We start from the raw sequence: 115,343 nt of genomic DNA on the forward strand, positions 1-115,343 counted from the left end.
CCACCTCACCCGTGGGAGCGGGCCAGCCCGCGAAGAGGCCAGTACAGGCAACCCATCACGCTGCCTTGCCGAACACCTTGTCCAGATGGGCCTCATAAGCTGCCAGCGCCGCCGGCACATCCGGGCGCTTCATCACATCCGTTGCCAGGAAAGTCGGCAGGCCGGTCATGCCAAGGAACTGGTTGGCCTTGTGGAACGGGAAGTACACCGCATTCACGCCTTTGCCTTCGAAGAAATCGCTCGGGTCATCGAAGGCCTGCTGCGGCGCGTTCCAGGTCAGCGACAGCATGTATTGCTTGCCGTGCACCAGGCCACCGCTGCCGTACTTCTGCGTGTGATCCGAGCGGGTGCGGCCATCGTTGGCGTAGAGGCTGCCATGGCCTGCGGTGAACACTTCATCGATGTACTTCTTCACCGTCCACGGCGCGCCCATCCACCAGCCCGGCATCTGGTAGATGATCACATCGGCCCAGAGAAACTTCTCGACCTCGGCCTGCACGTCGTAGCCACCGTCGATGAACGTCTGCTGTACATCGAAACCGGCGCGGTCCAGGTGGGCGATGGCCGCTTCGTGCAAGGTCGTGTTGAGGCGGCCATCAGAGTGAGCGAACTGTTTACCACCATTGAGCAGAAGAATCTTTTTCATGCTGGCCTCCCCGGCCGAGTCAAAATTTGATGTCGGCAGGTTAGAGGTTCGCAGGGGCGGGATACAGAAGTCACCGGGCAAAATACAATTGACCAGAAGTCACGAATCAACATCACATTATTGCCGTAGAATCGATTCACCACCCCTTACCGAGTAGCGCCCCATGACTGAGCAGATCGCCTTCATCCTCAAAGCCAAGACCCGCCCGGAAATGGCCGATGCGTTCGAAAACCTGTTCCGCCCTTATGTCGAGCCGAGCCGCCAGGAGCCAGGTTGCATCGAGTACCATATGCTGCGCGACCAGCAAGACCCGAGCCTGTTCGTGTTTTTCGAAGTGTGGGCCGACCAGGCCGCGCTGGATGTGCATTCGGCCCTGCCGCACATGGCCGCCTTCTTCGAAAAACGCATGGACTACCTTGAGCGCGATTTCGATATCCAGCGGGTCAACATGCTCAGCGCGTCCAGCGCTAACCGTTGATCAGCAAGTGGCCGCCCAGTGCGGCCAGGCCGATGAAGAAACAACGCTTGAACAGCAACGCGCTGATGCGCTGACGCAACCACTGCCCGGCCAGCATGCCGAGCAAGGCTGGCGCCAGCATCAGCAGTGAAGCACCCAAGGCCTGGCCACCGAGGGCATCCTGCCCGGCCAGGCCAACAGCCAGTGCCAGGGTCGAAACCGTGAACGACAGGCCCAGCGCCTGGATCATCTGCTCGCGGCTCAGGCCCAGGCTCTGCACGTAGGGCACCGCAGGTATCACGAATACGCCGGTTGCCGCCGTGATTACCCCCGTCACCAGCCCGCACGCCGGCCCCAGCCAACGCTCGTGCGCCGCTGCCAAGCGCAAGCCCGGCCCAACCAGCCCGTACACCGCGTACGCCAGCAAGGCCGCACCCAACGCATGCGCGGCCCATGGCCCGCTGTCGATGCCCAGCCAGGCACTGCCCAGCAAGGTACCAATGAAGATCAGCGCCAGCATCGGGCCCAGCCGCACCAGCAACGCTCGCAGGTGCCCGCCGCTGGCCAACTGCCAAAGGTTGGTAAGGGTCGACGGCACGATCAGCAGTGCTGCAGCCTGCGCCGGAGGCATAGCCAGGCCCAGCAGGCCCATCGCGATGGTGGGCAGCCCCAGGCCGATCACGCCTTTCACTGCGCCGGCCAGCAGGAACGTCAGCACCACCAGCAGCAACAGAGCAGGGCCCATGTTGTGGTAGAAAGCGAGGAAGGTATTCATGGGCCGATAATGGCCCGTGGCGGGCAGGCTGAAAATCTGCCATACCCTTATCCAGACTCTTGCTGAGGCAGAGGCACATGCATTTCGACCTGATCGACCTCAAGCTGTTCCAGCACACCCTGGAGTGCGGCAACATCACCGCCGGTGCCAGCCGCAGCCATCTGTCGCTGCCGGCAGCCAGTGCGCGCATCCGGGCCATGGAAGCGTCGCTGGGCATCCCTTTACTGCAGCGTAACCGCCGCGGTGTTCAGCCGACCCCGGCCGGCCAGGCGCTGTTGCTGCATGCCCGCCTGATTGCCCAGCAGGTCGAACGCCTGCAGTTCGACCTGGGCCAGTACGCGCAGGGGCAGCACGGCCAAGTGCGCCTGCTGTGCAACACCGCAGCACTTACGGAGTACCTGCCCGAACTTGTGGCCGGTTATTTGGCTGAAAACCCCGGCGTCAGCGTGGACATACAGGAACTGCCGAGCCTGCGCATCGTGCAGGCGATTACGCAAGGCATGGCAGACCTTGGCATTGTTTCAACAGCCGCGCCTTTCGGGCACCTGCAAACCCGGCCGTTTCGTGACGACCCACTGGTGCTGGTAACGCCGCCTGGCCATCCGCTGGCCAGCGAGGCTGCCCCCAGCTTCATCGACAGCCTGGCGCATGGTCATGTCGGGCTTGGAGCAGGCAGTGCATTGGCGTTGTACCTGGAGGAACAGGCATTGCGGGAAGGCCGGCGCATGCAGGTGAGAGTGCGGGCCGAAGGGTTTGATGGCGTGATCCGCATGGTTGCAGGCGGGGCTGGGGTCGGGGTGGTGCCACTGGCGGCGGTGAAGCGTTGGCAAGGGCTGTTGCCGCTGCACTGGATAGCCCTGGCGGAACCCTGGGCCAACCGCCGGTTGCTGGTGTGCGCGCGGGACTTTGCGGCGTTGCCAGGGTATGCGTCGGGGTTGGTTGACCGGCTGGTGGGAGCAACTGTCTTGCTCAATTACTAAAAGCTGGCGCGGTCCCTGTAGGAGCGGGCGCGCCCGCGAACACCGGCGCAGCCGGTGCCATGCACTGCGTTGGATTCTTCGCGGGTTTACCCGCGAAGAAGGCTCACACACAATGGCGTCATGGCGCCCCCAAAAAAAGGATTTTCCAGTGGCCTCGATCTACCAGCTGAAACCACGCTTCCAGGCCTTGTTGCGCCCGGCCGTGCAACGCCTTTACGACCGGGGCGTCACCGCCAACCAGGTCACTGTCACCGCTGCCGTGGTATCGCTCCTGGTGGGCCTGCTGCTGGCCGCCCTGCCGCACATCACCTGGCTGTTCATCCTGGTACCGATCTGGATGCTGCTGCGCATGGCGCTGAATGCGGTCGACGGCATGCTGGCCCGGGAGTTCGGCCAGCAATCCACCCTCGGTGCTTACCTCAACGAACTGTGTGACGTGATTGCCGATGCAGCGCTGTACCTGCCCTTCGCCCTGTTGGCCGGGGTGTCGCCTGCGCTGGTGGTGCTGGTGGTGCTGTGCGCCACCTTCAGCGAGTACGCCGGTGTCATGGGCCCGCTGGCAGGCGCCTCGCGGCGCTACGACGGGCCTATGGGCAAGAGCGACAGGGCCTTCGCCTTCGGCGTGCTGGGCACCGGCGTCGCCTTTGGCCTGCTCGATGGCGCTTGGATCAACGGCCTGTTGCTGGTCATCCTCGCGCTCTCGCTCTATACCCTCTACAACCGGGTTCGCCAGGGCCTGGCCGAAACCCGCTGAGCCTATCGTCACCGCAAAAGGACGTTGACCATGCGCCAAGCGCAAGCGCTGCACTTCCCCACCCATGACGGTGTCGAGCTGCATTACCGTCATTGGCCTGCCACCCGCAACGAACACCAGCCACGCCGCGCCGTGGTGATGTTCCACCGGGGCCATGAGCACGGCGGGCGCATGGCCCACCTGGCCGATGAGCTGGACATGCCGGGCTACGACTTCTTCGCCTGGGATGCCCGCGGCCACGGCCGCTCGCCAGGCGCGCGTGGCGACAGCCCGGGGTTCGCCACCAGTGTGCGCGACGTGCAAACCTTCATCGAACACATCCAGGCCCACCACGGCATCGCCGAACAGGACCTGGTGGTACTGGCACAAAGCGTCGGCGCCGTGCTGATCGCCACCTGGGCCCACGACTACGCGCCCAAGGTGCGCTGCCTGGTGTTGGCCTCGCCAGCGTTCAAGGTCAAGCTGTACGTGCCGTTTGCCCGCCCAGGCCTGAAGCTGCTGAAGGCCTTGCGCGGCAATTTCTTCGTGAATAGCTACGTCAAGCCGCGCCTGCTCACCCACGACCCTGAGCGGGTGATGTCGTACGTGGCCGACCCGCTGATCAGCCGGCCCATTTCGGTAACCATGCTGCTGGGCCTGTACGAGGCCGCCGACCGCGTGGTGGCGGACGCCCAGGCCATCCAGGTGCCGACCCAGCTGCTGGTGTCCGGGGCTGATTTCGTGGTCGAGCGCCAACCGCAAGAACGGTTTTTCGACCGGCTCGGCAGCACACGAAAGGAGATGCACATACTGCCCGGGTTCTTCCACGACACCTTGGGGGAACGTGATCGGGCCCATGCCCTGAGGCGCATCGAACGGTTTGTCGACCATTGCTTTGCCAGCCCCGCCGCGTTGCCCTCACTGCTGGATGCCGACAAGACCGGGGCCAGTTGCGCCGAGGCAGAAAGCCTGGCTGCGCCGCTGCCGCGCAACTCGCCCCGCGACCTTTACTGGCGCGCCACCCGCGCTGGCTTGAGCCTGGGCAAGGGGCTGTCTGTGGGGGTGAAGCTCGGGTTTGACACCGGCTTCGATTCTGGCAGCACCCTCGACTACGTGTACCGCAACCAGCCGACCGGCAAGGGCAAACTGGGGCGCCTGATCGACCAGAACTACCTCGACGCCATCGGCTGGCGTGGCATACGCCAACGCAAGCTGCACGTCGAGCAATTGCTGCGCCTGGCCATCGCCCACCTGCGTGAACAGCAACGGCCCGTGCACATTGTCGATATCGCGGCCGGCCATGGCCGCTATATCCTCGAAGCCCTTCAAGGCCTTGAGCAGTTGCCAGATTCGATCCTGCTGCGCGACTACAGCGAACTGAACGTTCAGCAAGGCAGCGCGCTGATCCGCGAGAAGGGCCTGGCCGACATCGCCCGCTTCTTACAGGGCGATGCTTTCGATCGCCAGAGCCTGGCCACACTTGAACAACCCCCAACGTTGGGCGTGGTTTCAGGGCTGTACGAGCTCTTCCCCAGTAACCAACTGGTGGGCAATTCCCTGGCCGGGCTGGCCGACGCCATAGAGGATGGCGGCTACCTGGTCTACACCGGCCAGCCATGGCACCCGCAACTGGAGATGATTGCCCGCGCCCTCACCAGCCACCGCGGTGGCGAGGCTTGGGTAATGCGCCGGCGCAGCCAGGCCGAGATGGACCAGCTGGTTGAGGCCGCGGGCTTCCGCAAGCTGGCCCAGCGCATCGATGAATGGGGCATTTTCAGCGTCAGCCTGGCACAGCGGGTGCGCTGAGTGAGCCCGCCACGCGAGCACGGGCTGATTCGCCGGGGTGTGTTCTGGCTTATGCTGCTGGGGCCGTTGTTCTTCCTCAGCTATGGGCTGGCGAACAATTACACGGCTGGGCGCAGTGATGTCGGCAGCCTGGTGTTCGGCTGGGAGCACGGCATGCCGCTGTGGCCCTGGACGATCATCCCGTACTGGTCGATCGACCTGCTGTACGGGTTGTCCTTCCTGCTGCCGCGCACACGCCAGGAAATGGACCGCCACGCGCTGGCGTTACTCAGCGCACAGGTGATCAGCGTCTGCTGTTTTCTGCTGTGGCCGCTGCGGTTCACCTTCGAGCGGCCGGGCCTGGACGGGCTGTTCGGCTGGCTATTCGATGTGTTGATGGGCTTCGACAAGCCATTCAACCAGGCGCCTTCGCTGCACATCGCTTTGCTGGTGATCATCTGGGCGATGTTTGCCCGGCATGTGCAACGCCAGCCCTGGCGTTGGCTGATGCATGGCTGGATGGCGCTGATCGGGGTGTCGGTGCTGACCACCTGGCAGCACCATTTCATCGATCTGCCCACGGGGGCGCTGGCGGGGTTTGCCTGCCTGTGGCTGTGGCCGCAGCAAGGGCGCCTGCCCTTTCAGGCGGCCCGTCTTGCTCAGGATGCCAAGCGCTGGAAGGTTGCCGCTTGTTATGCCTTGGGCGCCCTGCTGTGTGTACTCCCTGCCGCTGCGATGGGCGGGGCTTGGCTGTGGTTGAGTTGGCCGGCGGTGTCGTTGGGGCTGGTGGCGCTGAACTACGCCGTGTTCGGGGCGGGTGGTTTTCAGAAGGGTGATGACGGGCGCTTGTCGCCTGCAAGCCGGTGGCTGCTGGCACCCTATCTGGCGGGCGCATGGCTCAATTCGCGGCTGTGGACCCGGCGCCATCCACAGGCCGACGAGGTGTGCGATGGTGTGTACCTGGGGAGAATCTCAGGGCGCGACACGCAGTTCGCTGCAATTGTTGATCTGTGCGCAGAACTGCCGTGTAACGCAAACCATTGTAGGAGCGGCCTTGTGTCGCGAGAGGGGCGCGAAGCGGCCCAGGGTTTCCAGCTTCGCAGCAGAAACTGTCGGGGCTGCTCCGCAGCCCTTTCGCGACGCAAGGCCGCTCCTACGACGATCGCGTCAGCCCTTGACTATCAGTGTTTCGCTACCCTGGATCTGATAGCGCCAGACGTTGCCCTGCTACAGCAGGCCGCCAACGCCATCGAACACCTGCACGCCCAGGGCCCGGTGCTAGTTTGCTGCGCTTTAGGCTACTCACGCAGCGCCAGTGCCGTGGCGGCCTGGCTGGTGGTGACCGGCCGGTGCGTTGACGCCCAGCAGGCAGAATCCCTTATCCGCAAAGCCCGCCCCGGCATCGTATTGCACAGTGCCCACCGCCATGCGCTCCAGCAACTGGGAGCACAGCCATGAACCTGCGCGTGGCCGCCATCCTGCTGGGCCGAGGCAAACAGCTGGAGCGCCTGTCCGACGGCCTCACCTTGCTGGCCCTGGCGTATGGCCTTTCACCGCTGCTCAATGCCCCGCTGCATCCGCTGGCGAGCCTGCTGTGCAGCGTGCTGCTGGTGCTCGGCGTACTCCACAAATACTGGGCCATCCGCGTGGCTATCGATGCCGAACTGTTTGCCCACCTGGCCAATAGCGCAGACCTGCCGGCTGACACCCAGGCCCTGGACCGCGCCCTGTTCGAACTGAAACTCAAACCACAGGCCACCGACGGCCGCGCCTGGCCTGCCCGCAGCCGGGCCGCACTGGGCCTGTTGCGCCGTCAGGCCGTATGCCTGGGCCTGCAGCTGTCGCTAGCCTTGGCTACCCTGCTGACACTGCCTTTGAAGGGATGACCACCTGCCTATGCTCGCCAACCTGACTGCTTACGTCATCACCTCGGCCGCCCGCCTGATTACCGGGGCCCGCGCCCTCTGGCTGGGGTGCTCGGCGCTGCCGGTGCAGCGCCTGTATTTCGCCAACCACAGCAGCCACGGCGACTTCGTGCTGCTGTGGGCCTCGCTGCCGCAAGTGCTGCGCCAACGCACGCGCCCGGTGGCCGGCGCAGACTACTGGGCCAGGCCGGGCATCCGCGACTTTCTTATCCGCAATGTCTTCAACGGGGTATTGATCGAGCGCCAGCGCAGCGAAGGGCAAGGCAACCCTTTGCAGCCGGTGCTGGACGCGGTGGCCCAGGGCGACTCGCTGATCTTCTTCCCGGAGGGCACGCGCAACCTTGGCGACGAACCGCTACTGCCCTTCAGAAGCGGGTTGTATCACCTGGCAGCCGCCCACCCGCAGGTCGAACTGGTACCGGTCTGGATCGCCAACCTCAACCGGGTGATGCCCAAAGGGCGCGCCTTGCCATTGCCGTTGCTGTGCACCCTGAGCTTTGGCGAACCGCTGCACCTGCACGCCGATGAAAGCAAGCAGGCGTTTCTCGAGCGGGCCAGCCAGGCCCTGCTGAACCTGGCCCCCAAGGATGCCTGACATGGACAACAACACCCTTTCCCTGTTTGCCGGCATCGGCGCCCTGCTGCTGCTGGCAAGCGTGGTCGGCCGCCTGCTCAAATGGCGCGCCGGCCCGGCGCCGCACGCCGTGATCGACAACCTCAACGCCCGCATCAATGCCTGGTGGGTAATGGTGGTGGTGATCGGCATTGCCTTTGTGTTCGGCAAGTATGGTGTGATCGTGCTGTTCTACGGTGTGTCGTTCTATGCCCTGCGCGAATTCATGACCCTCACCCCTACCCGGCGCAGCGACTACCCGGCACTGGTGGCAGCCTTCTACGTGGCACTCCCGGTGCAGTACGTGCTGATCGCCATGGACTGGTATGGCCTGTTCAGCATCTTCATCCCGGTGTACCTGTTCCTGCTGCTGCCGATCCTCGCCAGCCTGGGCGGTGATACCACACGGTTCCTCGAGCGTGCGTCAAAAGTGCAATGGGGCTTGATGATCGCCGTGTACTGCGTGTCGTCGGTGCCGGCCCTGATGACCCTGGACATCCCCGGCTACGAGTGCCGCAACCTGCTGCTGATCGCCTGGCTGATTCTGGTGGTGCAACTCAGCGACGTGCTGCAGTACGTGTGCGGCAAGCTGTTCGGCAAACACAAGGTGGCGCCCAACCTGTCCCCCTCCAAGACCGTCGAAGGCCTGGCCGGCGGCGTAGCGCTGGCCACCCTGATCGGCGCCCTGCTGTGCTGGATCACGCCCTTCAGCTTCTGGCAGGCCGCGCTGATGGCCTTGGCCGTGAACGCCATGGGCTTCTTCGGCGGGCTGGTGATGTCGGCTATCAAGCGTGACCGTGGGGTGAAAGACTGGGGGCACATGATCGAAGGCCACGGCGGCATGCTCGACCGCATGGATTCGGTGTGCTTTGCGGCGCCAGTGTTCTTCCACTTTGTGCGGTATTGGTGGGCATAGCGCGACCAGACAGCTGGACGTCGAGCCCAGGCAACTGCGGCTCGGCCGATGGCCCTATGGTGACCCGTCATTCAGCCAGTCACCAGGAGTTGTGCCATGTCCGATTTCATCACCGTCCTGCGCGAAACCTGCCCCACGCCGGTCGTGGACGCCACCAAGTGGAAGCGCATCGGCGGCGATCCGCACACCGTCAACCTCAATGCCTACCTGTCGGCCGACGGCAGCAAGATCATGGGCACCTGGATCTGCACCCCGGGCAAGTTCGAGGTCAATTACGACAAGTGGGAGTTCTGCCACTTCCTCGATGGCTACTGCATCATCACCCCGGAAGGCGAAGAGCCGAAGCACCTGAAGGCGGGTGATGTGTTCGTCATTGAACCGGGTATGAAAGGCACCTGGGAAGTGGTCGAGACCGTGCGCAAGTATTTCGTTTTCGCCTGATCAGACACTCTACAACTAACGCTGTGGGGGCGGGCGCGCCCGCGAAACAGGCAGCGTGGTGGATGGCACCGGCTTTGCCGGTGTTCGCGGGCATGCCCGCTCCCACAGGGTTATATGGCCACCTGGCCCGCGATGAAGCCCACCTCTTGCGTCAATCTTTCTTGCGATACCCCTCGACGATAGCCGAGAAGTCCTTGCCACCCTCGCCACGCAAGCTCATGGCCTGATACAACTGCTGGGCCACAGCCCCCAGGATCACCGGCTGGTGTGCCTGGCGCGCCGCTTCGGTCGCCAGCCCCAGGTCCTTGAGCATCAGTTCGGCGCCAAAGCCACCGGTATAGCCACGCGATGCTGGCGCGGTTTCGATAATGCCCGGCCATGGGTTGTAGGTATCCGAGCTCCAGCAACGCCCAGTCGAACTGTTGATGATGCCGGCCAGCACCTGGGTATCGATGCCCAGCGCATTACCCAGCGCCATGGCCTCGGACACGCCGATCATCGAGATACCCAACAGCAGGTTGTTGCAGATCTTGGCGATTTGCCCGGTGCCCACCTCGCCGCAGTGGACGATATTGCGGCCCATCTGCTCCAGCACCGGCTTGAGGCTGGCGAACAACTCGGCGCTGGCACCGACCATGAACGTCAGCGTGCCGGCTGCCGCACCGCCGGTGCCACCGGACACCGGCGCATCGCCCATGTCCACGCCCTTGGCCGCTGCAGCCTTGGACACATCACGCGCGGTCTGCGGATCGATGGTGCTGCAGTCCACGGTAGGTGTACCGGCACGAATACCGGCCAGCACGCCATCTTCGTTCAGGTATACGCTGCGCACATGGGCAGCGGCAGGCAGCATGGTGATCACCAGCTCGCTGTTGGCCGCCGCGTCCTTGGGAGACGGGCTGATCTGCCCACCCAGTTCGGCCAGCTCGGCGAGTACAGCCTTGTTCAAGTCGAACAGGTTCAACTGGTGCCCGGCCTTGATCAGGTTGCGGGCCATGGGCGCGCCCATGTTGCCCAGGCCAATGAATGCAATACGCATGACGTCTCCTTAGCGCAGGCTGATGGTGGTGTTCACGCCGTCGTTGACGCTGTCGTCGTCGAACCAGCGGGCAGTGACGGTCTTGGTCTGCGTGTAGAACTGCACCACTTGCTTGCCGTATGGCCCAAGGTCGCCGAGTTTGGACCCACGCGAGCCGGTGAAACTGAAGAACGGGACCGGCACCGGGATCGGGATGTTGATGCCCACCTGGCCCACGTCGATCTCGCTCTGGAACTTGCGCGCTGCCGCGCCGCTTTGGGTGAACAGGCCAGTGCCGTTGCCGAACGGGTTGGCGTTGACCAGGGCGATGGCTTCGTCGAGGGTATCGACCTCCAGGGTCACCAGCACCGGGCCGAAGATTTCCTGGGTGTAGACCTGCATGTCAGTCTTCACACCCGAGAACAGGGTTGGGCCAACGAAGTTGCCGTGCTCGTAACCCGGCACCGTGACGTCGCGGCCATCGAGTTCCAGCTTGGCGCCTTCCTTGATGCCGCTTTCGATCAGGCCCAGCACACGCTCCTTGGCGCGTTTGGAAACCACCGGGCCGACATCGGTGCCTGGCTCACACCCGGCATTGACCTTGAGCTTGCTGGCTGCTTCCTTGATGTCCGGCAGCCACTCACGGGCCTTGCCCACCAGCACCGCCACCGAGGTGGCCATGCAGCGCTGGCCCGCCGCGCCGAAGGCGGCACCTACCAGGGCATTGATGGTTTGCGTACGGTTGGCATCGGGCAGCACCACGGCGTGGTTCTTGGCGCCCATCATCGACTGCACGCGCTTGCCGTGCTGGCTGCCCAGGTTGTACACGTGGGTACCGACTTCGGTAGAGCCGACGAAGGATATCGCCTTGATGTCCTGATGAGTGCAAATGGCATCCACCACCTGTTTGCCACCGTGCACCACATTCAGCACCCCGGCCGGTACGCCGGCTTCCAGCGCCAGCTCGACCAGCAGCATGGTCGACAGCGGATCCTGCTCGGACGGTTTGAGCACAAAGGTGTTGCCGCAGACGATGGCCATGGGGAACATCCACAGCGGAATCATCGCCGGGAAATTGAACGGCGTGATGCCAGCGCATACACCGATAGGCTGGCGCAGGGTGTAGGTATCGACACCGCCGGCGACGTTTTCGGCGAATTCACCCATCTGCAAGGTGCCGATGGAAGCGGCGTGTTCCACCACTTCCAGGCCGCGGAAAATATCACCCTCGGCGTCAGCCAGGGTTTTGCCCTGCTCGGCGCTGAGCACCTGGGCAATGCGCTTGGTGTGTTCGCGAATAAGCGCCTGCAGCTTGAGCATGATGCGCATGCGCGCGCCAATCGGGGTGTCTCGCCAGGTCTTGAAGGCACGGTGGGCAGCGGCTACCGCTGCATCGACTTCATCTACCGTGGCGAACGGTACCCGCGCCAGCACCTCTTGGGTGGCCGGGTTGACGATGTCGCGCCATTCGGTGGTCTTGGACTCGACCCACTGGCCGTCGATCAGCAGCTTCACCTGGTCGACCTTGGTCGGGTTCGGGGATTGCGGTGCGTTCATCTGCGTTCTCCTTGGAATTATTGTAGGGACGAGATCGCCAGCGCCAAGCAAACGCGAGGTGGCGTCCTGAGGCTTGTTTCGAGTATAGATGTGCAAACATCCAACAAGAACGCACAAAAAAACCGGATCATCATGCAAAAAGATCTCACATCCCTGAGCGCGCTCAACTGGGACGATTTGAAGTTTTTCCTTGAAGTGGCCCGTACCCGCAAGGCCAGCAGTGCCGCCAAACGGCTGAGCGTGGACTACACCACGGTGTCGCGGCGCATCAGCTCGCTGGAGGGGGCGCTGGGCACGTTGCTGTTCGAAAAGTCGCGCACCAACGGCTTTGTTCTCACCGCCGAGGGCCAGCGTTTGCTGGGCTATGCCGAGTCGATCGAAAGCACGCTGCACATGGCCTGCGAGCAGGTATCCGGGTCGAGCGTGGCGTTGTCGGGGCATGTGCGCATGGGGTGCACAGAAGGCTTCGGCAGTTTCTTCATTACCCCGCAGTTGAGCCACTTCGTCGATGCCTACCCGGCCATTTCGGTGGATATCCTGCCGCTGCCGCACTTCATCAGCCTGTCCAAGCGCGAGGCGGATATCGTCATCGCCCTGGAGCGGCCCGAGCATGGGCCTTATGTGTGCTGCAAGCTGTGCGACTACAGTTTGCGGCTGTATGCGACGCAGGGCTACCTGGACCGCCATGCGCCGATTCGCCAGGTGGCTGACCTGGCCAGGCACCCGTTCATCAGTTACGTGGACGACCTGGCGTTCAGCTCGGAGTTGCTGTACCTGGCCAACTTGATTCCCGGCGCCAGCGCGCATTTGCGCAGTACCAGTGTGATTGCCCAGTACACGGCGGCGCTGCAGGGGCGCGGGCTGGCGATCCTGCCGTGTTTCCTGGCTGCACAGGATCCACGGCTGGTCACGGTGTTGCCAGAGGACATCGAGGTGACGCGGCAATTCTGGATGTATTGCCGGGAGGATTTGCGCAAGTTGAAGCGGATTACACTGTTGTGGGATTACATCCGTGGGGTGACCGAGGCGAATGCACCGTTGTTGATGGGGCAGACCCGGGAAATCCGCTTTGCCCAGCAGTGACGGGGCTCAGTAAGACGCCACCACGATGGACACGCGCCGGTTCTCTGTACGCCCGGCGCTGGTGCGGTTGTCTGCCACCGGCTGGCTGCTGCCCAGGCCCTGGCTCTGGACGTTCTGCGGCTGCATGCCGACCCCGACCAAGGCTTTGGCCACGCTCTGCGCGCGGCGCTCGGACAACTGCTGGTTATAGGCCGCCTTGCCCGACGAGTCGGTATGCCCGTCTACCCGCACACGCTGGATACCCACGCCCAGCAGTGCCTTGCCGATCCGCTCGACAATCGCCTGGCTCTGGCTGTTGAGGCTGTCCAGGTCACTGCCGAACAACACTTTGCCAGACAAGTCATACGCCCAGCCTTCATCGGTGGGGGTAAAGCCTTCGCGCTTGAGCACGGCAATCTGTTCCGGGGTCAGCCCCTTGGGCGGCGCGCTTTGGCAGCCGGTCAGCGCCAGCACAGCGAGCAACACGGCCCACAGTGGAAAACGTAAAGCCTGTATCACGGGTTCAGCTCCTGTTGTCGATAGGGTTGGCGGACCGTTCCGTCTGCGCCACTTGCCAATGGCCACGCCGTTTGCGCTTGGCCTGATACATCGCCGTATCGGCGGCATCCAGAAGACTGGCCGGGTCGGCGCCGTCTTCCGGGTAATAGGCGATACCGACGCTCACCGACGTAGCGACACTGCGGCCGCTGTCCAGCTGCACCGGCAGCTTCATGCTGGCGACGATTTTTTCGGCAATGTGCTCGGCATCCCGGCGCGTTTGCAAGGGCGTCAGCAGCACGGCGAATTCATCGCCGCCCAAACGTGCAACCAGATCATGCTCACGCAGCTGGGCACGCAGGCGCTCGGCCACGCTGATCAGTACCTCGTCCCCCACCGCATGGCCCAGCGTGTCGTTGATCTGCTTGAAATGGTCACTGTCGAGGAACAGCAGCGCCATGTGATCCTGCTGGCTGGCTGCGTTGCGCACGCTGCGGCTCAGGCGCCCTTCGAAGAAGGCGCGGTTGGGCAGGCCGGTCAGGCTGTCGTGGCTGGCCTGGTGGGCCAAGGTCTGGTTTTCGCTCTGCAGGTGGCTTTGCCACACTTCCAGTTCGTCCAGCAGGGCGTTGAAGTCATTCCCCAGCTCGTTGAGCTCGGCAATCGCCGTTTCCGGCACACGCCGGTCGAAGCTGCGCTCGCGGCGGGCGGCGTGGGCGACGCTGGCCAAGCCGCGCAGCGGCCGGGTGATATCGCCGAGCAGGCGCCGCGACAGGTACTGGGCAGCCAAGGCGCTCAAGACCGTGCAACACAGAATACCGGCAAGCCCCCCCAGCATGAACAGCAACAGGCTACGCCCCTGGCCAACCAGTTCGATGCGGCCGATCTGTTGCTGCTGGTGCATGATCGGCAGCTTGACCGTTTCGTCCAGCAACGCGCTGGCGACCTGCGCTTCCAGCAGGGCAAGCATGCCCGAATCGGCACGCTGCCAGCGCGCCAGTTGCTCGCCTTCACCATTGAAGACCCTGGCCTCGGCCACTTCCTCGGCGCTGGCGATCAGCCCCAGCGCTTCACTGGCGGCGGCACTGTCATCGAACACCACCGCCGCCTCCACGGTGTAGCTGATCGACCGGGCAATCAGTTGCAGGTTGTGATTGGCGTAGGCGCTCAAGGCCAGCACGCCCAACAGGGTCAAGGAAATACCGGCCAGGCCCACGGCCAGCAAGGCGACATTCAAGTGTGCACGGCCCAGCACCGAGCGCAGGGTTGGGCGCAGGCTGCGCTTGCGGGTCGGCTTCATGGTTGCACCGCCCGGCGCCGCGACAGTTGCAGCACGCTGGGGTGAATGCGCACCCCGGAGCGCGCCACCGAGTCAAGGTTGACCTCGAAGGCCACCTGCTGGTCGCTGACCCGCAGGCAGAACAGGCTGCCGAGGGTGCATGGGTCATTCGATTCGCTGATGCTCAGGACCGGGTAGCCGCTGACCCGCTCGAACAGCTTGTCACGCTGGCGCTGGTCGAGCTTGCCGATGTAGATCGCATCACACGCCTGAGCGACCTGACTGTCATCTGCCAGCAAGCGCTTCACTTGCAGCGGGCGGCCAGACGCCTGCACCTGGCCCTTGATCAGGTCATCAGCGTATTCGGTGGGGCCGACCAGGCACAGGCGCAATGGAGACGGCTCCACCGGCCAGCGCGCGTAGCTGAAAATGCCCAGCACGACCTGGGTGACGGCCTTGGCCCGTTGCTGCGCCTGGGCGTTGGTGGTTGCAGTGTCCGCCCGGGCAGGATCCGTAGCGATAAACAGGACGGCCAGCAATAGCGAAACCGCACAGCTTGTCACACGTCTTGCGGCCACATGCATGTGGGGAATCTCTCAAAGTCCTTTCCGGTCTCGGCGCAACGATAGCACATGGCCGCATCACTGTAGAAAGGCAGGCACCGCGGTGGTTGGCACGGGCTGCGCCCGTGTTCGCGGGCATGCCCGCTCCCACAGGGGATCTCCACCTGATTTGGGCCGGGGTCAGACTTGCTCCAGCATCAACCCGGAAATGCGCCTTACCTTGCGCGACACCGCTTCTTCGAAAATGCCCTGGCGCGGCTCGACCAGGCTGAAACAGTGCTTGGCGCGGGTGATCCCGGTGTAGACCAGCTCCTTGGTCAGCACCGGGTTCAGTGCGTCGGGCAGTACCAGTGCGGTGTGGCCGAACTCCGAACCCTGGGACTTGTGCACCGTCATGGCAAATACCGTCTCCACTTCATTCAGGCGGCTGGGCAGGACAAAACGCACGCCGCCGCTGCCGTCATTACGCGGGAAGGCCACCCGCAGCAGCGGCTCGCCGCGCTCGTCCGGCAAACGCAGGGCAATGCCGATGTCGCCGTTCATCAGGCCCAAGCCGTAGTCGTTGCGGGTGACCAGCACCGGGCGCCCTTCGTACCAAGGCTGCTGGCTATCGATCAGGCCGGCGCCGTGCAGCACCCGCGCCACCCGCTCGTTAAGCCCTTCGACGCCCCAGGCACCGCGGCGTACCGCACACAGCAACTGGAAGTCCTCGAAACTGTGCAACACCTTGCCCGCCCACTGCTCCCAGGCGGGGTCGTCGAACGGGGTATCCAGCAACGGCCGATAGCGGCCAAGGGTACGCAAATAACTGCGGTACCCTTGTGGCCCTTCGCTGCCCTGGTTCAAGCCGTCGAGCAGCAGGCGGTCGAAGGCGCGGTCCTGCTCGTGCCTGAGCACCAGGCTGTGCACATCAGCCGGTGGCATGGCCAGCAGGTTGCGCGCCGCGTGGGCGTCCTGCCGGTTGACCAGCCGCGCCAGCTGGCCAATCCCGCTGCCTTCGCCAAAGCGCCGCGAAAAGCGCAGCATCACCACTTGCTGGGCCAGCGGGTTGCGCTGTTCATCGCCAACCTTGAGGCCACTGCCAGCCAGCGATTCGCCACTGACCTGTTCGAGCCAGCTGGCGGTGGCCGGCGCGTAGTAGCCTTCTTCGGCGTCCCGGCACAAGTCACCCAGCACGGCACCGGCCTCGACCGAGGCCAGCTGGTCCTTGTCACCCAGCAATACCAGGCGTGCCCGCGCTGGCAAGGCGTCGAGCAGGTTGGCCATCATCTCCAGATCGATCATCGAGGCTTCGTCGACCACCAGCACATCCAACGGCAACGGGTTGCCCGCATGGTGGCGGAAGTGCCGCGAACCCGGGCGGCTACCGAGCAGGCGGTGCACGGTGCTGACGTCGGTCGGCACCTGCTCGCGTACCTGGGCACTGACCTGCAGGCGCTCGACCTGCTGGCCAATGGACTCGGTCAGGCGCGCAGCGGCCTTGCCAGTGGGTGCCGCCAGGCGGATACGCAATGGCCTGCCCTGCTCCACCGCCGGCGCTTGCAACAACGCCAGCAGGCGCACCACCGTGGTGGTCTTGCCCGTACCGGGGCCGCCGGTGATGATGCTGAAGCCGGCGCGGGTGGCCAGGGCGCAGGCGAGCTTCTGCCAGTCCACCTGGCCTGCCGGGGCGCCGCCCTCGAACAACTGCGCCAGGCGTTGCGGCAAGTCCGCCGGCGCTGCTTCAGCCTGGCTCAGGCGCAGGCGCAAGGTGTGGTCGATACGCCGCTCGTAGCTCCAGTAACGGCGCAGGTACAAGCGCTGGCCGCTGAGTACCAGTGGGCGCGCCTGCTGGCCCGGTGCGTCGCCAGCGGCCACCAGCGGGCTGGCAACGATGCGTTGGCGCCATGCTTGCAAGTCGAGGTTGGCCAGCAATTGCGAAGGCAACAGCAACGGGCCGGTCAGTGCGTCGCCCTCTGGCGGCAACGACAGGGCAAAGTCGGGCTCGGCCAGGGTTTGCTGCAGGTCGAGGCAGACGTGGCCGTGGCCCAGTTGATGGCTGGCCAACGCTGCGGCAAGCAGCAGCAAGGGGTCACTGCCTGGGGCCCGCTCTTCCAGAAATGACACGAACGCACGGTCAAGCGGCCGTAGCCAGCCGCGTTCGACCCAGCGGTCGAGCAGTTGCAGCAGGTCACCGCTGTCAGTTTGCGGCGCCAGCGCCAGCAGGTACTCGGCGTGCAATGGGGTGGGCAAAAGGTCGACAAGGCTGCGACTCATGGCATGACTCCGGCAAACAGGTCCTGCTGGGTGGGCGGGTGCTCGCCACGGAACAGCGCATCCAGGCTTTCGATCAATTCACGCGGTGGCTTGGTGAAGTAAACGCCGTGCCCGCTGCTGCTGGCGCCCCGCAGGAAGATGAACAAGGCACCGCCCACGTGGCGGTCATAATCGTAATCCGGCAGCCGCGCGCGCAGTTGCCGGTGCAGGGCCAGCAGGTACAACACGTACTGCAGGTCGTAGCGGTGTTCGAGGATGGCTTTTTCCATGGCCAGGGCATCGTAAGCCTGGGTATCCGGGCCAAGCCAGTTGGATTTGTAGTCGGTCACGTAATAGCGGCCGTCCAGCTCGAAGGCCAGGTCGATGAACCCTTTGAACATGCCATTGAGCAGCGTCGGCTGCGCCGCCGGGCGCGCCAGGCCGGGGTGGGTGTGGCGTGCTACCAGACGATCCAGCTGCTCGGCGTCGACGCGCTGGCTGGCGAACCAGAACTCCATTTCGATCTGGTAAGTGCACAGCTCCCCGAGCGTCACGCTCTGCCCACTGCCGGGCAACGGCAAGGCCTCGCTCAGCAAGCGCTGCATCCACTGGCTGAGGGTGGGGATCCAACCCGTCCAGTCTCGGCGGTTGCAGCGCTGGCCAACGGTTCGCTCGATCAACTGCGGGTTACGGCTTACCAGGCTAAAGCCTTCGCGGCCTGCCCACTCCAGCAGACCGTGCAGGAAGGTGCCGGGGTTCGGCCCCCGCGGGAAGCGGTGGATATCACCGCTGTCGGCCGGGACTTCACGCAGCACCTGCACATCGACGACTTCGTCATCCTGCAGTTGCTGGGCCTGCGAGCTGTCGGCACCGAGGGTTTGGTCACCAACGCGCAGGGCGCTGTAGGAGGCGATCCACCAGTGCTCAGCGGCGGCGCGGCGTGGCTTGCGTGCCGGCAGTAATTCACGTTCGGCGTGGGGCATGCGATACACCTGCTGCTGCGCCGGCGGCAGGCCTGGGCAGGCGATGTGCGGGCAACCCGCGGCCAGGGCCTGCAACCAGTCGGCCAACTGCGCCGAACTGGCCAGGGCAAGGCCGCCACCCAGCAGATACCCCAACGCCGAGCGGTGCAACTGCGACGTTTTCTGGTTGCCGCGCTTGAGGTCGGCGACACCCAGCCAGCAGGCATGCTGGGCACGGGTAAGGGCCACATACAGCAGGCGCAGGTCTTCGGCCAGGCGCTCATCGTCGGCGCGTTCGATCTGCTCCTGGCCTGGGGTCAGGGTAAGGTGGGCGTGGCCTTCAGGGTCGTGCCAGGCCAGCGGCAGCCGGCTACCGTCCACAGGTTTGCTGGTGCAGATGAACGGCAGGTAGACCAGCGGATACTCCAGGCCCTTGGACTTGTGGATGGTCACCACCTTGACCAGCTGTTCGTCGCTTTCCAGGCGCAGGATCTGGTCCTCGCCAGCCTGGCCAGAACTGGCCAGGTGCTCGGCCAGGTGGCGAATCAGCGCCTGTTCGCCATCCAGTTCGCCAGCTGACTGCTGCAGCAACTCGGCCAGGTGCAGCAGGTTGGTCAGCACCCGTTCGCCATCGCTGCGGCGGATCAGCGTGCGCGGCAGCTGGAAGTCATGCAGCAGGTGGCGCAGCATAGGCAGTACGCCCTGGCGCTGCCAGGTTTCGCGGTAGTAGCGGAACCGCATGACCCAGCCTTCCCAGACCCGCTCGTCCTGGTTCAAGCGGTCCAGTGCGGGCAACGACAGGCCTAAGGTAAGGCTGGCCAGGGCCGCCTTGAGCAGGCGCTCCGAATCGGGCTCGGCGCAGGCCTTGAGCCAGGCCAGCAGGTCGTGGGCTTCCTGGGCAGCGAACACCGAGTCCTTGTCGGACAGGTACACACTGCGTACATCGCGTGCGGCCAGCTCGGCGCGCACCAGCTGCGCTTCGTGGCCATCCCGCACCAGAATGGCGATGTCTGACGGCAGGCAGGGGCGCAGTTCGCCTTCGGCACTGCGGAAACCGGCCGTGCCTTGCTGGCCGCCATTGAGCAAATCGACAATGTGGCTGGCGCAACTGGCGGCCAGTTGCTGGCGGTAGACACTGCCGGATACCGGCTCGTCGCTCTGCAACTGCCAGCATTGCAGGGCAGCGCTGGCTTCGCCGTTGATCACCAGCTGTTCGCTACGGCCTTTGGCGTGCACCTCGATGAACGGCAACGGGTTGTCATCCGCACCGCGGAACAGGAACGCCCCGCGCCCTCCCTGACGCGCCTCGGCCTGCAGGAACACCTGATTGACTGCCGCCACCATGGCCTTGCTGGAGCGGTAGTTGGTGTCCAGGCTGTGCAGCCGACCGCTGGTGGCCCGCCGTGCGGCGAGGTAGGTGTAAATGTCTGCACCGCGGAAGGCGTAGATTGCTTGCTTCGGGTCGCCAATCATGAACAGGCCGGTGTCCGGGCGGTTTTCGCTGATCTGGTAGATACGCTCGAAAATGCCGTACTGCACCGGGTCGGTGTCCTGGAATTCGTCGATCAGGGCCACCGGGAACTGCTCACGAATCAGCCCGGCCAGGCGCTCGCCGGCTTCACTGGCCAGTGCGTGCTGCAAGCGCACCAGCATATCGTCAAAGCCCATTTCTGCCCGCCGGCGCTTCTCCACTTCAAACCGTGCCGAAACCCAATTGGCAGCATGCTCGAGCAGGGGGGCATCCGGGCTGTCCAGGGCTTGCAGGTGTTGCGCCAGGGTCTGCATGGCATCGAGGCCTGGGTGCGCGGGTGGCTCGCCCTTCCAGGCCTCGGCCATGCCGGCCGGGGTCAGGCGGGTGAAGCCGGTACCGAGGTCGAGCTCCACCTGTTGTTCGTCCGTAGCCCACGCGTGAAGCTTGTCGAACCAGGGTTCGAAATAGCGCGCCTGCATCTTGCGGCCGTCGACCTGCTTGGCAGCCAGGGCATCGCGGCAGATCTGCCGCAACTCTTCGGCCCACTGTAGCCAAGGTGCCTTGAGCCGGGCCAACTGTTCGCTGCGCTGCTGCAGCGATGCCTCGATCAGTGCCGCCGGTTCCGCGCCGTGCTGCTCGGCCCGCACCCGACCGAACAAGGGGCGGATGCGCGGGAGCAAGGCGTCGGGGCTGACCCAATGGCTGCGCACCCACGCCAGCGCTTGGCCTTGCATGCTGTAGCAGAAGCGCCGCCAGTAATCGCGCATGACTTGGCCCAGCAGCTCGCTGTGGTCGGTTTCCAGGGTCTGGGTGAACAGGCTGCCGCTGTCAAAAGCGTGCTCGCGCAGCATGCGCTGGCACCAGCCGTGAATGGTCGATACCGCTGCTTCGTCCATCCACTGCACCGCAATTTCCAGGCGCCCGGCACAGCGCGGCCAGGCCTCTTGCGGGTAGTCGTCACGCAGTTGGTGCAGCAAAGGGTCGGCGCCCTCCAGCTCGCCACGGAAGAAGCGTGCAGCTTCTGCCAGGCGGGCACGGATACGCTCGCGCAACTCCTTGGTGGCGGCGTCGGTGAAGGTCACCACCAGAATCTGCGGTGGCAGCAGTTCGCGTGCAAAACCCTGCTCGCCGCCATGCCCGAGGATCAGGCGCAGGTACAGGGCGGAAATGGTGAAGGTCTTGCCGGTGCCGGCACTGGCCTCGATCAGCTGGCTGCCATGCAAGGGGAAACTCAACGCCAAGGGGCGGGCCTGGGTCATGCGCCTTTCTCCGGGTTGCCCAGGGTCTGCCAGGGTGCGGTGAACAATGGGCGGTACAAGGTTTCGCACCAGCCTTCAAAGGTTTCGTCGGCGGTGAGTGCGGCGAAATCACGGAACTGCCGAGCCAGGGCGATGCTTTCACTGCGCTCGCCGAAACTGTTGCGTTCATCGCCCTCGTAGGCGCGGGCCGCAGCGGCCAGGGCTTTGTCGGCATCGTCGTGGGCCAGCCAGGCAAAAGCGGTTTTGGCGGCGACCGACAGGGGCGCGTTCATCGCGGCCTGGCGCGCCACCAGCAGGTCGCCCAACAGTTGCCCGGCGGCGCCTTGCGGCAGCGGTGCCAGCAACAAGGTCAGGTCGCTGGCGACCAGGGCGCTATGGTAGGCGTAGCCTGCGGCACAGGCCGCCAAGTGGGTGACCCAGGGCGCGATCAGGCGGTGCCACTTCAAGTTGTTGCGCCCCGCACTGATGGTGTTGGGCACGGTGGTAATACTCAGAAGGCTTTGGTCGTCGGCCTGGAATACCCGCCCCAGCCAGCCTTCGAGACGGTGCCGGCCGTGCTCGAAATGAACGGGCAAAGCGCCCTCGACCAAGCGCGGCCACCGTTGCAGCAACTGCTGGTGGCGTTGCAGCAGGTCGGGTAGCGGCTCGATCAACTCGCTTTGCAGCAGCTCGCCGAACCCCGCCAGTGGCAGCACGCCGCAAGCCTGCAAACGCCGGGCCTGAGCCTGCAGGGCCTGCTCGGCGTTGCCCGGTGCGGCCAAGGCGACACCGAGCAGGCTTTCACTGGCGCCGTAGCGCTGCAGGGTGTCGAGGGTGAAGGGTTCTTCGTCCGGGGTCGGCGCCTCCAGCGCTTCGAAGTACACCTTGAGGCGCTGACTGAAGAAATGCCGAACCGGGTGGCGCAGGAAGTCACTCAGCTGGGTCAGGGTAAGCGCTTCATCATCCTGATAGGGCGCCAGGGCTGGTTCGCCCTGCGGGTCGCACTCGCTCTGCTGGTGCAACACTTGCCATTCGTGGGCATAGCTGAACAGCGGGCTACCCTTCTGGAAGTAGCGCGGGCTGAACGGTTGCAGCGGGTGCTCTTGGGTCAGGGCGTGCAGCAGCTGCTCGCCAGCCTGTGTCGCCTGGCCCTGCTGTGCGCCGTTCAGTTGCCAACCCGCCGCAAGGTGGTCGCGCAGCTGCCCGATCAACACCGAGGCCGGGCGTTCGCTGTTGTCACGGATACTGCGCCCGACCCAGCTGACGTACAGCTGGTCACGTGCCGACAGCAGCGCTTCGAGCAACAGATAACGGTCGTCCTCACGGCGTGAGCGGTCACCGGGGCGGTAGTCGCTGGCCATCAGGTCGAAGTCCAGCGGCTGCTGGGCGCGGGGGTAGTCACCATCGTTCATGCCCAGCAGGCACACCACCCGAAATGGGATCGCACGCATGGGCATGAGGGTGCAGAAATTCACCGAGCCCGCCAGGAAACGTTGCGACAGCTTGCCTTGGTCCAGCCCCGACAGCCAGGCCTCGCGTACCACGGTCAATGGCAGAGGGTCCTGCAGGCCGACCGTTTCGCATACTTCAAGCCAGCTATCGCGCAGATCCTGCAACTGGATCAGCAGGAATTCGTCGTGCTCGTCCTCGGCCAGGAAGAACACATGCAACAGGGCATGCAGGCGCTCGCCCCACTGGCTGACGGTGGCCGGTTCGGCCAGGGCCTGGCAGGCGACATCCAGTGCGTCGAGCAGGGCCACCAGCGGGCCGATCAGGGCTGCGTCCAGACCACCGATTTCATCGTACGGCTCAATACCGTCACACGCTTCGCCCACGCCTACGGCATACCCCAACAGCATGCGTCGCAAACCAAAGCGCCAGGTGTTCTGTTCAAGCCCGGCGGGCAGGCCAAGGCTGGCTCGCTGCTCGGCATCGAGGCCCCAGCGAATGCCTGCGCCTTCGATCCAGCGATGCAGGGTAGGCAGGTCGTTTTCGCGGATACCGAACCGGGCTCTTACCGCCGGGACATCCAGCAGGTCGAGCACTTCGCTGACTGCGAAACGGCTGTCCGGCAGCTTGAGCAGGTGTTCCAGCGCAATCAGCAGAGGTTCCCGACCACGCTGCCCTTGGTCGGTCAGGGTGAACGGTATGTAACGCGGGTCATTGCGCTGCAGTTGGCCGAAAACGGCGCGGATGTGCGGCGCGTATGTGTCGATGGCCGGCAGCATGACGATGACATCACGCGGGCGTAATGTGGGGTCGGCACTGAAGCGGGCCAACAGCTGGTCGTGGAGAATCTCCACTTCGCGCTGTGGGCTGTGGGCAATGTGAAAACGGAACGAGCGGTCGTTGGCGGGATCGACTGGCGGCCACAGCGCGCGCGTTTCTGCCAGCGGGCGGAGTTCGAGAATGTCGTCCTGCAATTGATTGAGCAGCGTGGCGGGTGAACCGTCGCTGAACAGATCGATGCGACCATCGCTGAACACACCTTGGTAGCTACCCGGGTCGTCGTAGCTGTCGAGCAAGTTGATGTAGTCTCGGCCTTGCTTGCCCCACGCAGCCAGTAATGGGTGTGCGTGTTGGTGCAGGGCCTGGTCGTCGAGCTGCAAGGGCATGCCTTGTTTGCGCTGCTGACGCTTGTATTGGTGGCGCAGCAGGTCTTTGTCGGCAACGATGTCCGCCCAGTGGTGGCGACAAGGGTTGTGCACGCACAACAACACCTGGCTGAAGCGTGCGAGGCCGGCCAATGCCTCCAAGGCCTGGGCCGGCAACGACGAGATACCGAACACGATCACCCGCGAGGGTAACCCGGGGGGAGCCTGTTCCAGGCTATTGATACGTTCGATGAAGCGCTGGTGCACGCCGGCCCGGCTTTGCGCCATGCCTTTTTCGCCGACGTCTTCCAGCAAGGCCTTCCACAGCTCGGCCTGCCAGCGGTTAGCCGGGGGCAGGGCCTTGCGTTCGCCACGGGCGGTGTTCAGCACGTGCTCACCCGCTGCCCAGTCCCTGAGCCAGTCGGCCCGGTAGACCTGATACTGGTCGAACAGATCGGCCAGGCGCTCGGACAGCTGGTAGCGCTTGCGCAGGTCACCGTCGTCCGTCAGGAAGCGGCGCAACGGCTCGAAGTGCGGGCGCTCGATCAGCGCTGGTAGCAGACGCATCAGGCGCCAGGTCAGCGGCGCTTTGTCGAGCAGGGATACCTCGGGAATTTCATCGCGCCCCAGCACGCTGCGGTACAACTGCCACATGAAGCTGCCGGGCAGTTGAACCTCGATTGCAGCGGCGATGCCGCAGCCACCTTGGTCGTCTTCCAGCGGGTCTTCCGCCAGCGCCAGCTTGAGCCATTGAGCGATACCGTTACTCTGCACCAGGGCGATTTCGTTTTCCAACGGTGCCAGCGGGTAGCGACGCATCCAGCTCACCACAAGGCTGCGCAAATCGTCGAGGCGGTTGCCGTGTACGATCATGAAGCCGGGGTGAAGATGGGTGGTGTGGGGCATCGGAAACTCTCTGGCAGGTGCTGAGCTGAGGTTGGTGGGGGAAACGATATCACGCGTGATGCGTTCGCTGGGGGGCATGGCACGGGCTTCGCCCGTGTTCGCGGGCACGCCCGCTCCCACAGGGATTGTTGTGAGGCCAGGGGACTTTTTTGGAGCACAAAGACAAAACCCCTACCTGCATGCGCAGATAGGGGTTTTGCGAAATGAATCTTGACGATGACCTACTCTCACATGGGGAAACCCCACACTACCATCGGCGATGCATCGTTTCACTGCTGAGTTCGGGATGGGATCAGGTGGTTCCAATGCTCTATGGTCGTCAAGAAATTCTGTAGCCAGAATGTCCAGATGGACAGCCCAGCGAATTCGGATATGTGATGTTTGTGATGCCTTGCGAACTTTCGGTTCATGTCATCTTCACCACCGCAATCTGCGCTAGCAAATTGCTTGGGTGTTATATGGTCAAGCCTCACGGGCAATTAGTATTGGTTAGCTCAACGCCTCACAGCGCTTACACACCCAACCTATCAACGTCGTAGTCTTCGACGGCCCTTTAGGGGATTCAAGATCCCAGTGAGATCTCATCTTGAGGCAAGTTTCCCGCTTAGATGCTTTCAGCGGTTATCTCTTCCGAACATAGCTACCCGGCAATGCCACTGGCGTGACAACCGGAACACCAGAGGTTCGTCCACTCCGGTCCTCTCGTACTAGGAGCAGCCCCTCTCAAATCTCAAACGTCCACGGCAGATAGGGACCGAACTGTCTCACGACGTTCTAAACCCAGCTCGCGTACCACTTTAAATGGCGAACAGCCATACCCTTGGGACCGGCTTCAGCCCCAGGATGTGATGAGCCGACATCGAGGTGCCAAACACCGCCGTCGATATGAACTCTTGGGCGGTATCAGCCTGTTATCCCCGGAGTACCTTTTATCCGTTGAGCGATGGCCCTTCCATACAGAACCACCGGATCACTAAGACCTACTTTCGTACCTGCTCGACGTGTTTGTCTCGCAGTCAAGCGCGCTTTTGCCTTTATACTCTACGACCGATTTCCGACCGGTCTGAGCGCACCTTCGTACTCCTCCGTTACTCTTTGGGAGGAGACCGCCCCAGTCAAACTACCCACCATACACTGTCCTCGATCCGGATAACGGACCTGAGTTAGAACCTCAAAGTTGCCAGGGTGGTATTTCAAGGATGGCTCCATGAGAACTGGCGTCCCCACTTCAAAGCCTCCCACCTATCCTACACAAGCAAATTCAAAGTCCAGTGCAAAGCTATAGTAAAGGTTCACGGGGTCTTTCCGTCTAGCCGCGGATACACTGCATCTTCACAGCGATTTCAATTTCACTGAGTCTCGGGTGGAGACAGCGCCGCCATCGTTACGCCATTCGTGCAGGTCGGAACTTACCCGACAAGGAATTTCGCTACCTTAGGACCGTTATAGTTACGGCCGCCGTTTACCGGGGCTTCGATCAAGAGCTTCGCTTGCGCTAACCCCATCAATTAACCTTCCGGCACCGGGCAGGCGTCACACCCTATACGTCCACTTTCGTGTTTGCAGAGTGCTGTGTTTTTAATAAACAGTCGCAGCGGCCTGGTATCTTCGACCGGCATGAGCTTACGGAGCAAGTCCTTCACCCTCGCCGGCGCACCTTCTCCCGAAGTTACGGTGCCATTTTGCCTAGTTCCTTCACCCGAGTTCTCTCAAGCGCCTTGGTATTCTCTACCTAACCACCTGTGTCGGTTTGGGGTACGGTTCCCAGTTATCTGAAGCTTAGGAGCTTTTCTTGGAAGCATGGTATCAACCACTTCGTCGCCTAAAGGCAACTCGTCATCAGCTCTCGGCCTTGAAATCCCGGATTTGCCTAAGATTCCAGCCTACCACCTTAAACCTGGACAACCAACGCCAGGCTGGCCTAACCTTCTCCGTCCCTCCATCGCAATAACTGGAAGTACAGGAATATTAACCTGTTTTCCATCGACTACGCTTTTCAGCCTCGCCTTAGGGACCGACTAACCCTGCGTCGATTAACGTTGCGCAGGAAACCTTGGTCTTTCGGCGTGCGAGTTTTTCACTCGCATTGTCGTTACTCATGTCAGCATTCGCACTTCTGATACCTCCAGCAAGCTTCTCAACTCACCTTCACAGGCTTACAGAACGCTCCTCTACCGCATCATCATAAGATGATACCCGTAGCTTCGGTGCATGGTTTGAGCCCCGTTACATCTTCCGCGCAGGCCGACTCGACTAGTGAGCTATTACGCTTTCTTTAAAGGGTGGCTGCTTCTAAGCCAACCTCCTAGCTGTCTAAGCCTTCCCACATCGTTTCCCACTTAACCATGACTTTGGGACCTTAGCTGACGGTCTGGGTTGTTTCCCTTTTCACGACGGACGTTAGCACCCGCCGTGTGTCTCCCATGCTCGGCACTTGTAGGTATTCGGAGTTTGCATCGGTTTGGTAAGTCGGGATGACCCCCTAGCCGAAACAGTGCTCTACCCCCTACAGTGATACATGAGGCGCTACCTAAATAGCTTTCGAGGAGAACCAGCTATCTCCGAGCTTGATTAGCCTTTCACTCCGATCCACAGGTCATCCGCTAACTTTTCAACGGTAGTCGGTTCGGTCCTCCAGTCAGTGTTACCTAACCTTCAACCTGCCCATGGATAGATCGCCCGGTTTCGGGTCTATACCCAGCGACTAAACGCCCTATTAAGACTCGCTTTCGCTACGCCTCCCCTATTCGGTTAAGCTCGCCACTGAATATAAGTCGCTGACCCATTATACAAAAGGTACGCAGTCACCTAACAAAGTAGGCTCCCACTGCTTGTACGCATACGGTTTCAGGTTCTATTTCACTCCCCTCTCCGGGGTTCTTTTCGCCTTTCCCTCACGGTACTGGTTCACTATCGGTCAGTCAGTAGTATTTAGCCTTGGAGGATGGTCCCCCCATATTCAGACAAAGTTTCTCGTGCTCCGTCCTACTCGATTTCATTGATAAGAGATTTTCGTGTACGGGGCTATCACCCACTATGGCCGCACTTTCCAGAGCGTTCCACTAATCTCAAATCAACTTAAGGGCTGGTCCCCGTTCGCTCGCCACTACTAAGGGAATCTCGGTTGATTTCTTTTCCTCAGGGTACTTAGATGTTTCAGTTCCCCTGGTTCGCCTCTTGCACCTATGTATTCAGTACAAGATACTCAGCTTGTGCTGAGTGGGTTCCCCCATTCAGAGATCTCTGGATCACAGTCTGTTTGCCGACTCCCCAAAGCTTATCGCAGGCTACCACGTCTTTCATCGCCTCTGACTGCCAAGGCATCCACCGTATGCGCTTCTTCACTTGACCATATAACCCCAAGCAATCTGGTTATACTGTGAAGACGACATTCGCCGAAAATTCGCATTTCGCTCAATTAAGAGCAGAACTCACAAATTTTACCTTAGCCTGATCACACACCAGTGAAAGTGCGTGTCAGTCTATATCTATCACATATCCGAATTTTTAAAGAACGGTCTGACAAAAGTCAGAAATCAACATTCATCAACGAATGTTCATTTCTGAATTCTCATCAGCAAATGAATCAAGCAATTCGTGTGGGAGCTCATCAGCAGGCTGATGTCGTCGATTAAGGAGGTGATCCAGCCGCAGGTTCCCCTACGGCTACCTTGTTACGACTTCACCCCAGTCATGAATCACACCGTGGTAACCGTCCTCCCGAAGGTTAGACTAGCTACTTCTGGTGCAACCCACTCCCATGGTGTGACGGGCGGTGTGTACAAGGCCCGGGAACGTATTCACCGCGACATTCTGATTCGCGATTACTAGCGATTCCGACTTCACGCAGTCGAGTTGCAGACTGCGATCCGGACTACGATCGGTTTTGTGAGATTAGCTCCACCTCGCGGCTTGGCAACCCTCTGTACCGACCATTGTAGCACGTGTGTAGCCCAGGCCGTAAGGGCCATGATGACTTGACGTCATCCCCACCTTCCTCCGGTTTGTCACCGGCAGTCTCCTTAGAGTGCCCACCATAACGTGCTGGTAACTAAGGACAAGGGTTGCGCTCGTTACGGGACTTAACCCAACATCTCACGACACGAGCTGACGACAGCCATGCAGCACCTGTGTCAGAGTTCCCGAAGGCACCAATCCATCTCTGGAAAGTTCTCTGCATGTCAAGGCCTGGTAAGGTTCTTCGCGTTGCTTCGAATTAAACCACATGCTCCACCGCTTGTGCGGGCCCCCGTCAATTCATTTGAGTTTTAACCTTGCGGCCGTACTCCCCAGGCGGTCAACTTAATGCGTTAGCTGCGCCACTAAAATCTCAAGGATTCCAACGGCTAGTTGACATCGTTTACGGCGTGGACTACCAGGGTATCTAATCCTGTTTGCTCCCCACGCTTTCGCACCTCAGTGTCAGTATCAGTCCAGGTGGTCGCCTTCGCCACTGGTGTTCCTTCCTATATCTACGCATTTCACCGCTACACAGGAAATTCCACCACCCTCTACCGTACTCTAGCTTGCCAGTTTTGGATGCAGTTCCCAGGTTGAGCCCGGGGCTTTCACATCCAACTTAACAAACCACCTACGCGCGCTTTACGCCCAGTAATTCCGATTAACGCTTGCACCCTCTGTATTACCGCGGCTGCTGGCACAGAGTTAGCCGGTGCTTATTCTGTCGGTAACGTCAAAACAGCAAGGTATTAACTTACTGCCCTTCCTCCCAACTTAAAGTGCTTTACAATCCGAAGACCTTCTTCACACACGCGGCATGGCTGGATCAGGCTTTCGCCCATTGTCCAATATTCCCCACTGCTGCCTCCCGTAGGAGTCTGGACCGTGTCTCAGTTCCAGTGTGACTGATCATCCTCTCAGACCAGTTACGGATCGTCGCCTTGGTGAGCCATTACCTCACCAACAAGCTAATCCGACCTAGGCTCATCTGATAGCGCAAGGCCCGAAGGTCCCCTGCTTTCTCCCGTAGGACGTATGCGGTATTAGCGTTCCTTTCGAAACGTTGTCCCCCACTACCAGGCAGATTCCTAGGCATTACTCACCCGTCCGCCGCTGAATCAAGGAGCAAGCTCCCGTCATCCGCTCGACTTGCATGTGTTAGGCCTGCCGCCAGCGTTCAATCTGAGCCATGATCAAACTCTTCAGTTCAATACTGCTTGGGTTTTTAAGAAACCCTAAACTTGGCTCAGCAATCTCAAATGACTATGTGATTTCTCGCATGGCCACTTGTGATGCTGATAATCTTTTTGACTATCAGTCCGTACTCACAAGCACCCACACGAATTGCTTGATTCGATTTGTTAAAGAGCGGTGGTTAAGAGCGTTTCGTCTCAACCGAGGCGCGCATTCTACGCTTTCCTCATTTGCTGTCAAGCGTTTATTTTGAAGTTTTTTGCGAGAAACTCGTTTAGCTTCAAACACTTGACTCGCTGCGATCTCTCGTAGCGGGAGGCGAATCATACAGCGTTTAGAAGCGCTGTCAACCATCATCTCAACCGCATTCGATCATTCGATCGTAGCCCTTACAGCGCCTTCCGAATCGTTCAACTCATTGAATTTCAAGGAGTTTGTCGTTCCGTTGTCGCTGGAAGTGGGGCGCATTATAAGGGGATTCGAGAGGGCGTCAACCTTTAATTTCATTTATTTGAAATAGTCCAGGCGAAGGCTGTTTTGAGGCCGCGAAGTGTTCGCCATAACATTTTCAGCGCCTGTGAGATCGAGCGCCGCGCGGGCGGCGCTCGATCTCACAGGCGCTGGATGTGTTGCGACGTACGCCTCCCAACCCCACCACTATCTATAGACAGGCCCATTGCCCAACCTGAACCCAACTCACCCCCCCCCTACCGCCTGACCAACCCAGCCAACCTCCGCGAAACCGCCGGAACCCTCAGCCCCATCAACACAACCCCAACAAACGCATAAACCGCCCACTCCCGCAGATCCGAACGCACGATCCACAAGAAATGCAGCAACCCCAACCCCAACACCGCATACACCAACCTGTGCAGCTTCTTCCACCGCGCCCCAAGCCGCCGCTGGCTATACCGGTTCGAGGTAACCGCCAACGCCAACAACCCAAGAAACCCCAGCGCCCCGACAATAATGTAAGGCCGCTTGCGCAGCTCCACCGCCAACTGCCCCCAATCCAGCCCGAGAATAAAGAACAGGTAACAGAGAATGTGCAGCACGATATACGCAAACACCCATAACCCCAGCTGCCGCCGCACCACGATCCAACCCGACCACCCCGTCAGCTTCTGCAGCGGCGTCATGCTCAAGGTCACCAGCAGGAAGATCAGCGCGCCAAGCCCCAACCGGTCCATCATGATCTTGCCCGGGTCAGGCCCCAGCAACCCCGTAGCCGCTTCGTACAACCACCAGGCAGGAAACAGGCAGCCCACAATAAAGATCGCCAGACGAAACCAGGGATAGCGCATCAGTAGTTCTTCCGCAGGTCGAGCCCGGCATAGAGCGAGGCCACTTCGTCGGCATAGCCATTGAACATTTGCGTCTCCCGCACATTGGGACTGAAAAGCCCGCTAGGCAGCCGCCGCTCCCGCGCCTGGCTCCAGCGCGGGTGATCGACAGTGGGGTTCACATTGGCGTAGAACCCATATTCATCGGGTGCCAGGCCCTGCCAGGTAGTTCCGGGCTGCTCGGCCACCAGGCTGATGCGCACGATCGACTTGATGCTCTTGAAACCATACTTCCACGGCACCACCAGCCGCAGCGGTGCACCATTCTGGTTGGGCAACTCGCGGCCATACATGCCTACCGCAAGAACCGCCAAGGGGTGCATCGCTTCGTCCAGCCGCAGCCCTTCTCTATAAGGCCAGTCAATCAGCGCAAAGCCCGAGCGTTGGCCAGGCATATGCTCCGGGTCTTTCAGCGTTTCGAAACGCACGTACCGGGCCTTCGACGTCGGCTCGACCTGCTTCAGTACCTGAGCCAATGGGAACCCCAGCCACGGAATGACCATCGACCAGGCCTCTACACAACGCAGCCGGTAGATGCGCTCTTCAAGTTGGTAGGGTTTGACGAAGTCTTCCAGGGCATAGCGCCCAGGCTTGCCGACTTCACCATCCACCACAACCGACCAAGGTTCGGTTTTCAGGCTGTCGCCATTGGCCGCCGGGTCGCCCTTGTCGGGGCCGAACTCATAGAAGTTGTTGTAGTGGGTAGCGTCTTTGAACGGCGTGATCGCCTCCCCTTTGGCCGTGACTGCCTGCCACTGCGTGGCACCGAGCTTTTCCGTGAACCAGCCAGGCGCCTTGCCCGGCTCGACATCGGCATAACGGCTGGCCTCGGCCGAACGACCAACACCGGGCAATGCGCCCAGGGCCAGGCCGGCCAACGAGCCACCCAACAAGGTACGACGGGACAGGTAAATGCCTTCGGGGGTGATCTCCGATGCCTTGCACTCGGACGACCTGGGAAGCTTGATGAGCATGAGCGGCTCCATAGCACTGGGTAACGGACGTACCAGTAAGACTATGGAGCCGGCGGGTTATTCCAGCGTTAAGCGTTTTTTACGCTTTACGGCGGCGCGACTTGAGCAGGAACTGGATAGGCCCCGAAGCCGCGTAGGCGAGGAAGATCAGCAGCAGGATACGCGGCGGGTCGCTGAACACCACGGCAAACACCAGCACCACGGCAAGGATGGCCACAAATGGCACACGGCCCTTGAGGTCCAGCTCCTTGAAGCTGTTGTACTTGATGTTACTGACCATCAGCATGCCTGCAGCCGCCACCAACAGCGCCACCAGGAACGACAGCTTGGAGCCCTGAATACCGTAGTCGCTGAACGCCCACACGGTGCCGGCCACAACACCCGCGGCAGCCGGGCTGGCCAGGCCGATGAAGTAGCGCTTGTCGGCGGTGCCGACCTGGGTGTTGAAGCGTGCCAGGCGCAGCGCGGCGCCGGCAACATAGATGAAGGCGACCATCCAGCCAACCTTGCCCATGTCACCCAACGCCCAGCCGAAGGCCAGCAAGGCCGGGGCCACACCGAAGGCGACCATGTCCGACAGCGAGTCATACTCGGCGCCGAACGCGCTTTGGGTATTGGTCATGCGCGCGACACGGCCGTCGAGGCCATCGAGCACCATGGCCACGAAGATGGCAATGGCGGCAAACGCGAAATACTTGCTCGCTTCACGCGGGTCGCCAGCGCTCAGGGCGCTCTGTGCGCTCATCGAGCTGATGATGGAATAAAAGCCGGCAAACAGGTTGGCGGTGGTGAACAGGTTGGGCAGCAGGTAGATGCCGCGGTGGCGCACCTTGCGACCTTCGGCGTCATGGCCTTCTTCAACGTGCTCATCGACCGGTAGCAGGCTTTCGGCGTCGGAGGGCTTGTTCGGCTCTTCGGGACGTTCGCTCATGGAGGGTACCTTGCAACAGGATGGAAAATGTTCGACACGGGCCCGCGAAACAGGTTCTGACGGCAGGCCACTGGTCTGCTTTATACCAGATGCTGACTGCCAGAACGAAAAAACGCGGCCGAAGCCGCGTTTTTCATGTTGCGATGCTACTTAGTTCTTGGCTTTGTCGACGATCTTGTTCGCCGAAATCCAAGGCATCATCGAGCGCAGTTGCTCACCGATGATCTCGATGCCGTGCGAAGCGTTGTTACGACGCTTGGCGGTCATCGATGGGTAGTTGGTGGCGCCTTCGGAGATGAACATCTTCGCGTACTCGCCGTCCTGGATGCGCTTCAGTGCGTTGCGCATGGCCTTGCGGGATTCTTCGTTGATGACTTCTGGGCCGGTGACGTACTCACCGTACTCTGCGTTGTTGGAGATCGAGTAGTTCATGTTGGCGATACCGCCTTCGTACATGAGGTCAACGATCAACTTCAGCTCGTGCAGGCATTCGAAGTAGGCCATTTCCGGCGCGTAGCCAGCTTCAACCAGGGTTTCGAAACCGGCTTTGACCAGCTCTACGGTACCACCGCACAGGACGGCCTGCTCACCGAACAGGTCGGTTTCGGTCTCGTCCTTGAAGGTGGTTTCGATGATGCCGGTACGGCCACCACCCACGCCAGCGGCGTAGGACAGGGCGACGTTCTTGGCGTTGCCCGAAGCGTCCTGGTAGATCGCGATCAGGTCAGGGATACCACCGCCCTTGACGAACTCGGAGCGCACGGTGTGGCCCGGCGCTTTCGGCGCGATCATGATCACGTCCAGGTCTGCGCGCGGCACAACCTGGTTGTAGTGGATCGAGAAGCCGTGGGAGAAGGCCAGGGTAGCGCCCTTCTTGATGTTCGGCTCGATTTCGTTCTTGTACAGCGTGCCCTGGAACTCGTCCGGGGTCAGGATCATCACCAGGTCAGCCGCAGCGACAGCGGTAGCAACATCGGCAACTTTCAGGCCGTGGGCTTCAGCCTTGGCAACGGTAGCCGAACCTTTACGCAGACCGACGGTAACGTCTACACCGGAGTCCTTCAGGTTGCACGCCTGAGCGTGGCCCTGGGAGCCGTAACCGATGATGGCGACTTTCTTGCCCTGGATGATGGAAAGGTCGCAGTCTTTATCGTAGAAAACTTTCATGAAAATACCCCTGGTTATATCTCGGCCCCCTGCGGAGCCATCGCTAATTTTTAAATTCAGATGCTGAGCACTTTGTCGCCACGGGCAATGCCGGTAACGCCGCTGCGCACGGTTTCGAGAATCGATGCGGTGCCGATGGCCTGGATGAAGCTGTCCAGTTTGTCGCTGGTACCGCTCAGTTGTACGGTGTACACGCTGGCAGTCACATCGACGATCTGGCCACGGAAGATATCCGTGGTGCGCTTGATCTCGGCGCGCTGGGCACCGGTGGCCTTGACCTTGACCAGCATCAGCTCGCGCTCGATGTGGGCGCTTTCCGACAGGTCGACGAGCTTGACCACTTCGACCAGCTTGTTCAGGTTCTTGGTGATCTGTTCGATCACTTCGTCATGGCCAACGGTGGTCAGCGTCAGACGCGACAGGGTCGGGTCTTCGGTCGGCGCCACGGTCAGGCTTTCAATGTTGTAGTTGCGCTGGGAGAACAGGCCGACCACACGGGACAAAGCACCGGGTTCGTTTTCCAGCAGCAGGGAAATGATATGCCGCATATCAGGTACGCTCCGTCTTGCTCAGCCACATGTCACGCATCGAGCCATCCTTGATCTGCATCGGATAGACGTGCTCACTGCGGTCAACCGCGATGTCGATGAATACCAGGCGGTCCTTCATCGCAAACGCTTCTTCCAGCATCGGCTTGAGGTCCTTCAGGCTGGTGATGCGGATACCCACATGGCCATAGGCCTCGGCCAGCTTGATGAAGTCAGGCAGCGACTCGACATACGAGTGCGAGTGACGACCGTTGTAGGCCATGTCCTGCCATTGGCGGACCATGCCCAACACCCCGTTGTTCAGGTTGACGATCTTCACCGGCAGGCCGTACTGCATGCAGGTGGACAGCTCCTGGATGTTCATCTGGATGCTGCCTTCGCCGGTCACGCAGGCCACGTCCTGGTCCGGGAAGTTGAGCTTGATGCCCATCGCCGCCGGGAAGCCGAAGCCCATGGTGCCCAGGCCACCGGAGTTGATCCAGCGGTTCGGCTTGTTGAAACGGTAGTACTGCGCCGCGAACATCTGGTGCTGACCTACGTCGGAGGTGACGAAGGCATCGCCTTTGGTCACTTCGCACAGGGTCTCGATGACTTTCTGCGGCTTGATGACATTGCCGTCGCCCTTGTCGTAAGGGAACAGCTCACCATTGCCACGCCACTCGTCGATCTGCTTCCACCAGGCATCCAGCGCGGCCTTGTCGGGCTGCTCGCCGATTTCCTTGAGGATGCCGAGCATTTCGCTGAGCACGCTGTCGACCGGGCCAACGATAGGTACATCGGCTTTGATCATCTTCGAGATCGACGCCGGGTCGATATCGACATGGATGATCTTGGCATTCGGGCAGAACTTGGCCGGGCCGTTGACCACGCGGTCGTCGAAACGCGCACCGACGGCGAAGATCACGTCGGCATTGTGCATGGCCATGTTGGCGGTGTAGCTGCCGTGCATGCCGAGCATGCCGAGGAACTGGCGATCAGTACCCGGGAAGCCGCCCAACCCCATGAGGGTGTTGGTGACAGGCAGGTTCAGCGACTTGGCGATTTCGGTCAGCGCTTCGGAGCCACCGCCCAGGATCACACCGCCACCGGCGTAGACGATTGGGCGCTTGGCAGCCAGCAGCATCTCGGCCGCCTTGCGGATCTGGCCGGAGTGGCCACGGACCGCTGGGCTGTACGAGCGCAGCTTGACCTTTTTCGGGTAGACGTATTCGAACTTTTCAGCCGGGTTGGTCATGTCTTTTGGAATGTCGACCACGACTGGACCTGGGCGACCGGATTGCGCCAGGTAGAACGCCTTTTTCAGAATTTCAGGGATCTCGGTCGGGTGCTTGATCATGAAGCTGTGCTTCACGATCGGCCGCGAGATACCGATCATGTCGGTTTCCTGGAAGGCATCGGTACCTACCATGGTGCTAGGCACCTGGCCGGACAGGATGACCATCGGAATCGAGTCCATGTAGGCGGTGGCAATACCGGTGATGGCATTGGTCGCGCCCGGGCCGGAGGTTACCAGCACCACACCGGCCTTGCCGGTGGCGCGGGCGTAGCCGTCCGCCATATGGGTTGCCGCCTGTTCGTGACGAACCAGGATGTGTTCCACTTCCGGTTCTTTGAACAGCGCGTCGTAAACATGCAGGAGAGCACCACCAGGGTACCCGTAGATGTGCTTAACGCCTTCGTCACGCAAGAAGCGGACGACCATCTCAGCGCCAGATAAAAGCTCCACGTTGTTCACCTCTAAAACGCCAGAATACCGCCCCTTCAGGACGGGTCTTAATAGGTTTACTGCCAAGCAGAGCATGAGCGAACGTCAGCACTGACTGAGCAAGTATTGGGAGCGCCCCAGAGTGTTGCGGGGTTTTCCCACCCAGCGCGAGGTAACGCGTTGCGGGGTGTAACAGGTCGGCGCGGGTGTGCGCCTCATGATCTGCTTAGCGGGTCTGCTTCTGGCAGTCCCTCTAAAGCGGAAGTTGGATTCTTGTGATTCGGCGCGCACAAGTCAAGAAAAATTATTGCCAATTTTTCCCCGAGATGAATTCTTGCAACCACTAAAAATCGCTTCAGCAGCAGAATTAATAAGATTTCCATAAAAAAGGGCCACAATCTGCGGCCCTTGACGAAAAAACTGAAGAAATCAGGCAGAAGGAGCGATCAATTGGTCAAAAGCTGCCAACAGCCGGCGCAGCTCACGACTTTGCTCCGGCCGGTCGGCAAACACCGTTTCGGCCATGACCAGGATGCTGGAGGCATTTGGCAGCGGCTGGCCGAGCTCGATGATGATCTTCATGCGTTGCAGGAAGATCCATTGCAGCCATTGCTCGAAACGCAAGGTATCGACGGCGAAGGGCACCGTACTGGCCAGCGCCTCGTCGCTCGGTGGCTCGTCCTCCCACCAGCCTTGCACCTGCAGCTCACGCTCGATCAGCAGCAGGTGGTCGGCGATGTCCAGAATACGTTGCTCGATCATCAGGAACTGACCCGCGCTTTTTGCCGGGCCAAGGCGGCGCCAGCGCTATCGCCCTGTTTTTCACGGGCCTGTGCGATGGTGTTCCACAGTTCGGCCTGCAGGCTGGGGCGGCCGTTGGCGTAGGTCAGGGCGCGACGCGCCAGCTGCTCGGCCTGCGGGGCATCGCCTTGCGACAAACGCACCTGGGCCAGGCGGTAGAGCACCTGCGGTTCGCGCGGGGCAATGCGCTGGGCACGCTCCAGGCTGGAAGCAGCGCCGTTGAAATCGCCACTGCCCTGCTGGGTGGTGGCGGTGGTCAGCAGTGCCAGTACTGGGCCGTCCAGTTGCTCGTCAGCCGCCAGGCCACCTGCAGCCGTGTTGCTGCGCGGAATACCGGTGGGGGCACTGGTGCTTTGTGGGGCGCTGTTCATCGCCGCGATATCGAACGGTTCGTCGGCGATCGGGTTGGGGTTGGTGGTCATGGGCGCCGACGTGGCCGGCCCGGTAGTGATCGGCCCCGGCGTGATCGGCGCGGTGCTGATCGGCGCCGCGCCATTGGCCGCTGGGAAGGTCTGGATGCCCGAAGCGCCTGCGCCCTGCGGGATCATCACGGTGACGCCGGAATCCTCAGGCATTGTTTGCGCTTGCGCGGTGCCAGCATTGTAACCACCCGCCGGGCGGTTGGCAGACACGCGCTCGCTGTTCGACACGCGGGTGCTCGAATCGACCACCGGAATATTGCCGCGTGGGACGCTGGAGCACCCCTGGAGCACAGCCAGCGCCGTCACGGCAGGAAACAGCCACTTGTTCACGTCACACCTCATCAATGCAGCCTGCGCTTAATTCATCCAGCCCTTGACCCAGTCCATGACCGATTCAGCTGGATTCTGCTCGCCGCCACAGGTTGCGCCAGCGGGCGGTTCACTGCCGCGAATATACGGCATCTGTACCGCTCCCGGACAGCTGCCGTCAGACCCTTGGCCGCTGTAGGGGTCGATCCAGGCCTGTACCACGTTGTCCGGTTGCGGCATGTCCAGCGGCAGCGGGTCGGCCTTCTTCATGAAGCTGGTCCATACCTGCAGGGCACCGGTGGCGCCGGTGAACGGTGTTTTCCCGTTATCGTCGCGGCCCATCCACACTACCGCCAGCAAATCCTGGCTGAAACCAGAGAACCAGCTGTCGCGCGAGTCGTTGCTGGTACCGGTCTTGCCCGCCAGGGTCAACGAGCGCGGCAAGGTGTTGTACACCGAGCGCCCGGTACCTTCACGCATCACTCGCTGCATGGCGTTCTGCACCAGGTAGATGGCACCCGGGTCGAAGGTTTGCTGGATCTGGAACGGGTAGCGCTTGAGCGGTTCACCCTCGGCGGTAAGCACGCTGCGAATACCGCGCATCGGCGTGTTGAAGCCACCATTGGCAATGGTCTGGTACATGGTCGCGACCTGCATCGGCGACATGCCGCCAGCCCCCAGCAGCATGGCCGGGAAGGCTGGCCAGTCGACATTCACCCCCAGCCGGCCGATGGTCTTGATCACGTTTGGCACCCCCACTTCCAGGCCGATCTTGGCAGTGGACAGGTTGTAGGAATTGGCCAGCCCCTGGTACAGGTAGATCGTGCCGTGCGGGCGGCGGTCATAGTTTTGTGGGCGCCAGACCTGGCCGTCGCCCCCTTTGACCGAAAACGGCTCATCCTGCACCCAGCTGGTCAGGGTGTACTTGCTCGGCTGCTCCAGCGCGGTCAGGTAGACAGCCGGCTTGACCAGCGAGCCGATCGGCCGCGAGGCATCGATGGCGCGGTTGAAGCCGGCGAAACCTGCCTGGCGGCTGCCGATCAGGGCCTGTACCTCACCGGTTTCCGGGTTGGTCACGACCATCGCCGATTCGACCTCGTCCGCCCCTTTGCGCCCGGCCAGGCGCTTGAACGTCTCGCTCATCGAGGCTTCGGCCTTCATCTGCAGGATCGGGTCGAAGCTGGTAAAGATACGCAAGCCTTCCTCGGTCAAGTCTTCATCGCGGTAGTCCTGGCGCAACTGCCGCTTGACCAGGTCGAGGAAGGCCGGGAACGAGCTGTCGGCCAGGCTGCCACGTTTGGTCACGCCCAGCGGCATCTTCTTCGCTGCATCGACCTCCTCCTGGCTGGCCACGCCTTGTTCGGCCACCAGGTCGAGCACCAGGTTGCGGCGGGCCAAGGCACGTTCAGGGTAACGCCGCGGGTTGTAGTAGGACGGGCCCTTGACCATGCCCACCAACAAGGCGATCTGGTGCAGCTTCAACTCCGACAGCGGCTGGCTGAAGAAGAACTGGCTGGCCAGGCCGAAGCCGTGCACGGCACGCTGGCCGTCCTGCCCGACAAAGACCTCGTTGAGGTAGGCCTCGAGAATTTCGCGCTTGTCGTAATGCAGTTCAAGCAGCACCGCCATCATCGCCTCGGTCACTTTGCGGCTGAGGCTGCGCTCGCTGCTGAGGTAGAAGTTCTTCACCAGCTGCTGGGTCAAGGTACTGCCACCCTGGCGCATCGAGCCGGATGAAGTATTCACCCACATGGCCCGGGCGATGGACTTGGGCGACACGCCATGGTGGCTGTAGAAGTCGCGATCTTCCGTGGCAACCAGGGTCTCGAGCAGGTACTTGGGCACCTGGTCGATCTTGATCAGAATGCGGTCTTCAAGGTTTTTCGGGTAGATACCGCCGATCATCAGCGGCTCCAGGCGCACCACGTCAAGCGCCTTGCCATTGGCCCCGGAAAGGCCGGCCACGTAATCGCCGGAGAAGCGTACGCGCACGAACTGCGCGGGCTCCATGCCCTCGTAGAACTGGAAGCCACGGGTGTTGAGGTCGACGGTGTTGCCGTTGACGGCCGCCGCCCCCGGGCCGTTGGCCGCGCTTTCACGCCGGTAGCCAAGCGCGTCGAGCTCGGTGAGGAAGTCGTTCTTGCTCAGTTTCTGGCCGGTGAACAGCTCCAACGGCCGTGCATACACCTTGGCCGGGATGGTCCAGCGCTTGCCAGAGAACTTCTCCTGGACAACGGCATCGAGGTAAACCGCGAAGCCGGCGACGATCACCAGGCCTACCAGGCTGAGCTTCAAAGCCCAGCCCAGCCAGGCGCGGGAGCGGCCGGTCGGGCGTTTTTGAGGGGTACGGGGAGTTCGGGTTCGAGTCATGACGGCGGATTATACGCACTTTGGAAAGACTGGGCAGGCGGCCCGGCGGTAGGCAGGGACGGCACCATTGACCATAATGATGCATTCGAATTCCCTGCCCCCGGAAGGATTTGCCGTGAGCCAAGCTCTTATCACTGCGTTGCAGAACCCCGCCCTGTACCCCCACCCCGTGGACGGGTTTCAGCTCATCGAGACGCATATCTCCTGGGTGCTGCTGACGGGCGAGTACGCCTACAAGATCAAGAAGCCGATGAACTTCGGCTTTCTCGACTTCACTGGCCTGGACCAGCGCCAGCATTTCTGTAACGAAGAATTGCGCCTGAACCAGCGCCTGACCGACGGCCTGTACCTGGACGTTTTGCCGATCACCGGTAGCGCCGATGCGCCGCAGCTCGCCGGCGAAGGCCAGGCCATCGAATATGCACTGAAGATGCGCCAGTTCCCCCAAGGCCAGATGCTCAGCACCTTGCAGGCCAATGGCGAACTGAACGCCACGCACATCGACCAGATGGCCCGGCAGATTGCCGAATTCCACCTGCAGGCCCCGCGGGTACCGGTCGAGCATCCACTGGGCACGCCGGAGGCCGTCATGGCGCCGGTGGAGCAGAACTTCGAGCAGATTCGCCCGTTCCTCAGCGACAAGGCCGACCTGCAACAGCTAGACGCCCTCCAAGCCTGGGCACGCAGCAGCTTCGAGCGCCTGCATGGCCTGCTGGAAAAGCGCAAGGCCAATGGCTTCATTCGCGAATGCCACGGTGACATTCACTTGGGCAACGCCACGCTGATCGATGGCCAGGTGGTGATCTTCGACTGCATCGAATTCAACGAACCGTTCCGCCTGACCGACGTCTACGCCGACACCGGCTTCCTGGCGATGGACTTGGAAGACCGCGGCCTCAAGTGCCTGGCCCGGCGCTTCATCAGCCAGTACCTGGAACTGACCGGCGACTACGAAGGCCTGGAGCTGCTCAACTTCTACAAGGCCTACCGCGCACTGGTACGGGCCAAGGTCGCACTATTCAGCATGCCGGCCAATGCCGATGGCGTGCAGCGTGCCACCACCCTGCGCACCTACCGCAACTACGCCAACCTGGCAGAAAGCTACAGCGCCATCCCTTCGCGCCTGCTAGCCATCACCCACGGCGTATCGGCAGTGGGCAAAAGCCATGTGGCCATGCGCATGGTCGAGGCCCTGGGCGCGGTGCGCGTGCGTTCCGACGTAGAGCGCAAGCGCTTGTACGGCGAACAGCAGCAGGTTGAGGCCGCCCAGCTCAGCACCGGCATTTATGCCGAGGAGGCCAGCACTGCCACTTACCGGCGCCTGCACGAAGTCGCCGCGACCGTACTGCGGGCAGGGTTCCCGGTGGTGCTGGATGCCACCTACCTCAAACGCGAACAGCGCCAGGCTGCGGCCGAGGTCGCCAGCCAGACTGGCGTGCCGTTCCTGATTCTGGACTGCCACGCGCCGGACCCGGTAATCGCCAGCTGGCTGGAGCAGCGCCAGGCCGAGAACAGCGACCCGTCGGATGCCACCCTGGAGGTGGTCAAGGCGCAGCAGGCCAGCCGAGAGGCGCTGGATACGCAGGAGCTGGTGCAGAGCACCCACGTTGACACCCAGACTGCTGGCAGCATGGACCAGGTGATCGAGCAGATTCGCCAGCGTCTGCCTGGCTTGTAAGCTAGCCGGTTTCCTGGGCCGGCCCTTCGCGGGCTTGCCCCTCCTACAGGTAAACCACAGCCCCTGAAGGCTGCGCCGAACCTGTGGGAGCGGGCCAGCCCGCGAAGAGGCCGGCACAGGGCATCTCATCGCCCCGATGGCAAAAAGCCGCGTATTCCCCAACCCCCGCTACACTCCTCTCTGACCTGCTCGCGATTTATCTCCCCATGACACGTTCAGCCATCGCAAGGAGGCTCGATGAACGATGAATTGCAGCATCTGAAAAACCTTGGCAAGACCTCTGCGCAGTGGCTGCATGCGGCCGGCATTCACAGTGCATCGGATCTGCGCCGCCTGGGTGCGGTGGGTGCATACCAGGCCGTGAAGACGCGAGGGTTTCGCGCATCGAAGGTGCTGTTGTATGCCATAGAAGGCGCCCTGCTGGATATGCACTGGAACGATTTGCTACTCGAACGCAAGGAAGCCCTCAACCAACAACTGGATGCGAAAAACCCCGCGCAAAAAAATCCAAAATAAGCGCGAAAAGGGGATTGACGGCTAAATGAGAATTGTTATGATTATCACAACTGGTCGCGAGACTGGTTGGATAAGCTAAGAGCCCCTGGTTCGGACTCTCAGATTATCTCCTCATCAGGCTAATCACGGTTATTGACCCGGCAATTTGCCGGGTCTTTTTTTTGCCCAAGGTTTCCATGTCTTATCGTTTCAGCTGCGCGCAATAATCCTGCTCTGGCGTCGCCGCCGTGTACCACACGTAATCGGCCTCACCGGCATCAACCTTCTCGCCCACCTCGGCCAGCATCAGCACCTTGCTCGCACCCTGCGCACCCAAGTCACTCAGGTGCAACGGCACGCCCAGGTCCTTACGCACGTGATAGGCCCCGGCAAACAGCAGTGCCGGTTGCGGCGCCGCCAGCAAGCGCTCGGCCATGCGCCGGTCACGCTGCTGCTGCACGGCCAGCATCGCCGGTAGCTGGCTTTCCGGCAGCATCCCGCAATGCCCGGTGCGTACCTGCTGCAGCAAGCTCGCCCTGACCGTCGCGGCATTGGATTTCTCGCCCGCCAATGGCGCCGGCTGCCGGTAGGCGTGGCGCATTTCACTTGGGGAAAGGTTGGCGGCCAGCAGGGGGACCTGCTGTTGCAGGGCTGCACGCACGATCGGCCCGTACAACTGCCAGTCCCAGCCCTCCTGCCACGCCAGTGCGATGGGCAAGTCTGCCGGCAAGGGTTGCCTTTTGAGCCTGTCCACCCGCGGCTGCTGTTCAGGTTGCAGCATCTCCAGCAATAGGCTGCCCTGGGCACGCTGGCTCTGCAGGGCGTGCAGCAACCACACTTGCAGTGCGTGGTGGTCGGGGTTGTCATGTTTTTCGCCGACCAGTACTCGCGGTGCGGTAGCCAAACGCTGTACCAGTTGGTCCGGGCTGATTACCTGCCCGCTGCCGAGATCGACCACCTGCCCAAGCTGGGCATGCGTGCGCCCTTCGGTGCTCTGCCAGGCAGGCAACGGTGGCAGGCTGGCCTGGCAGCCGCCCAATACCAGTAACATGCACAGCGAAAAACCGGACAACAGCGGGTGTCGCATTGGCAGAAGCTCCATGGGTAGCGGCCGCTCACGACCACGATCGGGCCGGCTTTAACGGGTAATGATCAGCGGGTGGCCACGCTCAGGATGTGCCTGCACCAGCACGTCGATCCCGTACACGGCCTTCAACGCTGCCGGCGTCAGCACCTGTTCAGGCGAGGCAAAGGCATGGCAACGCCCCTGCTCCAGCAACAGGATCCGGTCACAGTAGCGCGCCGCCAGGTTCAGGTCATGCAAGATCACCAGCACCGCGGCGCCGCGGTCGGCAAAGCGGCGCACAGCCTCCAGGGTAGTGTGCTGGTGCAGCGGGTCGAGCATCGAGGTGGGCTCATCGAGCAACAAGGTAGTGCCCTGCTCCCCCGGCCACAACTGTGCCAGCACACGGGCAAGGTGCACGCGTTGCCGCTCGCCGCCGGACAACGCCAGGTAACTGCGCCCTACCAGGTGCCAGGCATCTGCTGCCTGCAACGCCGCTTCGACAATTTCGGCGTCGCGCCGCTGCCCGGTGCCGTGCGGCATGCGGCCCATGGCCACCACTTCCTCGACGCTGAACGAAAACCCCAGGCTCGACACCTGAGGCAATACGGCCAGGCGCCGGGCCCGCTCTTGTCCAGGCCAATCACCGAGGCCGCGCCCCTGCAACGTCACCCGCCCACGGTCTGGCACCAGCTCGCCACACATCACGCCCAACAGGCTGCTCTTACCCGCGCCGTTGGGGCCGAGCACGCCCACCACCTGGCCGGGGGGCAATTGCAGATCAATGTCATGCAGCACCTCGTTGCTGCCCCGCCGCAAGTGCAGGCCCTCGGCATGCAACATCAGCTGCGCCCTCGCACCAGCAGGAACAGAAAGAACGGCGCCCCGACAAAGGCCGTGACAATGCCGATCGGCAACTCGGCAGGTGCCAGCAGCAGCCGTGCCGCCAGGTCGGCAAACAGCATGAGCACACCGCCAGCCAGCAGCGAGGCTGGCAACAACACCCGGTGATCCGGCCCGGCCAGCAAACGCACCAGGTGCGGCACCACCAGCCCGATGAAGCCGATCAGGCCGGCAGCCGCAACAGCCGCACCCACCCCAAGCGCCGTGCAGAACACCAGTTCGCGCTTGAGCCGCTCCACATCAACGCCCAGGTGGCGGGCCTCGGATTCCCCCAAAAGCAAGGCATTCAGCGCTTTGGCCCGCCGTGGCAGCCACAGTGCCACACCCGCCGCCACCAGCAATAACGGCCATAGCCGGTCGTAGCTGGCACCGTTGAGGCTGCCCAGGTTCCAGAAGGTCAACGTACGCAACGTGGCGTCATCGGCCAGGTACGAGAACAGCCCCACCACCGCGCCGCCCAGTGCCGTCATCGCGACCCCGGCCAGCAGCATGGTGGCCACGTTGGTCTGCCCATCGCGGCGGCCCAGGCGGTAGACCAGCGCCGTCACGCCAAGGCCCCCGACAAAGGCACAGAACGACAGCAAATAGGGTGCAATGGCCTCTGGCAGGCCGCCGAACCAGGCCCCGCCGACAATAGCGAGCGCCGCGCCCACGGCCGCCCCGGCGGCCACCCCGACCAAACCCGGATCGGCCAGCGGATTACGGAACAACCCCTGCATGGCGACCCCGGACAACGCCAGCACCGCGCCCACTGCCAGCCCAAGCAAGGTGCGCGGCAGGCGGATCTGGCCAAGGATCATTTCGGCCTGCTGCAAGCCGTCGGCGGTAACGGGCAGGCCCATCAACCGCAGGCCCGCGCGCAGGGTATCGAACAGCGGCAGGCTGACCGGCCCAAGCGCCAGCGACAGCCACACCGCCAGCAGGCACAGCAGGCTCAGGCAAATGAACAACGTACGTGGCTGGACCCGCTGTTTCATTGTGCGAAGCTGGCCTTGGCTGCCGGGTAGAAGGTCGCTGCCAGTGATTGCAAGGTCGCCGGCAGGCGCGGCCCAAGCCCACCGACCAGCAGCGTGGGGTCAAGCGACACCAGGCGTTGCCCACGCACGGCACGCGAAGCCGCCAGCGCCGGGTTTTCTTTCAACAAAGCCTGCAGCGCCTGCTCATCGGCCAGCGCCCGGTCGGAGAACACGATCACATCCGGGTCCAGGGCAGCCAATGCTTCGTTCGAGAACTGCTTGTAGCCCTGATGCTCTGCCAGGTTGCGCCCACCGGCCTGGCCCAGCAGCCAGTCACCGGCGGTGCCCTGCCCGGCGATCAGCGGCTTGGCCCCAGCGTGCCCGACCAGCAGCAACACCCCGGGTGCCTTGTGCTGCGCCTGGGCCTGCTGGACCTTGGCCTGCAAGGTATGCAGTTGCTGATGGTAACCCGCGGCCAGCGCAGTGGCCTGGGGTTCTGCACCCAGCAGTTGCCCCAACTGCTTGAGGTTGCTGTCTACCGCCGCCAGCTCGGCCTTGCTGGAAAACAGCTCGACACGCACACCGGCCTTGCGGATTTGCGCCAGTACCGGCGGCGGGCCCATTTCTTCGGTACCCACCAGCACATCCGGGCGCAGGCTGAGCACGCCCTCGGCCGACAGCTGGCGCTGGTACCCCACGCTGGGCAGCGACTTCAACGAAGCTGGGTGCTGACTGGTCGTGTCCACCCCCACCAGCCGCGCTTCACCACCCAACGCGCATATCCACTCGCTCAGCGCGCCGCCGGCGCTGACCCAGCGTTGCGGCAGGTCTGCCGCCAGGGCCTGGCTAGAGAGCACAAGGCTTGCACACAAGGCGAGCAAAGCGACGGGACGACGCATCATCGGGTTCCTTCTGAAGGCGAGCTGCACGCCTTGTGGCGAGCGGCGGAACTGCGCACCATGGACGGCCGAACGCAGCGAATGCGGGCAATTTGATAATTATTCGCATTGACGCGTCAAGCCATCATCTGTTTCACGAGTCGTACTGCCATGCATTTTCTCTGTACATCACCCAGCCTGGCCGAGGGCCAGGCACGCGCCTTCAGCGTAGACGGCCTGCAACTGTTCGGCGTGCGCCGCCAGGGCCAGGTCTACCTGTACCGCAACCGCTGCCCGCACAAGGGCATCCCGTTGAACTGGGCACAGGAGCGGTTTCTCGATGACAGCGCGAGCCTGATCCAGTGCGGCCATCACGGCGCGCTGTTCCTGATCGAGAGCGGCGAATGCGTGGCCGGCCCCTGTGACGGTGAGCAGTTGCAGGCCCTGGGCTGCCATGAAGACACCCAGGGCGTCTGGCTCAAGGGTTGAGCAGCACCGGCAAGCGGCGGTCGATGACGATACCCTGCGGGTCCAGGCGCGTGCCGTATGCCAGCACTTCCACCCCGCCCGCCACCGCAGCACGCAACGCCTGGGCGTAAGCGGCATCGATCTCCTCGGCAGGGCGCACCGCGTCGATGCCGGTCAGGTTGACGCAATACAGTTGCACCGCCCGTATGCCTTGGCTGGCCAGCTTCGCCAGCTCGCGCAGGTGCTTGGCCCCGCGCTGGGTCACCGCATCGGGAAACGCCGCAACCGGGCTATCGGGGTAGCCCAGGGTCACGCTCTTGACCTCGACGTAGGCCGGGGCACCGTCGAACTCCAGGCGGAAGTCGATGCGGCTGCCCTCCTCGCCATACGCCACCTCACGCCTGAGTGCCGTGAACCCGGCCAGCTCGGCGATCGTACCGGCGTGCAGCGCCTCTTCGACCAGGGCATTGGCCCGCCCGGTATTCACGCACGCCAACCGGCCCTGTGGGGTTTCGCTGATTTCCCAGGTGCCCGGCAGTTTGCGCTTGGGGTCGTTGGAGCGGCTGAACCACACCCGCCCGCCTTCACGCATGCAATTGAGCATGGAGCCAGTATTCGGGCAGTGGATGGTCAACTGCTCGCCGCTGGCCAGTTCGATATCGGCCAGGAACCGTTTGTAGCGACGCAGCAGGCGGCCGTGTTCGAGTGCAGGTGAAAAAAGCATCAGCCTTGCCAGCTCCGCAAGCCACGGGCAATGCGATGCACCGCCTCCTCCAGGCGCGGCAGGCTTTGCGTGTAGGCAAAGCGCACATGGTGCCCGGCCAGGTGGCGACCGAAGTCCAGGCCCGGGGTGAAGGCCACGTGTTCGGTCTCCAGGAAATGCCGGCAGAAGGCAAACGCATCACCGCCATAAGCGCTGATATCGGCATATAGATAGAACGCCCCCTGCGGCTCAACGGCAATGCGCAAACCCAGCTCGCGCAGCGCCGGCAGCAGGTAGTCGCGGCGGCGGGCAAATTCGGCGCGACGCTGTTCGAAGATGGCCAGGGTTTCGGGCTGGAAGCACGCCAGCGCAGCATGCTGTGCCATGCTCGGCGCACTGATGTACAGGTTCTGTGCCAGTTTCTCCAGGTCGGCCACGGCCTGCGGTGGCGCCACCAGCCAGCCAAGGCGCCAGCCGGTCATACCGAAATACTTGGAAAAACTATTCAGGACGAACGCCGAGTCATCCACTTCCAGCACGCTGGGCGCATCCATGCCGTACGTCAGCCCATGGTAAATCTCGTCGACTACCAAGTGGCCGTGCCGTTCACGGGTGGCCTTGGCCAGGCTGGCCAGTTCGGTACGGCCCAGCACCGTGCCGGTCGGGTTGGCCGGCGAGGCGACCAAGGCGCCAACGGTATCCTGGTCCCAGTAGCGCTGCACCAGGTCGGCGGTCAACTGGTAGTTCACCTCCGGGCCGACCGGTACCAGTTGCGCCCCGCCTTCTACCAGGCGCAGGAAGTGGCGGTTACACGGGTAGCCCGGGTCAGCCAGCAGCCAGTGCTTGCCGGGGTCGACCAGCAGGCTGCTGGCCAGTAACAGGGCGCCTGAGCCGCCTGGAGTAATGAGAATGCGCTGCGGGTCGATGCTCAGGCCATAGCGCTGTGCATAGAACCCGGCTATCGCTTCGCGCAGCGCCGGCAGGCCGCGTGCGGCGGTATAGCGGGTGTGGCCGGCGGCCAGCGCGGCCTGGCCCGCAGCCACAATCGGTGCTGCGGTGGTGAAGTCCGGCTCGCCGATTTCCAGGTGGATCACGTCGTGGCCGGCCGCCTGCAGCTCGTTGGCCCGCGCCAGCAGTGCCATGACATGGAAAGGTTCGATGGCGCGGCTGCGCGCGCTGTAGGGGTGGGCCATGACCTTCTCTCAATAGCGGCTAAACTGATGATTCTACCTGCGTAAGCAATCGAACGTACCGCTCAGGCCGGTGTCTGTTAGCAGGATCGGGCGGGCTAGCGCACCCCCGATCTATCTGGTAAGTTCGGCGGCTCGCAGTCGCAGGGCCGGCGGTCGCCGGAGATGGAGCATCCTGCGCATTGGATCAGATGAGTGAGAGGCGGTCTATTCATGTCCACCGTAGAAAAGCAAAAAACCGGTCAGACCATGTACGGTGTCGAGCCTTACGTAGAGTCCAAGGGTGAAGAATACATGGGTGAGCCCATGAAAAAGCACTTCACCAAGCTTCTCGGCGCCTGGAAGCAAGAGCTGATGACCAGTGTGGACCGCACTGTGGATCACATGAAGGACGAGGCAGCCAACTTCCCCGACCCGGCCGATCGTGCCAGCCAGGAAGAAGAATTCGCCCTTGAGCTGCGCAACCGCGACCGCGAGCGCAAGCTGATCAAGAAAATCGACAAGACCCTCGACAAGATCAAGGCCGACGAATACGGCTGGTGCGAGTCGTGCGGCATCGAGATCGGCCTGCGCCGTCTGGAAGCCCGCCCTACCGCCGACCTGTGCTTCGACTGCAAGGAAATCGCCGAGAAAAAGGAAAAAACGGTCGGCAAAGGCTGATCTTTCTTCCCACCGAACGGGGCGCATCATGCGCCCCGTTGCATTTATATACCCAGCCAGACCATGACCAACTCCAGCTACATTGGGCGCTTTGCCCCCACCCCCAGCGGTTTCCTGCACTTTGGCTCACTGGTGGCTGCACTCGCCTCCTGGCTGGATGCCCGCGCGGTCGACGGCCGCTGGCTACTGCGCGTGGAAGACACCGACCCGCCCCGGGAAATGCCCGGCGCCCGTGACGCCATCTTGCAAACCCTCGAACGCTACGGCCTGCACTGGGACGGCGAAGTGGTGTTTCAAAGCCAGCGCCACGACGCCTATGCCGCGGTGGTCGACCGCCTGTTCAACATGGGCCTGGCCTATGCCTGCACCTGCTCGCGCAAGCAACTGGAGGCCTATGGCGGCATCTACCCAGGCCTGTGCCGTAACGCCGGGCATGCGCGCGAGGGTGCGGCGATCCGCTTGCGGGTGCCAGAGCTGATCTACCGTTTCAGCGACCGCGTACAAGGCGTTTACCAGCAGCACCTGGGCCGCGACGTGGGCGATTTCGTGATACAGCGCCGCGATGGCCTGTATGCCTACCAGCTGGCCGTGGTACTGGACGACGCCTGGCAAGGTGTCACCGACATCGTGCGCGGTGCCGACCTGCTCGACAACACCCCGCGCCAGTTGTACCTGCAAGAGCTGCTAGGCTTTTCGCAGCCGCGCTATCTGCACATACCGCTGATCGTGCAGCCGGACGGCCACAAGCTTGGCAAGTCATACCGTTCGCCGCCGTTGCAGGCCGAGCAGGCGACGCCGCTGTTGTTGCGGGCGTTGCGGGCGCTGGGGCAGGCGACTGACCCGCAGTTGCTGCTGGCAACGCCGGCTGAAGTATTGGCCGTGGCCCGCCAGCAGTGGCGGCCCGAAGCGATTGCGCAGCGCACGACGGTGCCAGAGGCTGAACTGCGCTGAGGCCTTGCCGGCCCTATCGCAGGCAAGCCAGCTTCCACAGGGATCGCCTTAGGGCTGACAGGTGTTTGTCAGAAGATATGCAGCGCCTGTGGTGATCCTGTGGGAGATTGTATGGTTCCTGGCAAGGGTAGCCGCTGCATCTTCAGTGCCTGTGAGATCGAGCGCCGCCCGCGCGGCGCATCGCGAGCTGCGCTCGCTCCTACGTTTGTTTCGGGCTAGTAACCCCTGTGCCAGATGCGCGCGGCCGCCTTGTTCGTACGACGCGATTTTGAGGCATGCGCCAAGGCGTTCGCGCGCAAATCCGACAGGAATAACTGGCCCGAAACAAACGTAGGAGCGAGCGCAGCTCGCGATGCGCCGCACGGGCGGCGCTCGCTCTAACAGGCGCTGCATACCTTGTGGCAAACACCTGTCAGCCCTGATGCGATCCCTGTGGGAGCTGGCTTGCCAGCGATAGGGCCCGAACAGGCCATCTTCCCCTCAAATCAAAAGCCCAACAAATTCAAACCCTTGGCTAACCTCAGCGATTCCCGCTAGCATCCGCCCAATCATTTGCGCCAATAATAAGTTCAAACCCGCAGCGCCCAACCATCGAGGCCAGCATGTACATCTATCGTTTGGTCCTGCTTCTGGTCGTGGGGATCTACCTGTTCTCCCCGGCCATCATGGACTGGTGGATCGAACCGACCGGAGCGTGGTACCGCCCGTACCTGCTCTGGCTGATCCTGATCGTCGTCACCTTCATCCTGCAGAGCCAACGAGATGCCGATGAGCTTTAGCCTGACCCAGATGATCCTGATCAGCGCCGGGTACCTCATGGTGCTGTTCGGCGTAGCCTGGGTCAGCGAGCGCGGGCTGATCCCGCGCGCCATCATTCGCCACCCGCTCACCTACACCCTGTCCCTGGGCGTATACGCCAGCGCCTGGGCGTTCTACGGGTCGGTGGGCCTGGCCTATCAGTACGGCTACGGCTTCCTTGCCTGTTACCTGGGGGTCTCCGGTGCATTCCTGCTGGCGCCAGTGCTGCTGTACCCGATCCTGAAGATCACCCGCACTTACCAGCTGTCGTCGCTGGCCGACCTGCTGGCGTTCCGCTTCCGCAGCACCTGGGCCGGCGCGTTGACCACCCTTATCATGCTGATTGGCGTACTGCCGTTGCTGGCGTTGCAGATCCAGGCGGTGGCCGATTCGATCAGCATCCTTACCGGTGAGCCGGTCAAGGCCCGGGTGGCCTTCGCGTTCTGTGCGCTGATCATCCTGTTCACCATCTTCTTCGGCTCACGGCATATCGCCACGCGCGAAAAGCATGAAGGGCTGGTGTTCGCCATTGCCTTCGAGTCGGTGATCAAGCTGCTGGCACTGGGCGGCATCGGCCTGTACGCCCTGTATGGCGTGTTTGGCGGCCCGCACGAGCTGGAAGTGTGGCTGCTGCAGAACCAGACCGCCCTGGCTGCCCTGCACACCCCGTTGCAGGAAGGCCCGTGGCGCACCCTGCTGCTGGTGTTCTTCGCCTCGGCCATCGTCATGCCGCACATGTACCACATGGCCTTCACCGAAAACCTCAACCCACGCTCGCTGGTCAGCGCCAGTTGGGGCCTGCCGCTGTTCCTGCTGCTGATGAGCCTGGCCGTGCCGCTGGTACTCTGGGCCGGGCTGCGCCTGGGCGCCAGTACCAACCCCGAATACTTCACCCTGGGCCTGGGCATTGCCGCCAACAACCAGGCACTGGCCCTGCTGGCCTATATAGGCGGCCTGTCGGCGGCCAGTGGCCTGATCATCGTCACCACCCTGGCGCTGTCGGGCATGGCCCTCAACCACCTGGTGCTGCCGCTATACCAGCCCCCGGCCGAGGGCAACATCTACCGCTGGCTGAAATGGACCCGCCGCGCACTGATCGTCGCCATCATCACTGCTGGTTTCATGTTCTACCTGACCCAGAACAACCACCAGAGCCTGGCCAACCTGGGCATCGTGGCGTTCGTGGCCACGCTGCAGTTCCTGCCCGGCGTGCTGTCCGTGTTGTACTGGCCGACCGCCAACCGCCGCGGCTTCATCGCCGGGCTGCTGGCCGGCACGCTGGTGTGGATTGTGACCATGCTTCTGCCGCTGCTGGGCAATCTGCAAGGCTTCTATATCCCGCTGCTGGACATGATCTACGTGCTGGACGATACCAGCTGGCACATGGCGGCCATCGCCTCGCTGGCGGCCAACGTGCTGCTGTTCACCCTGATTTCGCTGTTCACCAACGCCAGCACCGAAGAGGTCAGCGCCGCAGAGGCCTGCGCGGTGGACAACGTGCGCCGCCCACAGCGCCGCGAACTGCACGCAGCCTCGCCCCAGGAATTCGCGACCCAACTGGCCAAGCCGCTGGGCGCCAAAGCCGCGCAAAAGGAAGTGGAGCAGGCCCTGCGCGACCTTTACCTGCCGTTCGACGAACGCCGGCCATACGCCTTGCGCCGCCTGCGTGACCGCATCGAGGCCAACCTGTCGGGCCTGATGGGCCCGAGCGTGGCCCAGGACATGGTCGAGACCTTCCTGCCGTACAAGTCCGGTAACGAGAACTACGTCACCGAGGACATCCACTTCATTGAAAGCCGCCTGGAAGACTACCACTCGCGCCTGACCGGCCTGGCCGCCGAGCTCGATGCCCTGCGCCGCTACCACCGCCAGACCTTGCAGGAGCTGCCCATGGGCGTCTGCTCGCTGGCCAAGGACCAGGAAATCCTCATGTGGAACAAGGCCATGGAAGAGCTCACCGGGATTGCCGCCAAGCACGTGGTCGGCTCACGCCTGGTGACCATCGCCGAGCCCTGGCGCGGGCTGCTGCAGGGCTTCATCAACGTGCCCGACGAGCACCTGCACAAACAACGCCTGGCTCTGGATGGCCAGCCACGTTGGCTGAACCTGCACAAGGCGGCCATCGATGAACCACTGGCCCCCGGTAACAGCGGCCTGGTACTGCTGGTCGAGGACCTGACCGAAACCCAGGCCCTGGAAGACAAGCTGGTGCATTCCGAGCGCCTGGCCAGCATCGGCCGGCTGGCCGCCGGCGTGGCCCACGAAATCGGCAACCCGATCACCGGCATCGCCTGCCTGGCGCAGAACCTGCGCGAGGAGCGTGAAGGCGACGGCGAAATCACCGAGCTGTCCAGCCAGATCCTCGACCAGACCAAACGCGTGTCACGCATCGTCCAGTCGTTGATGAGTTTTGCCCATGCCGGTGGCAGCCACCAGAACAGCGAGGAACCGGTGTGCCTGGCCGAAGTGGCGCAGGACGCCATTGGTCTGCTGGCGTTGAACCGGCGTAATTTCGAAGTACAGTTCTTCAACCTCTGCGACCCCGACCATTGGGTAGAAGGCGACCCGCAGCGCCTGGCCCAGGTGCTGATCAACCTGCTTTCCAACGCCCGCGACGCCTCGCCGCCCGGCAGCGCAGTGCGCGTGCGCAGCGAGGTGAGCGAGCACACCGTCGACCTGATCGTCGAGGACGAGGGCAGCGGCATCCCGAAGAACATCCAGGACCGTCTGTTCGAGCCGTTCTTCACCACCAAGGACCCCGGCGAGGGAACCGGACTGGGCCTCGCTCTGGTCTATTCCATCGTGGAAGAGCATTATGGGCAAATCACCATCGACAGCCCGGCCGACATCGAACGGCAACGTGGCACCCGGATCCGCGTGACCCTGCCCCGGCATGTCGTAGCGACGTCCCCTGAAATTCGAGACCGTCGAGAGAATTGAATCAATGCCGCACATTCTGATCGTCGAAGACGAAACCATCATCCGCTCGGCCTTGCGTCGTCTGCTCGAGCGGAACCAGTACCAGGTCAGCGAAGCCGGCTCGGTGCAGGAAGCCCAGGAACGCTTCAGCATTGCCACTTTCGACCTGATCGTCAGTGACCTGCGCCTGCCAGGTGCACCCGGCACCGAGCTGATCAAGCTCGGCCAAGGCACCCCGGTGCTGATCATGACCAGCTACGCCAGCCTGCGCTCAGCCGTGGACTCGATGAAGATGGGCGCGGTGGACTACATCGCCAAGCCCTTCGATCACGACGAAATGCTGCAAGCGGTGGCCCGCATCCTGCGCGACCGGCAGAACGCCCCGGCTGCAGCACCGGCTGCCGAGCCCCGCGCCACCACCGGCAAGGCAGCCCCTGCCGACAAAGCGGCCCCGGCAGCGGCCAATGGCGACATCGGTATCATCGGCTCGTGCCCGCCCATGCAGGACATGTACAGCAAGATCCGCAAGGTGGCCCCTACCGATTCCAATGTGCTGATCCAGGGCGAATCGGGTACCGGTAAAGAGCTGGTGGCGCGCGCCCTGCACAACCTGTCGCGGCGCGCCAAGGCGCCGATGATTTCGGTGAACTGCGCGGCCATCCCCGAAACCCTGATCGAGTCCGAGCTGTTCGGCCACGAGAAAGGCGCGTTCACCGGCGCCAGTGCCGGCCGTGCGGGCCTGGTGGAGGCCGCCGACGGTGGTACGTTGTTCCTCGATGAAATCGGCGAATTGCCCCTGGAAGCCCAAGCCCGCCTGCTGCGCGTGCTGCAGGAAGGGGAAATTCGCCGGGTCGGTTCGGTGCAGTCGCAAAAGGTCGATGTGCGCCTGATCGCCGCGACCCACCGCGACCTGAAGAACCTGGCCAAGGCCGGCCAGTTCCGCGAAGACTTGTACTACCGCCTGCACGTGATCGCCCTGAAGCTGCCCGCGCTGCGCGAGCGCGGCAGCGACGTCAATGAAATCGCCAGTGCCTTCCTGGCTCGCCAGAGTGCGCGCATCGGCCGGGATGACCTGCACTTCTCTGCCGAAGCCGAACAGGCCATTCGTCACTACAGCTGGCCGGGCAACGTACGTGAGCTGGAAAACGCCGTGGAGCGCGCGGTCATTCTCAGCGAAAGCGCAGAAATTTCTGCCGACCTGCTGGGTATCGACATCGAGCTGAGCGACCTGGAAGAAGACGATATTCTCGACAACGCCCTGGCGGTGGCCAGCGCGGCCAGTGCCAGCCACGAGCCGACCGAGGACTTGTCGCTGGAAGACTACTTCCAGCACTTCGTGCTCGAGCACCAGGACCACATGACCGAGACCGAACTGGCCCGCAAGCTCGGCGTCAGCCGCAAGTGCCTGTGGGAACGCCGCCAACGCCTGGGCATTCCGCGGCGCAAGAGCAACGCCACCAGCGATAACTGACCTGCCTGGGTGGGAGGTTCCTCCTGCCCCTTCTCTACCAGCCTCACCGGCCTGTTCGCGGGCTTGCCCGCTCCCACAAGCACAGCGCAACCTGGCAGCCACGGTGATCCTGTGGGAGCGGGCAAGCCTGCGAAACGGCCAGCCACAACACCCCAGGTAACACATCTGCTGCCGCAAAAATCTGTTACCCACCCTCTGCGCCGTAACAGTCACCGAGGCGTACGGTAACGAAATTTCCACATTTCGGGCCTGCCACAAACCTGCAGAATCCACCAACCCCTTGATTTTACTGACTTTTCAAAAGTTGGCACGGCACCTGCTTTATCTCTGGTACAAGAACAATAACAAGCACTGCAACTCATAATAAGAACAAGACGAAACGGCTCACGCACAATAAAAACAAGACGGCGGAGGCGCAGCTAACTGATTCTTTTGGAGAGGATGCGTGTTTGGGGCTTGCCCCACGACCAGGCAGAGAACAACAAAAACTGCACTAAAAAGCAGCGCCTGAACTGGTTGGATCAACAGATCAACGTGACATCAGCGGCCAAAGCAATCCGTTTGCTCTTTACCCCCGGTTTGGGGGTCGTCCACAAGCTTCAGGCTTTGTGGGCAGGGCACTCAACAAAAACAAAAAGCCCGGCAAAAAAATAATAAGAGCACGCAACGACACTTCTTGGGGAGCTTAGGCTCCCCTTGTCGTTTCTGCGATTCCCGCAGGCTTCCTGCTACCCGCCTACACCATTCCCTGAGTAAATGCTAGAATCCCCGCCCATCATGCGGCCATTCTCCTATTCTTGGCCGAACATTCCTTCAAACAGTGCATCCCATGCTGAAGAAGCTGTTCCAGTCGTTCCGCCCGCCCGTACCGGGCCAGCACCACAGGCGCACCACGCCTGAGGTGATCAACAAGAGCCAGCACTCGTTGCAGCGCCACCAGTTCAGCCGCCACGCGGTGAACATTGTCGAGCGCTTGCAGGCTGCCGGTTACCAGGCCTACCTGGTCGGTGGCTGCGTCCGCGACCTGATGCTGGGCATTACGCCGAAAGACTTCGACGTAGCCACCAGCGCTACCCCTGAACAGGTCCGTGCCGAGTTCCGTAATGCGCGCATCATTGGCCGCCGCTTCAAGCTGGTCCATGTGCATTTCGGCCGTGAAATCATCGAAGTCGCTACCTTCCGTGCCCCGCATACGGAAGATGACCAGAATGACAGCCACCGTTCGTCGCATAACGCCAGTGGTCGCATCCTGCGTGACAACGTATACGGCACCCTGGAAGAAGACGCGCAGCGCCGCGACTTCACCATCAACGCCCTGTACTACGACCCGGTCAGCGAGCGCATTCTCGATTACGCCAACGGCGTGCACGATGTTCGCAACCGCCTGCTGCGGCTGATCGGCGACCCGACGCACCGCTACCAGGAAGACCCCGTGCGCATGCTGCGCGCAGTGCGCTTCGCGGCCAAGCTGGACTTCGGTATCGAGAAGCACACCTTCAAGCCGATCCGCGAACTGGCCCCACTGCTGCGCGAAATCCCGCCAGCGCGCCTGTTCGAAGAGAGCCTGAAGCTGTTCCTCTCGGGCCAAGGTGCCATCGCCTTTGAAATGCTGGTCGACCTGGAGCTGTTCGAGCCGCTGTTCCCGGCCAGTGCGCACGCGCTGGAAGAGCGCCCGACCTATACCCACACGCTCATCAGCCAGGCACTGAACAACACCGACCTGCGGGTGAAGCAGGGCAAACCGGTAACGCCGGCGTTCCTGTTCGCCGCGCTGCTGTGGCCTGCCCTGCCAGCCCGCGTGCTGCATTTGCAGAGCCAGGGCGTACCCCCGATTCCGGCCATGAATGGCGCAGCCCACGACCTGATCGCCGAGCAATGCGCCCGCATCGCCATCCCCAAGCGCTTCACCCTGCCAATCCGGGAAATCTGGGACATGCAGGAGCGTCTGCCACGCCGCAGCGGCAAGCGCGCCGACATGCTGCTGGACAACCCGCGCTTCCGTGCCGGTTACGATTTCCTGCTGCTGCGTGAAAGCGCGGGCGAAGAAACCGACGACCTGGGGCAATGGTGGACCGATTACCAGGACGCCAACGACAGCGAGCGCCGCGAGATGATCCGCGACCTGGGCAACCGTGACGAAGGCAGCACTGCCGGCCCGCGTAAACGCAAGCGCAGCGGCAGCAAACGCAAGCGCGCTGGCGACGAGGCATTCGAGTGACGACGCGCGCCTACGTCGGCCTGGGCAGCAACCTGGCTGCACCGGCCGAGCAGTTGCGCAGCGCGTTGCAGGCGCTGGACCAGGTCGCGGCCACGCGCCTGGTAGCAGCCTCTGCCTTTTACACCAGCGATTCGCTGTTGCCCGGGCAGCCACGCTATACCAACGCCGTCGCGGCGCTGGATACCCAGCTCGCACCGCTGGCCTTGCTCGATGCCCTGCAAGCCATCGAGAACGACCAGGGCCGGGTGCGCGCGGAGCGCTGGGGCCCACGCACGCTGGACCTGGACATCCTGCTGTTCGGCGACCAGGTGCTCGACGAGCCCCGCTTGAAGGTGCCGCATTACCATATGCATGCCCGCCCCTTCGTACTGTACCCGCTGGCCGAGCTGGTACCGGGCGATTTCCGCCTGGCCGATGGCCGCGCCCTTGCGCAGCTGCTTGAGGCTTGCCCATTCATCGGCCTGGAGCGCTTGTAAACCGGGTGCTCCAGCCCGTTGCACCGACCGGGTAACGCCAGTAACACCCTGATCGTAACAATGCGGTAACAGGGTGATTGACTTCCCCCACCTCGCTCACGACTATAGGCGTCCCGTGTGGCAACTGACTGCCGCATACCCGTATTTAGGCCCGGACGGACCTGTGCCCGAACATCACGCGCGATGATGTGCCGCTCCGGAAGATGACTACACGCGTTGAATGCAGTCGTTTTTTACAGCGCCTGAACGAGGAATTTCCTACATGCCTGAAGTAACCCTGACCACCCTGCATGGCCTCAAGGCCAAGGGTGAAAAAATCACCATGCTGACCTGCTACGACGCGACCTTCGCCAAAGTCGCCAGCCAGGCCGGTGTTGAAGTGTTGCTGGTGGGCGACTCGCTGGGGATGGTCCTGCAGGGCCACGACAGTACCTTGCCGGTCACCACGGCCGACATGGCCTACCATACCGCCAGCGTCAAACGTGGCAATGACGGCGCGCTGATCCTGGTAGACCTGCCATTCATGGCCCATGCCACCCCGGAACAGGCGTTTGCCAACAGCGCCACGCTGATGCAGGCAGGCGCCCACATGATCAAGATCGAAGGTGCCGCCTGGCTGGCAGAAACCATTCGCCTGCTGGCTGAGCGTGGCGTACCGGTGTGTGCGCACCTGGGCCTGACCCCGCAGACCGTCAACGTACTGGGCGGCTATAAAGTGCAAGGCCGCCAGGAAGCCCAGGCCCGGCAGATGCGCGCTGATGCCATTGCCCTGGAACAGGCCGGTGCAGCCATGCTGCTGCTGGAGTGCGTACCCAGCGAACTGGCCGCGGAAATCACCAACGCGGTCGGTATTCCGGTGATCGGCATCGGCGCCGGCAGTGCCACCGATGGCCAGGTGCTGGTGCTGCACGACATGCTTGGCCTGTCGCTGAGCGGCCGGGTGCCCAAGTTCGTGAAGAACTTCATGCAGGGCCAACCGGATATCCACAGCGCCCTCGTCGCTTACGTCGAGGCCGTCAAGCAAGTCAGTTTCCCAGGCAGCGAACACGGGTTCAGTGCATGAATACAGTCAAGACCGTCCGCGAACTGCGCGCAGCAGTAGCCCGTGCCCGCGGTGAGGGCAAGCGCATCGGTTTCGTGCCGACCATGGGCAACCTGCACAGCGGCCACGCGGCCCTGGTCACCAAGGCCGCGCAGCGTGCCGATTTCGTGGTCGCCAGCATCTTCGTCAACCCGCTGCAGTTCGGTGCCAACGAAGACCTGGACAGCTACCCGCGTACCTTGGCCGCCGACCAGGAGCGCCTGCTGCAAGCCGGCTGCAACCTTTTGTTCGCACCCAGCGTGGCAGAGATGTACCCCGACGGCATGAGCGTGCAAACCCGGGTCAGTGTTCCCCAGCTTTCCGAAGGCTTGTGCGGCGCCAGCCGGCCAGGGCATTTCGAAGGTGTGGCCACCGTGGTCACCAAGCTGTTCAACATGGTCCAGCCAGACCTTGCGGTGTTCGGTGAAAAGGACTTCCAGCAACTGGCAGTGATCCGCGCCATGGTCCGCGACCTGAACATGCCGATCCAGATCATTGGCGAGCCTACCGTGCGGGCCGACGATGGCCTGGCGCTGTCTTCGCGTAATGGTTACCTCACGCCCGAGCAGCGGGCCACCGCGCCCGCGCTGTACCGTACGCTGCAGCATATCGCTTCGGCCATTGGCCGCGGGCAGCGGGACTTTGCCGCGCTGGTTACCGAAGGGCAGGCGCAGCTGGCTGCCGCGGGTTTGCGTCCAGATTACCTGGAAGTGCGCCATGCCGTGAGCCTGCGCCCGGCAGTGATCGATGATCGCGACCTTGTGGTGATTGCGGCGGCTTACCTGGGTAACACCCGGTTGATCGACAATCTGTACCTGCACGTGGAAGAGAAAACCGCATAAAGGCCTTGGGGGCTGTTTGCAGCCCCCTCAAAATCCCCGTCCCACAGCCATTCCCAGCGCGTGACCTTTGCCTATAATGATGCAGCCTGAACCCGGCAATGACTGCCGTGTCAAAGGCCTCACCACGCATTAAGGGAACCCCGCGCAATGGCGTATTACCGTACACCCCACGATGTGACGGCGCTGCCCGCCTGGCAGGCGCTTCAGCAACACCGCGACGCCATGCAGAGCTTCAGCATGCGCGACGCCTTCGCCGCCGATGCCCAACGCTTCGACCAGTTTTCCCTTAGCGCTTGCGGCCTGTTCCTCGACTACTCGAAAAACCTGATCACCGAGCAAACCCGCGATCTGTTGGTCAACCTGGCCAACGAAGTGGGCCTGCAGGACGCTATCAAGTCGATGTTCAGTGGCGAAATCATCAACACCTCCGAAGGCCGCCCGGTGCTGCACACCGCATTGCGCCGGCCGGTTGGCGACAAACTCAGCGTCAACGGTGTGAACGTCATGCCGGAAGTACACAAGGTACTCAACCAGATCACCGAACTGGTTGGCCGCATCCATGATGGCCTGTGGCGTGGCTACAGCGAAAAGCCGATCACCGACGTGGTCAACATCGGCATCGGCGGCTCGTTCCTCGGCCCGGAGCTGGTTTCCGAAGCCCTGCTGCCCTACGCGCAGCGCGGTGTACGCTGCCACTACCTGGCCAACATCGACGGCAGCGAGTTCCACGAACTGTCGGCCAAGCTGCGCGCCGAAACGACCCTGTTCATTGTTTCGTCGAAGTCGTTCAACACCCTCGAAACCCTGAAAAACGCCATGGCCGCGCGTACCTGGTACCTGGCCCAGGGCGGTTCGGAGGCCGAGCTGTACCGCCACTTCATTGCGGTTTCCAGCAACAAGGCTGCCGCGGTGGCCTTCGGTATCCGCGAAGAGAACATCTTCCCGATGTGGGACTGGGTCGGGGGGCGCTACTCGCTGTGGTCGGCCATCGGCCTGCCGATCGCCCTGGCCATCGGCATGGCCAACTTCAAGGAGCTGTTGTCCGGCGCCTACACCATGGACCAGCATTTCCAGACCGCGCCGTTCGACAAGAACATGCCGGTACTGCTGGCCCTGCTGGGCGTGTGGTACGGCAACTTCTGGGGCGCCAGCAGCCATGCGATCCTGCCGTACGACCACTACCTGCGCAACATCACCAAGCACCTGCAGCAGCTGGACATGGAGTCCAACGGCAAGAGCGTGCTGCAGGACGGCACCCCGGTCAAAACCGAAACCGGCCCGGTAATCTGGGGTGGCGTCGGCTGTAATGGCCAGCACGCCTACCATCAGTTGCTGCACCAAGGCACCCAGCTGATTCCGGCCGACTTCATCGTGCCGGTCGTGAGCTTCAACCCGGTCGCCGACCATCACCAGTGGCTGTACGCGAACTGCCTGTCGCAAAGCCAGGCCCTGATGCTGGGTAAAACCCGCGAAGAAGCCGAAGCCGAACTGCGTGGCAAAGGGCTGAACGAAGCAGACATCGAAAAGCTGGCCCCGCACAAGGTGATCCCGGGCAACCGCCCGAGCAACACCCTGGTGGTAGAACGCATCAGCCCACGCCGTTTGGGGGCGCTGGTGGCCATGTATGAACACAAGGTGTTCGTGCAAAGCGTGGTCTGGGGCATCAACGCCTTCGACCAGTGGGGCGTCGAGTTGGGCAAGGAGCTGGGCAAGGGCGTGTACCAGCGCCTGGTCGGCAGCCTGGACGACAGCGCCGAAGATGGGTCGACCCAAGGCCTGATCAACTACTTCCGCGGCCGTCATCGCGGGTGATCTCAGGCCTGTGCCGGCCTCTTCGCGGGCATGCCCGCGAAGCGGCCGGCACAATTTGAACACCTCTCCCAGCTACACTGTCCTATCGAATAGCCGTTGCAGTCCCTCGCCCATTACAAGAGCAGGACCACCGCCATGTTCGATATCCGCAACTATCCCCAGGCCCTGGCCGTCAGCCAGTCCGCCGCCCTCACACCCGACGACTACCAGCGCCTTTACCGCCAGTCGGTAGAAGACCCCGACGCCTTCTGGGCCGAGCAAGCCAAGCGCCTGGACTGGATCAAGCCGTGGTCAAGCGTGCAGCAGTGCGACCTGCGCTCCGGCGAGGCCCGCTGGTTCGACGGCGCACAGCTCAACGTCAGTTACAACTGCATCGACCGCCACCTGGCCCAGCGCGCTGAGCAGACGGCCTTGCTGTGGGAAGGCGACGACCCTAAAGATGCCAAAGCCATCAGCTACCGCGAACTGCACCGCGAAGTCTGCCGCCTGGCCAACGCCCTGAAGGCGCGCGGGGTGAAGAAAGGCGACCGCGTGTGCATCTACATGCCGATGATCCCCGAAGCAGCGTTCGCCATGCTGGCCTGCACCCGCATCGGCGCTATCCATTCGGTGGTGTTCGGTGGTTTCTCGCCGGACGCCCTGCGTGATCGTCTTCTCGATGCCGACTGCCGTACGGTGATTACCGCCGATGAAGGCGTGCGCGGCGGCAAGCGTATCCCGTTGAAGCAGAACGTCGACAAAGCCCTGGCCAGTTGCCCGGCCGTCAGCAGCGTCTTCGTGGTACGCCGTAGCGCAGGCGCGGTGGACTGGGCCGAGGGCCGCGACCTCTGGTATCACGAGGCAACCGAACACGCCGGCGACGACTGCGCCCCCGAGCCCATGGCAGCCGAAGACCCGCTGTTCATCCTCTACACCTCTGGCAGCACCGGCAAACCCAAGGGCGTGCTGCACACCACCGCCGGCTACCTGTTGCAGGCAACCCTGACCTTCAAGGTGGTGTTCGATTACCGCGACGGCGAAGTGTTCTGGTGCACCGCGGATGTGGGCTGGGTGACCGGGCACAGCTATATCGTCTACGGCCCATTGGCCAACGGCGCCATCTCGCTGATGTTCGAAGGGGTACCGAACTACCCAGACACCTCGCGCTTCTGGCAGGTGGTGGACAAGCACCAGGTCAATATTTTCTACACCGCGCCGACCGCGCTGCGGGCACTGATGCGCGAGGGCTCTGGGCCACTGCAGGGCACCTCGCGCAAAAGCCTGCGCCTGCTGGGCAGTGTCGGCGAGCCGATCAACCCGGAAGCCTGGGAGTGGTACTTCGAAGCGGTCGGGCAAAAGCGCTGCCCCATCGTCGACACCTGGTGGCAGACCGAAACCGGCGGCATCATGTTGACCCCCCTGCCCGGCTCGACCACGTTCAAGCCGGGCTGTGCCACCCAGCCCATGTTCGGCGTACAGCCCGCCCTGCTGGATGAAAAGGGCGAGGTGATAGACGGGCCGGGGGCCGGCCTGCTGGTGATCAAGGCCAGCTGGCCCGGGCAGATCCGCAGTGTCTATGGCGACCACCAGCGCATGGTCGACACGTATTTCAAACCCATGCCCGGTTACTACTTCACCGGCGATGGCGCCCGCCGCGACGCCGACGGCGACTACTGGATCACCGGGCGTATTGACGATGTGATCAATGTGTCAGGGCACCGTATCGGCACGGCCGAAGTGGAAAGCGCACTGGTGTTGCATGATCGCGTCGCCGAAGCCGCCGTGGTCGGCTACCCGCATGACCTCAAGGGCCAGGGCGTGTACGCCTTCGTCACGGCCATGAATGGCGTTACACCGGACGAAGCGCTCAAGGCCGAGCTACTCGCCATGGTCAGCAAGGAAATCGGCAGTTTCGCCAAGCCCGAGCTGATCCAGTGGGCCCCGGCACTGCCCAAGACCCGCTCCGGCAAGATCATGCGGCGTATACTGCGCAAGATCGCCTGCAACGAACTGGACAACCTGGGCGATACTTCGACGCTGGCCGACCCCGCCGTGGTGCAGGACCTGATCGATAAACGCCTCAACCAGTAACCGGCGGCCGCTGCTGATGGCCGCCCTGTATCGCAGGTCGCCATGGAAGCCCTACGCCGCCGTATCGAAATCCAGGTCATGAGCCTTACCGGGCTGGCCCTCGGCCAGCTCGACCTGGAGTCCCCCAAGGGTGACCCAGGGCTGTTCGGCCCGCACAGTGTCAGTTGGCAGGTGCATGGCGATTTTCCGAGCATGCTGGTCGGCGGCATCAGCGCACTGATGCTGCAGCTGTTGCATCCGCTGGCCCTTGCCGGCGTCTGGGACCACTCCAACTTCCGCGAGGACTTGCTCGGCCGCCTGCGGCGCACCAGCCAGTTCATCTCCGGTACAACCTTCGGCGCGACGGGTGATGCCGAGTGGCTGATCGAGAAAGTGCGCACCATCCACCTGCAAGTGACCGGCACTGCACCGGATGGCCGGCCCTACGCGGCCAGCGACCCAGCCTTGCTGACCTGGGTGCATGTGGCAGAGGTCAGCAGCTTTCTGGCCGCCCACTTGCGCTACCGTAACCCGCACATGCCGCGCAGCGAGCAAGATGCCTACTACAACGAAATCGCCTTGATCGCCGAGCGCCTTGGCGCCCGTGACGTACCACGCTCGTGCCAGCAGGTGGACGCCTACCTGCAAGCCATGCGCCCGCAACTGCACTGTGATGCGCGCAGCCGGGAGGTCATGCGGATTCTGCTCGACGCCCCTGCCCCCAGCCGCCTGGCTCAACCGGTGGGCAAACTGATGCTGCACGCCGGCATCGACCTGCTGCCTGGCTGGGGCCAGAGCCTGCTTGGCCTGCAGCACCGGCCCTGGCAGCAGCGCCTGATCCGCCTGGGCCTCAAACCCACGGCAGCGCTGCTGCGCTGGGCAATGCGCGACGGCTCCGCGCACCGCGCCAGGCGGCGCATGGGCATCGAGTGAGGGCAACAGGTCGCGCCTGCGGAACTGATTTAACGTGCCATACTCCAAGCACTCCTGCTCAGACCGACGAAGCGACACATGTACAAAGGATTGACTCGCGCCGCTGGCGCCATCGTGGCCCTGGTAGCCCTCTACAGCCTGCTTGGGTTCCTGATTCTTCCCGGCGTGGCACTGCGTATCGCCAATCAGCAATTGACCAAGTACGCTACCGTGCCCGCGCACCTTGAACGCATCGAACTCAACCCCTTCAGCCTTGAGCTGACTCTGTGGGGCCTGCAGCTTGGCGAGCCTGGCAAGGAGCAGGTCGGTTTCGACCGGTTGTACGCCAACCTGTCGCTCGACAGCCTGTGGAGCAAGGCCCTGCACCTGGAAGCGGTCGAGCTCGACAAGCCCCGCAACCGGGTCCTGTTCGCCAAAGACGGCACACTCAACCTGACGACGTTGTTCAAGCTGCCGCCGAGCGAAGCCAAGCCCGACGAGCCACCCAGCGACCCCTTCCCGTTGCGTATCGGCAGCATCAAGCTCAAGCAAGGCTTGCTGCACTTCCAGGACATGCGCCCGAGCGAACCCATCGAGTTCCTCTACGACAACATGAACCTGGAGCTGAAGAACCTCAGCACCTTGCCTGACGACAACGCCGACATGACCTTGGTGGCCAACGGCCCCAACGGCGGGCGCATCGACTGGAACGGCACCCTCAGCCTGTCGCCGATCGCCTCGCAAGGCACGCTGAAAGTCACCGACGCCAAGATGAAGCTGTTCTGGCCCTACGTGCGCGATGCCGTGCCCCTGGTGCTGCAGGACGGGCTGGTCAGCCTTCAGACCCAGTACAAGCTCAATCTCGCCAAGCAGACCGAGCTGCTGCTGGACAACGCCACGCTGCGGGTGGCCCCGTTCGCCATCAACGCGCCAGACGGCCGCCCGTTGGCGCGCCTGGCCAACCTGGAGGTGAGCGAGACGACCGTCGACCTGGTCAAGCAACAGGTCAGTGTGGGCAAGCTGCGCAGCGACAAGCTGGAAACCTGGGCAGCACTGGAAAAGGACGGCCAGCTCGACTGGCAGAAGCTGTTCGCCAGCCAACCGGCCAAAGCCACGCCGAAAGAAAAGGCCGAACCGGCTGCCGCCGGCCCTGCGCTTGAGCCGCAATCGGCCAAAGAACCGGCCAAGCCTTGGCAGGTATTGCTCAAGGACGTGCAACTGCGCAACTACCTGGTGCACCTGGCAGATCGCAGCCAGAAAGAACCGGTAGCGCTCGATGTCGGCCCGCTGAACGTCGACCTGCAAGGCTTCGACAGCCTCAACCAGTCCCCCTTCACCCTCAAGCTCGATACCGGCGTAGGCAAGCAAGGCAAGCTGCAGGCCGCCGGCCAGGTGAACCTGGCGCCCATCCAGGCCAAGCTCGACGTCAGCACCCGCGACATCGACCTGCGCGTGGCCCAGGCCTACGTCAGCCCGTTCATCCTGCTGGAACTGCGCAGCGGCATGCTCGACAGTGACCTCAAGGTCGACCTGAAGAACACCGCGCCACTGGCCTTCACGGTCACCGGCAAGGCCCAGGTCAGCCAACTGCATACGTTGGACACCATCAAGAGCCGGGACTTCGTGAAATGGCAACAGGTCAACGTAGACGGCTTGTCGTATGTGCACGGTGATGCCCTGTCGATCGACAAGGTGACCCTGCAGGAGCCCTACGCGCGCTTCATCATCAACGAAGACCGCACGACCAACGTCAATGACCTGTTGATCCCGCAACCGGCCGGCGCCAAGCCAAGCAGCCCGGCCACAACGGCCCCCGCCAGCAGCAGCAAGCCGCTGGGCATTCATATTGGCCAGGTCGACATCAAGAACGGCTCGGCCAACTTTGCCGACCTGTCCCTTACCCCCAACTTCGCCACCGCCGTGCAGCAACTCAACGGGCAGATCGGCACCATCGACAACCGCAAGCCGGTGCCAGCCAAGGTTGATGTGAAAGGCAAGGTCGACCGCTACGCGCCGGTTACCATCAAGGGCGCCCTCAACCCGTTCAACCCGCTGGCCAGCCTGGACATCGCCACCAGCTTCAAGCGCGTCGAGCTGACCACCTTGACGCCCTACTCCGGCAAATTCGCCGGTTACCGCATTCGCAAAGGCCGGCTCAACCTCGACTTGCACTACCTGATCACCAATGGCCAGCTCAAAGCCGAGAACAAGGTGGTGGTGGAGCAACTGCAGTTAGGTGAGAAAGTCGACAGCCCGGATGCGGTCGACCTGCCGATCCGCCTGGCGGTGGCGTTGTTGAAGGACACTCAAGGCAAGATCTCGATCGAGCTGCCCGTGTCGGGCGACCTCAACAACCCGCAGTTCAGCGTGATGCCGATCGTCTGGCAAACCCTGCGCAACCTGGTGCTGCGGGCAGCCCAGGCGCCCTTCAAGTTCATCGGTGGGCTGATCACTGGCGGCGGTTCGCAAGACCTGGGTAACGTCGCCTTCGCCCCCGGTTCCAGTACTCTCAGTGGCGATGCCCAGGCGGCGCTGGACAAGCTTGCTTCCGCGCTTAAAGAACGCCCGGAATTGCGCCTGGAAATCGAGGGCACCAGCGCCCAGGCCAGCGATGGCCCACTGATTGCCCAGCAACGCCTGGAACGTGAGTATCAGGCCACCTGGTACAAGATATTGCAGCGCCGCGGCGACAAGGTGCCTGCCAATGCCTCGATGCTGGTGGTCGACGACAGCGACAAACCCGCGATGCTCGAAGGCATCTACCGTACACGCCTGAAGCAACAACCGCCGGCCGAATGGGAGCAACTAAGCCGTGACGAACGCACCGCCAAGTTGCGCGATGCGGTGATCAAGTCGTGGGCGGAGAGTACTGCATTGTTGCGCACGCTGGGTCAGGAGCGGGCCAGCAGCATCAAGGATTACCTGGTCGACAAAGGCAAGCTGGAAGATGACCGGGTGTACTTCATCGACACCAGCCTGGGCCAGCCCGAGAAAGACGGCCGGGTGGTCACCCCGATGCATCTGGATGCTGAGTAATTAGCAAGCCTGACGCGCACCTGTGGGAGCGGCCTTTTGTCGCGAAAGGGCCGCAAAGCGGCCCCAGCAATTGATAAATCGCTGCTGAAACCCTGGGGCCGCTGCGCGGCCCTTTCGCGACACAAGGCCGCTCCCACAGAGACGGGCGCAGGCTTCAGACCAACCGCTGCCCCGACACCGCCGGGTGATACAGCGGCTGCACCTTGTTCCCCGCCGGGTCCAGCAGGTGGAAGCTGCGCGCGCCATCACCATGGTTGAAAGGCCGGTCGAGCAAGGTCACCCCTCGGGCCTTGAAGTACGCATACCAGGCCTCCAGTTCCTCGACGCTGTCCACGATGAACCCGTAATGATCCAAGGTCTGCAACCCGTTGGCAGCCCCTGCCCCGCGCCCCAGCGACATGTTGTCATTACCGCAGGTCAGGTACACCAAGTCTTCATTGGCGCGGCTCAGTACTTCCATACCCAGCACATCGACGTAAAAGCGTTCGCACTCCTCAAGGTTGGGTACCAGCAAGGCAATATGGCGCAGGCCATTCAGGCGGCCAGGGCGGGCAGGCAATTCAGACATGGCTAGGCTCCTTTTTGTATACAATTCATTATTGAATTTAAAACAAAAGGAGCGCTTTGTGTATAGCCTGTTCATCAAGACCCGCGTGAAGCCCGGGTGTGCCGATGCTTTCCTTAGCGCGATCAAAGTCAATGCCGCTGCTTCGGTGGCCAGCGAGGCGGGTTGCCTGGTGTTCGATGTGTCGCAGGACAGGGTCGATCCGGATGTGATCTACCTGTATGAGATCTACCGCGATGATGCGGCGTATGAGGCGCATACCCAGACCGCCCATTTTCGAGATAGCCGGCCCCTGGTCGAGCCGCTGATCATTGAGCAGGAATGCTTCGAGAGTGATGTGGTAGCGCGTAATCCGGCTTATTAAATAAAAGGGGCCGCGAAGCGGCCCCTACAGCATTTGGTGGCCAAATCCGTTTGGCCGTCGGGACATTCCTTATTCGGCTTTCAGGCCGTCAGCCGAAACGGCCTGTACGCCTTTGATCTTCTTGGCAATGCTGACTGCCATTTCTTTCTGGGACTCAGTCACTTTCATGTCAGACGACAGCGAAACCACGCCTTTGTTGGTTTCTACCTTGATGTCGCTGCCCGGTACGCCTTTCTCGGTCATCAGGTCAGCTTTGACCTTGGTGGTGATCCAGGTATCGGAGGTAGCTTCCTTGGCTTTGGTCACCTCACCGGCCGCCAGCATCATCGGGGCCTGGGTGGTCTGTTGGGCAAAAGCCGCATTAGCCATGGTCAGGGTCAGAGCGGTAGCAGTAGCGGCAGCAATGGCGAACTTCTTCATGTGGGTCACTCCTGTTTTTCGAAAGGTCTGCGCCGTGTGTCCTGGCGTCAGGTATGAAGGTAGTTGCATGCGCTGTGCCAGGTTTTGATTTTCTATTAAAACCTTATAAATCAGTACGTTAGCGATTAGACCAAACGGCAGTAGTCATGCATTTTGCAATCTGCACCTGCAACCTGCATGCAAGATGCAAGTCCGCAAAAGGTTCCCGCCCCGGTCAAAAAAAAAGAGCCCCGAAGGGCTCTTCCATTGCTGCGTAGCGGTCGCTTAAACGCCCGAGGCCTTGGCCGCGGCTACGTCCTTGATCGACAGCTTGATACGGCCGCGGTTGTCCACGTCCAGCACCAGTACTTCAACTTCCTGGCCTTCTTTCAGGATATCGGTGACTTTCTCGACGCGCGCATCGCTCAGCATGGAGATGTGCACCAGGCCGTCTTTGCCAGGCAGGATATTGACGAAGGCGCCGAAGTCGACGATACGCTCGACCTTACCGACGTAGATCTTGCCGATCTCGGCCTCGGCGGTGATGCCCAGGATGCGCTGCTTGGCAGCATCTGCCGCTTCCTTGGTTTCGCCGAAAATCTTGATCGAGCCGTCGTCTTCGATGTCGATCGAAGCCTTGGTCTCTTCGCAGATGGCGCGAATGGTGGCGCCGCCTTTACCGATCACGTCACGGATCTTGTCGGTGTCGATCTTCATCGAGATCATGGTAGGCGCGTTGGCCGACAGCTCGGTACGCGACTGGCCAATGACCTGGTTCATCTGGCCGAGGATGTTCAGGCGCGCTTCCAGGGCTTGGCCCAGGGCGATTTCCATGATCTCTTCGGTGATGCCGTTGATCTTGATGTCCATCTGCAGCGCGGTGACGCCTTTGGCGGTACCGGCTACCTTGAAGTCCATGTCGCCCAGGTGGTCTTCGTCACCGAGGATGTCGGTCAGGACCGCGAACTTGTCGCCTTCCTTCACCAGGCCCATGGCGATACCGGCCACTGGCGCCTTCATCGGCACACCGGCGTCCATCAGCGCCAGCGAAGCACCGCAAACCGAAGCCATGGAGCTGGAACCGTTGGATTCGGTGATTTCCGATACCACGCGGATGGTGTACGGGAACACGTCGGCGGCAGGCAGCATGGCCTGGACCGAACGACGGGCCAGACGGCCGTGGCCGATTTCACGACGGCCAGCGCCGCCCATGCGGCCACACTCACCTACCGAGAACGGTGGGAAGTTGTAGTGCAGCATGAAGGGGTCTTTCTTCTCGCCTTCGAGGGTGTCCAGCAGCTGGGCGTCACGGGCAGTACCCAAGGTCGCAACCACCAGGGCCTGGGTTTCACCGCGGGTGAACAGCGCCGAACCGTGGGTTTTCGGCAGCACGCCCACTTCGATGTTCAGCGGGCGAACGGTCTTGGTGTCGCGGCCGTCGATACGTGGCTTGCCGTTGACGATGTTTTCGCGAACGGTGCGGTATTCGATTTCGCCGAAGATGTCTTTTACTTCAGCAGCCGAAGGCTGGCCTTCTTCACCGGAGAACTTGGCAACCGCCTGGTCACGCAGCTCGCCCAGGCGCGCATAGCGGTCGGCCTTGACGGTGATGGTGTAGCCTTGCGAAACCGCTTCGCCGAACTCGGCACGGATGGCGTTGAACAGCTCGGTGTTGGCCACCGCAGGTTTCCAGTCCCAGGTTGGCTTGCCCGCTTCGGCAGCCAGCTCTTTCACGGCCTGGATCACGGCCTGGAACTCGTCATGGGCGAACAGTACCGCGCCCAGCATCTGGTCTTCGGTCAGCTCCTGGGCTTCGGATTCAACCATCAGCACGGCGTCGGAAGTACCGGCAACGACCATGTCCAGGCTGGAGGCAGCCAGTTGCTCGTAAGTCGGGTTCAGCAGGTAGCCGGTGCTTTCGTGGAAGGCCACGCGCGCGGCGCCGATCGGGCCTTCGAACGGAATACCGGAAATGGCCAGGGCAGCCGAGGTACCGATCATCGCAGCGATGTCCGGGTCAGTCTTCTTGCTGGTGGAAACCACGGTGCAGACGACCTGCACTTCGTTCATGAAGCCTTCCGGGAACAGCGGGCGGATCGGACGGTCGATCAGGCGCGAGGTCAGCGTCTCTTTCTCGGAAGGACGGCCTTCACGCTTGAAGAAGCCACCTGGGATCTTGCCGGCGGCGTAGGTCTTTTCCTGGTAGTGAACCGACAGCGGGAAGAAGCCCTTGCCTGGATCAGCCTGTTTGGCGCCTACCACAGTCACCAGCACGGTGACGTCGTTATCGACAGTAACCAGCACGGCGCCGGTTGCCTGACGGGCAATACGGCCCGTTTCGAGAGTGACGGTCGATTGACCGAACTGGAAAGTCTTGATTACCGGGTTCACGGTTTCCTACCTTTTTCAGTGGCTCTTGGGGGAACTGGTTTCTTGCGAATTCTTGGGCAGAACGGGGAATCGGCCCCATTGACCGTCCAGATACAACACGAGGCTGGGAGCCTGGCCGCTGCGCGGTAAACCGCTCAGCTGAACCAGGCTGCCAACCTCGGAGATACGCGTGGCGTGCCCGACGACCCTGCTGCGAAACAGCAAAGCCGAAGCCTGCGACACGCCATGCACACCACTGACCAGGCCGCTATTAGCGACGCAGGCCCAGGCGACCGATCAGGGCGCTGTAACGAGTGGTGTCTTTGCCCTTCAGGTAGTCCAGCAGCTTACGACGCTGGTTAACCATACGGATCAGACCACGACGGGAGTGGTGGTCTTTATCGTTGGCCTTGAAGTGGCCTTGCAGCTTGTTGATGTTGTGGGTCAGCAGAGCAACCTGCACTTCCGGGCTACCGGTATCGCCGGCGGCTTGCTGATATTCGGCAACGATCTTAGCTTTTTCTTCAACGCTGAGGGCCATTTGGCTTCTCCTGATAACGGATCCCGCACGCGGGGTCCAATAGGCCAGGGACAAATCCCTGTATTAATAAAAAAGGTGTGACCGTGCCTACTGACAGCCACCCTTGCTGCCGTGGGGTTCGGCAATTGCCTGGCCCCGCGGTTTCGGTCATTCCGACCGAATAAGCCGACGTGGCGCGATGCGCCCGTCTTCGCTCACTTCACCGATACCGATGAAGCGCGCATTATGATCCTGTACCCGGACCATGCCAAATTGTGGCGCGTCCGGCGCGCGTACCGCCTGCCCATGCAGCCAGTAGAACGCACTGTGTTCGGACAGGCTGACCATTGGCCAGTCCTGCAGGCCGCTGTCCGAGGGCATCAGGAAGCGGTCCAGCGCTTCGTTGCCGCCTTCGGCGTGAGCCTGTTCGAGCGCTTCGAGGGTCACCGTCTGTGCCAGCGCGAAGGGCCCGGCCTGGGTCCTGCGCAGCTCGGCAACATAGGCGCCGCAGCCCAGGGCCTCGCCAATATCCTCCACCAGGGTGCGGATATAGGTGCCTTTGCTGCAACCTACGCTCAACCGTGCACGGGTGCCTTCGCACTCGAGCAACTCCAAGCGGCCAATAGTAACAGAACGCGCCTCGCGCTCCACTACCTCTCCTGCACGTGCCAGCTTGTACAGCGGCTGGCCATCACGCTTGAGTGCCGAGTACATCGGCGGTATCTGGCTGATGGGGCCGCGAAAACGCGGAAGCACCGCCTCGATATCGGCGCGACCAACGGTCACCTCGCGGGTCTGCAGAACCTCACCTTCGGCGTCGCCGGTGTTGGTAGTCTGCCCCAGCTGCATGACCGTTTCGTAGCCCTTGTCGGAGTCGAGCAGGTACTGCGAAAACTTGGTCGCCTCGCCAAAGCACAACGGCAGCACGCCGGTTGCCAGCGGGTCGAGGCTACCGGTGTGGCCGGCCTTTTCCGCATTCAGCAGCCAGCGTACTTTCTGCAGGGCGGCATTGGAGGTGAAGCCCAGCGGCTTGTCCAGCAGGATGATGCCGCTGACGTTGCGGCGGATACGTTTGACCTGGGCCACCGCTTACTCCTTGGTGTCCGGCTCGTCGGCTTCCTTGTGCATGCGGTCTTCGGCCACTGCACGCTCGATCAGCGCCGACAGGTGCACACCGCGGCTGACACTTTCATCGAAGTGGAAGTGCAGTTGCGGCACGCTGCGCAGCTGCATCGAACGCCCCAGGTGCAGGCGCAGGAAGCTGGCGGCGCTGTTGAGTGCCTTGAGCGACTGCTGCACCGCGTCCGGAGTTTCTTCGCCCATGACGGTGATGAACACCTTGGCATGGCCCAGGTCGCGGCTCACGTCCACGGCGGTGATGGTCACCAGGCCGACACGCGGGTCTTTGACTTCGCGACGGATCAGCTCGGCCAGCTCGCGCTGCATCTGATCGCCAATACGTTGGGTACGGCTATATTCTTTGGCCATTCTTGCTACCTGTAACTTAAAGCGGCAAACGCCCGGGCAGACCTGAGCCTGACCGGGCGCTACCTGAAGAGGTACCGCAAGCCGCCCTGCAAGGGGCGCTTGCGGCTCGCTCGCCCTTAAAGGGTACGAGCCACCTGGACTTTCTCGAAGACTTCGATCTTGTCGCCGACCTTGACGTCGTTGTAGCTCTTGACGCCAATACCGCACTCCATGCCCGAACGCACTTCGGAGGCGTCGTCCTTGAAGCGACGCAGCGATTCCAGCTCGCCTTCGAAGATCACAACGTCGTCGCGCAGTACGCGGATCGGACGGTTGCGGTACACGGTACCCTCGATGACCATACAGCCAGCGATGGCGCCGAACTTCGGCGAACGGAACACGTCACGCACTTCGGCAACACCCAGGATGTTCTCGCGAACATCGCTGCCCAGCATGCCGGTCAGGGCCTTCTTGACGTCTTCGATGATGTCGTAGATCACGTTGTAGTAACGCATATCCAGACCTTCCTGCTCGACGATCTTGCGCGCACCGGCATCGGCACGCACGTTGAAGCCGAACAGTACAGCGTTCGAAGCCAGCGCCAGGTTGGCATCGCTCTCGGTGATACCACCGACGCCACCACCAATCACGCGCACTTGCACTTCGTCGTTGCCCAGGCCGCCAAGCGAACCCTGCAGCGCCTCGAGAGAACCACGCACATCGGTCTTGAGCACGATGTTGAGGGTTTTCTTCTCTTCCTGACCCATGGTCTCGAAGATGTTCTCCAGCTTGCCGGCGTGAGCGCGGGCCAGCTTGACCTCGCGGTACTTGCCTTGACGGAACATGGCAACTTCGCGGGCTTTCTTCTCGTCGGCAACCACGGACAGCTCGTCACCGGCTTCCGGGGTACCGTCCAGGCCAAGGATCTCGACCGGGATCGACGGGCCGGCTTCTTTCACAGGCTTGCCGTTCTCGTCGAGCATGGCACGCACGCGGCCATAGTTGGAACCGCACAGCACCATGTCGCCCTGACGCAGCGTACCGTCCTGAACCAGAATGGTCGCGACCGGGCCGCGGCCCTTGTCCAGGCGCGATTCGACGACCACGCCACGACCAGGTGCAGTCGGGGTAGCAGTCAGCTCGAGGATCTCGGCCTGCAGCAGCACGGCTTCGAGCAGCTCGTCGACACCGGTACCCATCTTCGCCGATACCTTGACGAATGGCGTGTCACCACCCCAATCCTCGGAGGTAACGCCTTCGACGGCCAGTTCGTTGCGGATACGATCGAGGTCAGCACCCGGCTTGTCGATCTTGTTCACTGCAACCACCAGCGGAACGCCAGCTGCCTTGGCATGCTGAACCGCTTCGCGGGTTTGCGGCATTACGCCGTCGTCCGCCGCCACCACCAGGATGACGATGTCGGTCGCCTTGGCACCACGGGCACGCATCTGGGTGAACGCAGCGTGGCCCGGGGTATCGAGGAAGGTGACCATGCCGCGGTCGGTTTCCACGTGGTAGGCACCGATGTGCTGGGTAATGCCACCGGCTTCGCCAGCAGCAACCTTGGCACGACGGATGTAGTCGAGCAGCGAGGTCTTGCCATGGTCAACGTGCCCCATGACGGTAACCACCGGCGCGCGGGACTCGGCCTGGCCTTCGAACTTCAGCGATTCGGCCAGGGAATCTTCGAGCGCGGTGTCGCTGATCAGCGTGACCTTGTGGCCCAGCTCTTCAGCGATCAGCTGGGCAGTTTCCTGGTCGAGCACCTGGTTGATGGTGACCGGGGTACCCATCTTGAACATGAACTTGACCACTTCAGCGGCCTTGACCGACATCTGCTGGGCCAGTTCGGAGACGGTGATGGTCTCGCCGATGGTCACGTCACGGATGACTGGACCGGTCGGGTTCTGGAAGCCGTGCTGGTTACGCTTCTTCAGCTTGCTCTTGCCACCACGACCACGACGGGCGCCGTCGCTCTCTTCATCGGTGGTACGCGGAGCGGCACGTGGCGTTGGAGCCTTTTCCTTCTCCTTGACCTTGACCTTGATCGACACACGAGGGGCTTCGCCACGACGACGGTCGTCATCACGGGTACGGCTCTCGTTGCGACGGGTCTCGTCCTTCTTGCGCTCGGCAGCACGGGCTGCAGCGTCTTCGGAGGCTGGCGCGTCGGCGACGACCGGCGCCGGGGCAGCGGCAGGCGCCGGCTCTGGCTTGGCGACAGGCGCCGGGGCTGCTGCTGCGGTATCGGCAGCCTGACGGCGTGCCTGTTCTTCGTTGCGCTGGCGAACTTCGGCCTCGACCTTGTCGCGCGCGGCGTTTTCGGCCGCACGGCGCTCTTCCAGCTCACGCTTCTGCTCAGCCTGGATTTCTTCCGGGCTGCGCTGCACGAAAACTTTCTTCTTGCGTACTTCTACGCTGATGCTCTTGCTACCGGCGACACGCAGGGTGCTGGTGGTTTTGCGCTGCAAGGTAATCTTGCGCGGCTCTTCCGCCTTGCTCTTGTGGCTGCTCTTCAAATGAGTCAGCAGGGTCTGCTTCTCATTGTCGGTCACTACCTGACCGGCGTCGGTGTGCGGCAGACCTGCCTCACGCATCTGCTGCAGCAGGCGCTCTACCGGTGCCTCGACCTCTTGGGCCAGTTCTTTCACCGTGACTTGCGTCATGCACTTCTCTCCTCAGGCCGCGCCTAATTACTCGAACCAGTGGGCTCGGGCGGCCATGATCAACTTGCCGGCACGCTCTTCGTCGATGCCGTCGATGTCGAGCAGATCGTCGATCGACTGCTCGGCCAGGTCTTCGCGGTTAACCACGCCGCGCACCGCCAGTTCAGCCGCCAGGTCCTTGTCCATGCCCTCAAGGGAGAGCAGGTCTTCGGCCGGGTGGGCGTCTGCCAGTTTTTCTTCGGTAGCGATGGCCTTGGTCAACAAACGGTCCTTGGCTCGAGCGCGGAGCTCATTGACGATATCTTCGTCAAAGCCATCGATGTTGAGCATTTCTTCCAACGGTACGTAGGCAATTTCTTCGAGGCTGGTGAAGCCTTCGTCGACCAGCACTTGGGCCAGCTCCTCGTCGACTTCCAGTTCATCGATGAAATTGCGCAGGATGTCACCGGTTTCGGCCTGTTGCTTGGCCTGGATGTCCTTCTCGGTCATCACGTTCAAGGTCCAGCCGGTCAACTGACTGGCAAGACGAACGTTCTGACCGCCACGGCCAATGGCCTGGGCCAGGTTGTCCTCGGCGACGGCGATGTCCATGGCATGGGCATCTTCATCAACGATGATCGCCGCGACTTCAGCCGGCGACATGGCGTTGATGACGAACTGCGCCGGGTTATCGTCCCACAGGACGATATCCACACGCTCACCACCCAGCTCCCCGGATACAGCCTGGACGCGCGAACCACGCATGCCGATGCAGGCACCTTGCGGGTCGATACGCTTGTCCTTGGAGCGGACGGCGATCTTGGCTCGCGAACCCGGGTCACGGGAAGCAGCCATGACTTCGATCAGGCCCTCGGCAATTTCCGGCACTTCAATGCGGAAAAGCTCGATCAGCATCTGCGGCGCGGTGCGCGACAGGATCAGCTGAGGGCCACGGTTTTCAGTGCGAATTTCCTTCAGCAGCGCACGCAGGCGCACGCCAACACGGAAGGTTTCGCGGGGAATGATGTCTTCGCGGGCCAACAGGGCCTCGGCGTTGTTGCCCAGGTCAACGATGACGTTGTCGCGGGTAACCTTTTTAACGGTACCGGAGATGATTTCGCCAACGCGTTCGCGGTAGGCATCGACCACCTGGGCACGCTCGGCCTCGCGGACCTTCTGCACGATGACCTGCTTGGCGGTCTGGGCGGCGATGCGACCAAATTCGATGGACTCGATCTTCTCTTCGATCACGTCACCTACCTTGGCTTCAGGGTGGGTGTCCTTGATCTTGTCCAGCCAGGTCTCGATCGCCGGATCGTCCAGATCGGCTTCATCGACCACGGTCCAGCGACGGAAGGTCTCGTAGCTACCGGTGTGGCGGTTGATTTCCACACGCAGATCGACTTCGTCTTCAAAACGTTTTTTGGTTGCAGTGGCCAGGGCCACCTCCAGCGCTTCGAAAATGACGCCGGGCGGTACACCTTTTTCGTTGGATACCGATTCAACAACCAGCAGTACTTCTTTGCTCATCGTACGCCTCGCCTTGCGCAAGCCATTGGGCCCGGATAGTCCGCCGGGCCCGGCACGTCTCAGTCAAAACTGGGAATAATATTGGCCTTGTCGATCGAATCGATCGGCAGAAGGAATTCCTGGTTGTCCACCTGGACCACCACGTCCTGCTCCTCCACACCGCGGAGAAGGCCCTGGAAGTTACGACGACCCTCGAAGGGTGAGCGCAGCTTGATCTTCACTTGTTCGCCGGCATGCGAGGCAAACTGTTCCAGAGTGAACAGTGGGCGATCCATGCCTGGGGAAGACACCTCGAGGGTGTATTCACTGCTGATTGGATCTTCCACATCGAGGATTGCGCTGGCCTGACGGCTGACTGCTTCGCAATCGTCCACCAGAATACCGCCTTCCTTGTCGATGTAGATGCGCAATACCGAATGCTTACCCTGGGAAACGAACTCGATCCCCCAGCATTGATAGCCCAGACCCTCGACAACCGGGGCCAACAAGGCCTGCAACTGTTCTAGCTTGCTCGACACCTGAACCCCCTCGTGCATGCTGTGCAAATAAAAAATGGGCAAAGCGCCCATCCCTGAAAGCGCCGTTGGACAACGACGCCGAAACTGTTCGGTTAGCAAAAAGCCCCTGAAAAGGGGCTCCGCTGAAGCTGGTTGCGGGGGCTGGATTTGAACCAACGACCTTCGGGTTATGAGCCCGACGAGCTACCAAGCTGCTCCACCCCGCGACAAAGCTGGGGCGAAAGTATAAGACCGAACCCTGCTGAGGGTCAAATCCAAACCTTCACCTGCAAGAAAGCCCGCTAAAGCGGGCTCTCAAGCTTCAATTGGTACCGAGAAGGGGACTCGAACCCCTACACCCTATGGGCACAACCACCTCAAGGTTGCGTGTCTACCAATTCCACCACCTCGGCAATACTACTACTTGAAACCCGTTACTTCTGCTCTTCTGCCGGAGGAGGTACATCACCCGTATTAGGAGTGGCTTCGCTCTTCTGCTGCTGGAGCACCGGTACATCATCATTGACTGCCGGTTTTTGCGGCTCTTTCACTTCTAGCACTGCTGGATCTGGAAGACCTGCTTGGCTAAGCTGGTGAGCTTGTTGCTTCGCGAAGTATCCTAACCCAAGTGCTGTCAAAAAGAAAGTGGCAGCGAGTATAGCAGTTAATTTACTTAGGAACGTTGCAGAGCCTTGGCTTCCGAACACGGTATTAGAAGCACCCGCGCCGAAAGATGCACCTGCTTCAGCACCTTTACCCTGTTGCAACAGTACCAGCACTACTAGCGAAAGCGCTGCCAACAGATGAAAAACAACGATGACTGTTTCCAGCATTTGTTCAGTTTCCTGCGGCGCGACAAATTGCACCGAATTCGTCTGCGTTCAGGGACGCTCCACCAATGAGCCCCCCATCGATATCCGGCATGCCGAACAGTTCGGCCGCATTGGCCGCCTTCACGCTGCCGCCGTAGAGCAACTGCACCTTCGCAGCCACTTCAGCATCTTCTGCCGCCAGCTGGCCGCGGATGGCGGCGTGCACATCCTGGGCCTGCTGTGGCGTGGCCGTAAGGCCAGTGCCGATGGCCCATACAGGCTCATAGGCAATTACTGCATTGGCAAAAGCCTTAACACCGAATGCTTCGATGATACTGCTTAGTTGACGCCCGACAACTTCGAGCGTTTTGCCTGCCTCGCGCTCTTCCAGGGTTTCCCCTATGCAAAGCACTGGCTTCAAACCTTTGGCCTGGGCCGCTGCAAACTTGCGATTCAGCACTTCTTCGGTTTCGCCAATGATCTGGCGACGCTCGGAATGGCCAATCAACACCAACTTGCAACCTGCTTCAACCAGCTGCTCGGGAGCAACTTCCCCGGTCAGCGCACCCTGTTCGGGTTGTACAGCAGAATTCTGTGCACCGACAGTAATTTCTTTACCCGCCAGGCCATCGATCACTTGATTGATGAACAAGGCCGGTGGAAATACTGCGACTTCCACTCCGCTCGGCAAGGCGAGATTGCTCAAGCCTTCGGTCAGCTCAGCGACGCTAGCGCGGGTACCGTGCATCTTCCAGTTACCAGCTACCATAGGGCGACGCATGCTTTACCTCGTCGGTCAAAGTGGGCGCAGATCTTACCCAACCAGATCTGCGCTGGCAAGCGCCTTCAGACACAAACTTCGCCAACCAGTTTGGCCAGGGCTTCGGCATGGCCACGCACCTGCGCTTCGTCCTCGCCTTCAACCATTACCCGCACCAGCGGCTCGGTACCGGACTTGCGCAACAGCACACGCCCGCGCCCCGCCAGCGCCTCGGTGACCTTGGCGCTGGCTTCCTGCACGGCCGGGTGCTGCAGCGGGTCGACCTTGCTGCCGCCAAAGCGCACATTGATCAGCACCTGCGGGCATTTGCGCAGGGCCTGGCGGGCCTGGGCCAGGCCCTCGCCGCGGCGCTTGAGCGCCATCAGCACCTGCAACGCGGCAATGATCGCATCACCGGTAGTGGTGTAGTTGCAGCACACCACGTGGCCCGAGTTTTCGCCGCCCACCAGCCACTCACGCTCAAGCAGCTCGGCCATCACATAACGGTCACCGACCTTGGCCCGCACGAAGGGGATATCCAGGTCCTTGAGCGCCAGCTCCAGGCCCAGGTTGCTCATCAGCGTACCCACTACCCCGCCCTGGAGCTTGCCCCGCTCCTGCAGGTCGCGGGCAATGATGAACAGCAACTCGTCGCCATCGACGATCGCGCCGGTGTGGTCAACCATCAGTACGCGGTCACCGTCACCGTCGAAGGCAATGCCGAGATCGGCATGCCCGACCAGCACCGCAGCCTGCAGCGATTCGATATGGGTCGAGCCGCAGTTTTCGTTGATGTTCAACCCGTCGGGCTGGGCATGCAGAACAGTGACATCGGCACCCAGCTCGCGGAACACGCTTGGCGCAACCTTGTAGGTGGCACCATGAGCGCAATCGACCACCAGCTTGAGGCCTGCGAAACTGGTGCTGCTCGGTACGCTGCTCTTGCAGAACTCGATATAGCGGCCAGCAGCATCGTTGATACGCGACACCTTGCCCAGCTTGCTCGACTCGACCACGGTCATCGGCTGATCGAGCAGTTCCTCGATCATCAGTTCGACGTCGTCCGGCAGTTTGGTGCCCTGGCCCGAGAAGAACTTGATGCCGTTGTCGTCATGCGGGTTGTGCGAGGCACTGATGACGATACCGGCTTCGGCGTGGAAGGTACGTGTAAGGTAGGCGATGGCCGGTGTCGGCATCGGCCCCAGCAGCATCACGTCGGCGCCTGCCGCCGACAGGCCGGCTTCGAGGGCAGACTCGAACATGTAGCCGGAGATACGCGTGTCCTTGCCCACCAGCACCCGGCAGTGGCCGAGCTTGCGGAAGGCCATGCCGGCCGCCCACCCCAGCTTCAGCATGAAGTCCGGGGTGATCGGGTATTCGCCGACGCGGCCACGAATGCCGTCGGTACCAAAGTATTTTCTGCTCATAGGGACTCCAATGTTCTTATTCGGCGCCTTGTACCGCAGCGATCATGCGCACCACATCGACCGTTTCGGCCACGTCGTGGACACGCAGGATGCTCGCGCCCTTGGTCATGGCCAGGGCCGCCAGTGCCAGGCTGCCGTACAGGCGCTCGTCGACCGGACGTTCCAGCGTCAGGCCGATCATGCTCTTTCGCGAGACCCCCACCAGCAGTGGGCGCCCAAGACGATGGAGCGTTTCCATGTGCTTGAACAGGCTCAGGTTGTGCGCCAGCGTTTTGGCGAAACCAAAGCCCGGGTCAAGGATGATGCGTTTTTCATCAATACCGGCCGATGCGCAGGCCGCCATGCGCTGCTGCAGATACCGGGCAACATCGGCAGTCACGTTCTCGTAGTGCGGGTCGTCCTGCATGTTGCCCGGCTCGCCACGCATGTGCATCAGGCACACCGGCAGGCCGGTGGCGGCAGCGGCATCCAGGGCGCCGTCGCGCTCCAGGCCACGCACGTCGTTGATCAACCCGGCGCCAAGGCGCGCAGACTCACGCATGACGGCCGGGGTTGAGGTATCGACGGAGATGACCACGTCCAGGCGACTGTTGATGGCCTCGACCATCGGCGCCACACGCTCGAGCTCCTCGGTGACCGAAACGGCGCGCGCCCCAGGCCGGGTGGACTCACCACCGATGTCGATCAGCGTGGCACCGGCAGCAACCATGGCTTCGGCATGGCGCAAGGCCTCGTCGCGCTGGTTGAAGCGCCCGCCATCGGAGAAGGAATCGGGGGTGATATTGAGAATACCCATGACATGGGTACGTGATAAATCAAGAACCCGGTTGCCGCAAGGCAACCGGGTCGGGTACTGCACTGAGCTCATAGATGCCCTTAGTGTTGAGCTGCCGGGCCGCCAATCGGCGATTCCGGACGATCGTTCTGGGCAGCTGGCGTGCCCGAATCCGTATCATCGTCCCAGTCACGCGGCTCGCGCGGCGTACGCCCAGCCATGATGTCGTCGATCTGATCGGCATCAATGGTCTCATACTTCATCAGCGCTTCGGTCATTGCTTCGAGCTTGTCGCGGTTCTCGACCAGCAACTGCTTGGCCGTGGCGTAGCACTGGTCGATGATGCTGCGCACCTCGGAGTCGATCAGCTTGGCGGTTTCGCCGGAAACGCTGGCGTGCTGGCTGGCAGCGCTGCGGCCCAGGAACACCTCGCCGTCTTCTTCGGCATACATCAACGGACCGAGTTTTTCGGACAGGCCCCACTTGGTCACCATGTTTCGTGCGATCTGGCTGGCACGCATGATGTCGTTGGAAGCGCCGGTGGTGACCCCGTCGAAGCCCAGGGTCATTTCTTCGGCAATACGACCGCCGTACAGCGAGCAGATCTGGCTGATCAAGGCACGCTTGGACAGGCTGTAACGGTCCTCTTCCGGCAGGAACATGGTCACACCCAGGGCCCGACCACGCGGGATGATCGAAACCTTGTAGACCGGGTCGTGCTCAGGCACCAGGCGGCCGACGATGGCGTGGCCCGCCTCGTGGTAGGCAGTGTTACGTTTTTCTTTCTCGGACATGACCATGGTCTTGCGCTCGGCGCCCATCATGATCTTGTCCTTGGCCAGCTCGAACTCCTTCATCTCCACCAGGCGCTTGTTGGAGCGGGCGGCAAACAGGGAAGCTTCGTTGACCAGGTTGGCAAGGTCGGCACCGGAGAAGCCCGGCGTACCCCGCGCGATAACGGCCGGGTTTACGTTCTCGCTGACCGGCACCTTGCGCATGTGCACCTTCAGGATCTGCTCGCGGCCGCGGATGTCCGGCAGGCCGACCACCACCTGGCGGTCGAAACGGCCGGGGCGCAGCAGCGCCGGGTCGAGTACATCCGGGCGGTTGGTGGCGGCGATGACGATGATGCCATCGTTCATCTCGAAGCCGTCCATTTCCACCAGCAGCTGGTTCAAAGTTTGCTCACGCTCGTCGTGACCACCGCCCATGCCGGCACCACGGTGGCGACCCACGGCGTCGATCTCGTCGATGAAGATGATGCACGGTGCATGCTTCTTGGCCTGTTCGAACATGTCGCGCACACGGCTGGCACCGACACCGACGAACATTTCAACGAAGTCCGAACCGGAAATGGTGAAGAACGGGACTTTTGCCTCACCGGCAATGGCCTTGGCCAGCAGGGTTTTACCGGTACCAGGCGGGCCTACCATCAGCACGCCACGCGGAATACGGCCGCCCAGGCGCTGGAACTTGCCCGGGTCACGCAGGAATTCGACCAGCTCGCCAACTTCTTCCTTGGCCTCGTCGCAACCGGCGACGTCGGCCAGGGTCGTCTTGACCTGGTCTTCGGACAGCAGGCGCGCCTTGCTCTTGCCAAAGCTCATGGGCCCGCCTTTACCGCCGGCACCGCCCTGCATCTGGCGCATGAAGAACATGAACACGGCGATGATCACCAGGATCGGGAAGCTTGCTACCAACAGCTGCGTCCAGATGCTCTGCTGCTCAGGCTGCTTGCCTTCGACCACCACGTGGTTGTCGACGAGGTCGCCGATCAGGCCGTTATCGGTGATGGCCGGGCGCACGGTCTTGAAGCTGTCGCCATCGGAGCGCTTGCCGGTAATGATGTAGCCGTCGACGGTCACACGCTCGACCTTGCCATCCTTGACCTGCTGGATGAAGTCGGAGTAGTTGAGGGTCTGCGGCTCGTTAGGGCTGGAGAAGTTGTTCATCACTGTCACCAGGACAGCTGCGATGATCAACCACAGGATCAGATTCTTTGCCATGTCGTTCAATTCGCTACCCTCTGAGGCCGGCGCACGACGCAGCCGTGCCTCGCATGATATTCATCGCCCTAACTTACTACATTACCTACGCAGCCGCAGGCACCGTCTGTAACCCTTTGTGAAAGCTAGACTACACGAAGTTCGGACGATCCTGACGCCGCGGCCGATTGGAAATAACTATCGGCCGCCGCGCTTCACGCCTTTCAAGCGCCTTTGAAACCTTTGCCCAACAGGTACTGTTCACGCGAGCGGTCCCGCGATGAAGAAGGCTTGCGCATCTGCACCTTGTCGAACTTGGTGCGCACGTCCTTCAGGTACATGTCGAAGCCTTCGCCCTGGAAAATCTTGATCAGGAAATCCCCGCCGGGCTTGAGCACGCGGGTTGCCAGGTCCAGGGCCAGCTCGCAGAGGAACATGGCACGTGGCATGTCCACTTCGGGCGTACCACTCATATTGGGGGCCATGTCGGAAATCACAAGGTCCACGTGCGAATCACCGACCGCGTCGAGGATTTGCTGGAGCACGGCGTCTTCGGTGAAATCGCCCTGGATGAAGGTAACGTCGGGGATCGAGTCCATTTCCAGGATATCCGAAGCGATGAGCCGGCCCTGGCCGCCAATCAGACGACTGGTCACCTGCGACCACCCGCCCGGGGCCGCACCCAGGTCGATTACGCTCATGCCGGGGCGGATCAGGCGGTCCTTTTCCTGGATCTCCAGCAGTTTGTAGCTCGCACGCGAGCGGTAGCCGTCCTTCTGTGCCTGTTTCACAAAAGGATCGTTGAAATGCTCTCGCAGCCAGTTTGCGCTGCTTTTGGAACGTTGTACCACGGGGCACCTCGATGATATGCGTCGTGATTGACTGGGCGGAGCCGGTGGCCCTCGGGTAAAATGCCGGTCAATTTTACAGAATCAGACGGAAAGGGTCAGATTATGCCGCTCAATAACGAGCAGAAGAAGCAATACAAGTCCATTGGTCATGACCTGAAGCCGGTCCTGATCGTTGCTGGCAACGGTTTGAATGAAGGCGTGGTCGCCGAGCTGGAACGCGCACTGGTCGATCATGAACTGATCAAGGTCGAGATTCGCTCGGAAGACCGCGAAGAACGCGCCGAGACCATCGCCGAGCTGTGCAAGGCCGGCCGCGCCGAACTGGTGCAGACCATCGGCAAGAAAGCCCTGATCTACCGCAAGAACCCACAACCGAACAAGCAGCTGTCCAACATTCACCGTTACAAGTAACGGAAAGGATAGCGCGCCGCCTGTGTAGGAGCGGCCTCGTGTCGCGATGGGCTGCGAAGCGGCCCCCTGCAATATCTGTGGTTAAGCTGATATCTGGGGGCTGCTTCGCAGCCCATCGCGACACAAGGCCGCTCCTACCAGGGACTGCAACAGCCTGGGCTAGCGCCTGGCTTTGACCGGCACCGGCTGGGCCACCAGCACGATGCCGGAGAAGCCCAGCACCAGGAAGCAGAACATCTGCCAGCGCTCGCCAACGGAAATGCCGTAACGCAGGGTGTAGTACCCCACACATGCGCCGAAGCCGAGCAACAGCATCTGGCCACGAAACTGCCGCCACCAGGCCGCCAGGCCTTCCACCCTTGCAAGCACAGCCAGCTGGGTCAACAAGCCAAGCAACGCCACGCCGATCAACCAGCGGTCGATCTGCCCGGCGATATCCTGCACCAGCAGCGGCGCCAGACCGCTGACCTTGAGCGCAGGCACCAGCCCCACATGGAACACCCACAGGCCACCGACCCAGAACACCTGGGCCAATTGCCAGAGGATCCCCTCAAGGGATGGCGCCCGCAGGCGCCGGTCAGATGTGTTTGACTTCGACAATCTCGTACTCGACCGTACCGTTAGGCGTCTTGACGACAACGGTATCCCCTTCTTCCTTGCCAATGATGGCACGGGCAATCGGGGCGCTGTTCGACAGCTTGCCTTTCTTCACATCGGCTTCATCTTCGCCAACGATCTGATAGGTCACTTCTTCATCGGTTTCGGTGTTGGCCAGCACCACGGTGGTGCCAAAAATCACCTTGCCGGTGTGAGCGATGGTGGTGACGTCGATCACCACCGAGTTCTGCAGGCGGCCTTCGATATCGCGGATACGCGCCTCGACCATGCCCTGCTCTTCACGCGCGGCATGGTATTCGGCGTTTTCCTTGAGGTCGCCCAGCTCACGCGCTTCACCAATGGCTTGGCTCAGGCGCGGGCGCTCGGTCTTGCTCAGGAAGGTCAGCTCCTCTTCCAGGGCGCGAGCGCCCTGGACGGTCATCGGGTATTTGGTAATGCTCATGCTTTGAGTCCTGCATGCAGATCCTGCAGGCGACGAACAGTCTTCTCTGGACCGAATTTCAACGCCTCGCAGATGGCTTCACCAGCCGCAATGGTAGTGGTGCAGTAAATCTTGTGCTGCAGCGCATTGCGACGAATCGAGTAGGAGTCGGCGATCGACTGGCGGCCTTCGGTGGTGTTGATGATCAGCGACACTTCGTCGTTCTTGATCATGTCGACCACGTGCGGGCGGCCTTCGGTCACCTTGTTCACGCGGCGCACTTTCAGGCCAGCCGCCTCGATAACCTTGGCGGTGCCGGCAGTAGCAACCACTTCGAAGCCCAGGGCGATCAGGTCACGGGCAACGCCAGCCACTTGTGGCTTGTCGTCGTCACGCACGCTGATGAACGCGGTGCCGCCAGTAGGCAGCACTTCGCTGGCACCCATCTGGGCCTTGGCGAAGGCTTCACCGAAGCTGTCACCAACACCCATGACCTCACCGGTCGATTTCATCTCAGGGCCGAGGATCGGGTCAACCCCTGGGAACTTGGCGAACGGGAAGACGGCTTCCTTGACGCTGTAGAAGTTCGGGATGATTTCCTGGGTGAAGCCCAGCTCTTTCAGGGTTTTGCCAGCCATGACGCGGGCCGCGATCATGGCCAGGGAAGTGCCGATGCACTTGGACACGAACGGCACGGTACGCGATGCACGCGGGTTGACTTCGATCACGTAGATCTTGTCGCCCTGCAGGGCCAGCTGCACGTTCATCAGGCCGACCACGCCCAGCTCCAGGGCCATTTTCTTGACCTGTTCGCGCACTTCGTCCTGCACGCCCTTGCTCAGCGAGTAAGGTGGCAGCGAGCATGCCGAGTCACCGGAGTGAACGCCGGCCTGTTCGATGTGCTGCATGATCGCGCCGATGACCACGTCGGTACCGTCGCACACCGCATCCACGTCCATTTCGATGGCGCAGTTGAGGAAGTGGTCGAGCAGTACCGGGCTGTCGTTGGAAACCTGAACAGCCTCACGCAGGTAGCGCTTGAGCTCGTCCAGTTCGTAGACGATCTCCATGGCACGGCCACCCAGTACATAGGATGGGCGCACGACCAGCGGGTAGCCGATGCTGCCGGCGGCACGAATGGCCTCTTCTTCGCTGCGCACGGTCGCGTTTGGCGGCTGCAGCAGGTTCAGGCGCTGGACCATCTGCTGGAAGCGCTCGCGGTCTTCGGCACGGTCGATGGCGTCCGGGCTGGTACCGATGATCGGCACACCGGCCTCTTCCAGGGCGCGCGCCAGTTTCAGCGGGGTCTGGCCGCCGTAGTGCACGATCACGCCTTTGGGCTTCTCGACGCGGCACACTTCCAGCACGTCTTCCAGGGTCAGCGGCTCGAAGTACAGGCGGTCGGAGGTGTCGTAGTCGGTGGAAACGGTTTCCGGGTTGCAGTTGACCATGATGGTCTCGTAACCGTCGTCACGCAGCGCCAGGGCCGCGTGTACGCAGCAGTAGTCGAACTCGATACCTTGGCCGATACGGTTCGGGCCACCACCCAGGATCATGATCTTGTCACGGGTCGACGGGTTGGCCTCGCACTCTTCCTCGTAGGTGGAGTACAGGTAGGCGGTGTCGGTGGCGAACTCGGCGGCGCAGGTGTCGACGCGCTTGTACACCGGGAACACTTCGAGCTTGTGGCGGTGGCGGCGCAGGTTCTTGTCGGTGATACCCAACAGCTTGGCCAGGCGCTGGTCAGAGAAGCCCTTGCGCTTGAGGCGCAGCATGTAGTCCTTGTCGATGGCCGACAGGGCCAGGGTCTTGACCTTCTCTTCTTCTTTGATCAGGTCTTCCATCTGCACCAGGAACCACATGTCGATGCCGGTCAGATTGAAGATTTCTTCGCAGGTCATGCCCGAACGCATGGCGTCGGCGACATACCAGATACGCTCGGCACCCGGCACGGTCAGCTCGCGCTTGAGGATGCTGGCAGCTTCCGGGCTGGCCAGGTCGACTTTCGGGTCGAGGCCGCAAGCGCCCACTTCCAGGCCACGCAGGGCTTTCTGCAGGGACTCCTGGAAGGTACGGCCGATGGCCATGACTTCACCCACGGACTTCATCTGGGTGGTCAGGCGGGCGTCGGCCTTGGGGAATTTCTCGAAGGCGAAGCGCGGCAGCTTGGTGACCACGTAGTCGATCGACGGCTCGAAGGAGGCCGGGGTACGGCCGCCGGTGATGTCGTTCTGCAGCTCGTCGAGGGTGTAGCCGATGGCCAGCTTGGCGGCGATCTTGGCGATCGGGAAGCCGGTAGCCTTGGAGGCCAGTGCCGAGGAACGCGAAACGCGCGGGTTCATCTCGATCACGACCATGCGGCCGGTGTTCGGGCAGATACCGAACTGCACGTTGGAACCGCCGGTTTCCACACCAATTTCACGCAGCACCGCCAGCGAGGCGTTGCGCATGATCTGGTATTCCTTGTCGGTCAGGGTCTGCGCCGGGGCAACCGTGATCGAGTCACCGGTGTGCACGCCCATCGGGTCGAAGTTCTCGATGGAGCAGACGATGATGCAGTTGTCCTTTTTGTCGCGGACCACTTCCATCTCGTACTCTTTCCAACCGATCAGCGATTCGTCGATCAGCAGTTCCTTGGTTGGCGACAGGTCCAGGCCACGGGTGCAGATTTCTTCGAATTCTTCACGGTTGTAGGCAATACCGCCGCCAGTGCCGCCCATGGTGAACGACGGGCGGATGATGCAAGGGAAGCCCAGCTTCTCCAGCACCGCATTGGCCTCTTCCATGCTGTGGGCGATACCCGAACGCGGGCACTCCAGGCCGATGTCCTTCATGGCCTTGTCGAAGCGCGAGCGGTCTTCGGCCTTGTCGATGGTGTCGGCGTTGGCACCGATCATCTCTACGCCGAACTTTTCCAGAACGCCGTGGCGCTCCAGGTCCAGGGCGCAGTTCAGTGCAGTCTGGCCACCCATGGTCGGCAGCACGGCGTCTGGGCGCTCTTTCTCGATGATCTTGGCCACCGACTGCCACTTGATCGGCTCGATGTAGGTGGCGTCGGCCATGGCCGGGTCGGTCATGATGGTGGCTGGGTTGGAGTTCACCAGGATGACGCGGAAACCTTCCTCGCGCAGGGCTTTGCAAGCCTGGGCGCCGGAGTAGTCGAATTCACAGGCCTGGCCGATCACGATCGGGCCAGCGCCGAGAATCAGGATGCTTTTGATGTCTGTACGTTTTGGCATGGTGGTCACTCAAATCCGGGGTCAGTCGGCAAGCCGCTTTGAACAATCTGGGTCAGGCGCTGCCGGGCGCGGCGTGTGCCGGCCCGGGGCCTTGAAGCAGGATGCTCAGCGGCGCTTGGCCATGGCATCGGTGAAACGATCGAACAGTGGCGCGACGTCGGTCGGGCCTGGGCTCGCTTCAGGGTGGCCCTGGAAGCTGAACGCGCTCTTGTCGGTACGCTCGATACCCTGCAGGGTGCCGTCGAACAGCGACTTGTGGATGGCGCGGACATTGCCCGGCAGGGTGGCTTCGTCAACGGCAAAGCCGTGGTTCTGGCTGGTGATCATGACCACGCCGGTGTCCAGGTCTTGCACCGGGTGGTTGGCACCGTGGTGGCCATGGCCCATTTTCACGGTCTTGGCACCGGAGGCCAGCGCCAGCAACTGGTGGCCCAGGCAGATGCCGAATACCGGAATCTCGGTTTCGAGGATTTCCTTGATGGCCTGGATGGCGTAGTCGCACGGCTCGGGGTCGCCAGGGCCGTTGGACAGGAACACGCCGTCCGGGTTGAGCGCCAGCACTTCGCTGGCCGGGGTCTGGGCCGGCACCACGGTCACGCGGCAGCCACGGGCAACCAGCATGCGCAGGATGTTCAGCTTGACGCCGTAGTCGAAGGCCACCACGTGGTAGGGCAGGTCGGCCGCGTCGATGGTCGGGTGGCTGTCGGTTTTCAGCTCCCACACGCTGGAGCGCCACTCGTAGCGTTCCTTGGTGGAAACCACCTTGGCCAGGTCCATGCCCTTGAGGCCCGGGAAGCCACGGGCAGCGGCGATGGCCGCCTCTTCGCTGATGTTGTCACCCGCCAGGATGCAGCCGTTCTGGGCGCCCTTCTCACGCAGGATGCGGGTGAGGCGACGGGTGTCGATGCCGGCGATGGCAACCACGTTGTTGGTCTTGAGGTACTCCGGCAGCGACTGGGTGTTGCGCCAGTTGCTGGCCAGCAGCGGCAGGTCACGGATGACCAGGCCGGCGGACCACACGCGGTTGGACTCGGCGTCTTCCGGGGTGGTACCGGTGTTGCCGATGTGCGGGTAGGTCAGGGTGACGATTTGCTGCGCGTAGGAAGGGTCTGTAAGGATTTCCTGGTAGCCGGTCATAGCGGTGTTGAATACCACCTCACCAACGGTCTGACCGTCGGCACCAATGGCTTCACCGCGAAAAATACTGCCGTCGGCAAGGGCGAGTATGGCTGGCTTTGTCAAGAAGACCTCCCGTAAATCAAGCATGAAAGGGCGATCGCAGGTTGCAAAAAAGCGGAGTGACGTATGGACACGTCACCCCGCTTTCATGTGCTGAATTCAATTCGCTGCGCGCTTTTAGTGGACACACTAAAGCTGTAGCTTACAGAAAAGTGCGTTTTCGGTCTACCGCATATGTGCCTCTAAAACACATCGATGCGACAGGCCGACTATTGTGTTGGGTTCTTCGCGGGCTTGCCCGCGAATGACCCAACACAGCCCTCACTGCTTAACGCAGATCAAGCACATCCTGCATGTCGTACAGGCCAGGCTCACGCCCGTCGAGCCACAGCGCCGCACGCACCGCGCCCTTGGCGAAGGTCATGCGGCTGGAGGCCTTGTGGGTGATCTCCAGGCGCTCGCCTTCTGCAGCGAACAGCACGGTGTGATCACCGACCACGTCGCCGGCACGTACGGTGGCAAAGCCGATCGTCTTGCGGTCGCGCGCGCCGGTCTGCCCTTCACGGCCATACACGGCCACTTCCTGCAGGTCGCGGCCCAGCGCGTTGGCAACCACTTCACCCATGCGCAACGCCGTACCCGAAGGGGCATCGACCTTGTGGCGGTGGTGCGCCTCGATGATTTCGATATCCACATCATCGCCCAGCACGCGCGCCGCCATGTCGAGCAACTTCAGGCTCAGGTTGACGCCAACGCTGAAGTTGGCAGCGAACACGATTGGAATGTCCTTGCCCGCCTCGGCCAGCAACTGCTTTTCTTCGACGGTGAAACCGGTGGTACCGATGACCATGGCCTTGCCGTGCTTGCGGCAGAACGCCAGGTTCTTCAGGGTGACCGACGGGTGGGTGAAATCGATCAGCACGTCGAACTCGTCCACCACCTTGGCCAGGTCGTCGGACAGCAGCACACCAATGCGCCCCAGGGCCGCCAGTTCACCGGCATCGGCGCCGACCAGCGAGCTGTCCGGGCGGTCGACCGCCGCCGTCAGCCCGGCGCCGGGTTGCTGCTGCACGGCCTCGATGAGGGTCTTGCCCATACGCCCTGCCGCGCCCATCACTGCAATACGTCGCATAGCCTTTTCCTTGTCAGAGATCGCCGAAGAAGCGCTTCACGCCATCGAACCAGCCACTGGCCTTGGGCGAGTGCGAGCTGTCGCCTTCCAGCGAATCACGCAGCTCTTCGAGCAGTTCGCGCTGGCGGCGGCTGAGGTTGACCGGGGTTTCCACCGCCACACGGCACAGCAGGTCACCGGCACCACCACCGCGCACCGGCGCCACACCCTTGCCACGCAAGCGGAACTGCTTGCCGGTCTGGGTGCCTTCCGGAATACGCAGCTTCACGCGGCCATCGAGGGTCGGCACTTCCAGCTCGCCGCCCAGGGCAGCATCGGTGTAGCTGATCGGCACTTCGCAGTACAGGTGCTTGCCGTCACGCTGGAAGATCTCGTGCTCACGCACACTGATCACCACATACAGGTCGCCGGTCGGGCCACCATGGGTGCCGGCCTCGCCTTCACCCGACAGGCGGATGCGGTCACCGGTATCGACACCGGCCGGCACCTTGACCGACAGGGTCTTGTATTCCTCGACGCGGCCTTCGCCGTGGCACGAGGTGCAAGGGTCGGTGATGATCTTGCCCTGGCCATGGCAACGCGGGCAGGTTTGCTGCACCGAGAAGAAGCCCTGCTGCATGCGGACCTGGCCGATGCCACCACAGGTGGGGCAGGTCGACGGGGTGGAGCCCTTCTTGGCGCCGGAGCCATCGCACGGCTGGCAGTTGACCAGGGTCGGCACACGGATGCTGACCGTAGTGCCGCGCACCGCTTCTTCCAGGTTCAGCTCCAGGGTGTAACGCAGGTCGCTGCCACGCTGGGCGCCACCGCGTCCGCCACCGCGGCCACCGCCGAAGAAGTCGCTGAACACATCGCCGAAGATGTCGGAGAAGTTTGCGCCACCGAAACCAGGGCCGCCGCCACCCATGCTCGGGTCGACACCGGCATGGCCATACTGGTCGAACGCCGCGCGCTTGCTGGCATCAGACAGCACTTCGTAGGCCTCGTTGGCCTCTTTGAACTTGTCTTCGGACTCTTTATCGCCCGGGTTGCGGTCCGGGTGGTATTTCATCGCCAGACGGCGATAAGCCTTTTTGAGGTCTGCCTCGGTGGCGCCGCGCTCGACACCCAGAACCTCATAATAATCACGCTTGGACATAGGTCATTTGCACCTTGTTGGGCGTGTGGCATCTGCGCCACGCCATCAGCACCTGCGCTCGCCCAGCGGGGCCGCTGACAGATGCTGTAAAAATTCTCGAATTCCAGATACGCCAACGCGGGAGCAAGCCCCCGCGCGGCGACATCCTACCAGTTCACCGACAAACCACGGTGAACTGGCCGACAACATGCAACGATTACTTCTTGTCGTCGCCTTTGACTTCTTCGAACTCGGCGTCAACCACGTCATCGTGCTTGGCTTCCGGCTCGGCCTGCTGCGCGCCACCCTGAGGCTGTTCGGCCGACTGTTCGGCGTACATCTTCTGGGCAACCGGGGCAGAGACCTTGGACAGCTCTTCGACCTTGGCGTCGATGGCGGCCTTGTCGTCGCCTTTGACAGCGGCTTCCAGGGCAACCACGGCAGCCTCGATGGCGGTTTTCTCTTCAGCGGTAACCTTGTCACCGGCGTCAGCGACCATCTTGCGAGTCGAGTGAACCAGCGCATCACCCTGGTTACGGGCAGCAGCCAGCTCTTCGAACTTGCGGTCTTCCTCGGCGTTGGCCTCGGCGTCACGCACCATGCGCTCGATTTCTTCGTCCGACAGGCCGGAATTGGCCTTGATCACGATCGACTGCGACTTGCCGGTGGCCTTGTCTTTGGCGCTGACGTGCAGGATGCCGTTGGCGTCGATGTCGAAGGTCACTTCGATTTGCGGGACACCGCGTGGCGCTGGCGGAATGTCGGCCAGGTCGAACTTGCCCAGCGACTTGTTCTGCGCAGCCTGCTTACGCTCACCCTGCAGCACGTGAATGGTCACAGCGCCCTGGTTGTCGTCGGCAGTCGAGAACACCTGCGACTTCTTGGTCGGGATGGTGGTGTTCTTCTCGATCAGCGAAGTCATCACGCCGCCCATGGTTTCGATACCCAGGGTCAGCGGGCTGACGTCCAGCAGCAGCACGTCTTTCACGTCGCCAGCCAGCACCGCGCCCTGAATGGCAGCACCCATGGCCACGGCTTCGTCCGGGTTGACGTCCTTGCGGGCTTCTTTGCCGAAGAAGTCAGCAACGGCCTTCTGCACCAGCGGCATACGGGTCTGGCCACCGACCAGGATCACGTCGTCGATCTTGCTGGCGTCGATGCCGGCGTCTTTCAGCGCTACGCGGCATGGCTCGATGGTACGGGTAACCAGGTCTTCGACCAGCGACTCCAGCTTGGCGCGGGAGATTTTCACGTTCAGGTGCTTCGGACCGGTGGCATCTGCAGTGATGTACGGCAGGTTGACGTCGGTCGACTGAGCGGACGACAGCTCGATCTTGGCTTTTTCAGCAGCTTCTTTCAGACGCTGCAGGGCCAGTGGATCGTTCTTCAGGTCCATGCCCGACTCTTTCTTGAACTCGTCGACGAGGTAGTCGATCAGGCGCATGTCGAAGTCTTCGCCACCCAGGAAGGTGTCGCCGTTGGTAGCCAGTACTTCGAACTGGTGCTCGCCGTCGACTTCGGCAATTTCAATGACCGACACGTCGAAGGTACCACCACCCAGGTCATAGACGATGACGGTGTGGTCGCCCTTGGCCTTGTCCATGCCGTAGGCCAGTGCAGCGGCAGTCGGCTCGTTGATGATACGTTTTACGTCCAGGCCCGCGATGCGGCCGGCGTCTTTGGTAGCCTGGCGCTGGCTGTCGTTGAAGTAGGCCGGCACGGTGATTACCGCTTCGGTCACGGCCTCGCCGAGGTAGTCTTCGGCGGTTTTCTTCATTTTCTTCAGCACTTCAGCGCTGATTTGCGGCGGTGCCATGTCTTTGCCGCCCGCTTGTACCCAAGCGTCGCCATTGCTGGCCTTGACGATTTTGTAGGGCACCAGCTTGATGTCTTTCTGCACGACGTCTTCTTCGAAGCGGCGGCCGATCAGGCGCTTCACGGCGAACAGGGTGTTGTGCGGGTTGGTGACGGCCTGGCGCTTGGCCGACTGGCCAACCAGGATTTCGCCATCGTTGGCGTAGGCCACGATCGAAGGGGTAGTACGCGCACCCTCGGCGTTTTCGATGACTTTGACGTTACCGTTTTCCAGAATAGAGACGCACGAGTTAGTGGTCCCCAGGTCGATACCGATGATCTTGCCCATGTTAACTCTCCCGAAACTTGAATTTGGTAGCAGCGACTAATTTGGCCAACTGCGGTAATACTTGAAGGCTTGACACCTAGATGGGGATGCCCCGACGGATTTCAAGCCTTTTCATTGATCGAGGGTTGCGCCGCGCTCGGCGCCTTGCTGACCACCACCATGGCGGGGCGCAGCAGGCGGCCGTTGAGCAGGTAGCCCTTCTGGAACACGTTCAACACGCTGTTAGGCTCTACGTCAGCGCTTTCCTGCATGGCCATGGCCTGGTGGTGCTCAGGGTTGAACGGCTGGCCATGCGGGTCGACCGCTTCGAGGTTGTAGCGCTTGAGGGTGTCCTGGAACATTTTCAGGGTGAGCTCCACGCCTTCGCGGATCTGCTTGACGTTTTCATCCTCGGCGCTGGAGTGGGCCAGGGCCAGTTCCAGGCTGTCGATCACCGGCAGCAGGTCGCTGGAGAATTTCTCCAGGGCGAACTTGTGGGCTTTCTCGACATCCTGCTCGGCGCGGCGGCGCACGTTCTGCAAGTCGGCCACGGCGCGCAGCGATTGGTCCTTGGCGGCGGCCAGCTGTTCCTCGAGTTCCAGAACACGGGCATCCGCAGTGGCTTGGGCACCGGTTTCTTCAACATTAAGGTCTTTTTCGTTCAGCTGTTCGTCAGCCATGGGGTCTCTCCTGCGCAATTTTGTGGACTGCGAGCCAGGCTCGCCTTGGTTGTCGGCTATATGGGGCCGGAAAAACCAGCTTCAAGGGGCAAGCGGGTTTTCAGGCACAAACAGAATCCGCCAAGAGGCATTGGCAGGCCTGAAAAAAGTACTGTATAAATAACCAGACCTGACTTTTCGGGAGCCGCCCCCCATGCTGGTGCACCTGTCCATTCACAACTACGCCATCGTCGAACACCTCGACCTCGAAATCGCCCGCGGCATGTCCGTCATCACGGGCGAGACCGGCGCTGGCAAATCGATCATGCTCGACGCCCTCGGCCTGGCCCTGGGCGACCGGGCCGACAGCGGCGTGGTGCGCCCTGGCACCGACAAGGCCGATATCCTGGCCACCTTCGACCTGGTGGACATTCCCGAGGCGCACACCTGGCTGGCCGAGCGCGACATGGACAGCGACGGCCTGTGCATTTTGCGCCGGGTCATCACCGCCGAAGGGCGCAGCCGGGGCTACATCAACAGCACCCCGTGCCCGCTCGGCGACCTCAAGGCCCTGGGCGAACTGCTGATCGACATCCACAGCCAGCATGAGCACCAGTCGCTACTGAAAACCGACACCCACCGCCGCCTGCTAGACGAGTACGCCGGTGCTGTCGACCTGGCCCGCCAGGTGCAACTGGCCGCCAAACGCTGGCAGCAAACCCGCCTGGAACTGGAGCGCCTGTCCAACTCCGGTGACGAGCAGCGCGCCCGCCATCAACTGCTCAGCTACCAGCTGGAAGAGCTGGACAACCTTGCCCTCGGCGAGCACGAGCTGGAACAGCTGGAGCAGGAACACAAGAACCTGACCAGCGCCGAAGCCCTGTTCGGTATCTGCCGCCAGGTCATCGACCAGTGCAGCGAAAGCGATTCGGGCAACGTACTCAGCGCCCTCACCGCCAGCCTCAACCGCCTGGGCGCCGCCACCCAGCCGCCCAAGGCGCTGACCGAGGCGGCCAACCTGATCGCCAGCGCGCAGATCCAGGTTGAAGAAGCGGTGGGTGAGCTCAACCGCTTCCTGGACAACTTCGATGCCGACCCGATGCGCCTGCAGGCACTGGAGGAGCGCCTCGACACCATCTATACCCTGGCGCGCAAACACCGTGTGCACCCGACCGAGCTGCCGCACCTGCAGCAGCAACTGATGGAAGAGCTGGAAGGCCTGAACGCCAGCGATGAATCGATTGAACAGCTGGGCGAAGAGCTGGCTGCGTACGCCCAGCACTATAAAGAGCGGGCCAGCGAACTCAGCGCCCTGCGCCGGCAGGCCGCCCAGCAGTTGGCGGTGGCGGTGGAACAGGAAATCCAGCGCCTGGGCATGCCTGGCGGGCGCTTCCGTATCGAGCTGACCCCGCACGAGGGTACGGAACTCTCGCCGCATGGCCTGGAGCAGATCGAGCTGCTGGTCAGCGCCAACCCGGGGCAACCCCTCAAGGGCCTGGCCAAGGTTGCGTCGGGTGGCGAACTGTCGCGCATCAGCCTGGCGATCCAGGTGATCACGGCACAGACCTCGCGCATTCCCACGCTGGTATTCGATGAAGTGGATGTGGGTATCGGCGGGCCCACCGCGGAAATCGTCGGCCAGTTGCTGCGCCGGCTGGGTGAGCGCGGCCAGGTGCTGACCGTGACCCACCTGCCGCAGGTGGCAGCGCAGGGGCACCACCACCTGTTCGTGCACAAGGTGCGCAACAGCGACACCACCCACACCGCCGTGGCCAGCCTGGGCAAGCGCGAGCGCGTGGAAGAAGTCGCACGCATGCTGGGCGGCATCGACCTGACCAAGGAATCCCTGGCGCATGCGCGCAAGATGGTGGTCACCAGCAAGGCCTGAAGCCACTGGATTTCCGGGGCCGCTTGCGGCCCTGTCGCGACGCAATGCCGCTCACTGACCTACTGCCCCTAAAAGCACAAAGGCGACCCGAAGGTCGCCTTTGCTGTCCATAACGATTGAATCGTTACTTCTTCTTACGCACGTACAGGACCAGATTGTGGTCCACCAGTTCGAAACCGTGTTCCTCTACGATTTCACGCTGACGCTTCTCGATGGCGGCGTCCATGAACTCGATGACTTCACTGGTATCCACGTCGACCATATGGTCGTGGTGACCGCCATCGGCCAGTTCGAATACCGCATGACCGCCGTCGAAGTTGTGGCGAACCACCAGACCCGCCGCTTCGAACTGGGTCAGTACGCGGTACACGGTAGCCAGGCCAACGTCCTCGCCAGCCTCCATCAACGCCTTGTAGACATCCTCGGCGCTCATGTGACGCTGCTCGGCAGAGTCGAGCATCTGAAGGATCTTGACTCGAGGCAGGGTTACCTTGAGACCGGCTTTGCGTAATTCGCTATTTTCAACCATGGTCAGCTTTCTCGCCGATGCTGCTTCGCAGCTTCTCTTAATACGGGTATGATCGGGGTTTACGTTGTCCAGCCAAGATAGTGGAAGTCGCCCACCGATGCAAAACACCAAGCTCTTGCTAAACAGCCTCGCCCTCGCGGGACTGCTCGCACTCGCCGGTTGCTCGTTTCCCGGGGTTTACAAAATCGACATCCAGCAGGGCAATGTCGTCACGCAGGACATGATAGACCAATTGCGCCCGGGAATGACCCGACGGCAAGTGCGGTTTATCATGGGCAACCCGCTGATTCAGGACACTTTCAACACCAACCGTTGGGATTACCTGTACAGCCTGCAGCCTGGTGGCGGCCAACGCCAGCAGGAGCGCATGAGCATTTTCTTCAACGACAGCGACCAACTGGTCAGCCTGTCTGGCGACTTTATGCCAGGCGTTAGCCGCGACCAGGAAATTCTGGGTGGCAGCAGCGATACCACGGTCAGCCCCGGCACCGAGCCAGGCCAAACCGAGCAGCCAGCCACGCAACCGGCGGAGCAACCTGCCAAGCCTGGTTCGACCGAAGAGGCCATCCAGCGCGAAATCGATACCATCGAGACCACCCCGGTGCCTACGCCAGCACCGCTGGAAACCCGGTAATCGAAAGCAACAAAAAAGCCCGGACTTGTTCCGGGCTTTTTGTTGCTGCCTGCCTGATCAGCCGTTCAGTTGCTTGGCACGCTGGCAGAACGCATCGACCAGGGTATTCGCCGCCTGGTTGAACAGCGGCCCCAACGTGGCACGCACAATGGGCCCGGCATAATCGAACGACAGGTCCAGGCTGATTTTGCAGGCCTTCTCGCCCAAAGGCTTGAACACCCACACCCCATGCAATTGGGTAAAGGGGCCCTCCTCCAGGTTCATTTCGATGGACTGCCCGGGCACCAGCACGTTGCGCGTTACAAAGTGCTGGCTCATGCCCCCCTTGGCCACTTCGAGCTTGGCACGCATGTGCGTTTCGCTGCTGTCGATCACCGTCGCGGCCGAGCACCACGGCAGGAACTGCGGGTAGCTGGCCACGTCGTTGACCAGATCGTAGAGCGCCTGGGCGGGGTATGGCAGCAGGGCGGAGCGTTGAATATGGGTAGTCATCCAGGCGTCACTTCCAAGGCTGGGTGGCGGCGCTTCGCAGCGTGCCAAAAACAGATTCTGTCGGCAGGACAGGGCTTGTATTGTCCGGTATTCATTGCGGTGGCTCAAGCACACCGAAATCCCATAGCGAACGACGCACGGTCTTGCCTATAATGCCGGCCCTATGGCTAAACAAAAGAAACATCCGACCGGGACCATCGCGCAGAACAAAAAAGCGCGACACGATTACTTCATCGAACACAAGTTCGAGGCCGGGCTGGTCCTGTCCGGTTGGGAAGTAAAAAGCCTGCGAGCCGGCAAGGCGCACCTCGTGGACAGCTACGTGCTGCTCAAGGACGGTGAGGCCTGGCTGTTCGGCAGCCACATCACCCCGCTGACCACGGCCAGCACCCACGTGATCGCCGACCCGATGCGCACGCGCAAGCTGCTGCTGAACAAGCGCGAGCTCGAGCGCCTGGAAGCGGCGGTGGCGCAAAAGGGTTACACCTGCGTGGCGTTGTCGCTGTACTGGAGCAAGCACCTGATCAAGTGCGAAATTGCACTGGGCAAGGGCAAGAAGGAATTCGACAAGCGCGACACCGTGCGCGAACGCGATTCCAACCGCGAGCTGCAGCGGGCGGTGCGCAACAAGGGCAAGGAAGACTAAAACCTTCTTTGTCAGCAGCGCGGTCAGTGTAGGAGCGGCCTTGTGTCGCGATGGGCTGCGAAGCAGCCCCAGCAATCTCGGCTCATTGCCGAAGCCCAGGGGCCGCTTCGCAGCCCATCGCGACACAAGGCCGCTCCTACATTAACCGCACATGCATGAAGAGACCGAGTCAACGCCCGCTACGCCGCTCCGCCCGCGCCACCCGCTGCGCCTCCTCATGCGCCTCTTCCAGCACTTCCTGCACATACAGAATGTGCCGGCTGGACACCTCTCGCGCCTCCTCCGCCCTGCCCTCGACAATCGCCAGGTACAGCTCGCGGTGCTGGCTGATCAGCATGTCACGGGTCTCGGTCCGCTGCTGGTACATGCCACCAATGTTGGTCACCACGTTGCGCTTGAGCAGGTCGAACAGGCCACGAATGGTGTGCAACAGCACCGCGTTATGGCTGGCCTCGGCAATTGCCAGGTGGAAGCGCGCATCGGCCGCGCCCTCCTCGGCCCGGGTCACTTCATCGACCCTGGCGTAGCAGTCCTGCAGCGTGTCGAACGCCGCCTTCAGCCGCGCCCGGTCTGGCTCGGTAGCGCGCTGCGCCGCGTAATACGCACAGGACGCCTCCAGTGTATGGCGAAACTCGAGCAGGTCGCGCTGGGCCTCGGGGCTGTGTTCCAGCAGCTGCAACAGCGGGTCACTGAACGTGGACCCCAGCGACTCGGCGACAAAGTTGCCGCCCCCCTGCCGGCTGACCAACAAGCCCTTGGCCACCAGTTTCTGGATCGCCTCACGCAGTGACGGGCGCGACACGCCGAACTGTTCGGCAAGCGCACGCTCGGCGGGCAGCCGCTGCCCCGACGTGAGGGTGCCCTCCAGAATCATCGCTTCCAACCGATCGACAATGTCGTCGGACAGGCGCCGTTGGCGAACCTGATCAAAAACCATCACATGCTCTCCACAAACCCCGGCACACACCCGGGGGGGCCTATTCTCGCCGATCCAGCGCGCGCGAACACCCACCAGGCCACGATTTTCCCGGCACATCAGCTGCCCGCTCATCGGCACGCGACCAAAGTTTTGCACGGGACAAATTGACACACCCACGACAGCGCTTTTAACCTAGCGACCAGCCATTGTAAATTGGTCTTACCAATTATCCAATGCCAGCGCCTGACCAACAACAATTAGGGGCCACCCCATATGCAAACCTGGCAACAACTCTATAGCCCGCTTGGTAGTCTTGGCCTGTCCGCACTGGCGGCGGTCATTCCCATCGTATTCTTCTTCCTTGCCCTTGCCGTGTTCCGCCTGAAGGGCCACGTGGCGGGTAGCATTACCCTGGCCTTGTCGGTACTGGTGGCCATATTCGCCTTCCAGATGCCGGTCGACATGGCGCTGGCTGCCGCAGGTTACGGCTTCCTTTACGGCCTTTGGCCAATTGCCTGGATCATCGTTGCCGCGGTGTTCCTGTACAAACTCACGGTCAAGAGCGGCCAGTTCGAAGTGATCCGCAGCTCGGTGCTGTCGATCACCGACGACCAGCGCCTGCAGGTACTGCTGATCGGCTTCTGCTTCGGCGCGTTTCTGGAAGGTGCGGCAGGCTTCGGCGCGCCGGTGGCCATCACCGCCGCACTGCTGGTCGGCCTGGGCTTCAACCCACTGTACGCCGCCGGCCTGTGCCTGATCGCCAACACCGCACCGGTCGCCTTCGGCGCCCTGGGCATCCCGATCATCGTGGCCGGCCAGGTGACCGGTATCGACGCCTTCCACATCGGCGCCATGACCGGCCGCCAGCTGCCGCTGCTGTCGCTGTTCGTGCCGTTCTGGCTGGTGTTCATGATGGACGGCCTGCGCGGTGTGAAAGAAACCTGGCCTGCCGCCCTGGTCGCCGGCCTGAGCTTTGCCGTAACCCAGTACTTCACCTCGAACTTCATTGGCCCCGAGCTGCCAGACATCACCTCGGCCCTGGCCAGCCTGATCTGCCTCACCCTGTTCCTGAAAGTGTGGCAACCCAAGCGCGCGTTCGGCGAAGCCAAGGCCAGCGTGGGTGCCGCCGTGGTGCAGCCAAGCGGCAGCCAGCCAAGCCCTTACAGCTTTGGCGAAATTTTCAAGGCCTGGTCGCCGTTCCTGATCCTGACCGTGCTGGTCACCATCTGGACCCTGAAACCGTTCAAGGCCGCCTTCGCCCCGGGCGGCGCGATGTACAACTTCGTGTTCAACTTCGCCATCCCGCACCTTGACCAACTGGTGATCAAGACCGCACCGATCGTGGCCGCGCCAACCGCCATGCCCGCAGTGTTCAAGCTGGACCCGATCTCCGCCACCGGCACCGCGATCTTCCTCTCGGCGCTGATCTCCATGGCGGTGCTGAAAATCAATTTCAAAACTGGTCTTACCACTTTCAAGGAGACGTTCTGGGAGCTGCGCTGGCCCATCCTTTCGATTGGCATGGTGCTCGCCTTCGCCTTCGTCACCAACTACTCGGGCATGTCGTCGACCATGGCCCTGGTGCTGGCCGGCACTGGCGCGGCGTTCCCGTTCTTCTCGCCGTTCCTTGGCTGGCTGGGTGTGTTCCTGACCGGGTCGGACACCTCGTCCAACGCCCTGTTCAGCTCGCTGCAGGCCACCACCGCCTACCAGATCGGGGTCAACGACACCCTGCTGGTAGCGGCCAACACCAGCGGCGGCGTGACCGGCAAGATGATCTCGCCGCAATCGATCGCCGTGGCCTGCGCCGCCACCGGCCTGGTCGGCAAGGAATCCGACCTGTTCCGCTTCACCGTCAAGCACAGCCTGTTCTTTGCCACCATCGTCGGCCTGATCACCCTGATCCAGGCTTACTGGCTGACCGGCATGCTGGTTCATCACTAAAGTGAAAGGGGCCGGGCGCCATCGGGCGCCTGGCATACCCCCCAAGCAACGCTGCGAGAATCCATGATCATTTCTGCCTCTACCGACTATCGCGCCGCGGCCCAACGCAAGCTGCCTCCTTTCCTGTTCCACTATGCCGACGGCGGTGCCTACGCCGAGCACACGCTGCGCCACAACGTCGCCGACCTGGCAAGCATTGCCTTGCGCCAGCGCGTGCTGAAGAACATGTCCGAGCTCAGTCTGCAGACCACGCTGTTCGGCGAAACCCTGAGCATGCCCGTGGCCCTGGCCCCGGTCGGCCTCACCGGCATGTACGCCCGCCGTGGCGAAGTGCAGGCGGCGCGGGCAGCGGCGGCCCATGGCATCCCGTTCACCATGTCTACGGTGTCGGTGTGCCCGATCGAAGAAGTGGCGCCAGCCATCGACCGCCCCATGTGGTTCCAGCTGTACGTGCTCAAGGACCGCGGCTTCATGCGCAACGCCTTGGAGCGGGCCAAGGCGGCCGGGGTCAAGACCCTGGTGTTCACCGTGGACATGCCCGTGCCCGGCGCCCGCTACCGCGACGCCCACTCTGGCATGAGCGGCAAGCACGGCCCGCTGCGCCGCGTGCTGCAAGCCATGACCCACCCCGAGTGGGCCTGGGACGTGGGCGTGATGGGCCGCCCGCACGATTTGGGCAACATCTCCAAGTACCGGGGCAACCCCACTGGCCTGGCCGACTACATCGGCTGGCTGGGCAACAACTTCGACCCGTCCATTTCCTGGAAGGACCTGGAGTGGATCCGCGAGTTCTGGGACGGCCCGATGATCATCAAGGGCATCCTGGATGCCGATGACGCCCGCGACGCGGTCAAGTTCGGTGCCGACGGCATCGTCGTGTCCAACCACGGTGGCCGCCAGCTCGACGGCGTGCTGTCCAGCGCCCGCGCCCTGCCGGCCATTGCCGATGCGGTGAAAGGTGACTTGAAGATTCTCGCCGACTCCGGCATTCGCAGCGGCCTGGATGTGGTACGCATGATCGCCCTGGGTGCCGACACCGTGCTGATTGGCCGCGCCTTCCTCTATGCGCTGGCCGTGCATGGCCAGGCCGGGGTGAAAAACCTGCTGGAGCTGTTCGAGAAGGAAATGCGCGTAGCCATGGTGCTGACCGGCGCCAAGACCATCAGCGAAATCACCCGCGACTCGCTGGTACGCGAACTGGGCGCCTGAGCGCCTGCACCAACGACCGCCTGATAGACCCGGGGCATGTGGCACGCAGAGGCCACAGCCCCGCGAGGAGACTGCATGAGCCTGCCCGCCGCGTTTCTGCGTGATGCCGAGCGCCTGATCCCCGCCGCACGCCGTTTCGACGACCCCACCTCGACGCTGGCCTTCGGCACCGACGCCAGCTTCTACCGGCTGATCCCCAAGCTGGTGGTGCGCGTCGAGTCCGAAGACGAAGTGGTCGGCCTGATCAAGCTGGCCCAACGCGACCGGGTACCGGTCACCTTCCGCGCCGCCGGCACCAGCCTGTCTGGCCAGGCCATCAGCGACTCGGTGCTGATCGTGCTGGGCGATAACTGGAACGGCCGCGAGATCCGTGGCCAAGGCGAACAGATCCGCCTGCAACCTGGCGTGATCGGCGCCCAGGCCAACGCCTGGCTGGCCCCGTTCGGGCGCAAGATCGGCCCCGACCCGGCCTCGATCAACGCCTGCAAGATCGGCGGTATCGTCGCCAACAACGCCAGCGGCATGTGCTGCGGCACCGCCCAGAACACCTACCACACCCTGGCCGGCCTGCGCCTGGTGCTGGCAGACGGCACCCGCCTGGACAGCGAAGACCCGGCCAGCGTGGCAGCCTTTGAAGCCAGCCATGCCGAACTGCTGCAAGCGCTGGCCCGGCTGGGCCGCGAAACCCGCGCCAACACGGCATTGGCCGAACGCATCCGGCACAAGTACCGGCTGAAGAACACCACCGGCCTGTCGCTGAACGCGCTGGTGGACTACGACCAGCCGCTGGATATTCTGCAGCACTTGCTGGTCGGCTCCGAAGGTACCCTGGGCTTTATCAGCGCTGTTACCTACAACACCGTGCCCGACCACCCGCACAAAGCCAGCGCCCTGCTGGTGTTCCCCAGCGTGGAAAGCTGCTGCCGCGCGGTGCCGGTACTCAAGCGCCAGCCGGTGTCGGCCGTGGAACTGCTCGACCGCCGCAGCCTGCGCTCGGTGCAGGACATGGCCGGCATGCCGCTGTGGGTGAAAGGCCTGTCGGCCAACGCCTGCGCCCTGCTGATCGAGTCACGCGCGGCCAGCCAGAGCCTGCTGCACGAGCAACTGCAGCAGGTAATGGCCTCGATCGCCGACTTCCCGCTGGAGCAGCGCGTGGACTTCAGCGAAGACCCGGCGGTGTACAACCAGCTGTGGAAAATCCGCAAAGACACCTTCCCCGCCGTCGGCGCCGTGCGCCAGACCGGCACCACCGTCATCATCGAAGACGTTACCTTCCCGGTCGAGCAACTGGCCGAAGGCGTGAACCGCCTGATCCAGCTCTTCGACAAGCACCGTTATGACGAAGCGATCATTTTCGGTCATGCCCTCGAAGGCAACCTGCACTTCGTGTTCACCCAAGGGTTCAACAGCGCCGAAGAGGTTGCCCGTTACCAGGCGTTCATGGACGACGTGGCACAGCTGGTGGCCGTGGAGTTCGGCGGTTCGCTGAAGGCCGAGCACGGCACCGGGCGCAACATGGCACCGTTCGTGGCGCTGGAGTGGGGCCACGACGCCTACCAACTGATGTGGCAGCTCAAGCGCCTGCTCGACCCCAACGGCATCCTCAACCCCGATGTGGTGCTGAGTGACGACCCGGCCATCCACCTGAAGAACCTCAAGCCACTGCCCGCCGCCGACGAAATCGTCGACAAGTGCATCGAGTGCGGCTTCTGCGAACCCGTGTGCCCGTCCAAGGGCCTGACCCTCAGCCCACGCCAGCGTATCGTGATGTGGCGGGACATCCAGGCCAAGCAGCGCGCCGGCGTCGACACCCGCGAGCTGATGCGCACCTACCAGTACCAAGGCATCGACACCTGCGCTGCCACCGGCCTGTGCGCCCAGCGCTGCCCGGTGGGCATCAACACCGGCGAGCTGGTAAAGAAACTGCGCAGCCAGGCTGCCGACCACGGCAACACCGCCAACTGGCTGGCAGACCACTTCCCCACCGCACTGGCCGGCGCCCGCCTGACCCTGACCGCAGCCAACAGCGCGCGCAAGCTGCTCGGCGCCCCACGCCTGGGCCGCCTGAGTGCCACCCTGCGCAAAGCCAGCAACGGCCGCCTGCCGCAGTGGACGCCCGCCATGCCCCAACCGCTGCGCCCGGTCGCCTTCGGCCAGGCCAGCAACGACGCCCGCCCACGGGTGGTGTACTTGGCGGCTTGCGTGTCCAGGGTAATGGGCCCGGCCTATGCCGACCGCGAGCAAAGCTCGCTGCTGGACAAGACCCGCGCCCTGCTGGAAAAGGCCGGCTACCAGGTCGTGTTCCCCGACAACGCCGACAGCCTGTGCTGCGGCCAGCCGTTCGCGTCCAAGGGTTACCCCGAGCAGGCCGAACACAAGCGCCAGGAGCTGATCAACGCCCTGCTGCACGCCAGCCGCGGTGGCCTTGACCCGATCTACTGCGACACCAGCCCCTGCACCCTGCGCCTGGTACAAGACCTGGGCGACACCCGGCTGGACCTGTACGACCCCGTGCGCTTCATTCGCACGCACCTGCTCGAACGCCTGGAGTTCACCCCCCAGGATGAGCCGGTGGCCGTGCACGTGACCTGCAGCACCCAGCACCTGGGCGAAAGCCAGGCCCTGATCGACCTGGCCCGGCGCTGCAGCAAGCAGGTAGTCATCCCGGAAGGCATTCATTGTTGCGGGTTCGCTGGCGACAAGGGCTTCACCACCCCCGAGCTCAACGCCCACTCGCTGCGCAGCCTGAAGGATGCCGTGCAGTACTGCAGCGAAGGCATTTCCACCAGCCGCACCTGCGAGATTGGCTTGAGCAGCCACAGCGGCATCGACTACCACGGCCTGGTCTACCTGGTGGACCGCGTCACCCGCCCCCGCAGCCTCTGAAGCCTGCGCGATCCATCGTGGGAGATAACACCCCCCTACGGGCTGCGCTGTCGCGAAGAGACCTCAGTTCGTAAGCGCGACGCGCCCTGTGTGGGAGCGGGTGTGCCCGCGAAGAATCCAGCGCGGTAGCTGGCACCGGCTAAGCCGGTGTTCGCGGGCAAGCCCCCCTCTCGCAAACAACCCCGCCCCCGCGGCACGAACAAGATTGAACCCTTGCAAAACTGCCAAGGTCCATCCTTTAGGCCCACCTTCCCGAGGCCCCAGAGGAGACTCCCATGAAAGGTACCGCGCTTTCGGCCCTGTTCGCGGCCGCTACCCTGCTGGCTTCGCCGGTGTTCGCTGCTGACGACCTGTGCGCCATCAACCTGCAAAAAATCGACGACAGCATGGCCACCGCCGGCGCCACCTCCGAGGGCCTGGACAAAGCCTTGACCGAGCACGTCGACAAAGCCAAGGCTGCCCAGGCCTCGGGTGACACCAAGGAATGCATCGCCATCACCAGCAAAGTGCTGGAGCGCCTGGAAAAAACCGATAAAGGCAGCGGTACGGGCAGCGGCGGCGCCTAAGCCCTGCGCGGGCGACAGGACCAGCTGTCGACGTCGCCCGCACAATGGCGTATACTCCGGCTCACGTGCCGTAAGGTGCGTTAGCCAAGAGCTAGTGTAGGGGCCGATTAGGATTCGACGCCGGTAGCGAAACTCTAGGTGCATGCCGAGTTGGTAACAGAACTCGTAAATCCACTGTTGCAACTTTTATAGTTGCCAATGACGAAACCTTCGGCGCGGAGTGCAAGCTGGCTGCGTAAGCAGTCTTCTTGACCCGTTGCTTCTGGTAGCTTCGGCTCCAGCAATCACTAGGGGATGCCTGTAAACCCGAACTGATTGTCATACAGAACAGGATCGTCGCGTAGCACGTTGTGGGCGAAGCGACTAAAACTTACACAACTCATCCAAAGCACCCTGCCCGTCGGGCGGCTGCGGATTAAATCAGTAGACACGGCTAAGCATGTAGTACCGACAGCGGAGTACTGGCGGACGGGGGTTCAAATCCCCCCGGCTCCACCAAATGATCAATCAAAGACGTCCACGGACGTCTTTTTTTGTGCCTGAAAGCCAGTAAATACGCGGCCTCCAGCGCTTTTGCGGTCTTTCAAGAGTTTTTGAGTTCCAGCCATTCGGGTATTCCAGGCGGTATTCCAGCTCACCCGGTGCTAATCTTTGGAATACCGAATCAGTGCTTGAGGACAATCTCATGCCTGCTCAAAACCTCCGCCTCTCCGATCGACAGCTCAAGGGAGTCAAACCCGCGTCCAAGGATTACGTCCTCACGGACGGTGACGGTTTACAGCTCCGCGTACGCAGCAACGGCTCGTTGCTGTGGAATTTTAACTACCGCGAACCGGTGACCAAGAAGCGCATCAACATTGGCTTCGGGACCTACCCCGAACTGTCACTGGCGAACGCACGAAAGATGGCAGTAGATGCCCGCGAGCTGCTCGCCCAAGGCATCGATCCGAAGGTGCAGCGCAACACGCTGAATGAAGCCAAGCGCGCTGAGACGGAACACACCTTCGAGAACGTGGCTACCGCCTGGTTCGAGCTCAAGAAAGACTCGGTGACCCCGGCCTACGCCGAGGACATTTGGCGGTCGCTCACGCTGCATGTATTCCCAGACTTGAGGACAACACCACTGACGAAAATCACCGCGCCGATGGTGATCGCATTGCTTCGCCCAATCGAAGCGAAAGGCAGCCTGGAAACGGTCAAACGCCTTAGCCAGCGACTAAACGAGATCATGACCTACGGCGTAAACTCCGGCCTGATCTTCGCCAACCCACTCAGCGGCATCAGGGCGGTATTCAAGAAGCCCAAGAAAGAGAACATGGCTGCGCTTCCGCCCGAAGAGCTCCCCGAGCTTATGCTGGAGATCGCGAACGCCAGCATCAAACGCACCACCCGCTGCCTGATCGAATGGCAGTTGCACACGATGACTCGCCCAGCCGAGGCAGCGACTACTCGCTGGGCTGACATCGACTTTGAAAGGCGTGTCTGGACTATCCCAGCGGAGCGAATGAAGAAGCGCCGCCCACATAGCATTCCGTTGAGTGATCACGCTGTCGCACTGTTGGAGTCACTGAAGACTCACAGCGGCCATCGAGAATACGTCTTCCCGGCAGACAGAAATCCACGCACCCACGCTAATAGCCAAACGGCCAACATGGCGTTGAAACGCATGGGGTTTCAGGATCGCTTGGTCAGCCACGGAATGCGCTCAATGGCCAGCACCATCTTGAATGAACATGGGTGGGACCCCGAACTCATTGAGGTCGCACTGGCGCATGTTGACAAGGATGAGGTGCGCAGCGCTTACAACCGGGCCGACTACATAGAGCGCCGTCGACCTATGATGGCCTGGTGGAGTGAGTACATCCAGAAAGCCGCCACCGGCAGCCTGCTCGCCTCAGCATACGGCCAAGTCAGAGACAAAAACGTGGTGCCGATTCGCTAGCGCTGTACAGGCGCATGACGACGGCGACAGCAACTGAATGCTCAAGATTCAGGGCAAGCAGCCTCGTTTATCCGCTTGTCAGCGCGGGTCCATCCAAACAGGGCTGCAAAGCCGCCCTGTTTGGATGGACCTCATTTCGAAGAGCTAAAAGCCACGACGTTGTCCGGGATTTACCACGGAATTCCACCGGTGGATAACCGCTTTTCACGTCACCAAGAGCGCTGAATTTCTGCCCTTGACCGGGTTTATCCACAGGCGTAGAACTGGCCGTGCAAAGGCTGTCGATGACAGCACCCCAGGTGACCCGAACCTTAAAGGTCACGCCGCTCCCGCGGTGGTTCTCCCCAAAGGCGATTCGCATCCGGCAGCTCGCCCGGTCACCTCCAAGGTGATGGATGCTCTTACACCTATAGCGCTCGTGCGCCAGATACACCGTTCCTCGCTGCCCTGCAGCAACCTATCCGCTTGGCCAAATCTTGCGCCAACCTGTGCCCGTCTCTTTCTTCTGGAAAGAGACGGGCACTTCTACCACTGCTGCAGCCCTGATCGCACAAGGCTTTGCGGCATTCCCCCTCGTGACAATCGGCGTGACAAACGCCGATGTCACCAGCAACAGCGCTGTAGATGATGGTGCCGCAGACCACGGAATGGACTGCACCTGACTGACAGTCAGGTATGCCCCGGTCATCGCATTGCTGCTTGCACATGGCTCAAGATCTTCAGGCGCTGGCCTCGTCAGCCAGTGCTGCCTCCACCCGCCCACCGGCAACGGTGTACAGGAGGCCAGATCATGAGATGCCCTTGCTCCCGGACGTAAGGAGCCGCCAGTCCCGCGAAGAGGACATTCCCCACAGGTCGCAGGGGCCTTGATCCCTGATAACACTCAACATTCTTGGCGGGATGACGTGGGGCGAGGATCGAAGAGCGGACGATGAGGTGACCGACATGGCATTGGTGGGTAAACGCGATGGCCGTAATTTCGGCTACGGCAGGCAATTGAGCTACGCAGGTCCGCAAGCGCTGAAAGACATGTTCGGCGGCGGCCACTACGGCACGGTGAAGGCACACTGTGATCGGTGGCAGGCATTCGTGAAATGGTGCCGCTCCGAGCAAGGGCCGGGGATCAAAGATGCGCGGCACATTGATCGAAAGGTGTTGGCCGACTATGCGGCGTATCTGCGTGACCTGGTTAAGCACGGTGATCTCGCCGTCAGCACCGCACAAAACCGGCTATCCAGCGTTAACAGGACCATGGCAGCGCTTCGCGGTGATCAGTACGTAAAATTGCCCAGCCCGAGCAAGGCGTTGGGTATGCAGCGCACCGGAGTTCGACAATCGGTGCCGCAGGGCCAAGACCGCGAACAAGTTAAGCAGATCGTCGATACGCTTTGTAGTCGTGATCAGCTTCGAGCCGCCGCGATTGTTCTGCTGGCGCGAGCCACCGGTATGCGCTTACGTGAGGCTATCTTGGCTGACCTGCCACGGCTAAGCCGTGAGGCTAACGACCTAGGCAGGATTAACATTCAGGAGGGCACCAAGGGCGGCCGCGCCGGCGCCTCGGCGCCACGTTGGATAGCAGTGAACGACCATATACGTGGTGCACTTGGGTTCGCATGGCAAGCATCACCTGCAGGTAGCCGCAACCTAATTGCACCAAACGAAAGCTACCTGAATCTTATGCAAGAAAGCATCCGCCCTGCGCGAGACATCCTGCAAACACACAACCTCAAAGGCTTCCATGAACTACGAGCGGCCTACGCATGTGAGCGCTACGAGCAGATCACCCAGCACCCCGCGCCAATCAATGGGGGCCAATGTTGCCAGGTCGATAGGAACCTTGATCACGAGGCCCGGAGGCGAATCAGTTACGAGCTGGGGCACGGTCGGATCGACGTGGTCGCGGCCTACATTGGAGGACGGACATGAGCAAGCCATTCGATATGGAGCTGTTCTTGGCTGGCGTTCTGACCGGCTCGCACGCAACCAGGCAACGCCATTTACGACAAGCAAAGCTCATCCATGCCGAAATAACAGAACGCTGGCAGCTAGAGACGCCTTGGGCTTGGCAGAGAAAGCATGTGGTTTGGTTTCTTGAGCACCGCCTAGCAGAGCGATGCGAGCTGACCCGCTATTACTACCTGCTGACCGTGCGGCTGCTTGCTCGTCGCTTGAAAAAATCCTGGATCTTCGATCGCCAAGCGAAGACCTAATTTTGATATTCAAGACCGACCGCTTTCGCCCCATAACTGCCATCCGCGGATGGCAGCCACCAGCGATAAGCAGCCCTTATTCGCTACCCAGTACACGCCAACTCGTCAGCCATGCCAGCCAAACGCGAAGTTTGGCTAGAAACTGCGAATGTGCTTTAGTGATTTTCAGCCACGGTAGAATTCGTTACGCCACCGTGACCTGGCCGTTCATCAGCATGGGCAGCAGCCAGTCGCGGAGTTCTATGAGATGTTGGTTTTCCATGCTTCGAGTAAAAACCATCTGGTTATACCTCAACACTACCTTGTCATATTCCCTTAGTAACTCAGTCGGCGGATAGGCCAGTGGCAGTGAATATAGATCATCCTTGGTGATGGAACCAAACGTGGTCCCCTCACTGTTTCGCCTGTCGAAGACGGTCTTAAAATGTTGCATGACATAAAACAGGAATCCGTCAAATCCATCCCTGCTATTCAGCGCAGCCAGTCCACGCCCGATGCAACAGTCGAGGTGTGCAACATTCAAGTCTCCGACCGGGGCCCGGACGCTGAGCAGGATGTCACCTCGCTTCGCCATGCGCGCTGGTTGGGTCGTAAACTGGCGCACAGTTGGAAACTGCCAGCCAAAATCGGTAGACCCTTGAAAAAACTCCACCCCTTCTCCGGAATCGTTCAAGGACTCCCCAGATGGAGACTGCCCCATGGTTATATTGGCGACCTGGCTTAACTGCTTATCATTCCAACCAACAGGAATTTCCCGTTTCAGCGTGAAATTGTAGTACATCTTTCCGCCAGAGGACTTGTAGGGTTTACCGTTGGCATCAGGGTAGTCGAACTGTATAAACCAGTAGTCGTACAGCGTCTTAGCGATTGCATGCAACTCGGAATTTATGCGATTGTTGCAGTCGATTTTGGAATCGAGAGCAGAGAGGACTGCAGCGATCTTCTGCTGATAGCTCTTGTGGAATACAGGTATCTTTACCTGACCAAGAATCCCCTGATTAAGATTATTAATATTTGTTCCAGAGGACGATGATATTTGCGATTTAAAATTCTTCGTTTTTGTGTAATACGCAAAGAACAACCTATCGATATCCTCCGATATAAATCTTGCACGAATGCAGAAACCAGAAAATAGTGCATTGACGTCCTTATCAATGTATAGACTCCTCCCGACAAGCTCTTTGTTTCCATTCGATCTAACAAAAACAATGTCCCCTTGCTGAAGATAATCATCCTCCTTAGCAATTCCATCAGGATTTATTTCTGACAAGGTCTCATAATTTGGTGAAAAACGGTTCTGAAAATCTGGCACGCCAACCAGCAGACAACCTTTACCGCGGCTCTCCTTCCCAAAGTTAAGTCCGTTTCTAAAAATAGCAACCTTGCCAAGTGGCAGGTATTTTAGAACCCTACTCATAGCTCAACCCCGCCATCTGCTTCTGAATCTCCTGCTCAAGCCCTGCCGACTCCTTGAACAACTCATCCAGATTGGCACTAAACCCCCGCAATTTCGAGGCGAACTGTGCTGGCGTCAGATCGGTGTACTCAATTTTGACGTCGAAATACTGTCCGGCACTCAAGCTATAGTTCTTGGCAGCTACGGCTTCATAGCTTACTACTACCGAGAAATCCTCTAGCTCTTCTTTGCCATTGAAGGTGGCGATGATGCGGTCTTCTTCGGTTTCCGATAGCAACGTCTTCTGGTTTTTGCCGTCTTTGACCTTGGTGCCCAGGCTAGAAGCATCGATCAGCACCACGTCGTCCTGGTTGGTGGAGTCGATAAATAGGATGGATACGTTGGTGCCGGTAGTGGCGAAAATATTGCTGGGCATGGAGACAACGCCGGCCAGCAGTCTGTTATCCACCAAATACTGGCGGATACCCTTGTCGATTCCACTTTGCGCGGTGATAAAGCCGGTGGGCACTACCACAGCCGCTTTGCCTCCAGGTTTCAGTGAATGGATTATGTGCTGCAGAAAGAGCAGATAGATGGCCATCTTATCTTTTTCTTTTGCCGGGACTTTTGGCACCCCCGCGAAGAAGCGCTCTTGGTGTTCATTACTGTCCAGCTCGTTGCGAAAATCGCTGAAATCCATCTTGAACGGTGGATTGCTGACGATGTAATTAAACTTCTTGAGCGTCTTGCCTTCCCGATGGTAGGGATGAAGCATAGTGTTGCCCTGGATGATATTCGGGATGGAGTGCACCAGGTTGTTGAGGATTAAATTCAGGCGTAGCAGACTGGATGATTTTTGCGAGATGTCCTGCGAATAGATGCTGCATCGCTGCTCGCCGATGGCGTGGGCGATGCTCATCAACAGGGTACCGGAGCCAGCGGAAGGGTCGTAGCAGCTTACGTTCTTTATTTTGCCACGGACATTCTCCGGCACTAGGATAGCGGCCATGATGTTAGCTACAGAGTGTGGCGTGTAGTACTCGGCGTATTTACCGCCGCTGTTGCTGTTGTAGTCCTTAATCAGGTATTCGAAGAGTGCGGCGTAGAAGTCGTACTTCTGGGTAAAGATACGCTCGAAGCTGAACTCCACCAGCTTGTTGATCAGGGCGCGGCAAAAATTGTCGCGCTTGGATGGGTCGGAGACGTATTCGCTGACGCGGTCAAACAGAGTGACCTTGTTTCCGCCACCGGTTTTCACCGCAAAGATGTCATTGTTGGTAATGGCGATGTCGCGCAGAGTATCGTCAAATAATTTGGCGAATTCAGGTTCATTCTGCCGACCGAACAGATGGGCGAGAAAGTGTTCAGGCTTCAGACGTGGAGTGTCCGGCCCTAACTGCAATTGCAGCATTTCCAATTCATCAGCCCGGAGACTCGCCATGGCCTGCTCCCACGTGAGAGCTTGACTTAGCTCGGGGCGAATTTTCTTGGCCTCGAAAGTGAACTTGTCGTTGAGAAACTTATAAAGAAAGACCTGGGTGATGATCTTGAATTCGTTGCCATCGTTACCTAAACCATAGGAAGCGCAGATGGCTTTAAGGCTGTCGATCAGTCGGCGAGTGCGTTGCTCAAATTGCTGCGTTACCACGTACGTGTTCCTATTCGGGCGCCTGAGGCAAATTCATTGATGTATTCGGAGACCACCAATTGGTTGATGGTGCGAGAAGCGTCTGGAGTAAGGTGGATTTTCTGGCGGTTTTGGAATTCACCAATCACCAGCGGCATCATCATCCGCTCGAAGTAGCTCTCGTTATTCACTAACTGGGTGTTCTGCAGCACCTGCTCGTCGGCCGCCTGTTTGACGCCAGAGAGAGCCTCAAACAGCCGGCGTTCGGTTTGCGTGAGGCCACCACGCTCTTGCAGGCGCTTGTGGGTGCGGGTGTATTTCGCATCGCCCTGATACTTGGCACGCAGCAGGTTGTTTTGTCGATTGAGCTCTTTGACTTGGTCATGAATCGCGTTGAGCGCGCTGATATTGGCGATCATTTCGTCCTGGGTGACTTCGTTAAGTTTCTTCTTCTTGAACAGCCGCTCCAGCTCCTCCCTTAGAGTAATAAACTTAGGGTCTTGCTGGTCGAAATTGTCGGCCAAGGCTTCGCGGGTTTGGCGCAGAGTGTTCTTGAGCTTGTCAGCCAGTACCAGCTCTTCCTCCCGGATCTTGGTGAACATGAACAACACATCTTCCAGCGCCACGTTGAGCAGGTTGCTGGTGTCAGTACTGGA

92 protein-coding genes, 2 tRNA genes, 3 rRNA genes and 1 other RNA gene (1 of these 98 running past the window's edge) are annotated in these 115,343 nt (G+C 61.7%); 39 read left to right on the forward strand and 59 right to left on the reverse strand.

Features of this window, described 5'->3' with window-relative positions; genetic code table 11:
- Positions 1 to 55 precede the first annotated feature (55 nt).
- Complete coding sequence (locus tag L1P09_RS21360) at positions 56 to 646, reverse strand: NAD(P)H-dependent oxidoreductase (RefSeq protein ID WP_235768082.1); 591 nt, start codon at positions 644 to 646, stop codon at positions 56 to 58.
- A gap of 163 nt (positions 647 to 809) precedes the next feature.
- Between L1P09_RS21360 and L1P09_RS21365 the strand changes: the two genes are divergently transcribed.
- The gene (locus tag L1P09_RS21365) at positions 810 to 1,124 is read left to right on the forward strand and encodes a putative quinol monooxygenase (RefSeq protein WP_054905836.1); all 315 of its coding nucleotides are present in this window, start codon (positions 810 to 812) and stop codon (positions 1,122 to 1,124) included.
- On the opposite strand, the gene L1P09_RS21370 is transcribed toward L1P09_RS21365, so the two are convergent.
- Complete coding sequence (locus L1P09_RS21370) at positions 1,114 to 1,878, reverse strand: sulfite exporter TauE/SafE family protein (protein ID WP_235768083.1); 765 nt, start codon at positions 1,876 to 1,878, stop codon at positions 1,114 to 1,116. The two genes, L1P09_RS21365 and L1P09_RS21370, sit on opposite strands and share 11 nt — an antisense overlap.
- Positions 1,879 to 1,955: 77 nt before the next feature.
- On the opposite strand from L1P09_RS21370, the gene L1P09_RS21375 reads away from it, so the two are divergent.
- From L1P09_RS21375 to L1P09_RS21410, 8 genes are all read left to right on the forward strand, one after another.
- Positions 1,956 to 2,858, forward strand: a complete 903-nt coding sequence (locus L1P09_RS21375; RefSeq protein WP_235768084.1) for a LysR family transcriptional regulator — start codon at positions 1,956 to 1,958, stop codon at positions 2,856 to 2,858.
- Positions 2,859 to 3,006: 148 nt separating this feature from the next.
- Positions 3,007 to 3,612: a CDP-alcohol phosphatidyltransferase family protein gene (locus L1P09_RS21380; RefSeq protein ID WP_110679772.1), complete on the forward strand. Its 606-nt coding sequence runs from the start codon at positions 3,007 to 3,009 to the stop codon at positions 3,610 to 3,612.
- A gap of 30 nt (positions 3,613 to 3,642) precedes the next feature.
- On the forward strand, positions 3,643 to 5,397 hold the full coding sequence (locus L1P09_RS21385) for a bifunctional alpha/beta hydrolase/class I SAM-dependent methyltransferase (RefSeq protein WP_235768085.1): 1,755 nt from the start codon (positions 3,643 to 3,645) through the stop codon (positions 5,395 to 5,397).
- A complete protein-coding gene (locus L1P09_RS21390; protein ID WP_235768086.1) occupies positions 5,398 to 6,834 on the forward strand; it encodes a phosphatase PAP2/dual specificity phosphatase family protein in 1,437 nt (478 codons plus the stop codon).
- Positions 6,831 to 7,262, forward strand: a complete 432-nt coding sequence (locus L1P09_RS21395) for a hypothetical protein (RefSeq protein ID WP_192440976.1) — start codon at positions 6,831 to 6,833, stop codon at positions 7,260 to 7,262. Before L1P09_RS21390 ends, L1P09_RS21395 begins: the two co-directional genes overlap by 4 nt.
- Before the next feature lie 10 nt (positions 7,263 to 7,272).
- Positions 7,273 to 7,896, forward strand: a complete 624-nt coding sequence (locus L1P09_RS21400; protein ID WP_192440977.1) for a lysophospholipid acyltransferase family protein — start codon at positions 7,273 to 7,275, stop codon at positions 7,894 to 7,896.
- Position 7,897: 1 nt separating this feature from the next.
- On the forward strand, positions 7,898 to 8,830 hold the full coding sequence (locus tag L1P09_RS21405) for a phosphatidate cytidylyltransferase (protein ID WP_235768087.1): 933 nt from the start codon (positions 7,898 to 7,900) through the stop codon (positions 8,828 to 8,830).
- Between the two features lie 96 nt (positions 8,831 to 8,926).
- The gene (locus L1P09_RS21410; protein ID WP_003251579.1) at positions 8,927 to 9,271 is read left to right on the forward strand and encodes a cupin domain-containing protein; all 345 of its coding nucleotides are present in this window, start codon (positions 8,927 to 8,929) and stop codon (positions 9,269 to 9,271) included.
- A 151-nt stretch (positions 9,272 to 9,422) separates the two neighbouring features.
- Here L1P09_RS21410 and mmsB read toward each other — a convergent pair whose 3' ends face one another.
- On the reverse strand, positions 9,423 to 10,310 hold the full coding sequence (mmsB, locus tag L1P09_RS21415; RefSeq protein WP_192440979.1) for a 3-hydroxyisobutyrate dehydrogenase: 888 nt from the start codon (positions 10,308 to 10,310) through the stop codon (positions 9,423 to 9,425).
- Between the two features lie 9 nt (positions 10,311 to 10,319).
- A complete protein-coding gene (locus tag L1P09_RS21420; RefSeq protein WP_054905845.1) occupies positions 10,320 to 11,846 on the reverse strand; it encodes a CoA-acylating methylmalonate-semialdehyde dehydrogenase in 1,527 nt (508 codons plus the stop codon).
- A gap of 132 nt (positions 11,847 to 11,978) precedes the next feature.
- Between L1P09_RS21420 and L1P09_RS21425 the strand changes: the two genes are divergently transcribed.
- Positions 11,979 to 12,929, forward strand: a complete 951-nt coding sequence (locus L1P09_RS21425; protein ID WP_054905846.1) for a LysR family transcriptional regulator — start codon at positions 11,979 to 11,981, stop codon at positions 12,927 to 12,929.
- A gap of 6 nt (positions 12,930 to 12,935) precedes the next feature.
- Here L1P09_RS21425 and L1P09_RS21430 read toward each other — a convergent pair whose 3' ends face one another.
- The 18 genes from L1P09_RS21430 to mrcB all read right to left on the reverse strand — a co-directional run bounded on the left by L1P09_RS21430 (position 12,936) and on the right by mrcB (position 40,375).
- Positions 12,936 to 13,427 (reverse strand): OmpA family protein, encoded by a 492-nt coding sequence (locus tag L1P09_RS21430; protein WP_054905847.1) that lies wholly within the window; start codon positions 13,425 to 13,427, stop codon positions 12,936 to 12,938.
- A 4-nt stretch (positions 13,428 to 13,431) separates the two neighbouring features.
- On the reverse strand, positions 13,432 to 14,703 hold the full coding sequence (locus tag L1P09_RS21435) for a diguanylate cyclase domain-containing protein (RefSeq protein ID WP_054905848.1): 1,272 nt from the start codon (positions 14,701 to 14,703) through the stop codon (positions 13,432 to 13,434).
- Positions 14,700 to 15,266 (reverse strand): YfiR family protein, encoded by a 567-nt coding sequence (locus L1P09_RS21440; protein ID WP_033690595.1) that lies wholly within the window; start codon positions 15,264 to 15,266, stop codon positions 14,700 to 14,702. The genes L1P09_RS21435 and L1P09_RS21440 overlap by 4 nt, the downstream gene beginning before the upstream one ends.
- Before the next feature lie 159 nt (positions 15,267 to 15,425).
- Complete coding sequence (recD, locus tag L1P09_RS21445) at positions 15,426 to 17,501, reverse strand: exodeoxyribonuclease V subunit alpha (protein ID WP_054912323.1); 2,076 nt, start codon at positions 17,499 to 17,501, stop codon at positions 15,426 to 15,428.
- Complete coding sequence (gene recB / locus L1P09_RS21450) at positions 17,498 to 21,172, reverse strand: exodeoxyribonuclease V subunit beta (RefSeq protein ID WP_192440983.1); 3,675 nt, start codon at positions 21,170 to 21,172, stop codon at positions 17,498 to 17,500. The genes recD and recB overlap by 4 nt, the downstream gene beginning before the upstream one ends.
- Positions 21,169 to 24,651 carry an exodeoxyribonuclease V subunit gamma gene (recC, locus tag L1P09_RS21455; protein WP_054905851.1) on the reverse strand — a complete coding sequence of 1,161 codons (3,483 nt, stop codon included), beginning with the start codon at positions 24,649 to 24,651 and terminating at the stop codon, positions 21,169 to 21,171. The genes recB and recC overlap by 4 nt, the downstream gene beginning before the upstream one ends.
- Before the next feature lie 208 nt (positions 24,652 to 24,859).
- A 5S ribosomal RNA gene (rrf, locus tag L1P09_RS21460) occupies positions 24,860 to 24,975 on the reverse strand.
- A 134-nt stretch (positions 24,976 to 25,109) separates the two neighbouring features.
- A 23S ribosomal RNA gene (locus L1P09_RS21465) occupies positions 25,110 to 28,002 on the reverse strand.
- 281 nt (positions 28,003 to 28,283) lie between these two features.
- Positions 28,284 to 29,820: ribosomal RNA gene (locus L1P09_RS21470) — 16S ribosomal RNA — on the reverse strand.
- The 16S, 23S and 5S rRNA genes sit together here, the layout of an rRNA operon.
- Positions 29,821 to 30,512: 692 nt before the next feature.
- Complete coding sequence (gene msrQ, locus L1P09_RS21475) at positions 30,513 to 31,109, reverse strand: protein-methionine-sulfoxide reductase heme-binding subunit MsrQ (RefSeq protein ID WP_054905991.1); 597 nt, start codon at positions 31,107 to 31,109, stop codon at positions 30,513 to 30,515.
- Complete coding sequence (msrP, locus tag L1P09_RS21480) at positions 31,109 to 32,122, reverse strand: protein-methionine-sulfoxide reductase catalytic subunit MsrP (protein ID WP_054905992.1); 1,014 nt, start codon at positions 32,120 to 32,122, stop codon at positions 31,109 to 31,111. Before msrP ends, msrQ begins: the two co-directional genes overlap by 1 nt.
- A 79-nt stretch (positions 32,123 to 32,201) precedes the next feature.
- Positions 32,202 to 33,053: a CDP-diacylglycerol--serine O-phosphatidyltransferase gene (gene pssA / locus L1P09_RS21485; protein WP_009685387.1), complete on the reverse strand. Its 852-nt coding sequence runs from the start codon at positions 33,051 to 33,053 to the stop codon at positions 32,202 to 32,204.
- Positions 33,054 to 33,203: 150 nt separating this feature from the next.
- A complete protein-coding gene (ilvC, locus tag L1P09_RS21490; RefSeq protein WP_009685386.1) occupies positions 33,204 to 34,220 on the reverse strand; it encodes a ketol-acid reductoisomerase in 1,017 nt (338 codons plus the stop codon).
- Positions 34,221 to 34,276: 56 nt separating this feature from the next.
- Positions 34,277 to 34,768, reverse strand: coding sequence for an acetolactate synthase small subunit (gene ilvN / locus L1P09_RS21495; protein WP_003250040.1), 492 nt, complete (start codon positions 34,766 to 34,768; stop codon positions 34,277 to 34,279).
- Position 34,769: 1 nt separating this feature from the next.
- Entirely contained in the window at positions 34,770 to 36,494 is a 1,725-nt protein-coding gene (locus L1P09_RS21500) for an acetolactate synthase 3 large subunit (RefSeq protein ID WP_009685385.1), read from the reverse strand.
- Positions 36,495 to 36,902: 408 nt separating this feature from the next.
- The gene (locus L1P09_RS21505; RefSeq protein ID WP_009685384.1) at positions 36,903 to 37,235 is read right to left on the reverse strand and encodes a YqcC family protein; all 333 of its coding nucleotides are present in this window, start codon (positions 37,233 to 37,235) and stop codon (positions 36,903 to 36,905) included.
- On the reverse strand, positions 37,235 to 38,038 hold the full coding sequence (locus tag L1P09_RS21510) for a tetratricopeptide repeat protein (RefSeq protein ID WP_033690908.1): 804 nt from the start codon (positions 38,036 to 38,038) through the stop codon (positions 37,235 to 37,237). The genes L1P09_RS21505 and L1P09_RS21510 overlap by 1 nt, the downstream gene beginning before the upstream one ends.
- Before the next feature lie 15 nt (positions 38,039 to 38,053).
- On the reverse strand, positions 38,054 to 40,375 hold the full coding sequence (mrcB, locus tag L1P09_RS21515; protein WP_009685382.1) for a penicillin-binding protein 1B: 2,322 nt from the start codon (positions 40,373 to 40,375) through the stop codon (positions 38,054 to 38,056).
- Positions 40,376 to 40,490: 115 nt separating this feature from the next.
- Here mrcB and L1P09_RS21520 point away from each other — a divergent pair, with 115 nt between their 5' ends.
- Positions 40,491 to 42,053 (forward strand): bifunctional aminoglycoside phosphotransferase/ATP-binding protein, encoded by a 1,563-nt coding sequence (locus L1P09_RS21520; protein ID WP_235768088.1) that lies wholly within the window; start codon positions 40,491 to 40,493, stop codon positions 42,051 to 42,053.
- Between the two features lie 237 nt (positions 42,054 to 42,290).
- The gene (locus L1P09_RS21525; RefSeq protein ID WP_235768089.1) at positions 42,291 to 42,569 is read left to right on the forward strand and encodes a TfoX/Sxy family protein; all 279 of its coding nucleotides are present in this window, start codon (positions 42,291 to 42,293) and stop codon (positions 42,567 to 42,569) included.
- Between the two features lie 181 nt (positions 42,570 to 42,750).
- On the opposite strand, the gene L1P09_RS21530 is transcribed toward L1P09_RS21525, so the two are convergent.
- Genes L1P09_RS21530 through L1P09_RS21545 form a run of 4 tightly spaced genes read right to left on the reverse strand, consistent with a single transcriptional unit; the run spans position 42,751 to position 46,372 of the window.
- Positions 42,751 to 43,635: a ChaN family lipoprotein gene (locus L1P09_RS21530; RefSeq protein WP_054905995.1), complete on the reverse strand. Its 885-nt coding sequence runs from the start codon at positions 43,633 to 43,635 to the stop codon at positions 42,751 to 42,753.
- Positions 43,636 to 43,686: 51 nt separating this feature from the next.
- Positions 43,687 to 44,454, reverse strand: coding sequence for a heme ABC transporter ATP-binding protein (locus L1P09_RS21535; protein ID WP_009685378.1), 768 nt, complete (start codon positions 44,452 to 44,454; stop codon positions 43,687 to 43,689).
- Positions 44,454 to 45,437: a FecCD family ABC transporter permease gene (locus L1P09_RS21540; RefSeq protein ID WP_172828436.1), complete on the reverse strand. Its 984-nt coding sequence runs from the start codon at positions 45,435 to 45,437 to the stop codon at positions 44,454 to 44,456. Before L1P09_RS21540 ends, L1P09_RS21535 begins: the two co-directional genes overlap by 1 nt.
- Positions 45,438 to 45,487: 50 nt before the next feature.
- Entirely contained in the window at positions 45,488 to 46,372 is an 885-nt protein-coding gene (locus tag L1P09_RS21545) for a heme/hemin ABC transporter substrate-binding protein (RefSeq protein ID WP_192440987.1), read from the reverse strand.
- 147 nt (positions 46,373 to 46,519) lie between these two features.
- Here L1P09_RS21545 and L1P09_RS21550 point away from each other — a divergent pair, with 147 nt between their 5' ends.
- Positions 46,520 to 46,837, forward strand: coding sequence for a Rieske (2Fe-2S) protein (locus L1P09_RS21550; protein ID WP_009685374.1), 318 nt, complete (start codon positions 46,520 to 46,522; stop codon positions 46,835 to 46,837).
- On the opposite strand, the gene sfsA is transcribed toward L1P09_RS21550, so the two are convergent.
- Positions 46,827 to 47,540: a DNA/RNA nuclease SfsA gene (gene sfsA / locus L1P09_RS21555; RefSeq protein WP_125855424.1), complete on the reverse strand. Its 714-nt coding sequence runs from the start codon at positions 47,538 to 47,540 to the stop codon at positions 46,827 to 46,829. The two genes, L1P09_RS21550 and sfsA, sit on opposite strands and share 11 nt — an antisense overlap.
- Complete coding sequence (locus L1P09_RS21560; RefSeq protein WP_054905999.1) at positions 47,540 to 48,712, reverse strand: pyridoxal phosphate-dependent aminotransferase; 1,173 nt, start codon at positions 48,710 to 48,712, stop codon at positions 47,540 to 47,542. The genes sfsA and L1P09_RS21560 overlap by 1 nt, the downstream gene beginning before the upstream one ends.
- Positions 48,713 to 48,922: 210 nt before the next feature.
- On the opposite strand from L1P09_RS21560, the gene dksA reads away from it, so the two are divergent.
- The 13 genes from dksA to L1P09_RS21625 all read left to right on the forward strand — a co-directional run bounded on the left by dksA (position 48,923) and on the right by L1P09_RS21625 (position 67,934).
- Positions 48,923 to 49,369 (forward strand): RNA polymerase-binding protein DksA, encoded by a 447-nt coding sequence (gene dksA / locus L1P09_RS21565; protein ID WP_009685370.1) that lies wholly within the window; start codon positions 48,923 to 48,925, stop codon positions 49,367 to 49,369.
- 63 nt (positions 49,370 to 49,432) lie between these two features.
- Positions 49,433 to 50,320: a tRNA glutamyl-Q(34) synthetase GluQRS gene (gene gluQRS / locus L1P09_RS21570; protein WP_029886411.1), complete on the forward strand. Its 888-nt coding sequence runs from the start codon at positions 49,433 to 49,435 to the stop codon at positions 50,318 to 50,320.
- 602 nt (positions 50,321 to 50,922) lie between these two features.
- The gene (locus L1P09_RS21575; RefSeq protein ID WP_003250005.1) at positions 50,923 to 51,099 is read left to right on the forward strand and encodes a hypothetical protein; all 177 of its coding nucleotides are present in this window, start codon (positions 50,923 to 50,925) and stop codon (positions 51,097 to 51,099) included.
- A complete protein-coding gene (locus L1P09_RS21580; RefSeq protein WP_235768090.1) occupies positions 51,083 to 54,058 on the forward strand; it encodes a sensor histidine kinase in 2,976 nt (991 codons plus the stop codon). Before L1P09_RS21575 ends, L1P09_RS21580 begins: the two co-directional genes overlap by 17 nt.
- 4 nt (positions 54,059 to 54,062) lie before the next feature.
- On the forward strand, positions 54,063 to 55,508 hold the full coding sequence (locus tag L1P09_RS21585) for a sigma-54-dependent transcriptional regulator (protein WP_054904430.1): 1,446 nt from the start codon (positions 54,063 to 54,065) through the stop codon (positions 55,506 to 55,508).
- A gap of 829 nt (positions 55,509 to 56,337) precedes the next feature.
- Positions 56,338 to 57,726, forward strand: a complete 1,389-nt coding sequence (locus L1P09_RS21590; RefSeq protein ID WP_009685365.1) for a polynucleotide adenylyltransferase PcnB — start codon at positions 56,338 to 56,340, stop codon at positions 57,724 to 57,726.
- A complete protein-coding gene (folK, locus tag L1P09_RS21595) occupies positions 57,723 to 58,202 on the forward strand; it encodes a 2-amino-4-hydroxy-6-hydroxymethyldihydropteridine diphosphokinase (RefSeq protein WP_009685364.1) in 480 nt (159 codons plus the stop codon). The genes L1P09_RS21590 and folK overlap by 4 nt, the downstream gene beginning before the upstream one ends.
- 262 nt (positions 58,203 to 58,464) lie before the next feature.
- Positions 58,465 to 59,265, forward strand: a complete 801-nt coding sequence (gene panB, locus L1P09_RS21600; protein ID WP_009685363.1) for a 3-methyl-2-oxobutanoate hydroxymethyltransferase — start codon at positions 58,465 to 58,467, stop codon at positions 59,263 to 59,265.
- Complete coding sequence (gene panC / locus L1P09_RS21605) at positions 59,262 to 60,125, forward strand: pantoate--beta-alanine ligase (protein ID WP_054904429.1); 864 nt, start codon at positions 59,262 to 59,264, stop codon at positions 60,123 to 60,125. Before panB ends, panC begins: the two co-directional genes overlap by 4 nt.
- A 147-nt stretch (positions 60,126 to 60,272) precedes the next feature.
- Positions 60,273 to 61,937 carry a glucose-6-phosphate isomerase gene (pgi, locus tag L1P09_RS21610; RefSeq protein WP_009685361.1) on the forward strand — a complete coding sequence of 555 codons (1,665 nt, stop codon included), beginning with the start codon at positions 60,273 to 60,275 and terminating at the stop codon, positions 61,935 to 61,937.
- Between the two features lie 135 nt (positions 61,938 to 62,072).
- Positions 62,073 to 64,007 carry an acetate--CoA ligase gene (gene acs / locus L1P09_RS21615; RefSeq protein WP_182367176.1) on the forward strand — a complete coding sequence of 645 codons (1,935 nt, stop codon included), beginning with the start codon at positions 62,073 to 62,075 and terminating at the stop codon, positions 64,005 to 64,007.
- 42 nt (positions 64,008 to 64,049) lie between these two features.
- On the forward strand, positions 64,050 to 64,919 hold the full coding sequence (locus L1P09_RS21620; protein ID WP_192440993.1) for an oxygenase MpaB family protein: 870 nt from the start codon (positions 64,050 to 64,052) through the stop codon (positions 64,917 to 64,919).
- A gap of 78 nt (positions 64,920 to 64,997) precedes the next feature.
- On the forward strand, positions 64,998 to 67,934 hold the full coding sequence (locus L1P09_RS21625; protein ID WP_192440994.1) for a DUF748 domain-containing protein: 2,937 nt from the start codon (positions 64,998 to 65,000) through the stop codon (positions 67,932 to 67,934).
- 154 nt (positions 67,935 to 68,088) lie between these two features.
- Here L1P09_RS21625 and L1P09_RS21630 read toward each other — a convergent pair whose 3' ends face one another.
- A complete protein-coding gene (locus L1P09_RS21630) occupies positions 68,089 to 68,502 on the reverse strand; it encodes a VOC family protein (protein ID WP_029886580.1) in 414 nt (137 codons plus the stop codon).
- Between the two features lie 58 nt (positions 68,503 to 68,560).
- On the opposite strand from L1P09_RS21630, the gene L1P09_RS21635 reads away from it, so the two are divergent.
- Positions 68,561 to 68,863 (forward strand): putative quinol monooxygenase, encoded by a 303-nt coding sequence (locus L1P09_RS21635; protein ID WP_192440995.1) that lies wholly within the window; start codon positions 68,561 to 68,563, stop codon positions 68,861 to 68,863.
- Between the two features lie 69 nt (positions 68,864 to 68,932).
- On the opposite strand, the gene L1P09_RS21640 is transcribed toward L1P09_RS21635, so the two are convergent.
- The 16 genes from L1P09_RS21640 to rlmE form a co-directional block, all read right to left on the reverse strand.
- Positions 68,933 to 69,283, reverse strand: coding sequence for a BON domain-containing protein (locus tag L1P09_RS21640; protein WP_009685355.1), 351 nt, complete (start codon positions 69,281 to 69,283; stop codon positions 68,933 to 68,935).
- A gap of 264 nt (positions 69,284 to 69,547) precedes the next feature.
- Entirely contained in the window at positions 69,548 to 71,653 is a 2,106-nt protein-coding gene (gene pnp / locus L1P09_RS21645; protein WP_009685354.1) for a polyribonucleotide nucleotidyltransferase, read from the reverse strand.
- A 250-nt stretch (positions 71,654 to 71,903) separates the two neighbouring features.
- Positions 71,904 to 72,173, reverse strand: a complete 270-nt coding sequence (rpsO, locus tag L1P09_RS21650) for a 30S ribosomal protein S15 (RefSeq protein WP_009685353.1) — start codon at positions 72,171 to 72,173, stop codon at positions 71,904 to 71,906.
- A gap of 147 nt (positions 72,174 to 72,320) precedes the next feature.
- A complete protein-coding gene (gene truB, locus L1P09_RS21655) occupies positions 72,321 to 73,238 on the reverse strand; it encodes a tRNA pseudouridine(55) synthase TruB (RefSeq protein ID WP_009685352.1) in 918 nt (305 codons plus the stop codon).
- A 3-nt stretch (positions 73,239 to 73,241) separates the two neighbouring features.
- Positions 73,242 to 73,640 carry a 30S ribosome-binding factor RbfA gene (rbfA, locus tag L1P09_RS21660; protein WP_009685351.1) on the reverse strand — a complete coding sequence of 133 codons (399 nt, stop codon included), beginning with the start codon at positions 73,638 to 73,640 and terminating at the stop codon, positions 73,242 to 73,244.
- Positions 73,641 to 73,756: 116 nt separating this feature from the next.
- Positions 73,757 to 76,285, reverse strand: coding sequence for a translation initiation factor IF-2 (infB, locus tag L1P09_RS21665; RefSeq protein ID WP_232892401.1), 2,529 nt, complete (start codon positions 76,283 to 76,285; stop codon positions 73,757 to 73,759).
- Between the two features lie 27 nt (positions 76,286 to 76,312).
- Positions 76,313 to 77,794 (reverse strand): transcription termination factor NusA, encoded by a 1,482-nt coding sequence (nusA, locus tag L1P09_RS21670; protein WP_009685349.1) that lies wholly within the window; start codon positions 77,792 to 77,794, stop codon positions 76,313 to 76,315.
- Between the two features lie 59 nt (positions 77,795 to 77,853).
- Complete coding sequence (rimP, locus tag L1P09_RS21675; protein WP_009685348.1) at positions 77,854 to 78,312, reverse strand: ribosome maturation factor RimP; 459 nt, start codon at positions 78,310 to 78,312, stop codon at positions 77,854 to 77,856.
- 129 nt (positions 78,313 to 78,441) lie between these two features.
- A tRNA-Met gene (locus L1P09_RS21680) sits at positions 78,442 to 78,518 on the reverse strand.
- A 100-nt stretch (positions 78,519 to 78,618) separates the two neighbouring features.
- A tRNA-Leu gene (locus tag L1P09_RS21685) sits at positions 78,619 to 78,704 on the reverse strand.
- A gap of 21 nt (positions 78,705 to 78,725) precedes the next feature.
- A complete protein-coding gene (gene secG / locus L1P09_RS21690) occupies positions 78,726 to 79,124 on the reverse strand; it encodes a preprotein translocase subunit SecG (RefSeq protein WP_029885740.1) in 399 nt (132 codons plus the stop codon).
- Between the two features lie 4 nt (positions 79,125 to 79,128).
- Positions 79,129 to 79,884 carry a triose-phosphate isomerase gene (gene tpiA, locus L1P09_RS21695; RefSeq protein WP_054904423.1) on the reverse strand — a complete coding sequence of 252 codons (756 nt, stop codon included), beginning with the start codon at positions 79,882 to 79,884 and terminating at the stop codon, positions 79,129 to 79,131.
- A 65-nt stretch (positions 79,885 to 79,949) separates the two neighbouring features.
- Positions 79,950 to 81,290, reverse strand: coding sequence for a phosphoglucosamine mutase (gene glmM, locus L1P09_RS21700; RefSeq protein WP_009685345.1), 1,341 nt, complete (start codon positions 81,288 to 81,290; stop codon positions 79,950 to 79,952).
- A gap of 16 nt (positions 81,291 to 81,306) precedes the next feature.
- Entirely contained in the window at positions 81,307 to 82,158 is an 852-nt protein-coding gene (gene folP, locus L1P09_RS21705) for a dihydropteroate synthase (RefSeq protein ID WP_192440996.1), read from the reverse strand.
- 8 nt (positions 82,159 to 82,166) lie between these two features.
- A complete protein-coding gene (gene ftsH, locus L1P09_RS21710; protein WP_009685343.1) occupies positions 82,167 to 84,071 on the reverse strand; it encodes an ATP-dependent zinc metalloprotease FtsH in 1,905 nt (634 codons plus the stop codon).
- A gap of 203 nt (positions 84,072 to 84,274) precedes the next feature.
- Positions 84,275 to 84,901, reverse strand: a complete 627-nt coding sequence (rlmE, locus tag L1P09_RS21715) for a 23S rRNA (uridine(2552)-2'-O)-methyltransferase RlmE (protein WP_009685342.1) — start codon at positions 84,899 to 84,901, stop codon at positions 84,275 to 84,277.
- Between the two features lie 102 nt (positions 84,902 to 85,003).
- Between rlmE and yhbY the strand changes: the two genes are divergently transcribed.
- Positions 85,004 to 85,312, forward strand: a complete 309-nt coding sequence (yhbY, locus tag L1P09_RS21720) for a ribosome assembly RNA-binding protein YhbY (protein WP_009685341.1) — start codon at positions 85,004 to 85,006, stop codon at positions 85,310 to 85,312.
- A 159-nt stretch (positions 85,313 to 85,471) separates the two neighbouring features.
- Here the strand turns inward: yhbY and L1P09_RS21725 are convergent, their stop codons facing one another.
- From L1P09_RS21725 to grpE, 8 genes are all read right to left on the reverse strand, one after another.
- A complete protein-coding gene (locus tag L1P09_RS21725; protein ID WP_080709202.1) occupies positions 85,472 to 85,912 on the reverse strand; it encodes an MFS transporter in 441 nt (146 codons plus the stop codon).
- Complete coding sequence (greA, locus tag L1P09_RS21730; protein ID WP_029885744.1) at positions 85,890 to 86,372, reverse strand: transcription elongation factor GreA; 483 nt, start codon at positions 86,370 to 86,372, stop codon at positions 85,890 to 85,892. Before greA ends, L1P09_RS21725 begins: the two co-directional genes overlap by 23 nt.
- Positions 86,369 to 89,590 carry a carbamoyl-phosphate synthase large subunit gene (gene carB / locus L1P09_RS21735; RefSeq protein ID WP_029885745.1) on the reverse strand — a complete coding sequence of 1,074 codons (3,222 nt, stop codon included), beginning with the start codon at positions 89,588 to 89,590 and terminating at the stop codon, positions 86,369 to 86,371. Before carB ends, greA begins: the two co-directional genes overlap by 4 nt.
- A gap of 105 nt (positions 89,591 to 89,695) precedes the next feature.
- A complete protein-coding gene (carA, locus tag L1P09_RS21740; protein WP_235768091.1) occupies positions 89,696 to 90,832 on the reverse strand; it encodes a glutamine-hydrolyzing carbamoyl-phosphate synthase small subunit in 1,137 nt (378 codons plus the stop codon).
- A gap of 265 nt (positions 90,833 to 91,097) precedes the next feature.
- Positions 91,098 to 91,901: a 4-hydroxy-tetrahydrodipicolinate reductase gene (gene dapB, locus L1P09_RS21745; RefSeq protein ID WP_009685336.1), complete on the reverse strand. Its 804-nt coding sequence runs from the start codon at positions 91,899 to 91,901 to the stop codon at positions 91,098 to 91,100.
- A 13-nt stretch (positions 91,902 to 91,914) separates the two neighbouring features.
- Positions 91,915 to 93,039 carry a molecular chaperone DnaJ gene (gene dnaJ, locus L1P09_RS21750; protein ID WP_009685335.1) on the reverse strand — a complete coding sequence of 375 codons (1,125 nt, stop codon included), beginning with the start codon at positions 93,037 to 93,039 and terminating at the stop codon, positions 91,915 to 91,917.
- 196 nt (positions 93,040 to 93,235) lie between these two features.
- Positions 93,236 to 95,161: a molecular chaperone DnaK gene (gene dnaK, locus L1P09_RS21755; RefSeq protein ID WP_009685334.1), complete on the reverse strand. Its 1,926-nt coding sequence runs from the start codon at positions 95,159 to 95,161 to the stop codon at positions 93,236 to 93,238.
- A 101-nt stretch (positions 95,162 to 95,262) separates the two neighbouring features.
- The gene (grpE, locus tag L1P09_RS21760) at positions 95,263 to 95,820 is read right to left on the reverse strand and encodes a nucleotide exchange factor GrpE (protein WP_009685333.1); all 558 of its coding nucleotides are present in this window, start codon (positions 95,818 to 95,820) and stop codon (positions 95,263 to 95,265) included.
- A gap of 193 nt (positions 95,821 to 96,013) precedes the next feature.
- Between grpE and recN the strand changes: the two genes are divergently transcribed.
- A complete protein-coding gene (gene recN, locus L1P09_RS21765; RefSeq protein ID WP_235768092.1) occupies positions 96,014 to 97,687 on the forward strand; it encodes a DNA repair protein RecN in 1,674 nt (557 codons plus the stop codon).
- Positions 97,688 to 97,811: 124 nt separating this feature from the next.
- Here recN and fur read toward each other — a convergent pair whose 3' ends face one another.
- A complete protein-coding gene (fur, locus tag L1P09_RS21770) occupies positions 97,812 to 98,216 on the reverse strand; it encodes a ferric iron uptake transcriptional regulator (protein WP_009685331.1) in 405 nt (134 codons plus the stop codon).
- Positions 98,217 to 98,313: 97 nt separating this feature from the next.
- Here fur and L1P09_RS21775 point away from each other — a divergent pair, with 97 nt between their 5' ends.
- Complete coding sequence (locus L1P09_RS21775) at positions 98,314 to 98,850, forward strand: outer membrane protein assembly factor BamE (protein ID WP_009685330.1); 537 nt, start codon at positions 98,314 to 98,316, stop codon at positions 98,848 to 98,850.
- Between the two features lie 57 nt (positions 98,851 to 98,907).
- Here L1P09_RS21775 and L1P09_RS21780 read toward each other — a convergent pair whose 3' ends face one another.
- Positions 98,908 to 99,342 carry a type II toxin-antitoxin system RatA family toxin gene (locus L1P09_RS21780; RefSeq protein WP_009685329.1) on the reverse strand — a complete coding sequence of 145 codons (435 nt, stop codon included), beginning with the start codon at positions 99,340 to 99,342 and terminating at the stop codon, positions 98,908 to 98,910.
- 163 nt (positions 99,343 to 99,505) lie between these two features.
- Here L1P09_RS21780 and smpB point away from each other — a divergent pair, with 163 nt between their 5' ends.
- Positions 99,506 to 99,988 (forward strand): SsrA-binding protein SmpB, encoded by a 483-nt coding sequence (gene smpB, locus L1P09_RS21785; RefSeq protein ID WP_029887491.1) that lies wholly within the window; start codon positions 99,506 to 99,508, stop codon positions 99,986 to 99,988.
- Between the two features lie 169 nt (positions 99,989 to 100,157).
- Here the strand turns inward: smpB and L1P09_RS21790 are convergent, their stop codons facing one another.
- Positions 100,158 to 100,925 carry a GntR family transcriptional regulator gene (locus L1P09_RS21790; RefSeq protein WP_054881451.1) on the reverse strand — a complete coding sequence of 256 codons (768 nt, stop codon included), beginning with the start codon at positions 100,923 to 100,925 and terminating at the stop codon, positions 100,158 to 100,160.
- 255 nt (positions 100,926 to 101,180) lie between these two features.
- Here L1P09_RS21790 and L1P09_RS21795 point away from each other — a divergent pair, with 255 nt between their 5' ends.
- From L1P09_RS21795 to L1P09_RS21830, 8 genes are all read left to right on the forward strand, one after another.
- Complete coding sequence (locus L1P09_RS21795) at positions 101,181 to 102,851, forward strand: lactate permease LctP family transporter (protein ID WP_235768093.1); 1,671 nt, start codon at positions 101,181 to 101,183, stop codon at positions 102,849 to 102,851.
- A gap of 63 nt (positions 102,852 to 102,914) precedes the next feature.
- The gene (gene lldD, locus L1P09_RS21800; RefSeq protein WP_009685323.1) at positions 102,915 to 104,060 is read left to right on the forward strand and encodes an FMN-dependent L-lactate dehydrogenase LldD; all 1,146 of its coding nucleotides are present in this window, start codon (positions 102,915 to 102,917) and stop codon (positions 104,058 to 104,060) included.
- 75 nt (positions 104,061 to 104,135) lie between these two features.
- Positions 104,136 to 106,946, forward strand: coding sequence for an FAD-binding and (Fe-S)-binding domain-containing protein (locus L1P09_RS21805; RefSeq protein ID WP_235768094.1), 2,811 nt, complete (start codon positions 104,136 to 104,138; stop codon positions 106,944 to 106,946).
- Between the two features lie 275 nt (positions 106,947 to 107,221).
- Positions 107,222 to 107,512, forward strand: coding sequence for a hypothetical protein (locus tag L1P09_RS21810; RefSeq protein WP_054904419.1), 291 nt, complete (start codon positions 107,222 to 107,224; stop codon positions 107,510 to 107,512).
- A gap of 99 nt (positions 107,513 to 107,611) precedes the next feature.
- Positions 107,612 to 108,010, forward strand: a transfer-messenger RNA (tmRNA) gene (gene ssrA, locus L1P09_RS21815).
- A gap of 187 nt (positions 108,011 to 108,197) precedes the next feature.
- Complete coding sequence (locus L1P09_RS21820) at positions 108,198 to 109,454, forward strand: integrase domain-containing protein (protein ID WP_235768095.1); 1,257 nt, start codon at positions 108,198 to 108,200, stop codon at positions 109,452 to 109,454.
- Positions 109,455 to 110,399: 945 nt separating this feature from the next.
- Positions 110,400 to 111,380, forward strand: a complete 981-nt coding sequence (locus tag L1P09_RS21825; RefSeq protein ID WP_235768096.1) for an integrase domain-containing protein — start codon at positions 110,400 to 110,402, stop codon at positions 111,378 to 111,380.
- Positions 111,377 to 111,664, forward strand: coding sequence for a hypothetical protein (locus L1P09_RS21830; RefSeq protein ID WP_235768097.1), 288 nt, complete (start codon positions 111,377 to 111,379; stop codon positions 111,662 to 111,664). Before L1P09_RS21825 ends, L1P09_RS21830 begins: the two co-directional genes overlap by 4 nt.
- Before the next feature lie 184 nt (positions 111,665 to 111,848).
- On the opposite strand, the gene L1P09_RS21835 is transcribed toward L1P09_RS21830, so the two are convergent.
- The 3 genes in view from L1P09_RS21835 to L1P09_RS21845 are tightly spaced (each overlapping or abutting the next) and all read right to left on the reverse strand, a layout consistent with a single transcriptional unit that may run on beyond the window.
- Entirely contained in the window at positions 111,849 to 113,081 is a 1,233-nt protein-coding gene (locus tag L1P09_RS21835; RefSeq protein ID WP_235768098.1) for a restriction endonuclease subunit S, read from the reverse strand.
- Complete coding sequence (locus L1P09_RS21840) at positions 113,074 to 114,708, reverse strand: HsdM family class I SAM-dependent methyltransferase (RefSeq protein ID WP_235768099.1); 1,635 nt, start codon at positions 114,706 to 114,708, stop codon at positions 113,074 to 113,076. The genes L1P09_RS21835 and L1P09_RS21840 overlap by 8 nt, the downstream gene beginning before the upstream one ends.
- Positions 114,702 to 115,343: the end of a type I restriction endonuclease subunit R gene (locus L1P09_RS21845; protein ID WP_235768100.1), read on the reverse strand. The gene runs 2,469 nt beyond the window's last position; 642 of the gene's 3,111 nt are visible here — the last part of the coding sequence; its start codon lies off the right edge, out of view — the gene reads right to left on this strand; the stop codon is at positions 114,702 to 114,704. The genes L1P09_RS21840 and L1P09_RS21845 overlap by 7 nt, the downstream gene beginning before the upstream one ends.

The organism is Pseudomonas juntendi (assembly GCF_021560075.1).
Lineage (GTDB): Bacteria > Pseudomonadota > Gammaproteobacteria > Pseudomonadales > Pseudomonadaceae > Aquipseudomonas > Aquipseudomonas juntendi.

What these genes read in the sequence shown, in the direction of transcription:
- L1P09_RS21360 (WP_235768082.1), bottom strand. Translation starts at nt 646, where the DNA reads ATGAAAAAGATTCTTCTGCTCAATGGTGGTAAACAGTTCGCTCACTCT.
- L1P09_RS21365 (WP_054905836.1), top strand. Translation starts at nt 810, where the DNA reads ATGACTGAGCAGATCGCCTTCATCCTCAAAGCCAAGACCCGCCCGGAA.
- L1P09_RS21370 (WP_235768083.1), bottom strand. Translation starts at nt 1,878, where the DNA reads ATGAATACCTTCCTCGCTTTCTACCACAACATGGGCCCTGCTCTGTTG.
- L1P09_RS21375 (WP_235768084.1), top strand. Translation starts at nt 1,956, where the DNA reads ATGCATTTCGACCTGATCGACCTCAAGCTGTTCCAGCACACCCTGGAG.
- L1P09_RS21385 (WP_235768085.1), top strand. Translation starts at nt 3,643, where the DNA reads ATGCGCCAAGCGCAAGCGCTGCACTTCCCCACCCATGACGGTGTCGAG.
- L1P09_RS21395 (WP_192440976.1), top strand. Translation starts at nt 6,831, where the DNA reads ATGAACCTGCGCGTGGCCGCCATCCTGCTGGGCCGAGGCAAACAGCTG.
- L1P09_RS21400 (WP_192440977.1), top strand. Translation starts at nt 7,273, where the DNA reads ATGCTCGCCAACCTGACTGCTTACGTCATCACCTCGGCCGCCCGCCTG.
- L1P09_RS21405 (WP_235768087.1), top strand. Translation starts at nt 7,898, where the DNA reads ATGGACAACAACACCCTTTCCCTGTTTGCCGGCATCGGCGCCCTGCTG.
- L1P09_RS21410 (WP_003251579.1), top strand. Translation starts at nt 8,927, where the DNA reads ATGTCCGATTTCATCACCGTCCTGCGCGAAACCTGCCCCACGCCGGTC.
- mmsB (WP_192440979.1), bottom strand. Translation starts at nt 10,310, where the DNA reads ATGCGTATTGCATTCATTGGCCTGGGCAACATGGGCGCGCCCATGGCC.
- L1P09_RS21420 (WP_054905845.1), bottom strand. Translation starts at nt 11,846, where the DNA reads ATGAACGCACCGCAATCCCCGAACCCGACCAAGGTCGACCAGGTGAAG.
- L1P09_RS21425 (WP_054905846.1), top strand. Translation starts at nt 11,979, where the DNA reads ATGCAAAAAGATCTCACATCCCTGAGCGCGCTCAACTGGGACGATTTG.
- L1P09_RS21435 (WP_054905848.1), bottom strand. Translation starts at nt 14,703, where the DNA reads ATGAAGCCGACCCGCAAGCGCAGCCTGCGCCCAACCCTGCGCTCGGTG.
- L1P09_RS21440 (WP_033690595.1), bottom strand. Translation starts at nt 15,266, where the DNA reads ATGCATGTGGCCGCAAGACGTGTGACAAGCTGTGCGGTTTCGCTATTG.
- recD (WP_054912323.1), bottom strand. Translation starts at nt 17,501, where the DNA reads ATGAGTCGCAGCCTTGTCGACCTTTTGCCCACCCCATTGCACGCCGAG.
- recB (WP_192440983.1), bottom strand. Translation starts at nt 21,172, where the DNA reads ATGACCCAGGCCCGCCCCTTGGCGTTGAGTTTCCCCTTGCATGGCAGC.
- recC (WP_054905851.1), bottom strand. Translation starts at nt 24,651, where the DNA reads ATGCCCCACACCACCCATCTTCACCCCGGCTTCATGATCGTACACGGC.
- msrQ (WP_054905991.1), bottom strand. Translation starts at nt 31,109, where the DNA reads ATGCGCTATCCCTGGTTTCGTCTGGCGATCTTTATTGTGGGCTGCCTG.
- msrP (WP_054905992.1), bottom strand. Translation starts at nt 32,122, where the DNA reads ATGCTCATCAAGCTTCCCAGGTCGTCCGAGTGCAAGGCATCGGAGATC.
- pssA (WP_009685387.1), bottom strand. Translation starts at nt 33,053, where the DNA reads ATGAGCGAACGTCCCGAAGAGCCGAACAAGCCCTCCGACGCCGAAAGC.
- ilvC (WP_009685386.1), bottom strand. Translation starts at nt 34,220, where the DNA reads ATGAAAGTTTTCTACGATAAAGACTGCGACCTTTCCATCATCCAGGGC.
- ilvN (WP_003250040.1), bottom strand. Translation starts at nt 34,768, where the DNA reads ATGCGGCATATCATTTCCCTGCTGCTGGAAAACGAACCCGGTGCTTTG.
- L1P09_RS21505 (WP_009685384.1), bottom strand. Translation starts at nt 37,235, where the DNA reads ATGATCGAGCAACGTATTCTGGACATCGCCGACCACCTGCTGCTGATC.
- L1P09_RS21510 (WP_033690908.1), bottom strand. Translation starts at nt 38,038, where the DNA reads ATGAGGTGTGACGTGAACAAGTGGCTGTTTCCTGCCGTGACGGCGCTG.
- mrcB (WP_009685382.1), bottom strand. Translation starts at nt 40,375, where the DNA reads ATGACTCGAACCCGAACTCCCCGTACCCCTCAAAAACGCCCGACCGGC.
- L1P09_RS21525 (WP_235768089.1), top strand. Translation starts at nt 42,291, where the DNA reads ATGAACGATGAATTGCAGCATCTGAAAAACCTTGGCAAGACCTCTGCG.
- L1P09_RS21530 (WP_054905995.1), bottom strand. Translation starts at nt 43,635, where the DNA reads ATGCGACACCCGCTGTTGTCCGGTTTTTCGCTGTGCATGTTACTGGTA.
- L1P09_RS21535 (WP_009685378.1), bottom strand. Translation starts at nt 44,454, where the DNA reads ATGTTGCATGCCGAGGGCCTGCACTTGCGGCGGGGCAGCAACGAGGTG.
- L1P09_RS21545 (WP_192440987.1), bottom strand. Translation starts at nt 46,372, where the DNA reads ATGATGCGTCGTCCCGTCGCTTTGCTCGCCTTGTGTGCAAGCCTTGTG.
- L1P09_RS21550 (WP_009685374.1), top strand. Translation starts at nt 46,520, where the DNA reads ATGCATTTTCTCTGTACATCACCCAGCCTGGCCGAGGGCCAGGCACGC.
- sfsA (WP_125855424.1), bottom strand. Translation starts at nt 47,540, where the DNA reads ATGCTTTTTTCACCTGCACTCGAACACGGCCGCCTGCTGCGTCGCTAC.
- L1P09_RS21560 (WP_054905999.1), bottom strand. Translation starts at nt 48,712, where the DNA reads ATGGCCCACCCCTACAGCGCGCGCAGCCGCGCCATCGAACCTTTCCAT.
- dksA (WP_009685370.1), top strand. Translation starts at nt 48,923, where the DNA reads ATGTCCACCGTAGAAAAGCAAAAAACCGGTCAGACCATGTACGGTGTC.
- gluQRS (WP_029886411.1), top strand. Translation starts at nt 49,433, where the DNA reads ATGACCAACTCCAGCTACATTGGGCGCTTTGCCCCCACCCCCAGCGGT.
- L1P09_RS21575 (WP_003250005.1), top strand. Translation starts at nt 50,923, where the DNA reads ATGTACATCTATCGTTTGGTCCTGCTTCTGGTCGTGGGGATCTACCTG.
- L1P09_RS21580 (WP_235768090.1), top strand. Translation starts at nt 51,083, where the DNA reads ATGCCGATGAGCTTTAGCCTGACCCAGATGATCCTGATCAGCGCCGGG.
- L1P09_RS21585 (WP_054904430.1), top strand. Translation starts at nt 54,063, where the DNA reads ATGCCGCACATTCTGATCGTCGAAGACGAAACCATCATCCGCTCGGCC.
- L1P09_RS21590 (WP_009685365.1), top strand. Translation starts at nt 56,338, where the DNA reads ATGCTGAAGAAGCTGTTCCAGTCGTTCCGCCCGCCCGTACCGGGCCAG.
- panB (WP_009685363.1), top strand. Translation starts at nt 58,465, where the DNA reads ATGCCTGAAGTAACCCTGACCACCCTGCATGGCCTCAAGGCCAAGGGT.
- panC (WP_054904429.1), top strand. Translation starts at nt 59,262, where the DNA reads ATGAATACAGTCAAGACCGTCCGCGAACTGCGCGCAGCAGTAGCCCGT.
- pgi (WP_009685361.1), top strand. Translation starts at nt 60,273, where the DNA reads ATGGCGTATTACCGTACACCCCACGATGTGACGGCGCTGCCCGCCTGG.
- acs (WP_182367176.1), top strand. Translation starts at nt 62,073, where the DNA reads ATGTTCGATATCCGCAACTATCCCCAGGCCCTGGCCGTCAGCCAGTCC.
- L1P09_RS21620 (WP_192440993.1), top strand. Translation starts at nt 64,050, where the DNA reads ATGGAAGCCCTACGCCGCCGTATCGAAATCCAGGTCATGAGCCTTACC.
- L1P09_RS21625 (WP_192440994.1), top strand. Translation starts at nt 64,998, where the DNA reads ATGTACAAAGGATTGACTCGCGCCGCTGGCGCCATCGTGGCCCTGGTA.
- L1P09_RS21630 (WP_029886580.1), bottom strand. Translation starts at nt 68,502, where the DNA reads ATGTCTGAATTGCCTGCCCGCCCTGGCCGCCTGAATGGCCTGCGCCAT.
- L1P09_RS21640 (WP_009685355.1), bottom strand. Translation starts at nt 69,283, where the DNA reads ATGAAGAAGTTCGCCATTGCTGCCGCTACTGCTACCGCTCTGACCCTG.
- rpsO (WP_009685353.1), bottom strand. Translation starts at nt 72,173, where the DNA reads ATGGCCCTCAGCGTTGAAGAAAAAGCTAAGATCGTTGCCGAATATCAG.
- rbfA (WP_009685351.1), bottom strand. Translation starts at nt 73,640, where the DNA reads ATGGCCAAAGAATATAGCCGTACCCAACGTATTGGCGATCAGATGCAG.
- infB (WP_232892401.1), bottom strand. Translation starts at nt 76,285, where the DNA reads ATGACGCAAGTCACGGTGAAAGAACTGGCCCAAGAGGTCGAGGCACCG.
- nusA (WP_009685349.1), bottom strand. Translation starts at nt 77,794, where the DNA reads ATGAGCAAAGAAGTACTGCTGGTTGTTGAATCGGTATCCAACGAAAAA.
- secG (WP_029885740.1), bottom strand. Translation starts at nt 79,124, where the DNA reads ATGCTGGAAACAGTCATCGTTGTTTTTCATCTGTTGGCAGCGCTTTCG.
- tpiA (WP_054904423.1), bottom strand. Translation starts at nt 79,884, where the DNA reads ATGCGTCGCCCTATGGTAGCTGGTAACTGGAAGATGCACGGTACCCGC.
- glmM (WP_009685345.1), bottom strand. Translation starts at nt 81,290, where the DNA reads ATGAGCAGAAAATACTTTGGTACCGACGGCATTCGTGGCCGCGTCGGC.
- folP (WP_192440996.1), bottom strand. Translation starts at nt 82,158, where the DNA reads ATGAGCTCAGTGCAGTACCCGACCCGGTTGCCTTGCGGCAACCGGGTT.
- ftsH (WP_009685343.1), bottom strand. Translation starts at nt 84,071, where the DNA reads ATGGCAAAGAATCTGATCCTGTGGTTGATCATCGCAGCTGTCCTGGTG.
- yhbY (WP_009685341.1), top strand. Translation starts at nt 85,004, where the DNA reads ATGCCGCTCAATAACGAGCAGAAGAAGCAATACAAGTCCATTGGTCAT.
- greA (WP_029885744.1), bottom strand. Translation starts at nt 86,372, where the DNA reads ATGAGCATTACCAAATACCCGATGACCGTCCAGGGCGCTCGCGCCCTG.
- carB (WP_029885745.1), bottom strand. Translation starts at nt 89,590, where the DNA reads ATGCCAAAACGTACAGACATCAAAAGCATCCTGATTCTCGGCGCTGGC.
- dapB (WP_009685336.1), bottom strand. Translation starts at nt 91,901, where the DNA reads ATGCGACGTATTGCAGTGATGGGCGCGGCAGGGCGTATGGGCAAGACC.
- dnaJ (WP_009685335.1), bottom strand. Translation starts at nt 93,039, where the DNA reads ATGTCCAAGCGTGATTATTATGAGGTTCTGGGTGTCGAGCGCGGCGCC.
- dnaK (WP_009685334.1), bottom strand. Translation starts at nt 95,161, where the DNA reads ATGGGCAAGATCATCGGTATCGACCTGGGGACCACTAACTCGTGCGTC.
- grpE (WP_009685333.1), bottom strand. Translation starts at nt 95,820, where the DNA reads ATGGCTGACGAACAGCTGAACGAAAAAGACCTTAATGTTGAAGAAACC.
- recN (WP_235768092.1), top strand. Translation starts at nt 96,014, where the DNA reads ATGCTGGTGCACCTGTCCATTCACAACTACGCCATCGTCGAACACCTC.
- fur (WP_009685331.1), bottom strand. Translation starts at nt 98,216, where the DNA reads ATGGTTGAAAATAGCGAATTACGCAAAGCCGGTCTCAAGGTAACCCTG.
- L1P09_RS21775 (WP_009685330.1), top strand. Translation starts at nt 98,314, where the DNA reads ATGCAAAACACCAAGCTCTTGCTAAACAGCCTCGCCCTCGCGGGACTG.
- L1P09_RS21780 (WP_009685329.1), bottom strand. Translation starts at nt 99,342, where the DNA reads ATGACTACCCATATTCAACGCTCCGCCCTGCTGCCATACCCCGCCCAG.
- smpB (WP_029887491.1), top strand. Translation starts at nt 99,506, where the DNA reads ATGGCTAAACAAAAGAAACATCCGACCGGGACCATCGCGCAGAACAAA.
- L1P09_RS21790 (WP_054881451.1), bottom strand. Translation starts at nt 100,925, where the DNA reads ATGGTTTTTGATCAGGTTCGCCAACGGCGCCTGTCCGACGACATTGTC.
- L1P09_RS21795 (WP_235768093.1), top strand. Translation starts at nt 101,181, where the DNA reads ATGCAAACCTGGCAACAACTCTATAGCCCGCTTGGTAGTCTTGGCCTG.
- lldD (WP_009685323.1), top strand. Translation starts at nt 102,915, where the DNA reads ATGATCATTTCTGCCTCTACCGACTATCGCGCCGCGGCCCAACGCAAG.
- L1P09_RS21805 (WP_235768094.1), top strand. Translation starts at nt 104,136, where the DNA reads ATGAGCCTGCCCGCCGCGTTTCTGCGTGATGCCGAGCGCCTGATCCCC.
- L1P09_RS21810 (WP_054904419.1), top strand. Translation starts at nt 107,222, where the DNA reads ATGAAAGGTACCGCGCTTTCGGCCCTGTTCGCGGCCGCTACCCTGCTG.
- L1P09_RS21820 (WP_235768095.1), top strand. Translation starts at nt 108,198, where the DNA reads ATGCCTGCTCAAAACCTCCGCCTCTCCGATCGACAGCTCAAGGGAGTC.
- L1P09_RS21825 (WP_235768096.1), top strand. Translation starts at nt 110,400, where the DNA reads ATGGCATTGGTGGGTAAACGCGATGGCCGTAATTTCGGCTACGGCAGG.
- L1P09_RS21830 (WP_235768097.1), top strand. Translation starts at nt 111,377, where the DNA reads ATGAGCAAGCCATTCGATATGGAGCTGTTCTTGGCTGGCGTTCTGACC.
- L1P09_RS21835 (WP_235768098.1), bottom strand. Translation starts at nt 113,081, where the DNA reads ATGAGTAGGGTTCTAAAATACCTGCCACTTGGCAAGGTTGCTATTTTT.